Here is a 115,343-nt window from a genome sequence, read left to right as displayed (position 1 = left end):
CTACGAAAACTGTGGCATTCGTGCCCGCAATGACGTTGCGGAAATGCGCAAGTACCAACCAGACTGGAAAGGGACAGTACCACGCTTCTAAGAGGTTAGATCCTTTAATGCCTTGCCGACTTGAAGGAGCAATGTTCAGGCAAAAGTTGTGCTCTAGCTTGCTCGAATTTCCCAATGGAAATTCGAGCTTTTTTATCTAAAAGATCAAAGAATAACAGGTGTAAGCAGTGGTTTACCTGCAAAGTGCGCAGCGAGATTATCCACTACCAATTGCGCCATGGCAGCTCGCGTTTCATAAGTGCCGCTAGCACAGTGAGGCTGTAAAACCACGTGATCCATAGACAGTAACGCCTGTGGTACATTCGGTTCGTCGACAAAGACATCTAAACCTGCACCTTTGATCGCACGTTGTTCGAGCAACTCTACTAACGCTTGTTCATCAACGACGGAACCACGCGAAACGTTGATAAAGTAGCTGTCCTCACCTAATGCGCTCAGAACTTCTCGGCTAATTAAGCCTTCTGTGGCGGGGCCACCGGGAATGACAGGTGCCAGCACATCCACGTCTTTTGCCAAGGCAACTAGGTCGTCGTAATGACGATAATCGACATCTGTTTTGGCTTGGCGACTGAAGTAGCTGACGTTCATACCAAACGCTTCTGCACGGGCTGCGATAGCCTTGCCAATTCGTCCTAAGCCGACAATCCCAAGAGTTTTACCTTTCAGGGAGGAATTCAATGGCATCATGCCTTTCTCGACCCAGTGACCACTCTGAATCCACTCGACAGCGGGCAACATACGGCGCAGTGTCGCCAGCGTGAGCATCATCGCCATATCGGCCACATCATCAGTCAACACATCCGGCGTGTTTGTAACAGGAATGCCGCGCTTGTGGCAGGCTTCCACGCAGATCGTATCCAGACCCACACTGGATGAACAGACGATTTCCAAATTCGGCAGCTGCGCTAATAAGGTTTCGTCAAAGCCGCCCCCGTGAGTGGTTGCCACGGCACGTATCTTGTCACCAACAGAATCAATCATGGCGGCTTTTTCTTCTACTGAGGCAAGATCGTAACGATGTAGCTCATAAGTGTCTGCCAGCATTTGCATTTGTTCTGGGCGATTTGGCCAAACGACCAATACGTCGATTTTACTCATGTAATGATTTCCTTTTGTCCGATTAAAGTATCGCCAACAGCACTGGTGCGATAAATACAATCACCAATGAGCCGACTAAAGTGGATGTGGCAATGGCGTTGGCGGTCACTTTGCCGTCACTGCCATGGGCCACAGAAACGACGTAAGCTGACGCTGCGACGGGTGCACCAAAAAATAAGAATAGATATAACTGCTCGTGCTCAGAGAACCCCACTAATGCAGCCAAGCTGGTTAAAACGACTGGACTAATAAAAACTTTAACCGCAATAGCTAACGAAATACGGCGCGGTAAAATAAAGCGACTGGTAGCCAACGAGCCGCCAATACACAACAAAGCTAAAGGTAAAGTCACACTGCCAAGATACTTACCTGTGGTGACTACTTGGCTCGGAATCGGCAAGCCAATCAGATTCACTATAATCCCAGCCACAACACCAACGATCATCGGATTGCGCACGATGGTACCAAACAATGCTTTGTGACTAATGGAGTGATCTTTTTGATAACGCGACAGCGCAATTTCGGCCAACACATTAAACATAACAGACGTAATACTGGCCAAAACACCGCCAATTACGACGCCTTCGTCGCCAAACATGTTCACCACAAGGGCTAAACTGAAAACGCCTGTATTACCGCGGAAGGCAATTTGAATAAAGATGCCACGCTCGTATTCTGGCACCTTCGCTCTGCCCGACAACCACCATGCGAAACCGAAGGTAAGCAGTATACCTACCGCAAAAAAAAGCGGCATTTGCCATGACATCAAATTACTCGGACTCGCCCCCAGCATGCTAAAAAATAGTAACGTCGGCATGCCGACAGCAAAGACAAAGCGCGAACCAGAAGCAATGAAGCTGTCATCAATGACGCCTCGATTACGCAGAAAAGCCCCGACTACTATCAGTAATAAAACGGGGATGGACACATCCAAAATAGCCGTAAAAGCAGTCGCTTCCATCGATCTCTCCCAAATAGCACAGCAACAAATAAAAAGGAGCACCGAAGTGCCCCTTAAAATAGCGAGTATTGGAGCTTAATAAGCGTGACTTAGTTAAACTTTCCATCCACCAATTGCGGCACATTCAAAGGATTCTTATCTTGAATGGCTTCAGGGATCAATGAGCTTGGGAAGTCTTGGTAACACACTGGTCGCAAGAAACGATCAATCGCCGCACTACCAACAGACGTAGAACGGCTATCAGATGTTGCAGGGAAAGGACCACCATGAACCATGGAATGACACACTTCTACACCTGTTGGGTAGCCATTACAAAGGATACGACCGACTTTACGCTCTAACGTTGGCAATAAAGCTCGAACGGCTTCAACATCCGCATCAGACATTTGAACCGTTGCAGTCAATTGACCTTCTAAATGCTCAGCCACCACCTTGTATTCATCCAAGGTATCGCATTCGATGATCAAAGACGTTGAGCCAAATACTTCGTCTTCCATTGATGCATCAGCCAAGAAAGCTTTTGCACTGGTCGCAAATACATGTGGGCAACACTGGTTTGGTTGATCGCTGTCATTACCTTTCGCCAACAGTGCCGCTGCTGAGTTGCTATTTAGCTTCTCAACACCTTCACAATACGCTTGGTAAATACCTGGTGTCAGCATGGTTTGCGTACCCAATGCCTGCACTTCGCTGGCAACCGTCGCTTTAAAGCTATCCGCTGCTTCGCCTTTCAACAGCACAACCATACCTGGGTTTGTACAGAATTGACCTGCGCCCATGGTAAGTGAACCAACAAAACCTTTCGCCACACTTTGCGCTTCAGCAGACAATTTTTCAGGCATGACAAAGACTGGGTTGATACTACTCATTTCTGCATAAACAGGAATTGGCTCAGGACGATTTGCCGCGATATTCATTAGCGCAACACCGCCACTACGCGACCCAGTAAAGCCAACGGCTTTAATAGAAGGATGCTCAACCAAAGCACTGCCGATTTCACGACCAGAGCCATACAGTAGAGAAAACACACCAGCAGGCAGGCCGCATTTTTTAACCGCTGCCGTAATCGCACGGCCAACAAGTTCAGACGTACCAGGATGAGCAGAATGCGCTTTTACAACAACAGGACAACCTGCCGCCAATGCAGACGCTGTATCACCACCAGCAACAGAGAAAGCCAATGGGAAGTTACTTGCACCAAAGACCGCAACTGGGCCTAGAGCAATTTTTTGGAAGCGCAAATCAGAGCGAGGTAATGGCGCACGATCTGGCATAGCAGGATCAATGCGAGCATCCGTCGCTTTGCCCAAACGAACTACGCCAGCGAACAAACGTAACTGGCCCATAGTACGGCCACGCTCACCTTCGATACGCGCTTTTGGCAAACCAGATTCCGCCATAGCACGCTCTACCAAGGCATCACCTAGTGCTAGAATTTCATCAGCGACACATTCTAGGAAAGCGGCACGTTTTTCTGTACTTACAGCACGGTATTGATCAAATGCTTGCCAAGCAGCACTCACAGCTTGCTCAACTTCAGCTTTTGTTGCGCCGTTATAAGCAGGCTCAAGTGTTTCATTTGTCGCAGGATTGATTGCATAAATGGCTTTTTGCGTGCCAGTAATATCGTTACCTGCCACCAATGAAGTGCCTTTAAGAAGCCCTTTCGTATCCATGTTTCCCCCTAATTACTTATGAAAATAAGCTATGAAATATAAGCTATGAACAGCAAAAAATGCTGTAAAGAGAAAGAAGTGAACAAGATTCACTTCTAGCAACCTCTTTTCTCAGGGCTTTGCAGGATGTTGCTATGAACGAAGTCGCTACAAAGCTCTCATTCTAAATCAAACTTGTTATCGCTCTGATAACGTTCGTACAAGTGGTAAGCACGGTATAAATGATTATGCATAGCCTGTCTCGCACCTTCTCCATCTTTATTCTTAATACAATTCAGTATTTCAAGATGTTCGGTGCGAATACGATGCAAATATTCATCGGTTGCCACCTGTTTCAAGTTTGAATTAATCAATTTTGCTCTGGGGATAACGTTTTTATTAAACTGCTCATAGAACTGTTTAAGGAAGGGGTTACGAGTAGCAGTACAAATAGCCAAGTGAAAAGCGTAATCTTCTTTTCGTGCCAATTCGCCTCGACTTAATGCCTCGTCAAAATCATTAAAATGTTTTTCAAGTATGGCGACATCCTCTTCTGAGCGACGCAAAGCGGCCAGCTCACAAGCAGTTGTTTCAACACTCAAACGCATTTCTAATATATGTAGAATATCGGTAATCGCAGTAGGGTCGATCTGATAAGCAAACATAGTTTCACTGGCCTGAGCACGAAGAACGCTGGTACCAACCCCGCGTTTCGTTTCAACCAAACCAAGTGATTTAAGCTGTGTAATTGCTTCTCGGATAACGGTACGACTCACGCCAAATAGATCACATAGTGCGTTTTCTGTTGGCAGTTTATCGCCGACAGGTATATGGCCGGCGGAAATTTGTTGCTCAAGCTGTTTTGCTACATTGCTTGCCAAACTATCGCCTTTACCAACTCGCTCTATTTGTAGTGATTTAGCCACCGTTTTAACCCCATCCATATATAAATACGCCGTATATTCTAAAACCCTGAACATTACCCCAGTGCTATCTATCTAACAAGCGCTGGTTTCTTAGGATCAAACGTCCAACCCGGAATAAGGAACTGCATTGCCAAGCTATCATCACGTTGACCAAGGGTTAACGTCTTATAGAGAGCATGCGCTTCCATTAACTTTTCGCGGTCTAATTCAATACCTAAACCCGGTTTTGTCGGCACGGTAATCTTACCGTTACGGATTTTTAATGGCTCTTTTGTGACGCGTTGTCCATCTTGCCAAATCCAGTGCGTATCAATAGCGGTCACTTCGCCTGGGCAAGCTGCCGCAACATGCGTCATCATCGCCAAAGAAATATCAAAGTGATTATTACTATGGGAGCCCCATGTCATGCCCCATTCATTACAAAGCTCACCAACGGCTACAGCACCTTGCATGGTCCAGAAATGACAATCGGCCAGCGGAATATCAACAGAATCAAGACGCACTGCATTTTTCAGCTGTTTCCAGTCTGTCGCAATCATGTTCGTTGCTGTTTTCAAGCCCGTTCTACGTTTGAATTCAGACATGGTTTCACGACCAGACCAAGCGCCTTCTTGACCACAAGGGTCTTCCGCGTAACTCAACATATGTTTAACTGGTGTGAGATATTCAATGGCTTGCTCTAATGTCCAAGCGCCATTTGGATCCAAGGTTAAACGCGCATCAGGGAAAGCTTCGTACAAGGCAGCAATACATTCTGCTTCTTGATGACCATCCAACACGCCGCCTTTTAGTTTGAAATCTTTGAAACCATAACGCGCATAAGCAGCTTTCGCTAACCTAGCAATGGATTCAGGAGTGACTGCTTCTTGACCGCGAACCCGATCCCACTCATCGACTGGGTTTTCATAAGCTGGGTAAGGCAAATTTGTTTTGGTGCGATCCCCAAGGAAGAACAAATAACCTAGCGCTTCTACTTCATCGCGCTGCTTACCGTACTGGCCTAATAGATCGACCACTGGCAATCCCATATTCTGACCAGCCAAATCCAATAATGCGGATTCAATCGCGGTAATAACATGAACAGCAGTTCTTAGGTCAAAGGTTTGATTACCGCGCACATCATCCGATTTACCCGATGTGGCAAGGCGAACGTCGCTGATAATGCTTTTCCATTTACCAACGCTTTTGCCTTCCACAAGAGTTCGGCACTCTTCAAGGGTAGAAATAATTTTATCGGTTGCAGGTACTTCACCTAAACCGATATTGCCATCGTTATCTTCTAATACGACAACGGTACGAATAAACCAAGGGGCATGTCCGCCACTTAGGTTTAATAGAAAACTATCATGACCAGCAACAGGTATAACCTGCATCTTTTTTATTGTTGTAAACATAATGCGAGTCTCTGCCTTGTAAAAAATGAGAAGGTTAGACTATCCGACCTAACCCTCTCTAAGCTCTCTAAGAGTTTTTCTTAATAATTGCTTCTAACTCCGCCACTTCACTTGCTGTTGGCATAGTAAGTGGAGCACGAACATTACCAGCACTTTGCCCCATCAAGGTTGCACCCGCTTTAATTAAGCTCACCGCGTAGCCTTTTTTGCGATCACGCAAACGGCAGAATGGGATAAAGAAATCTTTAATGATTGCCGTAACAACCGCTTGATCACCGGCACGCAACGCTTTGTAAAACTTGTTTGCCATTTCCGGCATGAAGTTAAATACGGCAGAAGAGTAGGTATTCACGCCAATAGACAAATAGGCTTCAGCGAAGATTTCAGCCGTTGGCACGCCACCGATGTAAACCAAACGATCACCGACTGTTTTAATAGTATCGTTTAATGCTGCAATGTTGCCGACGCCATCTTTCAACGCCACCATATTTGGATTCGCTGCAGCTAACGCTTTCACGCTTTCAGCTGTCAAAATACCATTACCGCGGTTGTAATAAATAAAATGCGTTTTGCTAGATGCCATGATTTGGCTAGCGTATTCCACAATGCCGTCTTCAGGACATTCTGTTAAGAAAGGAGGCATCAACAAGATACCGTCACAGCCTGCAGCATCGGCAATCGCCACAAACTTCTTCGCATCTGACACACTGCGACCAGCAGACGCAATCACTGGCACACGACCTTTTACTGTAGCAACAGATAATTCGACAATTTGGCGATAATCATCTTCATCTAGAGAGAAGAACTCCCCTGTGCCACCGGCAACAAAAATGGAAGACACACCATGTTCGATAAACGTCTCGATGCGCTGACGGAATGTCTCTGCGTTGAATTTACCATTCGCATCAAAATCCGTAACAGGAAAGGACAAAAGTCCGTCACTCAATGCTGATCTCATTTGCTCAACCGAAAAAGCCATGCTTTTTTCCTCTTTATTATATTAATAACACCTTCCTTGTTCGGAAGATCTTTGACACAACTTGTAATACATCATACAACTAAACAAGTTAATTACAAGTCAAATTTAACCTTATAACTATCTCGACTCAGGTCACAGGTGCTGGGTTAAACAATACCAAGTCGTTATGTAACCCCAGACGATCTGCCGCGACTTGCTTACGCCCACTCGCCACATCCAAAATTAGGTGGAACAATTCCCAGCCAGCTTCCTCTAAGGTGATTTCCTTGGTTGCCATACGTCCAGCATCCATATCGATCAAATCATGCCAACGGTTTCCTAATGAACTATTGGTCGACACTTTAATGACAGGCGCCACTTCCAAGCCATAAGGCGTACCTCGCCCTGTTGTGAATACTTGAACATTCATCCCAGAAGCAAACTGCAAAGTACCGCAAATAAAGTCACTAGCTGGCGTCGCCGCGAAGTTCAAACCACGCTTACGAATACGCTCACCCGGGCTTAATACATCGACAATTGGACTGTTACCGGACTTGGTAATCGACCCTAATGACTTCTCTACAATGTTATTTAGGCCGCCTTTTTTATTACCTGGCGTGGTATTCGCACTGCGATCGGCTTGGCCTTGATTTAGATAATCGTCATACCACTGCATTTCACGTAACAAGGCTTTGCCCACTTCTACTGTTTCTGCTCGTGGTGTTAACAAATGAATTGCATCTCGCACTTCGGTTACTTCCGAAAACATGACAGAGCCACCCGCACGAACAATTAAATCCGAGGCATAACCCACTGCAGGATTCGCGGTAATACCTGAAAAGGCATCACTACCGCCACACTGCATACCGACGACAAGCTCAGAAATAGGACAAGGTTCGCGACGGCGTAAATTTAAGCGTTTAAGATGCTCTTCAGCCATCTCCATAATATGGTCGACCATATCTTGAAAACCATGATGAGACTCGTCTTGCAAGCTCACTATGCTATCTTCAAGACGTTTCGCGGCAGCAGAATTTGGCAAAATATTGACTGCTTGCGAGTCATCAATCTCTAACAATCGGTGCGGCTGTAACTTTTCACAGCCCAAACCGATGACCATGATTTCGCCACCGAAATTGGGATTCTTTGCCATATTCTGCAAGGTACGAATCGGCACAATTGCTCCGGGTGCATTAATCGCTACACCACAGCCATAGGAATGATTTAGCGCAACCACACCGTCTACATTAGGGTATTTTGGCAACAAGGTTTGCTTAATCAGCTTAACTACATAATCAGTAATACCTGCCACACATTGCACACTGGTGCTGATACCAAGTAAGTTTTTTGTGCCTGCGGAACCATCTGCATTTTTATAACCATCAAAGGTGTAACCTTCTAATGGCTCAAACTTAGGTTTCTCACGAGTGGCTAATGGCAACTCATCAAGATTCGGCGGAGTCGGCATACGTACAACTTGCTCAGACACCCAACAACCAACATCAAGATCTTTGTTCGCATAACCAATTACTTCGTTATAACGAATAATAGTTTCGTTTTCTTTGATCGCCCGCAACGTGACTTTGTGCCCCTGAGGAACCGCCTCTTTCAATACCAAGCCATTATCTAGCTCGGCACCTGCTGGCGCGCCGCCTTGATTTAGAATGATAGCGACATTGTCGTTATCATGAATTTTGATTAACACATATTGATCTGTCATGAACTAACCCTCTTTACTGATGCGCGCTTTATTCTTCTTGTGAATCAAGTAAGAGAAAAAGATAGAAAGCGCAATCAATAGCCATAGGAATAACGCAATTGGGCTCTTAGTGAAGAAAATCGTAAACTCGCCATAGGACTCTAAGCTTTTTACAAAATAGACTTCCGCCGAACTGCCCAAAATAAAACCAATCACCAAAGGCGCGACTTCGATACCAACCTTGGTCAAAACCCAACCAGCCACACCGAAAATAAACAGCGTCCAAACATCAAACATAATGCCGTAGTTAATGGCATACGCACCGACACCACACATCATCACAATAATTGGATACAGAATAAATTTCGGAATCAGTACGACCTTGGAGATATGACGAATCGCAAAGAACATCACCAAAAACATCACCACGTTAGAGAACAACAATGCCGCTACCATGGAATACCAAGTGTCTAAGTTTTCACCGATAAACAAAGGCCCTACTTGCAACCCCTGCAAAGTAAAGGCACCAATCAATACCGCTGTCGTACTGTCGCCTGGAATACCCAAAGACAGCAAAGGAATCAAAGCACCACCAGTCAAACCATTGTTAGATGATTCTGATGCCACCAAACCTTCTGGCACACCTGTGCCCATTTTTTCTGGTGCTTTAGACAAGTTCTTTTGTTGTGTGTAGGCCAAAACAGACGCCGCACTACCACCAATACCGGGCAATAAACCAATAAAAGTACCAATAAATGAAGAACGAATCAGATTAGATAATTGGCCTTTGAAGACCGAGAAACGGAAAGGTTCGCCCTTGGTTAACTGCAGACGCTTTGCATAGGACTCATCTCGCGTACCCTTTTCGGCTTGCTCAATAATAGTTGCCACACCAAACAAACCAATTAGCACAGGTAACAGCGTAAAACCTGATTCTAAGTACGGCGTCATGAAGTCGAACATCAAACGGTATTCACCGTTACCACCACTAGAAACATCATAAGTGCCAATTAAGCTTAAAAACACACCTAACAAGCCACTAAACACCCCCATCAAGACATTTTTAGATAGTGAAGCAATCACTGTCATTGCAAAGAAAATCAGCAAAAACTTCTCTACATAAGAAAATTTGATCGCAAAATTAGCCAAGACTGGCGCAAAGAAAAACAAGATGATCGCACTAAAAATACCGCCAAAAAGAGACGAAACGATACAAATTTTTAGTGCTCTTTCCGCTTCACCACGTTGCGCCATAGGATAGCCATCAAACGTCGTGGTAATAGAGGAAGGTGTTCCGGGGATATTCAGCAATACCGCTGGCACCAAACCACCAGAGATACCACCAACATAAAGCCCTAACAACAAGGCCAAGCCTTCATGCAAGCCTAATGAATAAGTCAATGGCAGACACACAGCGACAGCCATTGTGGCTGTCATCCCCGGAATCGCACCAAAAATAATACCAATAATTGAACCGGCAGCAGCTAATGCAAACGCCGCTGGGGAAAGTAAATCAAAAAATTCCATACACTACTCCGACGGCGCTTAAGGCAAAGAAACGCTAAAAAGGTTGTAAAGAAGAAACCAGACTAACAAAGGTGTCAGAGCCGCGTTCAGTGTGATAATGATCAGGTTTCGCCTGTCTCTTGTATGGCAATAAATCAGCGACATCAGAAACATAAAAGGAATAGAGGAAAGCAAAAAGCCCATTCCCATATTGGGGATCAAACCGCCAATGAAATCCATCATAAAGAAATACACAGGCAGCAATACTAGGGTTGCAACTAACCTAAAGAAATCTGTATTAGGCTCAAAGAAGGTCCATTTACCTTGAGAAATATTACGGACAACCAACTTAAAACGTGAAACAACTACGATTAACCCCACCACCAGCAACAATGCCATGACAATGCGCGGGAAGTACCATTGAGAGGTAGTAAAATCGATAGTGACGCTGTTCAGTGAGGAAAGCCAATTTTGCATGAGGACACTCTTCTGAAAGTTAATTAACCACTAGAGCAGTTTTCTATAAACCGTCTAGTGATTAATAGATCAACATAAAGAGACCTTTTCACGATGTCACGAGCGAAGCCAAGACCAGTTTTTCAACAAAGCATTGACGAGCACAGTAATCGCACAAAGATCACCTAAATTATTTTCCGTCGATATTCTCTATAATCTCAGCATAGCTATCACGCTTCGCTTTTAGATACGTCTGAGCATCCGTCGATGTACGGAAATCAGGAATAAAGAAAGACTTCTTAAGTGTTTGAATCACTTCACCTTCTTCAAATACTTCTTTCAGCGCTTTATCTATGTAAGCAATGACTTCAGGAGAGGTTTTCTTGTTATAAATAACAAAAAACTCCTTATCAAAGGTAAAATCATTCTCTGCATCCATTGGGATTTTCACGCCCAAACCAGAAGCATACTGCAACAATTCATCACGAGATGTCTCGCCCATACCTTGAGGGTTTGCTTGAGAAAGCGTCGATGCTTTCGCTGTTAACCAAACGAAGCTCATCGCTTTTTGGTCATCAGATGGTAAACGAGTATATTGCTCGTTTGCTTGAACACTGCCATTGATGACATCAGACAAACCATCAAATAACGTCTGGTTTTTATCAGACTGGGAACCCGTATTAAGGGCAACTAGGTTGCCCTCTTTCCCTGGATAAGCCAATTTGACGGCATTCTTCATCGCGGTAAAGCCGATCTCAGACACGCCACCTGGCTGTATTGCTACACGAACAGTTTTACCCTGTCCCGCTGCATTCAAAATGTCGTCCATGGTTTTGTAAGGTGAGTTCTTAGGAACGAGATAACCGTTACCTGGGTTGGTCGCTAGGGTTGGACCAATGATGAATTCTTTAAAAGGATCAACATAACCAGCTTGCTTATACAGGTTCCCCAAATACGACTGATCATGGAAAATCATGATGGTATTGCCACTAGAAACACGCTTCAGAGCTTGATATGCAGCAGAAAAGCCAACCGCATCAACTTTGATATTGGTATCCAGTTTTTTTGCTAACGCCTCAGAAACAATAGAGGCAGCTTGATAAGTATCACCACCAGTCGATTTAGAACCGATGACGACTCGGATATTGCCATGGATTGGGCTGTCTGCTGCAAAACTCGCTACTGGAGCAAGTGCACAAGACATCGCCAACAAAGCCACCTTAGATTGAAATAAGATTCTTTTCATAACCGTTTTCCCATAATTGTTTTTGTATGTAGGACGATTTGTTTTTAGTTACTGCTTTCTCAAACACAACATCATCATACATCATACAACATACTTTTCAATATGGAATTTTCTTTTTTCTCATCCCCTTAATCGACAACACATTACGCAAAAAGCCCTATAACTTACTCATAAAAGAGTAGTCAATTAAAAATACTATCGCTGAGATAGCCCAAAAAAGCCCAGACCTTAAAACAAGGGCTGGGCTAAGGTATACTTGGCTTTTCGGCTATTTAAAGATCAATCCCTTTAGATTTAAGCAGCTCTGCAACTTCGATAATTTTGCCGGTTTTTACTGACTCTTCCGCTGCACAACCCACCACAACAGACCAGAACCCTTCTTCGACAGTCGCGCTGTTGGTTTTTTTGCCAGCCATTTGATCGGCAAAAGCAATATGCTCGAACCAGGTTGCACCATTGTGGCCAGACGCTTCGATCAATTTAGGGTAGCTTGGCTGTGATGTTTTAGACGGACGATTCTGACCACAGAAAACTTCCATTTCGGTACGCAAACGCGCGTTTTCACTGAAGTCTTCAATCTCAGCGGCTTTCACACGACCTTCGTCACCGCAGACCAGCAACTCTTCATGGAACATAGGCGCAAACATGCAAAGATTAAAGCCAGCACGAACACCATTTTCATATTCTACGGTAACAAACGCACTATCCAGAATGTCAGATTTTTCGCCTTTAAACTCGAAGTCACGGAAATTGGTAGACTGGGAACCATTAGCATAAACGCGTACTGGACGAGACTGGGCGAACAAATTCATCAAATCAAAGTAATGGCAGCATTTTTCCACCAGCGTACCGCCAGAGAATTTAGAGAACTTGTTCCACTGATTCACTTTATCAAGGAAGGGAATACGGTGTTCCATGATGTTGATCATCTTCACGTCACCGACCGCTTTGCGTTCTAGCACTTCATGAATGGCTTCGGAATAAATCGATTTATAGCGATACTGCAAGCCAATCTGCAACACAGCGCCATATTCTTTCGCCATTTTGGTAATTTCGTAGGCATCTTCTAACTTGGTCGCCATCGGCTTTTCCATGAAGATGTGCTTGCCCGATTTGATCGCCACTTTTAAAACATCAAGATGAGTAAAGTTAGGCGTACAAATTAAAATGCCATCAACTTCTGGGTCATTACACGCCGCTTCTAGCGTTTTGTAGACTTTGAAGTCTTCATCAGTGATTTTCGCAAACTCTTCTTTTGCCACTTTTACGCTGCGCTCGTTTAGATCGAACACTCCATGAATAGCAGAACGACCAACGCGAGTCGCCACGCGCATGTGTTCCATGCCAATCATGCCGCAACCTATCAGGTTCACACGAAACTGCGCTGGCTCTTTGGCGAAGAAGTGACGCTCCTCTTCATTGATGTAATGAAAGGCTGGGCCTGTGTAGCTAAAAAGCTGTCCGTCGATTTTTTCTCTGCTCATGATGTCTCACCTAAACTAACTTAGAATTATTTTGTAAGGCTAAGATAGGAAAAGCACATCATTATGTCTAATATATGTTAATCACATGCTTAATATGAAAAAGATATCATGCGTTTTAGAAAACTAAAGTATTTTATTACCGTAGCGGAAGAGCTGCATTTTGGACGCGCAGCGGCTCGATTGCATATTGCCCAGCCACCGCTATCCCAACAAATCAAAGCCATTGAAGATGAAATTGGCGCCGTACTTTTTGAGCGTAGTAGCCAGAAAGTCTCTCTGACGCCTGCAGGAGAAGCCTTACTACCTCAAGCAAGGGCACTTTTACAGGACTGGGAAAAAATACAAGAGCAAGTTCGAAGTATTGCCAACGGCACATCAGGCAACCTATCACTGGGTTTTGTTTGGGCCGCTGGCACGCCGCATTTTTCCAAAGGCATTGCGCAATTCAAACAAGACAATCATGGCGTGACGCTCAACCTAGAAGAAATGACCACGACCCATGCCTTGGATGCCCTAAGAACAGAGAAAATCGATTTGGCGATGATCTTCCTTAATCCCCTAATGGACATCACCGACCTAGAACACCAAGGCTATGAAACGCAAAAACACCTGCTCGCCTTGCCAGAGAATCATCCACTTGCGCAAAAAGAAAGTGTGCCTTTAAGTGACTTACACCAACTGCCGTTTATTTCATTTGTGAGACAAGCTCACCCATCTTTATACGACCAAATCATGCATCATCTGCATGCTGCCGGCGTAGAGCCTGATATTGTGCAAATTGCTCGGTTGACTCAAACAACCCGAACCCTAGTGGCCGCTGGTGTGGGCATCGCACTTGTTCCAGAATCCACACAATTCGACCAACGAGAAGGCTTAACTTACCGCCCGATTGATGGTGTTTTGCCAGAACTCGACATCCACTTTGTATGGCGTAAAAACAGCCTAACGCCCTTGATGGAAAGATTAATCGCCCACCTTCAAGCGCAGGTGCCAAAACAATAAAACTCGACAATTATCAACACCAAACAACAGGCAAAAAAAAAGCCAGTGCAAGCACTGGCCTAACGAAAAATCACAGTTCAGAAAGATTTATTAAGATTAGTTCTGCGCCATGTAAGCGTCATTAATAGATGCTTCACATGATTTAACCGCATTTTCTGTGGTTTCAACCCACTTAGCGCCATATTCATTAACGAACCAATCACGTACTGGTTTCGCCGCTTCTTGGAACTGAGCTTTTTCTTCAGCCGTTGGCGCATAAACCGTACCGCCAGATGCTTTAAACTCATTATAGGCATCAATTTGACGGCGTTTTGGCATTACGGTTGTCACTTCACGTAACGCATCGAAACCATCCATCATGATGTGTTGAAGGTCTTCAGGCATGTCTTTCAGAGAATCGTTATTCATCCACCACATAGACGCCATATAACCGTGTCCATCAAGGGTCATGTATTTAATGTGTTCGTTAAACTTCATGCCCATAATATCGGTAATGCCATTTTTCGTGCCTTCCACCAAGCCAGTTGCTAATGAAGTATACACTTCTGGCCAAGGCACAGCCGTTGGACTACCACCCATGGCTTTCACAAGCTGCATTTGAATAGGAGAATTGATCGTGCGGATCTTCAAACCTTTCACGTCAGCAGGCGTTTTAATTTGCTTATTCGTTGTTGCAAAGTTACGCCAGCCTCCAGTATTACCAATGGTCATTAGACGCATAGAACCCGTTCGATCCAACAGCTCTTTGCGTAATGGCCCAACTAACATCTCGTTATTTAGCGCGCATTCAGCAACCCGGTCTGTAGGGAAAATATAAGGAATATCAATCGCCTGAATTTCTGGAAAAACATTCGCTAGGCCACCAGTTGTGGTATTAAATACTTGAATCAAGTTGGCTTGAAGCGCTTCGATACATTCTGTTGGGTTGCCACATAGCTGGCCACCAGAATAAATATTAACCTGAATACGACCGTTAGACTGCGCTTCGACATAGTCTTTCAATACCACCGCGCCGTCATAATCTTCATCACTGGTATTGGAAAGATGCACAATATTGAATTCATAATCCGCAGCCAATACAGGCAAAGCTGCAAGAGACAAACTCGCCGCGATGAGCGTTGGAACAAAAGCAGCTGTGGTCTTTTTTAGTAAATCGGTTTTTTTCATTTCGAAGGCTCCGTATTTTTTATTCTTGGATCACGTATTTTTATTCTGAGTCACGCAAGTAATCAAACAAACCAGCCGTTCATCTTTTAACGTATCGTCAGACGATAATTGATAGCAAATGAACGATTATATTGCTATAACTTGTTTTATATCTTATATAAGACACAAAGTGCAAGAAAAGAACAGATTTTTTTATCTCATTTGCGTATTCTAAGAGCAACAATCACAGCAGGTTAAGCCATGACAGACACTACACCGCAGCCATCACCTATCTTCAAACCTCTGTATAAACAGGTTCAAGAGTTGATTACAGAGAGAATTATTGAAGGTATTTGGAAGCCCGGTGAGGTATTACCGAGTGAGTTCCAACTGGCGGATCTACTCGGTGTCAGCCAAGGCACAGTCCGAAAAGCTCTTAACGCATTAACCGAAGACAATGTTTTATTTCGTCGCCAAGGCGTTGGCACATTTGTATCCGAACACACATTACAAAAAATGATGTTCCACTTTTTTCATTTTAAAAGTGATAACGGTGATGTTCCCGAACTGCCTTATGCGCAGTTACTCGAAATGCGATTGATCACACCGGATGATAAACTACGCACTCTTTTCGAATTGCCGCCAGAAGAAAAAGTCATTGAAATCCATCGTGTACGCTCAATAAAAAACACAGCCTCGATACGTGAGCTGATCTACCTTCCTCATCGTTACTTTACGGATTTAGATAAAGAGGAAAAACTGCCACATTCCTTGTATCACTACTATCAACAGCATTTTAATATTACCGTTCACAAAGCCACGGACAGACTAAAAGCCGTGTTAGCCGATGAACAAGACCAAAGCGTTTTAAACATCGCAGCAGGACAGCCTTTGCTAGAAGTAACGCGTACTGCTCGCGCATTAGACGGACGTACCGTGGAATACCGAATCAGCCGCGCCAACAGCGAAGACCTACATTATCTTGTCGAACTCAATTAACTAGCTCGATAAATTAACGAACAAAAAAGCGCATGACAACAAGATCACGCGCTCTTGTCTATTTATTCAAACCTTTCCTATCTAACCCCCCTGCCACATCAAGCTAACACCCGACAATAGCAACAAGCTAAATGCCACGAAACGCATCGCTCTAGCGGAGATTGGAACGGGAAACTTTCTCGCAACTAAGGTCGCTATAACAACCACAGGAAAGCCAAGCGCACACAATAGCCACGTTTCAATATCAACTCCTTGAGTAAGGCTAACAGACCCCACACGCAATGCCGCCGTACAACAAAATATACCTAATAAGGTCGCGCGTATTCTGGCTTGGTCATCTGGCTGGCGATACATCATGAAGGTGATCGGCGGACCAAAAGTCGCAAACATGCCGCCCATTACCCCACCTATTACGCCGCTGACAGCAAAAGCCCCCGCAGAAGATTCTTTTCTCACCCTATGGGCTTGCAGCATCATCACCAAACTGCTGACGACAATACACAAACCTAAGCTAAATTTAAGCCAGCCTAATGCATTTTCGCCAAGGTAACCAAGCAACCATACGCCAAGGAAAATAGCTGGTAGACAAGGTAAAATAAAGCCCCAAAAAGCGCGAAGATTTATCTTTCGCCAATGCCCACCATAAAGCCCGATCCCCGCATTGATAAGACTTAACACACTCACCGCAAACGCTGTTACTTCAATGGGCGCTAAACCTAATGCCGACACACTACTCACAACAATCAATCCAAAAGCGAATCCCGTCGTCGCCTGAATGTAACTGCCGAGCGCAAAGAACAATAATAAAAGTAGGCTCGAACTATCCATTAGCATAAAAGCCTCCCTCGTTTGTTAACTTCTTAACTATGCCAAAAAACCGTTTTTCACCATCCATTAGGAGGCAAAACCAAGCAAACGAGGCAAGGTCATCGTTAATGCTGGGATATACGTAATGAGCAAAATAACAAAGATATGGACCGCCAAATAAGGCAGCATTTCTCGGCTAATTGTCTCAACTCGCTCGCCACTCACACTGGACGCAACAAACAGCACCAAGCCCATGGGTGGCGTCGTTAAACCTATGGTTAAGTTGACACACATCACGATGGCAAAGTGCAATGGATCAATACCAAACTGCGTCACGATAGGGCCAAGAATAGGACCCAAAATAAGAATCGCCGGACCTGCGTCTAAGAACATACCGACAAACAACAATAGCAAGTTAATAATCAGCAGTAGTAACAATGGATTCTCAGTAAGAGAAACCATGATTGCAGCGACTTTTTGTGGCGCGCCAGATAGGCTGATCACCGAAGAAAACGCCACCGCACTGCCGACAAGGAACAAAATCACCGCAGACGATTTCGCCGTTGCATAAAACAAGCTAGGCAAGTTACTCACCGTCATGGTTTTCGACATCAAGCTAACAGCCAAAGCGTAGGCAGCCGCGACAGCCGCCGCTTCTGTTGGTGTAAATACACCAGACAAAATACCGCCAAGCAAAATAACTGGCGTCAACAACGGCCAAAAAGCTTGTTTAACTGCCGTACCACGCTCTGACCAAGAAGCCTTTTCAGAGGCCACTTTATAGCCTCGACGACGTGCCAAAAACCACGTCATTGCCATTAGGCTAACCCCTACCAAAAAGCCTGGAACAAGACCGGCTGCAAACAATCCACCTACCGACACGTTCATTACAAACGCATACAAGATCATGATGCCACTTGGTGGAATAATCGGCCCAATTACAGAAGACGCCGCTGTCACAGCCGCCGCAAAACGACGCGAGTAGCCATTCTTTTCCATCGCAGGAATCAGCATTTTCCCTAACGCCGAGCAATCCGCTACAGCCGAACCACTAAGACCGGCAAACAACATAGAAGATAAAATATTGATTTGCGCCAAACCACCACGCAAATGCCCGATAAAGGCTTGGCTTACTTGTACTAGCGACAAGGTAATGCCACTGCGGTTCATCACCTCACCCGCCAACATGAAAAACGGAATCGCCATCAATGGAAAACTATCAATGCCGTTGTACAAACGTTGCGTCAGCAAGAGATAAAACATCTCTTTGCCTTCTAAAAACAGACTCAAACCCGGCGCAAACAACAAGGCAAACGCAACCGGCATCCCCAAAAACATGACAGAAAGCAAAATCCAGAAAAATGAAATGCCCATGGGTTATGCCTCGCTTTCGCTATCAGACAACACAAACTTGTCGTCATTAGATTCATTAAAAAGACGCGCAGTACAAATCAAGAAAAGCTCGATATACACCAACATCATGACGCCAAAACCAACCGGCATCGCCATATAAGACCAAGCTTTGGTAATCGGCAGCGCCGTTGCTAACATGCGCGTCCCTTTTAGAGCGAAATCTAAGCTTTTATTAAACGCGTAATACAGGACAATCCCAATCAACACATACAGCACCAGCTCTAGCAGCAAGCTCAAGCGTCTTGGTAAAGCCCCCAAAATAATATCGAGTGCCGCATGTTGCTTAGCACGAGACACCACTGGCAGAGTCAAAAACGTCATCCAAACCATCAGATAACGCGCCAACTCTTCCGACCAAGGTAATGAATCGTTAAGTACATAACGACAAAACACTTGAACGAGAATCGAGGCCGTCATCACAGCCACCGCGGTGATTGCCAGATATTTGAAAACGAACACAAAGGCAGAGTTTATCTGCCCCAGAAACGTTATTATTCTTGTTAATAAAAGCATAGAGACACCTTTATGAATTCTTCATTTGCGCCAAATGCGCCTTACACTGCCCCAGCATATTGGCTAGATCATTGGCAATCGACACAAAACTAAAGCCGACTTCTAGTGCCCATTTTGCATCGTCAGGCGTTGGCATAACTGTTCCTACAGGAATCCCCGCTTGGTTACAGGCAGTCACACAAGCCACGATTTTGGCGCGCACATCAGGGTGATTAACCTGACCTGGCAAGCCCATTGTCATCGACAAATCTCCAGGACCAATGAATACTGCACTGACGCCTTCCACCTTGCCGATTTCTACCGCAAGCTCTAACGCTTCGACTGTTTCAAGCTGAGGAATCAAACACACTTGTTCATTGGCCGCTGCAGGATAATCTTCACGTGTGGTATAACGCGCCGCTCGGTGCATTTTGGCAAAGCCGCGCTTACCCAATGGCGGATACATGCTGGCTTGAACAATGGCTTTTGCCTCTTCGACCGATTCAACAAATGGGAAATACAAGGTCATACCGCCCTGATCCAATACTTGTTTAATGGCAATCGGATCGTGGCTTGGCATACGAACCACCGCTGCGGTTGGCGTTTGCTCAACCGCACGTAAAATCGGCGTAGTGTCATGAATGCTGGCAGGGCTGTGTTCTAAATCCACCACCAAATAGTCATAGTTCAAAAACGCCATAGCCTCTGCGACCGTTGGGCTACCAGACAGCGTCCAGCCTCCAATCAACTTTTGACCATCCAGTAAACGCTGTTTAAATGGGTTAATCGTCTTGCTCATTTAGAATATCTCCGGTTCATCGATGACAGCGTCACCTTGTAAAAAGTCAAAGTCGCACCCTTCGTTTGCTTGGGTGACATGGGTTGAAAACATAGCGCCATAACCACGAGTAAACTTTGGTGGTGGTGGTGCCCACGCCGCTTTTCGTGCGGCCATTTCTTCGTCACTAATTTCTAAATTCAGCGTGCGCTTTTCCACGTCCAAGGCGATCCAGTCGCCGGTCTGAACAAAGGCCAGCGGCCCGCCAACATAAGATTCAGGCGCAACGTGTAAAATACAGGTGCCGTAATGGGTGCCGCTCATACGTGCATCTGAAATACGCACCATGTCACGCACGCCTTTCTGCAAAAGCTTTTTCGGAATCGGTAACCCGCCCCATTCAGGCATACCCGGACCGCCTATTGGCCCAGCATTTTTCAGCACTAAAACGGTGTTTTCATCCACATCAAGGTCAGGGTCGTCGATCTGTGCGTTCATTTGCGCATGGTTTTCAAACACCAAGGCTTTACCGCGATGATTCAATAAGTGCGGGGACGCCGCAGAGGGTTTGCATACCGCACCATCTGGACAGAGGTTTCCAGTGATCACGCCAATTGTGCCGCGGTCGTTTACTGGGTTATCTAGAGAACGAATCACATCCTCGTTGTAGATTTCGACGCCATCCAAGTTCTCACCCAAAGTACGACCATTCACGTTACCTTGATCCAGATGCAAGAAATCTTTAAGACGCGTTAATAAAGCCGGCAAGCCACCCGCGTAGAACAGGTCTTCCATTAGGTATTCGCCCGCGGGCATAAGATTGGCGATGACCGGCACTTTTCGCGCCCATTCATCAAACAAAGACATAGGTAAATCAATACCTGCACGCCCTGCCATGGCGATTAAATGGATAATGCCATTGGTGGAACCACCCAGCGCGACATAGGTGACAATGGCATTTTCAAAAGCTTCTTTGGTGGCTAGGGATTTAGGCGTTAGGTCTTCAAACACCATTTTGGTAATGCGCTCACCAGCCAAAGAACACAGACGTTGATGAGCCGAATCGGCCGCAGGGATGGTTGCCGAACCAGGCAAACAAAAGCCCAACACTTCCGCCATAGAGGTCAGTGAAGAGGCCGTCCCCATGGTGTTACAGGTTCCCACAGAACGGGTCATTTTGGCTTCTAGTTCAAGCCAATCTTCATCACTTAAATTACCCGCGCGTTTTTCATCCCAATATTTTCGAGTATGAGTGCCCGTACCAATTTTTTCGCCTTTGAAATTACCGTTTAGACTCGCGCCTGCGGGAATATAAATAGCAGGAATATTCATACTGATGGCGCCCATTAATAGGCCCGGTGTGGTTTTGTCACAACCGCCCATTAAAATCGCGCCATCAATCGGATGACTGCGCAACAGCTCTTCCGTTTCCATCGCAAGAAAGTTTCGGTACATCATGGTAGTTGGCTTTACCATCACTTCACCAAGTGACATGGCAGGCATTTCTAATGGGTAACCGCCTGCACGAATGATGCCTTCTTTGACAAACTGGGCACGCTCTCTAAGATGAGTATGACAAGTACTGATGTCGCTCCAGGTATTGATGATGCCAATAACGGGGCGGTTCATGAAATCGCTGCGCTTGTATCCAGTCTGTTGCGTACGTTGTCGATGCGCAAAAGCTCGCATATTGTCAGGAGCAAACCAACGCTGACTGCGAAGGTCTTCGATACGTTTTGCCATGATGCTGTCCTGTTCTTACAGTGTTTATTTTTATCGTTTAACCGCTTAACCAACGATGCTTGTTTACGGCTTCTTCAAACTTATGATATAACTCTTATATAAGACATAAGAGAAGTCAAGAACTATCCCATTACTCAGTAAAAATAGTGAACAAAAATAGCGGCAAAAAAAGAACTACTTGAAATAGACACAATCCGTAGCAATCTAAAAATAAGACACATTCATTAATGAGAGGTAACGCAATGCTTAAACTAAAGAACAAAGCACTCCTACAAACAAAATGTTTAATCAATGGAGAGTGGGTCGAATCTTCAGAAGGCAGCACGCTAGATGTATTTAACCCTGCAAATGGTGAATTAGTAGCAACCGTTGCGACAGTTGGTGCTGCGCAAACCGAACAAGCCATCGCCGCTGCCGAAGCCGCTCAAAAAACCTGGAAGAAAAAAACCGCCAAAGAACGCGCGGCATTGTTACGTCGCTGGCACGACCTATTAATGGAAAACCAAGAAGACTTAGCGAAACTCATGACCGCTGAGCAAGGCAAGCCTTTAGCAGAATCCCGTGGTGAAATCGGCTACACGGCATCTTTCATTGAATGGTTCGCCGAAGAAGGCAAGCGCATTTATGGCGACATGATTCCAACTTACGCACCAGACCGTCGTATCTTGGTAATGAAAGAACCGGTTGGCGTGTGTGCAGCTATTACGCCCTGGAACTTTCCTGCTGCCATGATCACTCGTAAAGCAGGTCCAGCACTTGCGGCAGGTTGTACCATGATCATCAAGCCCGCCTCCGAAACCCCATTAAGCGCATTGGCCATGGGCGTGCTAGCGATTGAAGCCGGCATTCCAGCGGGGGTTATTAATATCGTTGTGGGTAAAGCGAGCACCATCGCCAAAACCCTAACGGACTCATCCGTTGTTCGTAAGCTGACATTCACAGGTTCTACGCCTATCGGTAAATTACTGATGAAAGACTGCGCTGACACTATGAAGAAAGTCTCTCTTGAACTTGGTGGTAACGCGCCTTTCGTTGTGTTTGATGATGCCGACATCGATGAGGCCGTTAAAGGCGCCATGATGTCTAAATACCGTAATGCGGGCCAAACCTGTGTTTGCGCAAACCGCATCTATGTTCAAGCAGGTGTATACGATAGCTTCGTTGAAAAATTCGCCGCGCAAGTTGCCGCAATGAAAGTCGGCCATGGTACTGAAAGCGGTGTCGAACAAGGCCCGCTAATTAACCGTGCAGCAGTCGATAAAGTAGACGAGCATGTGCAAGACGCGATCAGCAAAGGCGGTAAAATCGTCACCGGTGGTAAACACCATGAACTGGGCGACAATTTCTATCAGCCAACGGTTATCGCCAATGCTACGCAAGACATGCTGTTTGCCAAAGAAGAAACCTTTGGTCCTTTGGCACCCGTCTTCAGGTTTGAAACAGAAGACGATGTCATCGCCATGGCAAATGACACCGAATACGGCCTAGCGTCTTATTTCTACTCTCGCGATATTGGTCGTATTTTCCGCGTAGCAGAAGCACTAGAAACAGGCTTAGTCGGAGTGAATGCTGGCGTCATCGCTACAGAAGTTGCGCCATTTGGTGGCTATAAAGAATCCGGTCTTGGCCGTGAAGGCTCTAAATACGGCATTGAAGACTACATCAACACTAAATACGTTTGTGTTGCTGGTTTAGATAAATAGCAGATAAATTAAAACTTATAGGGTGTGTTCATGTCGCCATGAGCACACCCATTGTTTGTCGATCGGAGAATAATACATGCCGACATTAACCAACCAATACCCTTCCTTAAAAGACAAAGTGATCTTTATCACTGGCGGTGGTTCAGGGATTGGCGAATTCCTTGTTCATCACTTTATGAAACAAGGCGCACATGTGGCGTACATCGATATTGATGACGCTAGCTCTACGGCGTTAAACCAAAAACTGGCCGACGAATTCAAAGTGACGCCTTGGTTTAGAAAAGTCGACGTGCGCGACATTGAGGCTTTGCAATCCGCCATTGACGATGCAGCACAAGAGCTTGGCCACTTAGACGTATTGATCAATAACGCGGGCAAAGATGACCGTCATAAAATCGAAGACGTCACACCGGAATACTGGGATAACTGCCTAAACATCAACATGCGCCCGCATTTCTTTGGCATGCAAGCGGCCGCTAAATGGATGAAAGAAGGCGCGAGCATTATCAATATGGGCTCCATCAGTTGGATGCGTGGCCGTGCTGGTATGGTGGGCTACACTACGTCAAAAGGTGCGATCCACACAATGACACGCACCATGGCAAGAGAGCTTGGCCCTCGCGGTATTCGAGTCAACTCTATTGTACCAGGAGCGGTTGTCACCGAACGACAAAAAGCCCTATGGCTAACACCAGAATTGGACCAAGAGTTTATCGACGTTCAATCTCTTAAATTCCGTATTGAACCAGACGATATTGTCGCCATGGCCCTATTCCTTGCCTCTCAGGACAGCCGCGCTTGTGCTGGTCAAAACTTTATCGTGGATGCAGGGATTGTTTAACCGCCATCACTAATAAAACAGCATCCTTTCTACTCTGTATAAACTAGAGAGTTGGCGGGATGCTTTTTTACTTATCCTGCAGCTATCAAAAATCAACAATCTCGACCCAATTTGCCCCACTGCCAGTTGGAACTTCATCGATTTTGGTCAATTCGCCCGTCTTCTCATTAATATGATACAAGCCTAAATTGGCATCTTTCTCACCAGACACCACCATAAACTGACCATCATTACTGATAGCGAACCCACGAGGCTGTTGCTCGACTTGAGTCATTTTTTGGTAGCTTGGCAGCCCTGTATTTTGATCAATCGACAAGGTTGCAATGATGCTTTTGGTTCGTTCAGATACATACAAAAAGCGACCATCCGCTGACAAGTGCATATCAGCGGCCCACACTTTAGGGTGATCATTACTGGCTTTCATAGAAGGTGGCACACCGTTTTCCAAAGACAAGGCTTTTGCAGGAACACCTTCACTTTCGCCTTTGAGTGTCAACAACCCTGTCTTGATATCAAAAGCATACGTGGTTACCGTTCCTGACAGCTCTCCAAGAACATAGACGTATTGACCATCTTTAGAAAAGACAAAATGCCTCGGTCCGGCATACTGCTCGGTTTTTACTGCAGCTGGCGTATTGGGCGTTAATTTCCCAGTTTGCGAATCAAATCGATACTGCATAATTTGGTCGTCACCCAAACTAGAAGAAAATACAAAACGATTATCTGGGCTGGCATGAATAGCGTGAGCATTACGCCCAGTGTTTAATACTTGTTGTGCACCGCTGGTCACTACACCTGTCTTATTGATAGGACTAACACTGATCAAATTGCCACCGTAAGAAGCTGCAAATAAAAACCGTCCCGATTTATCCGTATCAATATTCGCCATACTCGAAGGTAAGTTCGCTTCACCTTCCTCAGCTAAATCCCCTGAAGCAGGATCAATGCGATAAGAGATAATACGAAAAGGTTCAGAACGAATAGATGCGTATAAATGAGACTTATCTGGACTGACTGATAACGGCATTACATTATTACCGGTTTTTGTGCTGCCAAGAGGCACTAACTTAATCTGTTTGCCATCTACCTGCTTGTTATCTAGAAGGTACCGAGTGATCGTGCTGTCTTTTGCATTGGAAACATACACATACTGACTCGCATTGGTATTCTGAGACATCATTCCTAATCCTGTTGCGCTCATAAACAGTAATGCTCCAGAGAACATGCCATTCATTGATTTGTTAAATATCGTCATTTTTATTTTTATCCTTGCCGAGCTAAACAAAAGCCTTTTGTGGAGCTGAACAGAAAGCACCATACCCGCAGCCCAAGATGTATAACATCATACAATAAAAGAATCAGCAACAAACTTTTTATGATCATGACAGGTCTATTCTTCGTTAGCTTACTCAGTATTGTGTAAATTATGAGCAACGATAATCACTATTGAAAAAACCCACTTTTAATCCTTTGCCTTGCCCCAATTTATTTTCTCAATATGCGATTTTTAACTTTGTCTTTTTAATATTGAGAATGGAAAACATCATGAAAGAATCATTAGATATTCAGTTTATCTCAGATGTCATGTGTCCTTGGTGCGTGATTGGTTTAGGCAACTTAAGTAAAGCGCTTGAAGAGCTAAAAGATAAAGTCGACGCAACCGTTACGTATCGCCCCTTCGAGCTTAATCCAGATATGCCAGCAGAAGGTCAAAATCTAAACGAGCACATCGCAGAAAAGTACGGTATTAATCAAGAGCAATCAGACCAAAACAGAGAAATGATCCAAGCCCGAGGTAAAGAAGTCGATTTTGATTTCAACTTCACTTCGGAAAGTCGCATGCGTAACTCTTTTGACGCACATCGCCTACTACATTGGGCACATCTAGAAGGCAAACAAGCGGAACTTAAAGTGGCGTTATTTAAAGCGCATTTCACTCATAATCAAGACATCAGTAACTACCAAACACTTGCCAACCTAGCTGCCAGTGTTAACTTAGACCTCGTCGCAGCCAAAGGCATTTTGGAGAATGGCTATTTTGCTGAAGAAGTGCGCTTACAAGAACAACAATGGCAGCAAAATGGCATCACATCCGTTCCGACTGTCATCATCAACAACGCCTATGCTATTTCTGGTGGCCAACCAGCGGAAGTATTCAAAAGTGCGATTGAAGAGATTCTCGAAAAAGAGAAAGTGGCTGTTCAAGAAGTTTGAGTCAACTGTATTTTTCACCGCCAAAGCAGAAAGCCCCATATGAAGTGAAATCCAATACTGGACAAACTATATGGGGCTTTTTATTAAATAAATTTAAACTATCGCGCTACCAAATAGGTATCAAAAAGGATAAGGCGTCGCCGTGTTTTTTACTGTCGTCCACTGCCAGTGCGTATAAAGATCCCAGCTCGCTGGTCCACACACAGCACTGCCATTACCAGAAGCACCGGTGCCACCAAATGGGTTAATACACTCATCATTCACCGTTTGATCATTGATATGCAACAAACCAACATGCAACTGAGATGCGATACGTTCTGCACGAGCATAATTATTCGAGATTACTGCTCCAGCCAAGCCATACTCAGTATCGTTCGCCATTGCCACGGCCTCTTCGTCTTTATCGAAGGTAACAATATTGACCACTGGCCCAAAAACTTCCTCATTAAAAGACCGCATACCGGGTTTGACATTACTCAAAACGGTTGGCATATAAAAAAGCTTGTCATAGGTTCCGCCCACTTCTAGCTTAGCGCCAGCAGCGATTGAGTCTTGAACAATGCTATGTACTTTTTCAAGTTGACGTTGATTAATCAATGGGCCTAACGCCACTTGTCCCGAAACAGGATCTCCCACAGATAAATGCTTAGCTTTTTCAACCACTTTTGCCGTCAAAGCATCAGCAATACTTGCTTGAACTAAAATCCTTCCAGCAGCCATACAAATTTGACCTTGGTGAGAATAAGCGCCCCACGCGATATTGCTCGCTGCGATGTCTAAATCGGCATCTTCGAGAATAATTAATGAGTTTTTACCACCCAGCTCAAGAGACACTTTTTTCAGGTTACGCCCACAAACTTCACCCACCTTGCGGCCCGCTGCCGTTGATCCGGTAAAGGCCACCATGCCAATTTCTGGTGCAGTACAAATCGCTTCACCCGCTTCCACAGCACCAGGAAAAACTTGGAATAGATTCTTTGGTAATCCTGCTGCTTCAAACGCTAGAGCAAGTATAAAAGCCCCTGTAACAGGTGTTTGTGGATCAGGTTTGGTCACAACAGCATTGCCTGTCGCTAACGCAGGTGCAATGGAACGAATAGATAGAATCATGGGGAAATTGAATGGAGAAATTACCCCAACGACACCAATAGGTTTACGTGTCGCGTAGGACATTCTCTCAGGAACAGAAGGCAAGGTAAGGCCTGTTGGCTCTAGGGTCATATTGGCCGCCAACTGCAATATAATAATGGCTTCTCTTATCTCATGCTCACCTTTAGGAATCGCACCTCCTGTTTCTCGAGCCACGTACAAAGCCAGCTCATCAAAGTTATCTTGCATAAACATTGCGGCTTTATGAAAAATGGCGGATTTTTCTCTTGGAGGAATTTTTACCCATTCTTTTTGGGCTACTTTGGCTCTCTGACAAGCCAAGTAAACATCATCTGTTGTGGCCATCGCCACACTACTCAATACATTGCCTGTTGCTGGTTCCATGACCTCTTGCGTATTTGAGGCGGCAACCCAGTCACCAGTGAAAAACTTTCCTGACCATTTTTTAGATCCAAGTACTGATACCGTCATGTGTGCTCTCCTGTTTATTTTTATTAGATTTCCACTTTCGCAACTCACCTTGTAAATGTTTAGAAAAGAAACTTAGTGGGTAAGAGAATAGAGCAATACCTGTGCCGAAATATTATTTCCATCTTTATTAACACCAAAATAAAACTTAACACATTGATAAATAATAAATTAATTAGAAATAACTAAAAATATTGCGTGATATAGGAGAATAAAAAACAGTCAATAGACTTGACGATATCATTAAATTCAATCAAAACTAAAAGAAATGCAGTTAACCATTTCATCAACTAGGTGGAAGAGGAAAAATAATAAATGACAAACTTGCAGCGTATCTCATTGGCCGATATGGCAAAAGGAAATACCAAAATCCTTCTCAAAGGCAGCTCTCGAGAACTAGATGGTCACAACTCACCAACCATCGATGATCTGACTGAGTGTCTGTTTTTTTCTCCCGGCGATGGCCGTATATGGTTAGAAGACCAACGTATGCTGCTTATCCATAGCTCATCTTTTGGGTTACTCCGCCGAGAGCTCATTGATTCCCTAGGTCTCGATAAATCACGCGATATCATGACTCGCACAGGCTATTTTTCTGGTATGCGCGATGCTGAATTAATCCGTAATCGCTGGCCAGATTCTGATCCAGCATCCATTTTTGAAGCCGGCACACATCTCCATGGCCTTGAAGGCGCTGTAAAAGTAGAAACCATTCACTTTGAATTCGACACCGAAAAAGGCTTGTATGACGGTGAGTTTTTATGGCATCACAGCAGTGAAGACGAAGAGCACATTGCCGCCTATGGTATTGGCAGCTCACCAGCCTGCTGGATGGAACTAGGCTACGCGATTGGATATGTGTCTGGCTTAGTGGGCTCTTTGGTTATCTTCCGAGAAGTGGAATGCCAATCCATGGGGCATTCAGTCTGTCGTGTGATTGGCAAATCAGCCGAACTTTGGGGCGATATCCAAGACGACATTCGCTTTCTTAACGTCACGGCTAGTGAAACAGAAAATACAGTAAAACAAGACCCTCAGCTCAATCACATGGAACCAAGTCTTCCAGATGATCAACTTAGGATGATCGGCGTATCAGCAGCCTTTACCGCCGCCACCCATTCATTACAAAAAGTGGCTCCAACCAATGCAACCGTACTGTTTACCGGAGAATCTGGCGTTGGCAAAGAGCTTTTTGCCAGTATGCTGCATAAGTTCAGTCACCGAACAGGTCCATTTTTAGCCTTTAACTGTGCTGCTATTCCGGAAAATCTAATGGAATCTGAACTGTTTGGGGTCGAAAAAGGCGCATTTACGGGTGCAACTAATAGCCGCCCGGGGCGCTTTGAAAGAGCCAATGGTGGCACGCTTTTTCTTGATGAAATTGGTAATTTAAACCTAGCAGGGCAGAGTAAATTGCTGCGTGCTTTACAGGAAAGAGAGATAGAAAGAGTCGGTGGAATCTCTCCTATAAAAGTCGATGTGAGAGTCATCGCCGCCACCAATGTAGACTTGCGAAAAGCCGTTGAAAAGGGCGAATTTCGTGAAGACTTGTTTTTCCGCTTGAACGTATTTCCTATTCATTTACCGCCATTAAGAGAGCGTAAAGCCGACATTCCGTTATTGATAAATTATTTCTATCATCACTTTTGCACACTGCATCACAGATCCCCTTCTGGCATGACACAAACCGCTCGTCGGGCCTTATTTAACTACGCATTTCCTGGCAATATTCGTGAGTTACAAAACCTCATGGAGCGTGGCGTTATCTCTTCAGAAGAAGGTGAACCTATTGATCTTCATCACCTTTTTAGAAATGAGCACATTCCTGACGAAATTATTTATTCGGTAAATAACAAAGGTAATTTGAGTCACTCACAAAGCAAAATAGAACCTACCAATTCACTACTGGAACACATTTCTCAATTCGTTGGCGGAAACGATTCTATCGACATAGAAATGCTAGAACATAACCTTTTACAAGAAGCGGTAGACAACGCCCAAGGAAACTTATCTGAAGCCGCAAGACGAGTTGGCCTAAGTAGACCACAATTGGCTTATCGCCTAAAGAAAAGTAAGCAAAATAAAGGTCAAGAATAGCGCATAAAAAGCCCCGTGATGGGTCTCATCACGGGGAAAAGGTGATAAAAATAATCTATAGCTATCTATTAGAAATGGTGGTTAAACCTTAGGACAAATCGATTACCTTCGGAACGGTTTTCGGCATCTTGTTCAAAATACATATTGGCAAAAACAGAATTTTCTTTACCTAGTTTATAAACAAGACCTGGCCCTACAGCCCAGACTTTTTCTCTGCGGCCTTCTTCATCGTCGCCATCTACCTTTGTATCCGTAATTTGATTCAACCAGTAGCCATTTACACCAACGCTTAGGTTATCCGTTAGCACATAGGCACTGGCAAAATTCGCATGAAGGGCTTGTCCTGCTTGACTGTCGTTTTTGGCATTAAGAGCTGTTGAGGGATCATCATTCTTACCATTCCATAGATATGAAAACCGGCCTGAAACCGTCCAGCGAGGTGTTAGCCAATAAGTTACAGAATAGTAAGGATTAATATTAAAGGCGTTACTACCCGGATTGATGGCATTTTCTGCATCATATTTTCCAGTCGGTAAAGTAACATCTAGCTCAATTCGTTGTACGTAACGCGGGCCACTTTCTCCCATCACAGGATCAAACTGCAAAAAAGCCCCTAAGATAATATCGCCAACACCAGTTTGCGCACTTATTTGCGCATTATTTAAACCGTCATCCACGTCTTGATCCGCGATCCAAGGAACAATAAAGGTATAACCCAATCTGGTATTTTCAGTAAAATGCTCCTCTGGCTCGTAAATAATCTGAGTCAAAGGAATAAACAAATCCACATCTTGTTTTGGCAAAGGAAGCGCATCACCATTACTGCCATTTAGCTTATCAGATGTAAGATATTGTAAATACTCAATTACATACCAGCCTGGACCTTGCGGGCCAGGAGCGCCATCATAAAAACTGGTCCCTCCTAGGTTAACACCTGGTAGATCATACGCCATCGCAGTCATAGGGAGGGTTAGCAACACAGAAGCATAAGTTCGCTTTAATTTTAATATTGTCATTGTGAAAATACCTTTTTATTGTTGTTTTATATTTTTAAGACATTGATTTTATTGGATATTTACAAATAGGTAGATGCCAAGCCTCCATCGACTGGAATATTGACACCGCAAACCCAACGAGAAGCATCTGAACAAAGAAACGCAATCACCTCAGCAACTTCATCTGAATAAGCAGGACGAACCATTCTTACAGCGTCTTTTTGAACTCGCTCTTCGCCCAACATAGAAACAAAGTCGCCTAAAATCGGCGTAAAGACAGGACCTGGAGCGACACAGTTCATGCGCACACCGTGGTCACGGAACCAAGTGAAAGCTTGCTGGGTTGACCAAACAATGAGGGCTTCTTTGAAATACTGATAACAGGTTTCTTGAGGGACAGGATTTTTCTTTAACCAAGCTACACCTTCTTCAAAATACGAAGTGTCAGCCAGTGCTTTATGTTTTTCTAAACGCTCTGGCCACTCAATACCCAAAACAGAAGCGACATTTACAATACTAGCGCCTTTACTAAATCGAGGAATAAGTGCTTCTGTTAAATGGCGTAAGCCCAAGTAATTTACACGCCCTACCAACTCAGCGTCAGCGGTGCCTGGCACACCTGCAATGTTGCATAGACCATCTATTTTCTCAGGCAATTTATCTAAGGCAGCATCAATAGCCGTGGGATTACCAAGATCAATTTGAACAAAACCATCCAGTGTCATACTTGGTTCATGGCGATCAATGCCAATAACCTTAGCTCCATGAAAGCGTGCAAGACGCGCAACGTCCGCACCGATACCAGACGATACGCCGGTAATTACAATTGTTTTATTCGCTAACATCATAGTGTTTCTCCTTATTTTTGTTATGAAACGGTAAGAAGCTACTAAGCGAACACCACGTCTATTTGACCGAGAGGGGAGCCCAGTCAAATAGGTAAGGTGAACTACAAAGGTTATTTTCTCACTACGAGGAGGATTGCATGGAGCATGCCCAAATTTAAAAAGGCATCAAAATAAAATACTAAAAACAACTCAAGACATTGATATATAAATTATTTTTATATTTTAAAAAAACAAATTGCGGAATAAAACCATACACAAACACGCATATTAACTTTACCAAATGATGAAATAACTAAGTAAACACTAGGGAGAAATTGATTATTTCAAGAAAAAAATCAAACATGATTTAACTTCAGCCTTTGCCGAATTCGGCTCAAAGCCACTGGAGTAATACCGATATAAAACGCAATCTGCTGCTGTGGAATAGTGTTTTTTAACTCGGGGTAGGAGGCACAAAAATCAAGATAACGACGCTCTGCGGAATGTTTTACAAAGGCATTTTCACGCTCTTCTTTGGTAATAAAAATACGCTCTAGAAACTTGGCGTAGCATTCTAAAAAGCCAATATCCTGACGCATCTGCTCGTAGAACACTTGCCAAGGATAAGAAGACACAATGCAATCCTCCAAGGCCTGAATGCCGAATAACACATGGTCTCCTGTCACCATTGCCTTAGTCGAACCAATGATTCTCGGGCTCTTCGCAAAGGTTTGCGTGAACTCTTTTCCTTCATCGGAAACACTCACATAACGCACTAAACCAGAATGCAAAAAATACAAACGATTTGCCACATAACCTTGCTGAAACAAGTAATCGTCCTTTCTAATAACATGCACATCCATTGGCACCGTCAATCGTTGCCAATCAATCTCGTAGCCCCATTCGTTAAAATACGCTTCGAAGCTATTTTGCAGTTGAATTCGATCCATCAGCGATTTTCACCTTGCTCAAATTACCGTCGATAAGAAACAGTGCAACGCCTAAAAACACAATGCCAGAAGCAAAAGGCCAGTCCATCAAGCTTAATAAACGCGACTGAGACAACGCCGTAAACAAAGCCACCCAAACGGGTATTGTATAAGATATCGCAAGCAGCCGACTCGCCCCAACCGTCATCACCAAACGCTGCTGCAACACAAAGGTGAATAAAGTAGTAAACACAGTTAGATACAAGACATTTATCCAAAAACCTTGCGACGCCCACTGCACCTGATCAAGCTCTCCCCAAATCAACGCAATAGGCAGCAGCCAAAGCGTTCCAAACAGCATAATCATAAACGCACCAGACAACGCGCCTAACGAACGCCCCCACTTTTGTACCGACACCACATGCAACGCCAATAAAAAACACGCCCCAACAAAAATATAATCACCGGAATGCCACTGAAATCCGTCGTTACCCTGGGCAGGAAAGCCTTGTGTAGAAGAGCCTTGTGTAGAAAATAACACTGTCATCGCGCCGATTGAGCCAAGAACAAAACCAATTACTCGCCACAAAGGCGCGACTTCTTTAAGCCAAATTCTCGTTATCATCACACCAATTAAGGGAACCAAGGTGTATAAAACAGAGGTATTCAACGGCGTAGTGGACTGTAACGCAACAAATAAACCAATAAAAAATCCCACCAGCGCACCACTTATTACCACATAATGAAAAAGCCGCTGACGAGATGCGAACAACGCCTTAAACTGCTCGATTTTATTTAACTTAGCTCGATGCCAACTGAATAATAGCGCAGGCAACATAATCAACATCGCCAATAAAAAACGAAACGCCGACGTTGCAATCGGACTGGCATATTCCACCATATGACCCGACACAATAAAGGAAGACGCCATCAGCCAAGCCCACAGCAACAAGGTATAAAACGAGCTCATGACATCGTCTCAACTTTATCAACAGCCAACATAGGCGCCAGAAAACGAATAAAAAGATGCTCGACCACCGCAGGCTCAAGGGCAATATCGAACTCAGATGCCAAAATGCTTCCAAGGGATTGTGGAGTATCGATAGAAAGCTTGTGCTCGCCTTGGCAATCTCTAATAGTCAGCTCCGCATTAACCAAAACGACTGTTTGATCTTCCCTCTTCAAAGTCACCATTAGGTTCTTTAAAAACACCGCATTTTTATTCTTATAAGAATAAAAATGCCCAAGCGCACAATCTGCATCACTGTAAATCGCATGATCAAAACGATAAAGCGTAAAGTATTCCTCGCCCTTCATTACTTGAATATCGTACTCGCCATTACCTTTATCAAGCACTCGATAGAGGTCTAAGCCAGCCGTTTGTGACGTATTAATATCTAACCGCAATGGTGCAATCGGCCCATTGCCACCAAAGCCGGTGTCAACCAAATAGCTCACACCTTCTAGAGTTAGCAAAGTTACTCTATGGGTTCTGCCCGCTTCTCGCTCAAAATTATTATTCAGCACTCGTGCTAACTTAAGTTGTACGTCATAACCCAAGGCTTTTAAAAGCTCAAACGTTAGCTTGTTGTGTTCAAAACAATACCCACCTAAACCACGCGTCACTATTTTCTGACTGATCGCATCAAGATCCAAAGAAATCTCTTCGCCCAACACCACCGCCAAACTATTAAAGCTGTAACGAGCCACATGGGCCGATTGCAATGCTCTAACAAACTTAATACTTGGCTGCTCTGGCGCAACCAAGCCAAGATCAGATATATAATTTTGTAGACTGGATGACAACGACATACTGCGCTCCCTTTAATCATCAATAGAGATAGAATACAGCCAAGACTACAGCAACAGATAAGAGAAGGAATTAACCTAGGTTAATTCCTATAAAATGCGCAAAAAAAAGCAGCGCTTTCACGCTGCCAAAAGTTTGACGCTTCCCACACAAAAAATGAAGACCAAAAGTTATTGTTTACGCAGCTCCGCATTACCTTTTGCTATATCTGACGCCATGCGCTCATATGTCTCTTCTAACGTTAGTTCGCCTACGATGAGCTGACTCATTCGCTGTACAGCAGAGTCATAAACTATATTGGCGCCTTTTGCCTTCTGAAGACGACGAATGCTTTCTGTTACATTACTCGCGTTATTAGCAAATACTGTCATGGCCGATTTAGCATTTTCATCCTCAAGCTGGTAATTCAGATTTTGAACATTCGCACCTGGGATAATAATAAATTCCTCCGCAAGCTCTCTTTGCACAGGCTCGGATCCTAAGTATTCAATTAACTCGGCCACCGCTTCAGGGTGTTTGGTGTGCTTAAATGCCGCCATATAAGTAGCGCCAGGCATAGGAATACAACCACCGTCGCCACAAGGCGCGTCCAAGGCGGTCCATTCGAATGCATCGCCTATTTTTTCTTTAAAGGGATTAACCATCCAATTGCCCGCAAAATAGGTCACTACGTTGGCATTAATAAATTCATCGCCCATGTTTTTATAACGAGTTCCGCCTGCGGCACCCCACATTTCTTTAGGAAAAGCGCCGGTTTTTGTCCAGTTATAAAGATCTTTTATATAGGCTTTGGTTGGTGCATCGGGAAAGTTAAAGGTGCCATCGTCATTAACAAAATTGGCGCCATAGGAGTACGCAGGGCCACTGAAGCGATGACCAGAGCGGTCCATCGTAAAAGGAATATCAACACCGGTTTTATCCGCGACTTTAACCGACGCAGCAACCACGTCAGCAAGTGTCGCGCCTTTTTTCGGCAATGGAACACCGGCTTGCTCGAACAAGGTAACATTCACAAAAGGCTGGTTAAGGGTTTGCGACGCAACATAGCCACCAATCTTATCTGGGGCACTTTTTTCATCGCGTAATAAGCTTAACGTATTACCATGAAGCTTAGTGAAACCCTCCGGATCTTTCATATAAGGACGTAAGTCCAAAGTGAATGCAATTAGAGAGTTATCGGCAATTTTCGCCAGATCAGGACCTTCCCCCACAGACAATTGCAAAGGCAGTTGCTCTTTGGATTGAGCATAGCTAGTCGTCACAAAATCTACTGAAATATCAGGATGTGTTTCTTCAAACTGATCAACCAACTCTCCCATTTTTTTCACATAGTTAGGGTCGTCATCGGTAAACCAAAAAGTGAGTTTTTGTGTTGCCGCTTGTGCCTGTACAGCAAATAGCGATGCGACAGCAAGGGTACTTAGAACAAGATTCAAACGAGCCATTTACTTCACCTCATTTTCTTTTTATTTGATTAAGGTTGTGAAAATATTTTCATTAAATTTATTCGATATCTACTATTGATAGCGGTTAGATTATAGACATATACTGATAAAAATTGCCAAATATATTTGAAACATCATTTTAAATAAAATAATAATGAAAAAAATTTCACTAAGATAAGAGACCCATAATGAATAAAAATAAAATCTATTGGGACCTTGCTACTAACAGCGCAATCAATCGCTGGGCTATGTCTCCTGCAGAAGAAACTTATTTTCCAGGCGAAGCCAGAACCATGCCTGACGCCGTAGACTATCGCTTTATTAACGGCTGGGTAGATACAGGGGATCTACCCTGTAGAGAAAGTTTGAGAGAGCATATTGCTCAGCGGACCGTATCCCTTCCTAATACTCTTTCTTTCCCTGAAATCTATTTTGGCGGTGAAGATAATCGAGTGGATTTTTCCACTTTTCGTTTTCGCCCAACTCTAATCAAACGCTGGCTGACTTGCTCTTTATACTCAGAACAAGCTCAAGAAGTTACCTTCTCTTTAGAAACTTGCGGTGGCGTTCATATTTGGCAAGATGGCCAAAAAGTAGTCCAGTTAGACCATTATCAACGCAATAGTCCGACCAGCCAATTCTTCACTTTAAATCTTCCAAAAGGCAGCTGCGAACTGGCTGTATTTTTAGAAGAATTACACGAGCGTGACGCCAGCTGTTATTTTGTTTTAACTCTAAAAAAAGGTCATCAAATAAAAACAGGATTATCACTAGAAGTCGATGAGGACGAAGTAAAAGAAATCGAAAAGACCCTAGAAGGCTTGCGCACCAACCAAGTTTTTTACTGCGATGAAGATTTATTGATCGAAGCCGATTACAAACCTTTGCAGGCGACTAAAGTGTTGCTGGATACAGGTAGTCATCCGCGCGAAACCGTCACAATGAATGTGCTACTTGACGGTATGAAGATGCAAGAAGAGGTCAGCTTTGTTGTTGATCAGCAATTCTCCTCAACAACGCTTTTCAATACCAAAGGCTTAAACGCAGGCTGTATTTCACTACGTTTTCTCGTCAAAACTGGCCCACTTACTTTCAGCCGTAGTCTTGGCACGACCATTTTACCACCAGCGATCGATGTAACAGCGACAGACCTGGCTACTCGCAAAGCACTCGCCTTAGAAACCATGCTCAGCCATGGCAAGGAAGAACCAGCCAGAGCATTAGCTGCTCTCGCCCTAAAGCAACAGCCTGAATTAGCCAGCCGCCTTATTGAACGTGCTCTACTGCCTATTAAAGAGCGCCATGATTGCGCGGATTTCTGGATATTACCTCTTCTTTGGATGTACAAAAGTTATGGTTACTCTCAACTTGAACCTGCGCTATGGGATCAAGTCAAACACGAAGTACTAAACTTCCGCTACTGGCTAGATGAACCGGGCAATGATGTTATGTGGTTCTGGAGCGAAAACCATGTTTTATGCTTCCACGTTGCGCAGTACCTTGCCGGTAGCTTATTCGAAGATGAGATATTTCCAAACAGTGGCAAAACAGGCAAACAACATAAAGCTCAAGCACATGCTCGTTTAATCCGTTGGTTTGACTCAATGGATGATCACGGCTTAGCAGAGTGGAACTCAGCGGCTTATTACCCCATAGATTTTCTTGGCTTATTTACTCTAATGACCAATGCCGAAGACGACATTTTGGTTTCTAGAGCTAAGCAGCTGATTGACCAAATTTTTATTATGGTCGCGCTACACACCACTGGCAGCGTATGCGCCGGCTCTCAAGGCCGAATTTATGAAAAAGAATTATTAGCAGGACCAGCAACCGAACTTGGTTCTATCGCGGCTATTGCCTTTGGCGGCCAATGGTATCCAGGCTATGACCGTGTTACTGCATTATTAGCCGTGAGCGATTATCAACCTCCTCAACTATGCCAGCGTTTACTAAGTGTGCCTGCTGGAGAATCCATCTACTCAAGATACACACAAGGATTAGATCACAACGCGAAGATCACCTTATGGAAATCAGCTTCATTACAGCTGTCCACGGTATCCGATTATAAAACTGGACAAAAAGGCCACCAGCAACACTTTTTAGATGTGCAAACCAATGCTCATCCTTTGGCGCGTTTTTGGATAAACCACCCTGGTGATCTTAAAGTATGGGGCGGAAGCCGACCTTCCTATTGGGCGGGCAACGGTGTTCATCCAAAAGTCGCGCAATACAAAAACATTGGTTTGATGATTTTTGACCAAAGAGCCTTCGCTGATGTCATTAACTTTACCCATGCCTTTGTACCAGCACCGATCTGCGACGAATTTATCGCAGAATCCCATTGGTTATTTGCTCGCACAGGCTCTGCACTAGTCGGTATCTACTCCTCGCAAGCCCTACAGCCACTAAAACATGGTCTATATGCAGGCTACGAATGGCGCGCCTATAGCAAGCATTCTGCATGGTTAGTGATTACAGGCGAAGTAGATGAGCACAAAAGTTTGGCCAGTTTCCGTGAATATTGTTTGGCGCATGCTCCTGACTTCCAAGCCGAAGACAACCAAATCAATCTAACCTATGACAATGGTACATTGGCTTTACATTACCACACAGGAATTCACCTAAAAGGCGAACCAATTCCGTTTGCACCATTGCTACCTATACCACACATAACGTTTGGCGATACAAAGCTTATTCCTTGGCAAAACGTACATCCATGAACCACCTAGCAATGTATCGGGTGGTTATTTATTAAGACGCTATTTGTCACGTTAGACAGACTAAGTATTTGGAGAACAAACATGCAAACACACATGAACACGCACAATTTAAATGATGCCTTAACCTCGTTGTCGCAGGGGTTTCGTTCGCTTAAAGGCATTGGCAATGTCGAAGCAGAATTCAGTGACGAGATTCTGTTTGATGAATGGGATTGGGAAGTAGGCGTCGGTTTATACGGTGATTTTCGTGATGCAAAAGAACGCAACGACCAAGCTGCACTAGAACGCATTGGCCGCTGGTACGATTGGCAGATCCAACGCGGTTTACCTCGTCGTCAGGTTAACTCCACTGCACCTATGCTGACACTGGCATTATTAGCAGAACATTTTCAGCGTGACGATTGGAAAAACATTGTCGAAGAATGGGCAGATTGGATACACACTAAAATGCCCAAAACCGATGAAGAAGGTTATCAGCATCTCGTCAAAGAACGCGATAACGATGGCGAACTCTGGGACGACACCTTGTTTATGGCAGCGTTATTTATGGGCGCAGCAGGCAAACTTTGCCAACGTCCAGAATGGACACAAGAAGCGCAATACCAATATTTGTGTCATATCCGCTTTCTTGGCGATACCCACAGCGGCTTGTTTTACCACGGCTGGACCTTCCATGGTCGCCACAACTTCGCCAACGCACTTTGGGCACGCGGTAATGCTTGGCTAACACTGTCTATTCCGGAGCTGTTTCGCATCCTTGAACCTCAAAGCGTCACCGCTCGACAGCTCAAAAATGTGTATTTAACACAAGTCAGAGCACTCAAAAAATGTCAACGTGAAGACGGCATGTTTCATACGTTACTTGATGACCCTAGTTCACCTATTGAAGCATCGGCCACCGCTGCCATCGGTTATGGTTTACTGGCAGGTTGTCGTGAAGGATTATTAGACATCACAGAATACCAAGAAATGATCGATTTATGTCTGAATGCTGTGCTCACCAGAATCAATGAAAAAGGTATTTTGGAAGAAGTATCAGACGGCACCGCCATGGGACACTCATTAGATTTTTATAAGCAAATTGGCAATATTCCAACACCTTATGGCCAAGCACTTGCGTCACTTTTTCTGTCGGAGTATCGGAGTTTTACAAACAAAACACGTTAACACTCGCATTAATAAATACTCTAATAGAGGCCTTTTCACGACGTCACGAGCGAAGCCAAGACGAGGCAAAAATAGACGAAAAAGCGGAGTTTATGAATTATAAATGAGCATTTTGAATCTATTTTTAACAACGTATTGACAAGCGTAGTAGTCGTGAATGACCTCTAATAATAAATATAAAACAGGAGCACAACATGGCTGCCATTCAGCTCAAAAACCTTCACAAACGTTATGAATCCATTGATGTCATGCATCAGGTTAACATCGACATCGAAGACGGAGAGTTTGTCGCTTTGGTCGGACCGTCAGGTTGTGGTAAGTCGACGTTATTGCGCTTAATTTCTGGATTAGAAGACATTACCTCAGGGGAAATTCTGTTTGATGGCAAAGTCGTTAATAGACTTTCACCTGCCGAGCGAGAAATCGCCATGGTATTCCAATCCTATGCGCTTTACCCACATATGACGGTAAAGAAAAACCTCTCGTTTGGTCTCGAAAATCTCAATATGGACCGAGCCATTATTGAAGAACGTATCCAAAAAGCCGCAAAACTACTCGACCTTCTGCCTTATATGGACCGCAAACCTAGAGCGCTTTCCGGTGGACAGCGTCAACGTGTCGCCATTGGTCGAGCCATTGTCCGTAACCCTAAAGTATTTTTGTTTGACGAGCCTCTGTCTAATCTGGATGCAAAATTACGTGTACAAACTCGAGGCGAGATCACCAAGCTCCATAAAAAACTCAACACCACCATGATTTACGTAACCCACGATCAGGTCGAAGCCATGACCATGGCTGAAAAAATCGTCGTGGTAAATGCGGGAAGAATTGAACAAGTCGGAAAACCTCTCGATCTTTTCGAACGTCCTGCCAATCGTTTTGTAGCCGAATTTATCGGCTCTCCAAAAATGAATATATTTCAAGCCGGCATCACCAAGGTATCTGACAATGGCATAGAGGTGACCTCAAAATCCATCGGCGAATTCAGTATTCCAGTCATCTCAAAGACAGCTAAAATAGGCGATAGTGTCACCCTTGGTGTTCGACCATCACACATAGAAATCGCTGAGTCGGGCATTCCATTAGAAATCACCCAGCTTGAATGTATGGGACACGAAACCTTCATTTACGGCTCTATTCAGGGCGAAAAAGAAGATTTAGTTGCCCACCTTCCTCATCATTTTGACGCCGAAATTGGCGATACTATTTTCTTACGTTTTACCTCGCAATTTATGCACGTCTTCTGCGATAAAACAGATCAAGCCTTTAAGAGGATAGAAGTATGAAAAACCTGTCCGCTTTCCTTTTCTCGATTCTCGATAAATTCATGCGACTGGTTGAATTGCCGACCGTCTATGTGCAAAAAAAGATAGGCGTGCAACGCATGGGTTACCTGTTTGTCGCGCCGAACATGGTGCTTTTCTCCTTGTTCGTGTTTTTGCCAGTCGGTTTAGCCATCGCTTATGCTTTTACTGGCGGCACCAACATGTTGATCTGGGATCGCCCCTTTGTTGGCTTAGAAAACTTCTCACGCCTACTTAACTGCGGCAGTTATATGGACCCTGCCAGCTGTGAATTCGATCTTTTTTGGACCGCTGTTCACAACACTTGGTGGTACACCTTACTTAACGCCACTGGCACCTTGGTCATGGCACTCATCACCGCAATCGTACTAAATCGTTTAAGCAAAGGTAAGGCGCTATTTCGTTCCATTTTCTTTTATCCTGTGCTGCTTTCTCCTGTAGTTGTTGGGCTTATTTGGAAATGGTTTTTAGCTCGTGATGGCTTGCTTAATGCTCTTGTATTGGATCTTGGTGGCGAGCGCACAATCTTCCTATTGGAAGTCTGGTGGTCACGTTTTTGGGTTGTCTATGTGTCTATTTGGTTTCATATGGGCTTCTTTACCCTGATCATTTTGGCAGGTTTACAAGCCATTCCAAGAGACATTTATGAAGCGGCAAAAGTCGATGGCACCAGCGAATGGCGACAATTTTGGCGAATCACTCTCCCCCTTCTGACACCCAATTTATTAGTGGTTGCTGTGCTTCTATTGATTCGTTCAGTTCAAGTGTTCGACGAAGCTTGGGTACTGACCGATGGTGGTGGGCCAGGAACCGCCAACACCTTCATCGTGCAATTTATCTATCAAACCGCCTTCAGCTCAGAAGTTAGACTCTATGGTCTGGCGTCTGCGGCATCGGTATTAATGGGCTTAGCCCTGCTCGCGCTGACCTTGATACAAGTCTGGCTTGCGAAAAAAGCGGAGTACTAATTATGCTTAAGTTTTTAACCCGTACTCGTCGTCCTGGTAAAATGGACATCACCGACATTTTATCTTGGCTTTGGCTAACACTAGGCACAGCCGTAATTGCTATTCCTATTGCATGGGCCATGTTGTCGTCACTCAAAACTCAGGCCGAAGTAAACAGCTTCCCTCCGAGTTTAATTCCACAGTCTACTGTCAGCACTCAGGTAGAAGGCTATGACAAAGACCTTTCAGTTTGGGAGTGGACGCAAGCTAGTGGCGAAACCAAAAAAGTCGCCATGGTGCGTCGAATTGGCATAAAAGCCACAGTGCTGGATATGGAAAAACCAGAAAAAACTTTTCAGGTACCTATTTCAGAAATCACTCAGCTCAAAGATGTGCATTTCCAGTGGAGTAACTACACTGATCCTTTAGAGCGTTTTGATTTTTTTACTTACATCAAAAATACAGTGTTCGTCACTGTAGTGGCGACAATATTGACGCTACTGCTCAACTCAATGGCAGCCTTTGCTTTATCTAAGTATAAATTCCGCGGCAAAAATGCGATCTTCATGTTGATTTTGTCCACCTTGATGCTGCCGCTTTCTGTCATAATGGTACCCGCTTTTATCGTTATTGTTGGCTTAAATCTCGCGGACAATTTATGGGGGGTGATTTTTGCCACGGTCGCCACACCAACCGGTGTGTTTATGCTACGGCAATATATGCTCACCATTCCTGATGATTTGATCGAAGCAGCACGAGTCGATGCGGCCTCAGAATTTCGGATTTACTGGCGCATTGTGTTACCGCTTTGTGCGCCAGCTCTGGCGGTATTGGCTATATTCTCGGTAATATGGCGATGGAATGATTTCCTCTGGCCATTGATCGTGTTATCAAGTCCAGAGAACTACACGCTACAAATTGGTTTAAATGCTTTCCAAGGGCAATTCTCGGTAGAGTGGCACTATATTCTCGCGATGACCGTTATTGCACTGTTACCAGTGACAATCGTCTTTCTTGTTTTACAAAAATACATTACTGAGGGCGTAGCAGGCAGTGGAGTCAAATAAGCTATGAGTTTAAAGAAAATCTCAGAACAAAGCGGTGTCGCCATCAGTACAGTAAGTCATGTACTCAATGGCACCGCCAAGATATCTGACGACGTTCGCCAAAGAGTGTTACAAATCGCCAAAGATATTGGCTATTTGGACTCTCGTATCAAGCGCGCACAGACAGCAACATTGCGGAAAATCGCCCTGTTTGTTGATTCTGAACGCTTGAGACAAACCGACGTCAATTTCGTCTCATGGACAATACTCGAAACACTACGCAAGGAATGCGAGCAAAAAGGGGTCGAAATCGAACCTGTTTTGATCGACGAAATTCAAGGCGATTACAACAAGATATCGGAACGTATGACGAAGACCAAATGCGACGGCATTTTGGTGTACTTCGACGAAAACCAAAAACTCCTGAACGAAGTGATCAATACCGCTTTACCCTGTATTTTGCTTGCTGGACAAGAACCCGGTATGCACATTGGGTCGGTTGGTATCGGTGATAGGAACGGTGCTCGTTTAGGTGTTGAGCACCTAATTGAGCTAGGTCACAGGAACATTGGCATCGTCTCTTGGCCGGGGCGTTATACCATCAGACAGCGTTTAGATGGCTTTAAAGAAGCCATTAATGAACACCTAGAATTAGGCATAACGACTACCAGCATTCAGCTGGACAGCTTCCAGCCAGACATTGCTGAAAAAGGCATGACTGAATGGTTGGAACAGAACCCAGACCTAAACCAGGTAACCGCCTTCTTTTGTCTTGCCGACAACGTCGCCATCGGTGTTCTTAATGCCTTACAAAAGAAAGGTATTCAAGTGCCGAAGGATGTTTCTATTCTCGGCTTTGATGACGTGTTTGCCGGCCAAATGATGCAACCTGCGCTATCAACCGTTCATACGCCGCTGCATCACATTGCCCGTTGCGCCTTGGAAGAGCTCGAACTTCTTACCCGTCGCACAAGCAAAAATGCACCTGCACGAAGAGTAGAACTCGGCTGTCGTCTTATTGAAAGGCAATCTTGTAAAGCGGTGTAGTAAATACGCTATAAGACCCTTAGCGTCTTACTCAGTGACATAAGTATTGATGTGGCTTTTTTGTAGTTAAGCCTCGTTAGGCACTCTTGAAATTGCCCAAAGTTATCATCGCCTAAGGCTACTCATAATGATTCACTGTGCTCTTCAATGTCGCCCAAGGCTTCAAACCTTGATTGCCTAATAAGATTAAGATGCGCGTTACCAGACACACTTCTCAATTTATGAACTTGCGCTGCCGGCTGAAGGCGTGACACTACAGATTCAGCATGATCAATACTTTCCTCTGGTGTTAAAGCCAGATTGGCGTATGCAAAAAGAGTGCTTTATCACCAAACAATATGTATTGCGCTTTATCAGGGTTCAACCCAGCAATCACAGGCCACTGGTCTTACTTAGTCTCTGCTAGTACTCCTGGCTCTGCTCTAACATTTGGCTCTGCTCTAACATTTGGCTCTGCTCTAACATTTGGCTCTGCTTTAAATTTTGGCTCAAGCGTTAATGCAGGTTTATCGGATAACGGCGGTCTAGACGTCCTTGCCTCGATAACCTTCTACCCATGTGCTTACCACATTAATAAGCTTTGCTGGGTTAATAGGTTTCGTTAGAAAATCGTTCATACCTGCCTCCAAGGCACGGTTTTTTTCTTCGACTAATGCTCCAGCAGTTAGGGCAATAATGGGTAATGATGTTAACCCTAAATCGTTTCTAACTCGTGACGTTGTCTCAAGGCCATCAATCCCCGGCATTTGCACATCCATTAATACAGCATCGAAGTTATTGGATGAATCATTTAACTGGGCTAATGCTTCCTCACCACTGTTTGCGGTCTGAACGACAGCGCCGTTATGCTCTAAGATACGGCTCACAACCAGAAGATTAGTCGCACTGTCATCCACAACAAGCAGCCGAATACCCAATAACAATTTTACTCCAGCCGCCTCAACACTACTTGATGGCTGCACGCGTTTAGAATTACCTGCATTGAGAGGCACAATGTTATTCATCGCACTAAACAGAGTGGTTGAAGTGATAGGTTTTAATAAAAAGTGATTGATCAAATGCTCAGAGTCTTTTGATGCCATACTGTCTTTATTGTGGGATGAGAGCATCAGAACCGCAGGGAGATGTTCTCTACCGATAGTAGCAACAAGATGGCTAATCGCACTGAAACCACCTTTTGAAGGGATTTGATGATCCACAATAATGGCATCGGGGGCGCGTAACTTATTATTTTGACGAGTGATATAGGCTTTAACAAGATCCTCGCTACTCCCCACAACTTCAGATCGCCAGCCAAGCGAGCGAGCAATTTGTTTAAGCTGCTCGGCGTCCACAGGGTCATCTTCAGCAATAAAAACAAAGAGCGTTTGATTTTGATTTTCTTGTGCTGCGATTTCTTCCAATGTTTGGGTTTTAAGCGGTAGATCCACCCAAAACTTACTACCAAAACCCTCTCTACTTTCAACACTAATCTTACCGCCCATTAACTGAACCAACTGATGCACTATAGATAATCCTAAGCCAGTACCACCAAAACGGCGAGTGGTGCTCGAATCTGCTTGCGTGAAGGGTTTGAATAAACGCGACTGAGCATCAGATGAAATACCAATTCCTGTATCTATGACAGTTAACCGTACATTCACCAGATCTCCTGGCAATGTCTGCTCGCTGGTTATCACCTCAGCACTAATGGACACTTTACCTGCGGAAGTGAACTTCAGAGAATTACTAAGCAAATTCACCATTATTTGGCGCAATCTAACGCTATCCGCTATCACCCAAGACGGAAGTTTAGAGTCTAATTCAACGTTGAATTCGACACTCTTGGCTTCTGCTTGAATGGCGAACAGACTCGATACCTCTTCGCAAAGCTCGCGTAACTCGACAGGCTGTGTTTCCAGCTCCATTTCGTTCGCTTCAATTTTCGACAAATCTAACACATCATTAACAATGCCAAGCAACGACTTCCCAGAGACCTGAATTTTAGAAACCAATTGATGCTGGGCGTCGGTTAATTGATCTTCAGACAAGAGATAACTTAGCCCAATAATGGCATTAAGCGGTGTACGAATTTCATGACTGGTGTTCGCTAAAAAGGCACTTTTTGCTTCTGTCGCTAATTCAGCGTCGCGTAAGGCTGCGCGAAGCTTTTCTTCTATAGCAAGTCTTTCACTAATATTGCGTACTGAAGCGGATACCAGTATTTTTTCATCTAGGCGCACCGCGCTTAAGCTGATTTCAGCTGGAAATTGAATCCCATTGCTTCCTAATGCAAAAAGCTTTTCGTCGCGCCCTAGAACGATTGCCTGATCACCCTGATATTCTTCTAATATTCGCGATTCACTGACTTTTTTAGAATACTCTGGCAATAATTTTTGTATGCACTGCCCTTCTAATTCAAACCTATCATAACCAAATATTTTTTCGACTTGCGCATTGACCATCTGAATAATGTCATATTCATCAACTACAAAGGTTGCATCCGGTGCCGATTCCAATAATCCTTTGAAGCGCATCATTTCTTTATTTTTTTGGTTTTCTAACTGTGCGTTTAAGGCATCTTTATGACGTATTTTCCCACTTAACCAAATCCAGTATTGAACAGTAAAACCTATAAAAATAACGGAAAACAGGACGGCAATAACATAGCCAATGTCGATGGCTACTTTTTTGAAGAGTGAAAATTGAGAGGTTGTGCTATAGACGTTCAAAACCCGCTCGTCATCACTATTGCCCAGCGAAAAACGTCCTTGCTCTGCGAATACACTACCGTTCTGTCCCTTAAAGCTCATTAAATCAAAAGCGTTTAGGCCATAAAATAAAGAAGCAGAGGTAAATTCATCCTGCCAACGGTGAGGATTACCATATTCGAACGTAAAAGCTTTAGACGCATTAGGATGAAGTAAATAATCACCGTTTTTGTTGGTTATGTATAAATCGGTATCTTTGACGACATGTTCAGCCGTAGTTTTAAGAATATTCTCAGCACTCACGTTAATAATAATGATACCGAATACACTGCCATCAGTATGAAACAAAGGCGTAGAAAAGCGCCAAATAGGTCGACTAGGCTGTTCGATTTTCCCTAATTTACGATTTAAATTAATGTCTGACTGGAAGACACGATCAATCCCAGCTTGAAGCGTTTGAGCAATATACGTTTCACTTTCTTTAGATTGGAGCTCTTCCCCACTAAATGCTCTCAGGTCTTCACCAATACGCTGCACTTTGACTCGCTCATACCAACCATTACTAGCTTCTATAAATCGCACTTGATGCACATCTTTGTTAGGCAGCATATAAGCTTTAAAAATATCAGCCAGTCGCTCATTCCATAGCGATAACGCTGCCACGGTTTTTCCTGATTGAATGTCCTCTGTTTGTAATTTTTCTAAAGCAACAATGGCAGGGGTATTCGCAAGATAAAGAGTATCTCTGCGATAACTCGTCGCGTCCTTATTTAGGCTTGAAAGCGCAGCACCTTTTGTTTTTGAAAGGCTATCACTCACCTCTATAAAATGACTTTGTACAATTAACCAACCCACCCCAAAAAGCATTAGAAAGGAAAGCAGCAAGGCGAATTTGAAGGATCGCTTAACACGTGTACGACTTAGAAAAACCAATAAACTACGAAAACTTAGTTGATAACTGTCGGTATAAGACTCTTCCTTCTCACCATTAATACCTAGCAAATTAATGATAAAAAGCGTCAACAGAGTAAGCCCTAAACCAAACACAACAAACCAACTCACCGCCCAAGGCTTGACCTGATTTACATCTTGGATTGAAGGAACCAGCTCCATCTTCCAATGCTGACCTAACACATAGATATTACGCACCACTTTGTCTTCTAATGACCCAAGCGTTTCTGTGTCTTTTGAACGATAAAACGGCTCACTTTCTGTAAGATTGGTTAAAGAGACATAGGATTGGTCTGTTAAAGAATCAAGATTAGCTAATACTTCGTCAATGACTAACGGAGCGTAAGACCAACCCATTACCGCACTTTCACGGGCTTCCATGGTGTTCAAAACAACATTGTCAGAATAAATAGGCAGCAGTACGAGTGCACCTTTACGAGGCTTTTTATTCGCTTGTACAAGGGTGATCGGAGCCGTTAAATAAGGTACATCCTTTCTAGCCGAAAGTAAGGCGGCAGAGCGGCGATTCGCTTCTGATCCAATATCAAGCCCGATGGCTTGTTTGTTTTTATAAGTCGGATAAATATATTGGATAACAAAACGGTCGGTATCGTGTGGTGCTAAAGCTCGAATCGAAAAATTGGGCGTGCCATCTTCTCTAGTACGAGCAATAAAACTTGCCTCTTCAGCGAGCGGAACCCGGCGAATAAAACCGAAACCCAGAGCGCCAGGAAACTCATGCTCAATATCACGGCTATGGCTGTAGTTTTCGAATTGCTTGCGGGTAATATTATCAACTCCCACGCTCACAATCGCCCCTCTGAGACCTCGCAAACCATACTCATAATGTTTAAACCGTTCGGCAATCAAGCTCTCAGCTTTATTAGCAAGGTCATCGGTGTATGACTTTACTTCGTATTCATTTTGATAGTTAACCGTACTGACCACAACAGAGGTGGTTAGAATGCCAAACAACAGTGGAAGCCAAAAGGTTAGAAAGCCAATTTTACGGGCCTTTTTTTTATTCATATGTCATAACTACTTTGTACTTCTTCAGCATAAACGGGACGGAAAAAGTAATAGCCTTGAAGAAATAAAACCCGCAACAATTCTTATTAGAAACCCCCATGACCAATCCCCTCCCTTTAACATTCACTTCGACCTGAATATAAAAGGTAGACCAAGCCATTTATTAAAAAAAGAAGAGTATTGATTAAAAGGGTAAAGGTATGTAATCAGGCTTAACACACTGCGTAAAACAAACAGTCGTAACCTCTATTCAGAGATAGCAAAAAAGAGCCATTTTCACTTGAAAAACTGTCGCCTTAACCAACCTCTTTCTCGAACCATTCCACGTCCCAGTATTGGCCAAATTTTCGGCCTACTTCTAGGTAGACACCAACGGATTCAAAACCGAACTTTTCATGGATAATTTGTGAGGCTTCATTAGGTAAAGTGATGCCAGCGTAGGCGCGATGTACGTCTTCTGTTTCCAATTGCTCGAACAGCTCAAGGTACAAGGCGGTTCCCAAACCTCGACCTTTGGTATTTGGCTTTAGATAAATACTGACTTCCACTGAGGTTTCATAAGCGCGTTTAGGCTTGAATTGCCCACTGCAGGCGTAGCCGAGAATTTCTCCGTCTTGTTCCGCCACCAGTAAACGATACCGACCTGTTGGCGCAAACTGCGAAAACCAAACTGCTCGACCTTCTAACGTGTACGGCTCTATATCAAAAGTAGTCGCCGTATTTACTATGTAGTGATTATAAAGATCGGTTAATGCGGGTAAATCCTCAATGACAGCTGGACGAATTTGAACGCTCATTTTATCTCCCGATGGCAATTATCTAAGGCTGAAGCGATGCTCTATTTTTACCACGCTTCACATTGCTGTAATAGACAATTTGCGGCGGCACAGCGTTTAACTGCTTAGCTTGTTTATATCGTGATAAAAAAGATCGATACACACCGTACTTAAAATACACAATGTCTGCGTCCATCGTCGGGCCTTGGTAGTCGACTTTTTGCTTGCCGTTTACCCAAACTTGGAACACACCAGAATCGTCTTTTTCCCAGCGAGCATGCACTTCAATTTTATGCCACTGGCCTCGCAGATCAGCCTCACTAATCAACTCGTAGTTTTTCTTAGTACCGGAAATATGATCGTCTAGATGGTACCCGCCACGGCCATTTTGAAACATCCAAATAGGGTGAGAATTAGCTTGATGAAATTGACCGAGAGCCACCTTGGTAGGAAAAACATTGGGATAATCATCAGGAAAATAAATCGACCAACCGTACCAAGCGTCACTACCTACTGACGTCGTTTTCTGCTGCTCGGATAACTCACTGCGTTCGCGATCTTGCTCGCAATCGTTCCAGCCTTTATTCCAGTAGCAGTCTCTTGGACGCACCTCGAATTTCTCGATTAGTTTGGTTGGCGCGCCCTCGGTAATGTCCTGAATAACTTGATAACCATAGCTCGTATTATTTAACGAACGCATAAAAGGGCCGAAATCCCCATGACTCATATCTTGCTCAACAGACTGTGCCTGAACGGGGATAACCAAAAAATACAGCCATAAGGCCATTGAAAAACGAGACATGGGAAGCAAACCTTATTAATTACTCACCTCATCATTCTAAAGTTTGCGAGGGTTGTTCGCCAAATAGTTGTCGACGAATTAAGGTCAAGATGAAGAATACGGGGATTTTTCATCTTGACCTTACCTATCATTGAATTACTACTGGTGTAAAAACACCTTTTGCAATTATTTGCCGCCTGAGACAGCAAAGCCGCTAAAGCCACCCATTGGTAGGTCGGCCATTAAGCTTGCCGCGCCTGTCGTAAGGTCTATAGAGTAAAGGCCGGCTTTTGATGCACCTTCGAGCTGCAATATGGCGTAAGCCGCGTCAGAACCTTCTTTAGCAGAAACAATATCGAAGCCACCCATTGATGATACGTCAACGGCCTTGCCATTAACGGTGATCTTAGCGACGGTTTTTAATTCGCCAGCATTATTAGCAAGGCTGACCAATGAATCTGTTTTGCTATCTAACGCAAACTGGAAAGTGCTCGACGCTTTTGCACCGGCAATGGCGTTTGTATAAGCGTTGGCAAAAATTTCAGGCGTCATGCCTTCGTTGCTGTCGCCTTTTACATAAAAGGTAGAGGTGAATTTCAATACGGAATTAGCGCGCTTATCTTGGTCACCAAAACCGACTGGGAAATACACCAAGTTTGTCCCGTCAGAACCCACCATACGAACCGCATCGATGGCGTTATTAAAATCCATCGCGGTGGCTGATGCATCCTTGGAAATCATGGCGCCATTTGTGAAGGTAGCACCCAGATCAGTTAGCTTACCAGTCTTAGTATTCACAGCATAAACCGCGCCGTTGGAATAGCCCAACAGCTCGCCAGTGACGGGGCGATAAGCCACGGCATCCAGCTTGTTGCTTAGGGTAAAAGTGTCCATTTTCGCAGGAGACGCGATAGACCCCATTGTGATCAAAGTCGTTCCATTATTAGCAAGCGCGTACCCAGCGACAGGGCTAGCTTGGTCAGATGTTCCGTAAAAGCCAGTTGAACAAGCAGAAACAGCAAAAGCGGTCGTGGCAGCAATAATCGTCTTTTTCATCATAATCATCCTATATGAGTTGTATTAGTAAACCAGGTGTCACCCAATTGGGTGGCTCATACAGAGATACTCACCTTTTAAAAAAAGGTTTCAGATAAAGGATATTTTTTTGAAAAATAATTTTCGGAGCGATGAAAAGACAAGGATTAACGACGTCCACTCGTAACGAATAGGCTTACATTGTTTGTCATCCTCCACTTGCGATAAAACCAACCAAATACCATAATTAGGTATTATTTGGTATTCAGGAGATCGCAATGGCGAAAAATACTAGCATTACGCTTGGTGAACATTTTGATAGCTTTATCAGTAGCCAGGTCCAAAGTGGACGCTATGGTTCAGCAAGTGAAGTGATTCGTTCCGCTTTACGTTTACTTGAAACACAAGAAACGAAAATGAACACCTTACGACAGCTACTCGTTGAAGGTGAAGAAAGTGGTATGGCAGATTATGACCTCGATTCGTTGATCAATGAACTCGATAACGAAGAGAAAAAATGAAACCATTCCAACTTACCATCAAGGCAAAATCCGATTTAAAAGATATTGCCTTGTTTACCTCCCGTCGGTGGGGGCGAGAGCAGCGAAATATTTATCTAAAACAATTCGATGAGTCATTTTGGCTATTAGCTGAAAACCCTGACATTGGCAAAGCGTGTGATGAAATCAGAGATGGCTACCGAAAGTTTCCACAAGGAAGCCATGTTATTTTTTATCAACAAATTGGTAGTCAGAATATTCAAATTATCAGGATCTTACATAAGAGTATGGATGTGAATCCAATGTTTGGGGCATAACGCCCACATTAAGGGGCTTTTTAATAGTTTGCTAAAATGTGAAGCGAAGCGAAACCGAGCAAACTGTAAAAAGTCCCGCTTTAATTGCTTGTTATAAGTACTTTATTACTTACCTGCTTTTCCTGCTTCTAGAATTGGCAACCCAGCTTCAGTTGGAATATAGATGCGCTCACCATTTCCGTCTTGTAAGCCTTTAATCCAGATATAACGAAGGTAAGCTTCGTTGTCTTTCAATGACTCTCCAATAATTTTATTGGCTTCTGCTGCGGCTTTTGCACGCTCAATGTCAGCTTGACCTTCGGCTTTAGCTTGCACAATTTTAGCTTTACCATCAGCTTCAGCGAGAGTAACTCGTGCTTTCGCCTGCATAAGTGCAGCAGCTTCACGGGCTTTAGCTTCTTCTATCAGAATTTGCTTACTCCATTCGGCTTCTTTTAGCGAAGCAATACCATTCATTTCGAGTTTATAAACTTTATATTTTGGCCAAGTCCATAAAGCTAAAACAATTAGTAAAACAAAAAATAATACTAGACCAATTAGGCCACCAAATGCGATCGCATTCCTATTCGGATGCATGAACTCTCCTTAGTGCTTATAACGCCGCATTAAGGTGTGAGCGGCGCTTGGCTATACTTGAGCGAAGCGAAACTGCCAAGCGTTGCGAATCACTCTTAAATGCTTTGTTAGCTATCAGTGCCACCCAACAAAATACTTGAGTTCTTTAGCTATAAAATGACAAACCTTTGCAATAAACATAACCCACCAAATGCTTGCCCCCACAGAAAAAACAAGTATTGAACAAGCGACTAAATCTGAGAACTTTGAAAACAGCCAACCTTTAAGTTTTAAGAGAAGTGAACAGGTCACGCCTGTAATACCTAAGAAAAATGCGGAGCCGACAAGGTAGCTAAGAATAGTTACTACATTTATTTCAGAGAATGTATTTTCAAATGCCAAAAGTGAGATACCAGTAATCGAAGCTACGGAACCTGTGAAGTTGACTGAATCTGTAATTGCTTGTTTATTCATATATTTTTATTCTGTGATAGGAGTTTGACGCTCCATATAATATCATTATTACGAAACACAGACAGGCAATTAGTTGAGATTTTCTCGCGTTTCCTAAAAGATAGCTAACGCCCGCTTAAGTGGACAAAAGTAGTTGGCTAATCCTGTTGAGGTACGAAACAAAGCCAACTGTTTTTGTTCCGTTTAAAGTACTTGTTAGATTACTAATCACCCTCTCTTTATGTATTCTTGCCTTAAATCGTTAAGTCTGGTTGTAAATGATATATTTCCATTTTCAATATCTTTCTTTAAAAGAATATTAGACTGCTTGTTCATTGCATAAGCAGTCATAAACCATGTAAATATCAATGCATAAAAGAATGTAATACCATCTGTTGAGGCATGTATAGGCGACCAGTTATTATCGAGAAAAACTGAATTGGAGAAAGTATCAATTCTAATTAGTTTATCCACTACAATAAAAATAAAGTACGAGATAAGTAAAGGTGTAGTTATTTTCTTAAAAAGAAACAGAGCAATAAACGACTTTATTGTTCTCCTTGTGATATAGAAGTATACAAATACGGCTCCCATCATCGAAAGTAAAAATAACTCAAAGTAAGTCAAAACGGAGTTTACAAAAAAAGAAACAAACCACTCCAAAAAGCTTTTCAACCAATTGAGTCCCCAGAAATCCCAATTAAAATTAAAGCTCCAAGGTAGACCTAGCTTTTCTCTCGCAAGTGCAGAAAGAATAATTAAAGCAGGTGCCAACAAGCAAAACAGCACTCCAAAAAATGTATCTATTACTGCTTTTATAAATGGATAATCAAATAATTCTAAATATTTTTTTAATATTTTTTCCACAAGTACAACCTAACCTTCCGAAGTAATCTAACATTTTAATAGTGCGCTTGCGCATCTACACTGTTTTAAGTTCCATAAAAATCCCTGTAAAACTCTGCTTCTATGGCACTTTTTAACCTTTTCCACAGGCTGGTTAGTTGGAAATCCGAGCGTGCGGGTTTACACATTTATTCACAGCCTGTTATTTCGGCTGCTGATATTCTGAGCTATTGATACTAAAAGACTTTCTAACTTACTGCCAGTACAAATACGCAAAATAGGACTATTCAAAACAGGCAAACCGAGCCAAAAGTCGGCAGTCATAAAAATAAACTGTATATTTGCACAGATTTCGGTCAATTATCCACAAGGAGTATGTGATGTCTTCTAGCCCTTTCCTCAATTTTATTCGCCATGAGCTGCGGCTACGCGGTTATAGCTTAAAAACAGAGAAGTCTTACCTGTATTGGATTAAATATTTTCATTCGATTCCATAAGCTACAACACCCTCAGAACATGGGCGCAGAAGAGGTAAGAGCTTTTTACTCAACCACTCAACCACTCAACCCCGTAAGTGTTTTTGAAGGCGTTTCACCAAACAGTTGTTTGTAGTCTTTGGCAAATTGGCTTAAGTGCCAAAATCCCCATTGGGCGGCGATGTCGCTGACGGCTTGGCCGTGTTGGGCTTGGACGAGGGAACGACGGACGCCGTTTAGTCGGCTGATGCGCAGGTATTGAATCGGGCTGACGCCGAGGATGCTTTCAAAACTGTACTGTAAAGTGCGACGGCTGACGTTGGTTATTTCACACAATTGCGTCACGGTAACGGGTTCATCAAGATGATAATCCAAAAACTGACGGGCACAATCGACCACTTTTTTACGGTGATAATAGCTTTGTGTTTTGGCTGGCTGTGGGGTTTCTTCTTTAAGCACTTCAAGCAATGCCATCATAACGATGTCTTGCTGCAAGCGTGGCGGTGTTGTGTTGTTTTGCAACGACAACAAACGTGCCAGCACAAAGCGCACTTCCTCTAAGGTTTTATCGGGTACGCCAAGGCGGCCACATTCGGTGAGTTCTTTCCAATTTAGATCCATCCCATGAATCGCGGCCATTTTGATCAGCTTTGATCGATCCACCACTAATCCATATAAATCATAACCCTGCGGTGTGGATAGCTGAAAATCACAATCGCCCGGTCGGCACATAATATTATTGGGATTGATGGTTAAGCCGTTGATGCGACTCTCTTCTTGATCAACCAGAGGAATCCCCAGCCAAACAGAGTCCGGCCAAACGACGCATTTTTGCTGCAAGGCTTGGCTGGTGTGTTCACAAAACACCTGCAATCCCTCAAAAGGCAACTCGACAATACGACCGTAAAAACTTCCACGGCTGATTTGATCGTACTCTTGCTGCCAGTTGGTCAAATTACTCGCATGCAAATCGGCATCGTGAGCTTCCGACAATCTAACTTTCGATATGTGAGGGGAAAAGCCCTCTTTTGGTGCATTTTTGAGGTTTAACGACATATCTTCATCCCGCTATATATCGATTTTTATTAAATGTTTATTTAATAAAAATCTAACTCATTGAAATATATAGACATTAATATTTTTGCCATTATTCGATAACGTCGGTTTATGGATTTCCGTAATGTTAACTAACGTTATATATGTTCAAGCTATGCAAAATTTACACCTTTTTTCTTGTTTGCTTTTTTGAACCAACACCATGTCAGTAAAGCGCGTGAGATAATTATGAGCAAGCCAAATTCGACTTTTCAGTTTAAGAACACAGTAGGCGAACGCACCTTCGGCTTTGTCGATCTTGCCGATTTAATGGCGAAAGCAACACCCGCACGTTCGGGGGATCGCTTAGCCGGCGTTGCGGCCCAAAGCGCCGAAGAACGCGCCATCGCACAAATGACGCTTGCCGATGTTCCACTGAGCCTTTTCCTAGAACAAGCCCTCGTTCCCTATGAAGAAGATGAAATTACCCGACTAATATTAGACGATCATGACAAAAGCGCTTTTTCTTTGATTTCTCATCTGACCGTGGGGGGATTTCGTGATTGGTTGTTAAGCGACCTTGCCTCCAGCGAAATACTGATTCAGATCCGCCCCGGTGTGACGCCAGAAATGGCCGCAGCGGTCAGCAAAATTATGCGCAATCAGGATTTGATCTTGGTTGCGAAAAAGTGCCATGTCAAAACCGCGTTTCGTAACACCATTGGCTTACCAGGACACTTGTCGACCCGCTTACAACCCAACCACCCAACCGACGATTTAACTGGCATCGCGGCCAGCATGTTAGACGGTTTGCTCTACGCCAATGGCGACGCTGTGATTGGTATTAACCCTGCCACCGACAACGTGCAGCAAGCCACACGCTTGATCAAGATGATGGACGAAGTCATCCAGCATTATGAAATCCCGACTCAATCCTGCGTTTTAACTCACGTAACCAACACCATCGAATGCATCGAACAAGGCGCACCAGTGGATTTGGTTTTCCAGTCCATTGGCGGCACCCAAGCCACCAACGACAGTTTTGGTTTTAATCTCGCTAATCTGGCCGAAGCCCAAGCGGCCGCCTTGTCGCTGAATCGCGGCACGGTTGGCAATAACGTCATGTACTTTGAGACAGGCCAAGGCAGCGCTTTATCCGCCAATGCCAATCACGGTTTAGATCAGCAAACTTGCGAGGCTCGGGCTTACGCGGTAGCGCGTAAGTTTAATCCGTTACTGGTGAATACCGTGGTCGGTTTTATCGGCCCTGAATATTTGTACGACGGCAAAGAAATCACTCGTGCAGGGTTAGAAGACCACTTCTGTGGAAAGCTACTTGGCTTACCTATGGGTTGTGATGTTTGCTACACCAATCACGCGGAAGCCGACCAGAACGACATGGATAATTTACTGACACTGTTAGGTGTCGCAGGCTGTACCTTTGTGATGGGCATCCCCGGTTCCGACGACATCATGCTGAACTACCAGACCACCTCGTTTCATGACGCCTTGTACGCTCGCCGAGTGCTAGGGTTAAAACCGTCACCAGAGTTCGGCCTTTGGTTGGCTAAGATGGAAATCTTCAAAAACAACGAGCAATTTATTCTCAATCATCAGGTGCCTGACGCCTTTCATAAATCACTCAATCGTATGATTGGAGGTCGTTCATGAGCCACGACATCCCTAAATCCGACATCCCTAAACCTAATAAGTCTTTCCCAACACACCCTCATGCAGAGCCAGTAACAGAGAATGCATGGAGCAAGCTCAATGCCTTTACCGATGCGCGAGTGGGTTTGGGCCGTTCTGGTATCAGCGTCCCAACCAAGCATTTATTGGCCTTTCAGCTGGCCCATGCTCAAGCGATCGATGCCGTGCACACGCAACTCGATAGCAACGCGTTAGCCAAAGCTCTGGTAGAGCAAGATTGGGCGAAAGATTGGACAAAGCACTGTGCCCCCCTACTCTTGCACAGTCGCGCGACGGACCGCGCAACCTATTTACAGCGTCCAGATTATGGCCGCAGATTAGATGAAGAATCGGCATACAAACTAGACGAGCATCGAGCTTCCACCTCACAAAGTTATGACCTTGCGATTGTCGTGGTGGATGGTTTGTCGTCGCTGGCAGTAGAGCAAAATACTTTGCCTTTTTTACAAGCACTGTCTGGCTATATCAAGGGCTGGAACATCGCGCCCATTTGTTTTGTTGAACAAGGCCGCGTTGCCATTGGTGACGATGTGTGTGAACGCCTAAACGCCAAATGTGTCTTGGTATTAATCGGCGAACGTCCGGGGCTGAGCTCGCCAGATAGCTTAGGCTTGTATCTCACTTGGGGTGGCAAAGTCGGATTTACCGACGCCTACCGCAATTGTATTTCCAATGTTCGCCCAGCGGGTTTGGTGTATCAAGAAGCGGCGCGGAAAGCCTTTTATCTATTAAACGAAGCACGAACCCTGAAACTGTCTGGCGTCAAACTAAAAGACAGATCGGACGATGATTTAATAGTAGACACCTCACAGGAGTCAAAAAACTTCCTCATCTCCTAATACGAGGAAAAAAATAAGGAAAAAAACAAAACGCACGAATATATACAAACAGAAAAGCAAGAAAACTATAAGCCCACTGGGCAAAAATGACGGTTTAAAACTCAACTTATAGAGCACAACTGGAACAAAAGGAAACTAAAATGTCTGATCAAATTAATAAAGAATATCTGGCGAAACGCCAGCTAAAACGAGGCTCCGCGGGCTGGATTTTGCTTGCGGGTTTGGGCGTATCTTACGTGATATCTGGTGACTTCGCAGGCTGGAACTTTGGTATTGCCGAAGCGGGCTGGGGCGGTTTTGCCATTGCGGCGGCGCTAATGGCCGTGATGTATTTCACCTTGGTTTTATCCTTGGCAGAAATGTCTGCCGCTATCCCAGCGGCGGGAGGCGGTTACAGTTTTGCGCGTCAAGCGATGGGGCCTACTGGCGGTTATTTAACCGGCCTAGCGGTGTTAATTGAATACGCTTTGGCACCGGCGGCCATTGTGATATTTATCGGTTCTGCGGTAGAAGCGCTTTTAGGGTTCAATGGACCTTGGGTCTATGCCGCGTTTTATTTGGTGTTTATCGGAATTCACTTAGCCGGTGCAGGCGAAGCGCTAAAAGTCATGATGGTCATCAGTGGCTTGGCGGTTATCGCCATTCTAGCAACAGCGGTTGCACTGATTGGTGATTTTGACACTAGCCGTTTGTTTGATGTTGCCGTAACTGATGCTGCTGGCGCGTCTGAGTTTATGCCAATGGGTTGGTATGGCGTTTGGGCAGCGCTGCCATTTGGTATGTGGTTGTTCTTGGCTGTTGAAGGTGTGCCTTTAGCCGCAGAAGAAGCCAAAGACCCAGCAAAAGATGTACCTAAAGGCATTATCGGCGCGATGATTTTCTTACTGTTTACTGCACTTTTGGTGGTGTTTTTATTAGCGGGAGCTGCAGGCGCAGATGCGATGGGTAAGAGCGCGGTGCCTTTGGTTGATGCCTTAAACTTTGCGGGTCACAGCTCCTTGGCAACAGCGGTAAACGTTCTCGGTCTTGCTGGTTTGATAGCGTCTTTCTTCTCTATCATCTACGGTTACAGCCGCTTAGTCTTTGCTCTGTCTCGTGCAGGTTACATTCCACAAAGCTTGTCAGTAACAGACAAACGTAAAGTCCCTGCTCGTGCTTTGATCGTTCCTGGTATTTTGGGCTTCCTTGCTTCTTTAACGGGCGAAGGCGATCTTATGCTTGCCATGGCCGTGGTTGGCGCAACAGTGTCTTATGCTTTGATGGCACTCAGCCACATTTTGCTTCGCATCAAACAGCCAAACATGGAACGTCCTTATAAAACACCGGGCGGTATTTTCACCTCGTCTATCGCATTTATTTTATCGCTATTGGCTTTGACTGGTGTTTACGCTTACGATCCACGCGCATTTTTCTACACGTTAGTCTTGTTCGCCATCGGCGCGGCTTACTACTTCTTGTACAGCAAGAATCGTCTTGTGGCGAAAACACCTGAAGAAGAGTTCGACATGCTGGCGGCGGCCGAAGCCGACCTTGCTGCAACGGCTTAATACAACACGATAGTTTTGGTAACAACAAAAAGCCCCGCAGTTTCGATGCGGGGCTTTTGCTATTTTGGATTTTATTAATCCTTTATTAGGCTATGTATCCATTAATGTGCCTGCAGAACTATAATTCACCTCATAAAAGTTCTAGCATTACCTAATTGGTTCTTGACGTTGACACCAACATCCAAACCAAGAGAAAATTCAATATAAGCGGAAGGAAGCCAGCTTCAAATCTATACCTTACCCGTCTACTGACAAGTAGGCTTTGGTTGCTTTTTTCCTTACATGCATGTATCCAACAAAAAGTAATTCATATGTCGATTTTTTCCAAAAAAGAAACGATTTATTTATGCCCAGAAGTCAATGGTACTCTGACATTCGAAGGTACCCCCCTAGTAAATCACCCTATAAGAATTGTTTTGCTATATTCAGGAAAAGTTCCCTTCCATGACTATATCTATACAGATGACAAGGGCCATTTTCATTTTGATGGTTATCAAATTAAATCAAGAGAGCCAAATTCTATGTTTGGGTCTCCTAAAGTTATCCAACAGATATTAACTGTGATCGAAGATAAAGAATATCGACTATGGGAAGCTCGCTTACCAACGAACGGCACTATAAGTTTGAAAATGGTGGAAAATCAGCTTAGCAAAATTGATGCATCTCTAACCAAAGACATGCAAGACACACAATACGAATATCACTGCCCAGAGCTGCCTGTACAACCATTAGCCGTATTAAGCTCATTAGAACTAAAAGGATTCAATTAAAAATGAATACCTGATAACGAAAAGCTTTATCCCCTAATTGGCCGCTGTAGTTGACACCAACATCCAAACCAAGAGAAAATTCAATATAAGCGGAAGGAAGCCAGCTTCAAATCTATACCTTACCCGTCTATTGACAAGTAGACTTTGGTTGCTTTTTTCCTTACATGCATGTATCCAACAAAAAGTAATTCATATGTCGATTTTTTCCAAAAAAGAAACGATTTATCTATGTCCAGAAGTCAATGGTACTCTGACATTCGAAGGTACCCCCCTCGTAAATCACCCTATAAGAATCGCCTTAGTATTCTCTGACAAGATACCATTTAATGATTATATCTATACTGATGACCAAGGGAGATTTCATTTTGATGGTTATCAGATTAAATCAAGAGAACCAAACTCTATGTTTGGATCTCCTAAAGTAACTCAGCAAATATTGACAGAGATTAATGGGGAACGATATCGACTATGGGAAGCTCGATTACCAACTGATGGGACTATAAGTTTGAAAATGGTGGAAGATCAGCTTAAAAATATCAACGCATCTTTCAAAAAAGAAAGAAAGGATACGCAATATGAATATCACTGCCCAGAACTACCAGTACAACCATTAGTCGTATTAAGTTCATTAGAGCTAAAAGGATTCAATTAAATAGGATATTTGATAATGAACAATTTAACTCCAAAGCTAGCATCCGAATTAGCAGATTTTGCGTATGAAACAAGGTTACATGAAGTCAATAAAATTTTAGGCCTTGAAGTTTCAGTTAAACCATACATCGACAAGCACTTCAACTTTGATACTCAGCAAGATATTATAAACGGTGTATCAGGTGGTGCACTTTGTAGGGCACTAAATCTTGAGTCAGGTTTTGTGTACATTGGAACTGGCAAAGGGACTTATTCGAAAGATATTGCTATTACTTTTCGTGGCACTGACAATCGGCTTAGGGATGGCATTACCGATGCATCCATATCGACAATGACTGCAGATAATCAAGCTGCTGCTCATATGGGTTTTGTTAGAACATTTGACTCTATAAAGCCCAAATTAAAACTAGCAATAAATGAATTAATCAAACAAGGTAATACTGGAACTATTCATTGCGTAGGACACAGTCTAGGAGGAGCACTTGCTCAATTATGTGCGGTATGGGTAAAAGCCCGTTTCAGTAAGCGGGCTTGTTTATACACCTTCGGAGCACCTCGTGTTGGCCGTAAAGACTTCGCCATCAAATCCACAACAGCCATCGATGAGATTTTTCGCTGTATACACAATACAGATCCAGTGCCGATGATACCTATCTGGCCGTTTTATCACGCCCCCTACAAAGGAAAAGAGTACGTACTCTCAAACAGTGGAGGATTAATTGAGTTTTCCGCCCATAAAATGCCCACCAAGGGCAATCCTGGCTACATTAATTCAGCGAACACAGAAAGTTGGAATGATTTAAAAATCGTTAGCGACAATTATATGGATAGTAACCTTGTTCTTTTTTATAAAGATAGACTTACATCTACATTCAATAACATCACTTTCAAAAAGCTAACTGCAGCATTGCTTACATTGTTAAAAGCAACGGCTATTGGTACAACAGTGTTGGCGTTAAGTCCTGGCGCTATGGGGCTATCAAAATTCGTTGATATTCTAGCGCAGACACTTTCTAAGATAGCGAAGCTTTCTTCATCACTTTACGAGCAAGTAAAAGGATTTTTAGGTCACCTTTTATGCTTTTGCGGCTCGTATGCTGCTTCACTTCAGTTTGAAATAACTCATGATTTTGTTAAGCAGGCATTATCCACAATGGTGAAAAAAATAAACCAAGCAGCGGCTTTAGCATTAGATTCAAATCGTATTTAATGTCCATTGACGAAAGTAAGCCCTGAAAGGTGCTTACTTTCATATACAAAAATGAACTACGATTTAGCAAGATTCATGCTTTGCAAAGCTGCGCGCTCTGGCTCCATCATGTAGCGATAAGACAAGGCCGCCACGATACCACCAATAAAGATGGCATAGTTTGCCAAGGCGCTAAACACAAAGGTCGCCAAGATAGACACCGCGCCCGCAATAACCAAGGCATAAACACTCTTCTTATTCACACCGTTTTCATACCAATAAGCGCCTTTAGGAGACTCTGTATACAAAGCTGCCACATCGATATGACCTTTTTTGATAAAGAAGTAGTCGACAATAATAATGCCGTACAAAGGCCCAATCATCGCGCCCAACACATCCACTGTATAGTGAATCACTTCTGGGTTATTGAATAAATTCCATGGCGTTAGCAGCACAGAACCAAATGCGGCAATAAAACCACCCGCTTTAAAGCTGATTTTCTGTGGAGAAACATTCGAAAAATCAAACGCTGGCGCAACAAAGTTCGCCACGATATTAATGCCCACAGTGGCGAAGATAAAAGTCAATGCACCCAGTACCGTGATAAAACCAGAATCAAGACGTTTCACGGTTTCCACTGGATCGGTGATCATCTGACCAAACACAGGAATCGAAGCCGAAACAATCACCACACTGAACAAAGAGAACAACACAAAGTTAAACGGTAAGCCCAACAGGTTACCCAATTTTAATTTTTTATAACTGCCGCAATAACGAGAGAAGTCACTAAAGTTAAGTGTTGGCCCTGCGAAATAACCCGCGACCAAGGCAATCGCAATAAACATCTGCGCATACACATCTAGGCCCGTCAGATTATTTGAGCTCAGATTGAAACTGATGTTTTCCCAACCTGCTAGATTTATCATATAAATACATAACGCAAACATAGCGATGTAAATAGCAGGGCCAGACCAATCGATCACTTTACGAATCATGTCCATACCAAACATAAACACAATGCCTTGCACGACCCACATGGCAGAGAAGCCAATCCAGCCTAGGTAAGACAGACCGATGAAAGATTCGTCCGCAAGCGATGCCATTTCAGGGAAGAAGTACAGTAACAAGATAATAAAGGAACTGGATGCCAGAAAGGTTTGAATACCGTACCAGACAACCGCGATCAAGCCTCGAATAATGGCCGGAATATTCGCACCGAACACGCCGAAAGACATACGAGCAACAACAGGAAATGGCACGCCCGCTTTTTGTCCCGGTTTACCCATCAAGTTGGCAAATACCAACACAATGGAAATCCCTAATAACAAACTGATAAATACTTGAATACCATTTAGACCCAGAGCAAACAAGCTGGCAGCAAACACATAACCGCCCACGCTATGAACGTCTGACATCCAAAAAGCGAAGATACTATACCAACCCCATTTTTGATCTTTCTCCGGCAAGAGATCGCTATTTGCTAATCTAGGGCTTTGCTCAAATTCTTGTTTCATGATTGCGTTCCTTTTTAATTGTATACAATGTTAAATACAATTTATGTGCCAAAAAACAGAACCCAAAGAACTTAAGTAAAAATAGGAACATGAACCCAAAAAACCAACATTTACTGCACCATTCCAAGTCAAAACAAGAAAACCACACCAATATTGTGCACAATAAATTCATTTTTTGTTTAAGATGTACGAAACAAACTAGCATGCTATATTGTCTTAAGAACTATATTTAACAAGATATCGTATACAATTTATAGAGAAGCACTCATGTCGAATGACGAGAATATTTACCGACAAATGCTAAAGGCCATTGTCGAACACCAATTACCACCAGGAGCGCGTTTACCAGAAGACCGTCTATCAGAAGCTTTTGGTGTGAGCAGAACTGGCATCCGCAAAGTATTGCAGCGACTAGCCTTAGAGCATTTTGTAGTGATCGAAAAAAACAAAGGCGCGCAGGTAAACCATCCAAGCGAAGCCGAAGCATTAGAAGTTCTAGACAGCCGCCTATTGATTGAGCCACAACTTATTCCTGACCTGCTTACTCATTGGAATGCGGAACAGTCTGAGCGTTTTCGTATTATGGTCACGGAAGAAAAACGCGCAGAAGAAAGCAATCAATTAGCAGACTCTATTCAGCTAACCGCTCGTTTCCATTATGAGTTAGCGACGCTAGCAGGCAATAAGGTACTAGCGAATTTTGTCCAACAACTGTGCTATCGCTCTTCACTTATTCTCGCCGCTTACGGTACTCGCGGCAGTGTCGGTTGCGACTGTGGAGATCACTCGGAGCTTCTGGACCTTCTCGATCAAGGACACACAGATAAGGCGCAACACTGGATGAGTCATCACCTTAGACACATCAAATCTTCGCTTATTCTTGATAGCAAACCCGAAGAAAATATCGATTTTCAAAGACTTTTTGCCCGCTAGGAGCACCATGCGAATTCAGCTCATTAACCCAAACACCAGCGCCGACATGACTCACGCTATGGCATTGAGTGCTCAATCTGTCGCGCTAGAAACAACTCAAATTATTGCCTGTACTCCTGAGCATGGACCAAAAAGCATCGAATGTGCTTTTGATGAGGTCATTGCTAGCGCCGCTCTTCTTGATCTTATCGAACAAGGCAAACAACAAGGCGTTGATGCTCACATCATTGCTTGTTTTGGCGACCCTGCTTTAGACGCCGCTCGTGAATTAGCTGACGCCCCCGTGATTGGTATTGCTGAAGCAGGTTTTCACATGGCCAGCCTAATTGCCCATCGTTTTGGGGTTGTGACTACGCTATCTCGTACTTTACCAGCGAGTGAGCATTTACTACAAAAGTATGGTCATAAGCATCATTGTAGCGGTGTCAGAGCCACCGACATTCCTGTTTTGGCATTAGAAAATATCGACCCAGCGGCTTACTTACTACTAAAAACGGAATGCCTTGCGGCCATAGAGCAAGACGGTGCAGAAGCAATTGTATTAGGTTGCGCAGGCATGTCGAGTTTGGTGGAAAAGCTGTCTGCTGAATTACCTGTTCCTATCATTGATGGCGTTGTCGCCGCGGTAAAACTGGCAGAATCATTGCATCAGTTAGGACTACAAACCTCTAAAAAAGGTCAATACGGACAGCGTGTTAGCAAAGCCTTTACTGGGCGTTATTCCCACTGGAGTTTATAACCGCTGCTAAATAACATAAAAAATAATGGAACACAGACCATGAAACACTATTTAGAACGCGATTACGCGGGTTATGGCCGCCAAGGGTTGCCAAACGTAAAATGGCCAAACAATGCACGAGTTGCTGTCCAGTTTGTTTTAAACTTCGAAGAGGGTGGAGAAAATTGCGTTCTTCATGGCGATGAACACGCTGAAACTTTTTTGTCCGAAATATTCGGTGCGCAGCCTTTCAAAAACCGCCACATGAGCATGGAATCCCTTTACGAGTACGGTTCTCGCACTGGTGTGTGGCGCATCCTCAACGAATTCGAAAAACGCGGCTTACCGCTGACGATTTTTGCCATTGCCACCGCATTACAACGTAACCCAGAAGTGGCAAAAGCCTTTGTGGAAGGCAAACACGAGATTGTCTGTCATGGCTTAAAATGGATTCATTACCAAGAAATGCCCATCGAGCAAGAACGCGAACACATGCAACAAGCCCTCGCCTTGATCGAAGAAGTCACTGGCGTTAAACCCGCTGGCTGGTACACAGGACGCGATTCGCCAAATACCCGCGCCTTAGTCGCAGAACAAGCGCAACTCAAATACGACTCAGACAACTATGGCGACGACCTACCTTATTGGGTGAAAGTCGATACACCCGATGGTGGCAGCAAACCGCATCTAATCGTGCCTTACACGCTCGACTGCAACGACATGAAGTTTTCTTCCCCATACGGTTTCAATCACGCAGAAGAATTTTTCCAATACTTGAAAGACAACTTTGATTGTTTGTATGAAGAAGGCGCCACCGCACCGAAAATGATGTCTATCGGCATGCATTGCAGAACCCTTGGCAAACCAAGCCGCTTTATGGCCCTGAAGAAATTCTTAGACTACGTACAATCCCACGACAACGTCTGGATTGCTCGCCGTGAAGACATCGCTGATCACTGGATTAAAAACCACCCACCAAAACTGTAGGTTTTTTAGTTATGAGGATAAACAAAGGGTTATCCTCATAACTTACTCTTTTTAAAATATCTTCACCGACATTCATTTGATAATGGTTATTGAATACATTAGCATTTACATAAATTTACCTTTATTGGACTTATGAAATGTTATCCAAAAAACCTTACACGGCGATTATTCTATTGCCTTTCGCCCTTAGTGCCTCACAAACCACCTTTGCAGAAACGGAATCCATAAGCCTCGATGAACTAGTTATCCAAACCAGCCGATCGAATACCAAAAAGGATGACAGTCCCCAGGTCATTACTGTCATCACTCGACAGCAAATTGAAGATCAACTATCTATTAGCTCTGACAGCTCACAGGTGCTTTCTAGCCTTCTACCAGCCTATGCGCCAAATACGCAAAAATTAAACGATAGTAGCCAATCCTTTCGCGGTCGTTCTGTTTTATACATGATAGATGGTGTTCCACAGTCCAATCCACTTCGTGACGGTAGCCGTGCAGCACACACTATTGACCTTGCTATGGTAGAACGCATTGAAGTAATCCATGGTGCAAGCGCAATTCATGGATTAGGAGCAACTGGCGGTATTATTAACTTCATCACCAAATCAAATCGTTCAAACGAATTAAAACAACACGTCGATGTACAACTGACCACACCGACAGATGAATTAAAAAGCGATTCTCTGGCCTATAAAATTGGCTATCAAGTAGAAGGTGCACAAGATAATTTTGACTACCTTGTAGGTTTGACCAACGAAGTACAAGGCGTTTACCTTGATGCCGACGGCGATTATGTAGGCTCGGACTCTACTCGTGGCGATACGATGGATTCAAAAAGCTACGATGCTTTCGTCAAGCTTGGTTACTGGCTAACCGACGATAAAAGACTAGAGCTTGAAGTTAACAAGTACCGATTAAAAGGACGAATGAACTTCACTGGTGTCAACGGAGACAGATCAAACGGCGTTCCAACCAGCTCAATCAAAAGCACACCAAGAGGTCTTGCTCCCTACAACGATGTTCAAACCACCAGCCTGTCCTACACCGACAGCGACCTTGATGGTATGGAGCTTAAAGCACAAGTTTTCCACCAAGATTTTGAAGGCCGTTATGGCGCAACAAACTCCAGAAATTTTCAAGACACTAGCATTGCACCAAATGGCACCCTTTACGACCAAAGCCAGAACCAATCAGAAAAAATTGGTGCAAAATTCAGCTTAACTAAAGACGACCTGTTAGATAACGATTTAAGCGTCACTGCAGGCTTAGATTTGTTACAAGACACAACCAGTCAGACGTTAATATTGACTAATCGCACTTATGTTCCTGAAACGGAATACACCAATTACGCGCCATTCGTGCAATTTGAATACCGACCAACTGATCGCTTAGTACTACAAGCTGGTGCCCGTAATGAACACGCTAAGTTAGACGTAGACACTTACCAAACAGTTGCAGCGAATAACAGTGTGACAGTTAATGGTGGCAAGCCGAGCTTTAGTGACACGGTTTACAACGCTGGTGCTGTTTTTAAGATCACACCTGCTGTCAGTGTATTTGCCAACTACTCAGAGGGATTTGGTATGCCTGATGTCGGACGCATATTACGCACAGTGAAGGGAGCCAACTATGATGTGGATACACTAATTGACCTCGATCCGGTTGTAACTACCAATTATGAAGTAGGATTCCGTATTAATAAAAATACATACGACTTTGAGGTCAGCGCGTACCAGTCTAATACAGACTTAGATAGCAATGTTGTTCCACAGGACGACATATATATTATTGAACGGAGAAAGACAGAAGCTCATGGTTTAGAAGCTTCTTTAGGATTCCAGCTAAACAAGGACCACAGACTACAAGCCAACTATTCTTATGTTCAGGGTAAGTATGACAGTAACGACGACGGGAAAGTGGATACAAAACAAACTGGAGCAAATATTTCACCTAATCGCTTAGTGACTTCATGGAATGCTCGTTGGAATGACAAGCTATCCTCTTTGCTGCAAGTCAATCACGCCTTTGACAGAAGCTTCGATGATGACGAGTTAGAGTTTGATGGCTACACCCTGGTCGACGCATCCGTTGGTTACAAACTTCCGGTTGGTAAAATGAGTGTTGCTGTTGCCAACGTATTTAACGAAGACTACTTCACTTACTACTCTCAAAGCTCTGTCAAAACGGATGATCTTTACTTCAAAGGCCGAGGTCGTACTGTGACACTGGCTTATGGTTTAGACTTTTAATTTCTTGTTGTACCTAACTCTTCTCTTATTTTTTAAGAGAAGAGTTAGCTTTCTTTAGAGGCAAAGGACAAGAACCACAATAGACTGGGGGCTCAGTAGCTTGGTAGTAAAAACAACAGGTGCATCGAACACGAACAGGATTTTCCGATAGTGCCGTTAACTGCTTATCTCGATAAAAAACCGTCAAAGGATTTTCTTCTAAACCAAATAATTGTGTCGAGGTTTTATCAAGCAAATACGCGTAATCCGCTTCCGCTATCACTCTTTTCTCTTCAGCAATATTAGTAAGAATACGCTGCTCGTAAATGCTAAAAACCCGCACTGCGATGTTTTCCCAGAGAACGCGCCGCGACACTTTTGTTAAGTGGTAAAATTTCTCGACCAATAAGGTTAGATGTCCAGCAAACACCTTACCTAGAATCTCATTTCGCCAAACTTCTCGACTTTCTTTATCCGAACTTTTCCAAACCGACACAGATGTGTCTTTTAATGGCATCTTAGATTGCCATATGCGGTTTTCGAGCGGATATTCAAAGACACTGTTTTCTATTGAAGCATCAAGGCCTTTATCAAAACTCGACATAGCATATAAAACAGGCGCAAGAGTGAGAAATGCCACACGCTTGATTACTAAAGACGCCGTTACTTTCAGATTTGGAGCGCCGAGTTCTGGCATGATTTTTTGTAGTGTTTCAAAACACAAGACATCATCCAATAACTTACTAGAATCGATGGCAAGTGGCTCGTCTTGTTGATAGAACTTAAGCCCAAATGCCGCCAACACTTCCCACTCGTCGGTAAGAAGCTCATGCTTATTGTCTTGTTTAAACATGCTCAACCGCCTGAGAGTCGAGCTTGCGCCCTTTTCCATAAGGAATGCACATTGGCGTACCAAACAGGGGATCGGCACTGATATGGCATTCCATATCAAATACCGCTTTCACCATATCATGATCTAAAATCGCCTCTGGTGCGCCTTGGCAAAAAACCGTGCCGTCTTTAATGGCAATCATTTTGTGGGCGTAACGAGCAGCCAGATTCAAATCATGCAACACCATTAAAATAGTCGTATTCTGGGTCAAATTAAGCTCAAACAATAAGTCTAGAATTTCTATCTGATGGGTTAAATCCAAATAGGTTGTCGGCTCGTCCAATAGCAAAATATCGGTGTTCTGTGCTAGCGCCATGGCAATCCAAGCTCGCTGTCTCTGGCCGCCAGATAAAGCATCAATGGAACGATCAGCAAACTCGGTCATATTGGTGTCTTGCAAGGCTTTACGAACTAACCGTTCGTCGTCTTCAGTCCAGCTTTGTAGCCAATTTTGATGCGGATAACGGCCCTGACGAACCAACAGCTCAACCGTCAAACCCTCTGGCGCAACAGGACCTTGCGGAAGAATAGCCAGCTTGCGAGCCACGTCTTTTCCAGACAAGGAATGAATATCAGCGCCATTCAGCAGGATCTGACCAGCCGAAGGCTTCAATAATCGAGCAAACGACTTCAGTAAGGTAGATTTACCACAACCATTGCCGCCCACCAACACAGTGATTTGCTTAGATTCAATAACTAAATCCAACGATTTAATAATGGTTTTTTTCTCATAACCTAAAGACAGCGCCACACTTTTTAATGGGCTTTGAGCGAATAAATTATCGTCTACTAAAGAATGTTCAGACAAACTCATGATTAAAAAATCCCAATATGGCTAACCGACTCAGAAACGCTGCCGATAGAGTAAATAAATAAAGAATGGTGCACCAATAGCAGACACAAACACACCAGCCGGAATATCCAAAGGCTGAAATAGCAAGCGACCACAAAGATCAGCCAACATCACCAAACAAGCGCCAACCAATGCAGAAGTTGGCAACAAAAGCGCAAAACTCCGCGCAACAAGACGCCTAGCAATGTGTGGCGCTATCAAGCCAACAAAACCCACCGCCCCAGCATAAGCAATCGCCGGCGCAGCCATAATCACGCTTAAAAATAACAAAGCCAAACGCAAACCTTGCACGGATATACCCAACCCAGTTGCCAATTGATCGCCCAATTCTTGAGTATTCACTCGGCGCGCTAAATAAAACGCCAAGGGCCATGAAACCAACAACCACGGCAACAAAGCTTTCACCTCAACCCAACTCGCGCCATACACACTGCCCGTTAGCCAGATATACGCGGTAATGCTGGTAGAAAGTGGGCTCGCGGCAATGACAAAGGTCGTCACCGCCCCCATTGCCGAAGAAATGCCAATACCAACTAATACCAACCGCATCGGTGTCACGCCACTATTCCAAGCAAGAGCATAAATCAACAAAGCCGCCAACAAAGCGCCCGCAATGGCAAAAACAGGCAACCAAACTAGGCCGATTACCGTTGCGAAAAATGATAGAAAACACACGGCCGCAGCGGAAGCACCGCCAGTAATGCCGATAATATCTGGTGACGCTAACGGATTACGTATCATGGATTGCAGTACTAACCCAGACGACGCCAACGCAGCGCCCACCATGGCCGCCATCAGCACCCTTGGCAAACGCAAGGTTTCTACCACAAACTGAGTTCCCTGATCACCATGACCAAGCAGAGCCTGAAGCACACGCGGCAGAGCTACGAACTCCTCGCCTAGGCACAGAGAAAACAACAGAACAGCGAGAAAGAAAGCAAAGAGCGCGAGCATCGACCACAAAGAGCGAACAGGGGTCGAGAAAGAGAAAAATCGATGACGAACGCTAAAAGACTTACTCACGTTTGCCTCCTTTACGTGCCAAATAAATAAAGAAAGGCGCGCCCAAAATCGCTGTCGTCACACCAATGGGCACCTCTTCTGGCATAATCACAAAACGGCTAATCACATCGGCACACAACAACAAAATAGCGCCCCACAAAGCACTTAACGGAATAAGCCATTTATGATCATAACCCACCACTGATCGCACCATATGTGGCACCATCAAACCGATAAAACCAATACTGCCGCCCAGTGCGACCGAGCCGCCCGCTAAGCCAATAATTAGCAAACTCAGTACAACCTTGATTAAAACTGTGTTCTGTCCTAATCCTTTAGCAATATCGTCACCGGACAATAAAATATTAATCTGCGGTGCCGCCAGTATCGCCAACACAATACCAGCAACAAAAGCGGGCGCTAATGGCATCACCATAGACAAATCACGACCAGATACAGAGCCAGCTACCCAAAACAACACACTGTCTAAGCCTTCTTGACCAATCACCAAAATGCCTTGAGTAAAAGCCATGAAGAGCGCCGAAATCGCCGCACCAGACAACACAATACGCACTGGAGACAAGCCGTCTTTGCCTAAACTGCCCAAGCCATACACCAAGGCGCCAGCCACGCTTGCCCCTAAAAAAGCTAGCCACAAAAACGTATTCAGGGAAGTCACCGAAAAGAAGGTGGAAAACAAAACAATGGCAAACACGGCACCCGCGTTAACACCAAAAATAGACGGCGAAGCCAACGGATTACGCGTTAAGGCTTGCATTAAAACGCCAGCCACCGCCAACGCCGAGCCAACTAAACAAGCAACAAGAGCGCGCGATAAACGCGTAGTGCGGATAATAACGTGATCAATAGATTGAGGATCGTATGCCCAAAACGCCGTCCAAACTGATTTCATTGAAACAACATACTGGCCATAGGCTACGCTCCCCATTAAAGAGACCACCAGGCATAAAATAGACAGAGCAAGAAGGCTCCATTTAAAAGTGCGGCTACTGAGTAAGACCATAAACGCTCTAGTGATCGACTTGAGGTAAGTTATAGATTTGGTATAGCTGGTCTAGTATTTTCTCAGCGCCCAGAATCCCACCAGACAACAACCAAGCCACATTATCTACTTCATACACTTGCTGGTTTTTAGGGGCGGTGAGCATTTTCCATAACGGATGCGCACGCCATGCATCATAGTTTTGTCTAACGGCAGCATCATTGGAATGTAAAATGACAAAGAACACATCCGCATTCACGCTAGGTAAGGCTTCTTTAGTTTTCAGCTTCACACCCCAACCATTTTCATTTGGCAACGGAAATTTAAAACCTATCTCCTTCAACACCACGCCTGGAAAGCTTTGATTCAAATACAGACGCAAATGATCGGCGCGAATATTTAAAATCGCTGCGGTTAATGGCCAGTTAGCCTCGCGCTTTTTAATGACATTACGGAAGTTCGTAATGCGCTGCTGAAAATCGTCCCAAACCTGCTTACCTTTCTCTGGTTTGTTCAACGCCTCAGCGGTTAAATCCAAAGTGGTTTTAAAGTCATACACATCCTCAGCCATCACAGTGGGTGCGATTTGGGACAATTGACGATAGATCTTTTCATGGCGATACTTGGTGCCAATAATCAAATCTGGCTTTAACGCCACAATAGCCTCAAGGTTCGGTTGAGTTTCCAACCCGACATGAGCAACGCCTTTTAAAGCATCTCGCAAATATTCATAGGTTGGCTGCTGCGCCCAAGAATCCACCACACCGACAGGCGTCACACCTAACGCCACCACAGAATCGGTTGCTCCTTGGAACAAAGTCACCACACGTAAGACTTTTTTAGGCACTTCAGTGCTGCCCATCGCATGAATAATCGTCTTTGTTTCTGACGCCATCACCTGATTGACTGGAACTAAAATCAGCAAAAATGCTATTAGCAGAAATGCCAATTTTCTTACTCGGTTTACCTGCATCTTAAGGAGCTTCCTTGAATTGTTCTTTTTAACAGATCGTTATAATAACAATTATCATCCTCATAAACATTAAGCACGGTGTAAAAGACCAAATGAAATACAATAAAAAAGCCTGAATCATTCGATTCAGGCTTTTAAGAATTACTAAAAAATTCAGCTTTATACATGTCCTTTCATATGGATCAAGCAAGCATTGTCTAAATTTCCATACTCCGTAAAGCCTCGTGGTAAGAAACTAACTAAATCAAGAAACATGTGTGGCTGGGTGCCCAACATAGAAATTTGATAAAACTGACTTTGAAAGGGTATATCTTTAATAACAGCAACTACAGTCATACAAACCTTCACTAAAAAAAATTAAAACTGCCTTGAAGGTAAAATACGAATCCCATTAAAGTTATATTTTTGATCACCTACACGTATTTCCAAACCACTAAGAACAAAAGGAGCAACTTTATCAATCTCTATTTCAAAGACTTTTTGCACTTCTTGTTCAACCACAATTTTAGACTTTGTTGTCTTGATATAGCTTTCTGACTCAAGAAAGATAGGTGTTTGTAAACGACTTGGTTGATCGATCGTCATAGTCTGGCTATTCATAACCAGTGGGGCAGAATCCGTTGATCTCACACCAATAATCAATGAAATTACCCAAGTTTCTCTTTTGGTAGGCATGAAAGGAACAAAGCTCTTCACTCTCTCGACTCGAGTATAACTACTACTTATAGATATAGTAGATTCATCACACAAGATGGTCATCGCGTTGCTTTTTTCACCTATAATTTGGCAGCTTTTCTCTTCTCCACTTTTTTCAAATGAAACTCGAGTGCCGCAAGCGGCCAATAACAAAGCCATCAAGGCAAGCATTAGTGATTTTTTCATTAGCAATTCCACGGATTAAGGAAGACATCCTCGTCCTTCTTAAAAGTAATGTTTTCAATTGGGTATGCCACCCCGTTTATGACAATCTCTAAACCTTGTAGAGTGAAGGCTTCTTTATAATCACCTGAGGCTTTAATGCTGATGTCGCTAAAATAAAAACTGTCAGGAACAACTGAATGAAAGTATGAAGAATCCGATTCCTTAACCTCTAAAATTTTTGCTTCGTTTCCATCCTGAAGTATTGAGAATTGATCACTAATGACAGAATGAGACTTTTTAGAGCTAGTATGGACAAGTAATGTTTGACTCTCTTTATCAGAGAGCAAAGTAACCTCTACCTTAGTCTCGCCCAAAAAGAATAACAATAACTCCTCAGGTCCAACTCTATTATGACACCATGATGGAACAACCTTAGCCCCAGACTGATCAGAATAAGGCCGATTAAAGTGTTCGTGAGAAGTGCAACCCACCAAAGGTAAGATAGTGAGCCATAAAAAATGTTTTAAATTACTCAGCCGAGCTAATTGCATAATTAATAAATCCAAACATTAGAGGGGATGCATATATCTGTCACGAGCTAAACCTAAAACTATACTGTCCGCGAACTCAATTTAGCCTCAGTTTATAACCCACTATTGAAATCTCTACCATTAGGATAACGAAGCTTGCATCAACCTCTTACTCAGATACAAGTAAGTAGGCGATTGTCACTACTAAACATTTTTCAGGTAATTACTGGCGAGGAAACTGGTCACATAAGGGCAAACTTAACGGCCTCACTATGCTTAGGTGTAAGTCTTAAAACAAGGACATACTTTAAGAAACGGATATTAGATTTAGCCAAACACCACATCATCTGGCAAAGTCACAAAAATCGAGTGTCTGACTTCGTTGAATAATGCCTTACTGCAATGGCCTTCGCCTTCTATGTCTTCTAACAACACAACATCGCCCGCGCCAAATTGGCGGGTTTCACCGGACGATACCATGAACTCGCAACGGCCTTTGATGATGAACAAAAGCTGGCGCTGTGGCGCTGGATGCCATTTGAAATCGTAATCGCTTGGAGTCTCACGAAAAATCATCTCACCCGCTGGAAAACGCTCCGACAAGAAACCAATGGGGCCACCATCACGGACATCAATATTCAAATCACCGAAATGGCTTTTTCCCTGATCATCGTTAAAAATGCGTGTAAATTTCATCGAATACCTCTTTATTGACCTTCATAATAAGCGTTCATGCAATTCAATTGGCTTGCGTATTGTCTCGTTCCTCGACACGTCAACACCCATTAAGCACATGGAAACTTTTACCCGCGTATTCATACTTGCTCGTTTACCGTCATCATAAGCGTCCATGCAATTCAATTGGCTTGCGTATTGTCTCGTTCCTCGACACGTCAACGCCAATTAAACGCATGAAAGCTTTTAACCGAAGAAGGCTAGCTTCCCAGCATAACGTGAAAGCGATTCTTCAACCGCCCATCACAAACTGCATCCAGAATCACGCTAGAGCGATTCTTCGAGCTTGCTCGGGGAGTAAAGCGTGATACTGGGTTCAGTACAACAGGAGCGAGGCGTTACACCAAATTCTGTATCGCATGGCTCAACACCGCCAAGGTCACGGCTACATCTGGCGTATCAATCGCTTCCGCTGGATGATGGCTAATGCCTTTCTCGCAACGCATAAACAACATAGCCACAGGGCAAATGTCGGCAATCGCCATAGCGTCGTGTCCCGCACCAGAGAACAAGGTGTGAACGGGAATATTTTGTACTTCAATCGCATTGCGTAGCACGCTTTGTAGCTTTTCATCACAATGCACGGCGTTGGCGGCATGGGTCGCTTTACGCTCAATACGTACATTACGACGTGCAGCAATGGCTTCTAATTCAAGCAATATTTCATCGAGCGCTACATCGCGTTTATCATCAAATTCGCTGCGAATATCGAGGGAAAATCCCGTGTTGCCAGAAATCACATTCACGCCATTGGGACGATTTTGAATGCGGCCGACTGTAGCAACAATGCCATGATTTTGAGCAACTCTTTCTACAGCAAGAATCATTTCACTGCTGGCACAAAGGGCATCTTGGCGCAGATTCATTGGCACTGTGCCCGCGTGTCCTGCCATGCCGGTAATATTAAATTCAAAGCGCTTTGCCCCGGCGATGGCACTGACCACGCCAACAGGTAAATCCAAGTCTTCTAGCACTGGTCCTTGTTCAATATGCAGTTCAAGGTAACCAAGTAAGTTATCGGTTGAGATGGCCGCATTGGGAATACTCGCAAAGTCCGAACCAAAGTCTTTCAGTGCTTGCGATAAGCTGATGCCATCGCTGTCTTTCACATCGGCCCAGCTTGCAGGCCATTGACCCGTTAGAGCACGACTGCCCAGCAAGGTAGAGCTGAAACGCGTGCCCTCCTCGTCACCAAATCCCACCACATCTAGGTGAAACGGCAAACGAACACCCGCGGCTTGCATCGCTGCGATCAAGGTAACAGGTGTAATCACACCCAACATGCCATCGTATTGACCACCGTTTGGCACCGTATCCAAATGGCTGCCCATGATAAATCGCGGTGCATCAGGGTCGTCTGCTTGCCAACGTCCCCATAGATTACCTGCTTCGTCCTGCCAAGTGTGCATACCTGCTTCTTGCATCCAGCCGCCCACCAGTCCATTGGCTTGTTTGTGTTCCTTGGTGAGATAACGACGATCTAGGCAATCGTCGCTTTGACTGATTTTGCCAAGTTCGTCACAGCGGTCCATGACCAACTGAGCGAGTTTGCCGTAATCTGTCATTATCTTTCTCCTGCGTAAACCGACATGGCCGCGTCTACCGCAGCGCCGGCTGGTAACGCAAAACCAGCACGACGAAGTACGGTTTCTAGCGACTGCAAGGTATGCAAAACAGCGTCTTGGCGAGCGTTGTAACCCATGGTGCCAATACGCCACACCTTGCCTTTTAATGGGCCAAAGCTAGTACCGATTTCGATATTAAAAATGTTTAGCAAATCATGGCGAATTTGTTCTCCATCGACGTTGTCAGGAATATGTACGCCCACTACGTTGGTCATTTTGTGTTTCAAGTTACCAAATGGCTGTAAGCCCATAGCGATAACACCTTGCAGCATGGCGTTGCCAGCCAACTGATGACGTTGAATCACCGCATCTTGACCTTCGCTAAGTAGCTGAATCGCACACTCACGAGAGCCAAATAACATGGTTGCCGCTTCCGTATGGTGGTTCAAACGTTCATCGCCCCAATAATCCATGATCATAGGCAAATCAAAGTAGTTAGAACGAATACGCATACCAGACGAACCTTGGTGGTGAGCATCGCGAATCCCCGCTTCCACATGGGCGCGTTTGCGTACACAAGACACAAAGCGATCACTCAATGTAATTGGCGCACTGCCTGATGGGCCGCCAAGACATTTTTGCAAACCCACTGACACAGCGTCGATTTTCCACGCGTCCACTTCCAACGGGTTACCACCAATCGATGCCGTAGCATCGGTGTAAAACAACACATCGTGAGCGCGACAAATATCGCCTAGCTCTTCTAATGGCTGAAACATGGTGGTCGAAGTATCGCCTTGTACAATCGCCAATAATTTTGGCTGTACTTTCTTGATCGCGTCTTCAATTTGCTGAGGATCAAACACTTCCCCCCAAGGCACTTCGATGGTGTGAACTTCCGCATCAGCGCGCTCAGAAATCTCAGCCAACAAGTGACCAAAACGACCAAAGATAGGAATCAGCACTTTATCGCCAGGCTCTAAACAAGACACCAAAGCCGCTTCAATACCCGCACGAGACGTACCATCTATCAAAAAGGTTTGCTGATTCTGAGTATTAAAAACACGACGATACAACTCCATGACTTCGTTCATGTAACTGGTCATGGTCGGATCATATTGGCCCACTAACTGAGTCGACATAGCCGACAACACGCGTGGATAGCAGTTAATTGGCCCTGGACCCATTAATAATCTTGGAGGTAATGAAAGCGGCTGCATAATGATCTCCTAACCTAAAACCTGATAAAGCATTTTGATGCCTGTGAAAATCAACACGACAGCGAAGACTTTCTTCAATTTGGCTGCGTCTAAGCGATGCGCTAATCCCGCGCCAACAGGAGCAAACAAAACCGTCAATGGAATGATACAAGCTGCGCCAATCAAGTTAACCAAGCCGACAGTACCGTAAGGGGAGTCAATTGGGCTTTGTCCGAAGATCAGCATAGTCAAGGCTGCTGGCAAGGAAATGATCAAGCCTACTGCCGCCGCAGTGCCGACAGCACGGTGCGCAGGGTAGTTACAGAAGGTCAGCATAGGGACGGTTAACGTACCGCCGCCAATACCCACCATAGAACTGAAGAAACCAACACAGGTCGCCATCACGCCTTGACCAGCATTACCCGGTAAAGATTTGAACATGCTGTCTTTTTTGCCCAACAACATATTCAATGCCGACAAAGTCGCAATAATACCGAACAACAGAGTCAACCATTCGCCATCAACACGAGTCACCACAAAACTGCCAATCATTACGCCTAAAAAGATAAAAAAGCCCCAACGCTTCAGCAGATCGAAATCCACGTTGCCTTTGGCTTTATGGGCACGAATTGAACTAATAGAGGTCGGAATAATGGTCGCTAGAGACGTCGCTGTTGCCACCAGCATGGCAGTATCCGCACTGACACCCAAGCCTTGATACAAGAAAAACAACACCGGCACGATAACGATACCGCCGCCGACACCCAACAAACCGGCTAAAATACCGCCAACCACACCGGTGGCCATCATGGCGAGAATCATGGAATAGTTTTCCATTATGAATGACATGTTTCTGTTCGCTCCTAAATGAGATAATTACTAACTAAAGTGTTACTAAATCTGACTGTTTCTAAATAACATTACTTTTAAATATCAGTGCTATCGATGGCCAAACCATCACTGCGTGGATCCGTCGCGGCATCGGTATGTCCCTCTGGATGAAGCACAACCGCACCAGCGTGACCCATTAATTCATTTTGCGAGTCGACGATAACCAAATCGTGACCACGCGCCACCAATTCATTACCTGCAATATCTGCAAAATCGCGCTCGACTTTTAAATTATGACTAACATCACCCCACGTTCGACCGAGCAACCAACGACCTTCGCTGATAGCTTTATCCAACGGCATTTGATGATAAACATAACGACTGAACAGAGCTGCTTGAGTCTGCGGCTGGCCTTCGCCACCCATAGTGCCGTAACTCATACGACGGCCATCGTTCAATTCAGCAAACGCCGGATTCAGCGTATGGAAAGGTTTGAGGTTCGGTCCAAGCTCTTGCAAAGAGCCTTTTTCAAGAGAAAACGACGAGCCGCGGTTGTTCCACACAATACCAGTGGAAGGACTGACTACACCGCTACCGAATTCCCAATACAAGCTCTGAATATAACTGACCATGCGACCTTCACTGTCACAAGCCCCCATCCAAATCGTGTCGCCATGCTTGGCTTGATGAGGCCAAGGTTGCGCACGCTCTAAAGCAATTTCGTGACACATTTTTTCTAACTGTTCGTCATCCAATAAAGATGATAAATCCATTGCTAAACGGGACTCGTCAGTGACAAATTGATTACGAGCAATAAAGGCTTGTTTGGTGCATTCGATTAACAAATGCGCCATGTCTGTTGCAGTTTTACCTTGGGTATAAAGCTTGTCATACAAAGCCAAAATCAATAAAGACGCGATGCCTTGCGTCGGCGCGGGCAAGTTATACAGCGAGCCTACACTGATTTTAACCTGTAAAGGCGCAACGCGTTTTGCCTGATAAGATTCAAAATCTGCCAAGCGAATCGGCGAGCCTGCGCTAGCTAAATCTTTCGCCAAACGTTTGGCAATATCGCCGTGATAAAAATCATCTAAGCCTTTTTCAGCTAACTGTTCCAGCGTTTTGGCCAGTACTGGCAAGGTCAACGTATCGCCTTGTTCGTACATGCCCCCGTTCTTTAAAAACGACGACGCAAAACCCTGAACACTGACTAAGTCGGCAAACGTTTTCTTACTAGCATCAACGTAAGTTTTCGTCACTTCACTGCCGTTTTTCGCTAACTGAATAGCATCATCAAGCAAGGTCGATAACGGCAAGTTTTGTGCGTTGGAGGCCGCTTGCCAAGTTTGGCTCACGGCAAGTGCTTCTTGCCAACCAGCTACTGCACCGGCCATAGTAACAGCCGCTTTGCCATTTCGTGCTGGAATGCTGTCATAGCCCTTATAAAAATCCAGTGTCGCCAATTGCGCCGCTTTACCAGAAGCATCAATGCCAATTGGCGTTTTTCCCGGCTCGCTGATCAACCAAAAGCCATCGCCACCCAAGCCATTCATGTGTGGATACACCACGGCAATCGTCGCCGCGGCCGCCACCATGGCTTCTATCGCTGAGCCACCTTGTTTAAGGATTTTTTGCCCTGTTTCTGTGGCTTTAAAGTGCGGCGCAGTAAAAGCGATCTCGTTCTTTTTCATGACGCTACTCCATTAAGGTTTTTGCGAATTCAATTAGCGCCAAATCTGTACCTTTTGAACTCACTAAAGACAAGCCACATGGCGCACCATGTAAGGTACAAACAGGCAGATGCAATTGCGGCAAACCAGCTAGTCCAGCAATGGCTGTAATGTCCATCAACTGATTACGATAGGCCGCGAGTTCATCATCAGCCGCATCAAATAATGGCGCTAGACCTGGCGTGGTTGGGATGATCAACACAGCATCTTCGATTTCATGTTCTAACCAATCAGTAAAACGCTGCCGTTGCTGTTTTGCTGCGGCAACGTCAGCTGAAGAAATGGTTTGGCACCATTCGAAACGTGACTGAATATCTGGTGCAAATACCGCCGAGGCATCGACACCATCAAGATCTTCTAAACTCTTGATCCATTTACCATGTTCGTGCCAAATTTCTGCGCCTTGTAAGGTTCGAAATGTCTCGCTAGTTTTCCACACTTTGGTATCGATGACGATGGAAGATTCACTTGAAAACCGACCTTTTTCACGCCATGTTTGTAACTGTTTTTTCAACTCATCCACATGCGCAACTTGATCAATTAAATTCTTAGCAATCAAGATGTTATTAAATTCTTTCGGTGGTTTGTTTTTAAGCAAAACGCTAGCTGTTTTCGCTAATGTATCTAAGTCTCTGGTGAGCCAACCTACCGTATCAAAAGATGGGGCAAGAGCGACCATATTGTCTGATGGAATCACGCCATGGGTCGGACGTAATCCAAACAAACCATTGTAACTAGCAGGCACTCGAATCGAGCCACCAGTATCTGTACCTAATCCTATATCAGCAAAGTCGGCTGAAACAGCCACCGCCGAACCCGATGACGACCCGCCTGGGAGACGATTTGGTGTCACCGGATTTGAGGGTGTTCCGTAATGAATATTTTGACCATTTAGGCTATAAGCCAACTCATCAGTAATGGTTTTACCGCAAAAAATAGCGCCGTCATTCAGCAAAGCGGCAACGCTAGAAGATGTTTTTATCGGAATAGGATGAGTCGCAAGCCAAGTAGGATTTCCAGCAGAAGTTGGCAGTCCAGCCATATGAAACAAGTCTTTCACAGCCAAACGTAAACCACTCAGTGGCAAAGTAGGATTAGCTGATGAACTATCGTTCCAAGTCGTTTCACTTAAGTTAAGAAAGGGATTTTGTACCATGAAATGTTTCATATGTCCTCCACTTGGTTAGCACATATGAAACAATCGTTTCACCACCCTGTCAACTGAAACAAAAAAGAAATCTTTTTTTTCTGCAAAAGTGTCGCAAACAGTGTGGGTCAGTTTCTTTCAAAAAATTATGGCTCTAGCTCATCCAAATCTTCATATAAAGCTGAAATTGCTTGTGTCTGACGACTCGCCGCATCGCCCAGAAAACCAAACACTCGGTTGCACAACATAGAGATCAGGCTCATCGGTGCGGCGTAACTATCGAATGGACTTTCGTTACCAAGGTGACACACCAGCACGTGAGATACTTGTTGGTTATAAACCTGGCCTGTTGGATCTGTGATCAAGATGGTATTTCGACCTTGCAAGGCTTCTACGATTTGCTTGAATTGACGAGTGCGACGTCTAAAGCCCAGTAAGACAATCACTTCATCGTCGAGAATGTCGTGTAGATCTTCCCCTAATGTTTGACCCGGCTGTGGCAATAAACGCACAGAATGACGCACTTGTTGCAACTGCTGTCGAAAATGCAACGCCAAAGGATAAGCATTACGAAAGCCGATCAGAGTTACTCGGCTTGCTTTGGCTAATCGTTCGCTGATCTCGTTAAGGGTTTCAGGTCGCAAGCCTTCAAAAGTAAGCGATAGGTTTTTTAGCTCTTGTGCGGTTTGATCCAAAGACGAGCCTTGGGTGAAAATCGGTACACCACTTTCGCGCAATGCTAATTGCGCTTGCTTCGCACCTTGTTGCGAATCGTAGCCAAGCTGACGAAAGAAACGACTCACGGTCGCTTTTGACGTGTTGGTGTTTTCAGCAATCTCGGCCGACGTTTGACTAACAATCGCCAAAGGGTTCTGTTGTAAATAGTTCGCTATTGATCGCGCTGATGGAGACAGAGTCGGGTAGGTCTGCTCGATCAGGGATAGCACATCCTGCTTTGTAGCCACGTGTTAACCTCAATTCGGGGATATTTTGCTCTACGGTAATTGATTATCGTTGAGCTGCCAACTTAGATTATTGCTTAAAGACCTTGTTGTACGATTTGATCTCTAAAAAAAGCTATCACGCACCAAAAAATCATCACCGCCCTATGTTGGCGCACGAATTAAAGCCAATCCTCCCCATTTCATAGCAAACCCTTTTTATGATCGAACTTGATTACTAGGCGCTTCAAGTCATCTTTGAAGTGTTTTGTTACATAAATCAATAGTTAAGAAACTTTTGTTTCATATTGGCATGGGTGTTGCAAATTGTGTTTCAGGCATTCACAAAACGAAACAGGAACCCCAACCATGAAAAGATTGACCAAACTACTAGGTAAAACATTGATCATCGCTGCAGGCTTTAGCGCATTAAGCGCAAGCGCAGACGTGTTGCAGGATATAAAAGACCGTAACCTTATTCGCATTGCGGTTCCTCAAGACTTCCCTCCATTTGGCTCTGTTGGTACTGATTTGAAACCACAGGGTATCGATGTGGACATGGCAAATTACATCGCGAAAGAAATGGGCGTGAAAATCGAAATCGTCCCAGTGACTAGTGCAAACCGTATTCCTTACCTACAAACTCAAAAAGTAGACTTGGTTATTTCTAGCCTTGGCAAAAACCCTGAGCGTGAAAAAGCCATCGACTTTTCAACGCCTTATGCTCCTTTCTTCTTAGGCGTATTCGGCTCTAAAGACGTTGCCGTGACAAAAATCGGCGAGCTAGCAGACAAAACAGTAGGCGTTACTCGTGGTTCAGTAGAAGATTTAGAGCTTGAGAAAAACGCACCGAAATCCGTTAACGTACGTCGCTTTGAAGATAACAACACCACGCTAACCGCTTACCTATCTGGTCAAGTGAACTTAATCGCTACGGGTAACTTGGTTGCCGCTGAAATTGCTAAACGCCAGCCACAACGCGCACCAGAAAGTAAATTCATGTTGAAAGACTCCCCTTGCTACATAGGTATGGCAAAAGGCGAAACAGCACTACAAGCTAAAGTGAACGAGCTGATCAAAGGCGCCTTGGCATCTGGTGAACTAAACGACATTTCAATGAAATGGTTAAAAGCACCACTACCTAAAGGCTTCGGCGCATAAGGCTTTCGTTATGTTGTATTTCTCTGATCTATTGCAATACAGCGACGTGTTCCTCAGTGGTTTAAAAACCACGGTTGAACTCACTGTACTGACAACGATCTTGGGAGTGGTATTGGGTACGGTCTGCGCGACCGTACGCCAATACGGCAACCGAGCAGGTCAACGAGTTGTCAGTGTGTATGTGGAACTTATTCGTAACACGCCGTTTATTGTTCAGCTCTTTTTTATCTTCTTTGGTCTACCTGCGATTGGCATGATGTTGTCGCCATGGGAAGCCAGCATGATCGCACTGACGATTAACCTTGGCGCATACAGCACAGAAATCATTCGTGCCGGTCTTGCCAGTATTTCCAAAGGCCAAATCGAGGCGGCAAAAGTGTTAGGTCTGAACTTTCGCCAAACACTGACGCGCGTGATTTTCATTCCGGCTTTTGAAAAGATTTACCCAGCACTTACCAGCCAATGCATTATCGTGATGTTGGGCTCTGCGGTGATTTCGCAAATTTCAGTGCAAGACTTAACCTACGCAGCCAACCTTGTGCAATCACGAAACTTCCGTGCTTTTGAAAGCTACTTTGTTACCGCTTTGCTCTATCTTGGCTTGTCGATTCTGCTGAGATTTGCTTTCAACGCTTTAGGAAAACGCCTATTTGCTTATCGAACGTCTAATTAAAAGGCATTCCAGAAAAGCAAAATGAGGGAAACTCAATGATCGAATTTTCTAACTACGACATTCTGCGCAATCTAATGTTTGCGACACAATGGACCATTTTATTGTCACTCGCGGCTTTTATCGGCGGCACCACGGTCGCACTGACATTAACCGCCATGCGTTTGACTCGTAATCCTGCTATGCAACGCATCGTAAAAATATACGTGGAGCTGTTTCAAGGCACGCCATTGCTGATGCAGATGTTCTTGTGCTTCTTTGGCTTATCCATGCTGGGCTATGAAATATCCGCTTGGGGCGCAGCGATTTTGTCACTGACTTTTTTCACCAGTGCCTTCTTGGTGGAAATCTGGCGTGGCTGTATCGACACATTACCGAAAGGACAATGGGAAGCTAGCCGTTGTTTGGGTTTGAGCTTTTTACAAACCCTAAGACATATTATCTTGCCGCAAGCGATTCGCGTGGCGACGGCACCGACTGTTGGCTTTTCAGTGCAAGTCATTAAAGGCACAGCGCTGGCATCGGTAATTGGCTTTGTCGAACTGACAAAAGTCGGCACCATGTTAAATAACGCTACTTTTGAGCCGTTCAAAATATTCACCTTAGTTGCGCTGATTTATTTCATGCTCTGTTATCCACTGTCTTTGTACAGCAAGCATCTGGAGAAAAAATTCAATGTCTCTCGTTAACCTACATCAAGTCCATAAATACTATGGCGATCATCATGTGCTGAAAGGCATTGATCTAGACATCAAAGCTGGCGAAGTGGTTTCTATCATTGGCAAAAGTGGTTCTGGTAAAAGTACTCTACTGCGCTGTATCAATGGCTTAGAGCAATACCAAGAAGGCGGCATTACTGTTGACGGCAAAGAAGTCACCACAGAAGATATTCAGGTTCGTCGTCTTGCGCTTAGCGTCGGCATGATCTTCCAAAACTTCAACCTGTTCCCGCACATGACGGTGGGCGAAAACGTCATGCTTGCGCCGACTATTGTATTGAAGAAAAGCAAAGCCGAGGCCGAAACGACGGCTCGCGCCATGTTGGAGAAAGTGGGACTCGCGGAAAAGTTCGACAGCTTCCCTGAAAAGCTATCTGGTGGTCAGCAACAACGTGTCGCCATCGCCCGCGCCTTGGCAATGTCACCAAAAGTCTTGCTGTGCGATGAAATCACCTCGGCCCTCGACCCAGAATTGGTCGGCGAAGTATTAAAGGTACTAGAGCAACTAGCCAAAGAAGGCATCACCTTGGTTCTAGTTACTCATGAAATGAACTTCGCCCGCGACGTCGGCAGCCGAGTCGTCTTCATGCACCAAGGCAAAGTCTGGGAACAAGGGGATCCAAAAACCATCTTGTCCAACCCGCAGACAGATGAATTGAAACAATTTATGGGGGCAGTGCTTTAACTGTCGCAGAAGCCAAGTAAAACCACACGCCAGAGTTGGAGTGTGGTTTTACAAAACGAATTAATTCAAACCTTCGAGCGCTTCAAGGAGCTCGCGAAGAGGATAATACTCTGTAAAACCACCTCAAATTGAGACCCCAACTTAACCAGCCATTCTTTCAATCAATGTTCAACGGCCGGCCTTCCACCGATGCGCGCTCCAGACTTAAAAGCATGCGAATGATATAACCAAGCGATGAGAAGTCCGACCGAAAGTAAAGCCAACAGAGACCAAGGGAAAGAGCTAACACCTACTGAATCAAGCAGTATCCCACCAACAATTCCTCCGCCAGCAATAGCTGAATTCCATGCAACAACATTCATAGAAAGCGCCACATCAGCACCATCACCTGCCGCATCGGCCAATGCGGTTTGCAATAAGGTAGATGCGCCTCCAAAAGTGATACCCCACACTACGACACCTATGTAGATAATTTCTGGAGATTGAGCACCAAATCCAAATAGCAAAGCAATTAAAGCGAATGCTAAAAGACTTGTTAGAACGGTAGTGCGCAAATATCGGTCCACCAGCATGCCTGCAAACCAAATACCGACAAGGGCTGCAAGACCAAAGGTAAGTAGGACCAAGTCAATTCGTTTCCCAAGCCCTGCTTGCTCAACAAACGGTGCAATATAGGTATAGAGAATATTGTGAGCTAACATCCATGTCATAACCACGCAGAGTACTGGTCGAACTCCGGGACTCATGAAGACTTTCCTCAACGGTAAACGCTCGTGAGCGGACTGTCCCGGATAGTCAGGAACCTTCGCTATCACCCAGACGATCAAGACAAGTGCCAAACCTGACATAACGCCAAATGCAGTTTGCCAACCGATAGTAGCACCCATAAATGTGCCAAGAGGTACACCCAAAGACAAAGCAAGAGGGATACCGACCATGGCGACAGCCATTGCACGGCCTTGCTGATGGGGCTGGACCATACGGCGCGCATAACCAGCTAATAGACTCCAAGCAAGTCCGGCTGCAACGCCCGCGAAGAAACGAGCGACCAATGTTAGAACATAGTTGCTTGATAAAGCGGTGACCGAGTTGAAAACGAAGAAGCCAAAGATGGTCAGCAGTAGGACGTTACGCCGCTTCCAGCCACGTGTCGCAATCGTCAACGGTATGGCCGCAAGTAAAGATCCCAAAGCATATGCAGTCACCATTTGACCTGCCATAGCTTGGCTTATTTCCAGACCTGCACTGATCTGAGACAGCAGCCCCGCAGGCAATGTTTCAGTGACGATACAAATGAATCCGGTCATCGCCAATGCAAGCAGTGCCGACATAGGTAAGCGATCTGGATCTCCCGCATTTGCTTTATTGAGAGAATTATTCACAAAAAAACTGTCCTTTAAAAATTTGGTGGGTTACACGTTGGCACTTATGTGTCTCCGTGACGACTTATAGATCGATCGATACAAATGTATGACAAAGCACCTAACATTGTCAATAACTTATGTATCAAGTAGTATATAAGTCATAAAAGAAATGGAGAAAAAAATGGCAAAAATGGGCAGACCTAGAACATTTGATCGCCAGAAAGCAGTTGTGCAAGCTATGCATCTTTTCTGGGAACATGGCTACGAAATGACTTCTCTAAGCCAACTAAAGGCTAATATTGGTGGAGGGATTTCTACGCCAAGCTTTTACGCTGCATTTGGCTCTAAAGAGGAATTGTTCAATGAAGCTGTACAATGTTATTTAGAAACTTATGCATGCGTAACAGACTCCCTATGGGACGACGAGATTCCACCCAGAGACGCTGTTGAGCTTGCGCTCCGTCGCTCGACAAAAATGCAATGTGAATCAGGACATCCCAAGGGATGTATGGTGTCTTTGGGGGCAATGAGCGCACCCACGCCAGAGCTTACTCACGTTGTTGAACCACTTACTGCCTCGCGTTCACGAACGCTTCAAGGCTTTGTGCGATGCGTAGAACGCGCAATAGCTATGGGTGAACTACCCAAAAAAACGAACGCTAGGTCTATGGGAATTTCCTTCAATAGTTTCCTGCTTGGTGTATCGATTCTAGCTAGAGATGGAGTGGATGCCTCGGATCTCGACGCTTCCATTACAGAATTAATGAAACTATGGGATATCGCAGTGTGTCAGCCCAAATAGAATACATCAATGGGTAAAGAATGCTTACAATCCCAGCTAAGTGCTTTAATCGGGTAACTAGAGTCTCTAATCCCAGTCCCTACAAATCAAGTTGATAAAAATCCATGTTTTTACCTTTAGGGTTAGGGAATAAATACGTCCAACCTGAGCGTTTATAGTGACGCAAAGCCGTCTTGTTAGCCCTACTGACAGAAAGCTTTGCTTTGCTACAACCAGCATCTCTCAATTGAGTGCGGATGAATTCTTGCAGTTCAGTGCCTAAGCCTAAACCTCGATATTCAGAGATCAAATAGATTAATTGAACATAACCGGTATCAGGAGTCTTGGAAAAAGATCTAAACTCCAACTGACCAATAAGCTGACTTTTATGCCAGATATGAAAATAATACCAGCCTTCTTCTAACGTGTTTTGCCGTAACAGAGCTTCGTAGCCAATGATTGAATCTTCAAAACCAACATCCGTTCCGAAGCTGCATAAGTAAGCATCCCGTCTAAATGCCACACATTGAGAAAAGTGTGTATCGATATCAATCGGTTCAAACCTAATATCCATACCCTACTCTTAAGAATCCGCCAGAGCCGTCAGATGCTCACCCGTTAACTGATAACCTAGCCATTCACTCTTAGGCTTTGCGCCTAGTGATTCATAGAAGTCGATGGCGGGTTTATTCCAATCCAAAACATTCCATTCAAACCTGCCACAGTCATTCGCAACTGCAATTCCTGCCAAATGCTTTAATAATGCTTTGCCAGCGCCACTGCCTCGTTCCGACGGTGACACAAACAAGTCTTCAAGATATAGACCATGCTTTCCTAGCCATGTGGAATAGTTAAAAAAGTACACGGCAAAGCCAATTGGATTGCCATCTTTCTCACAAATGATCGCTTTGGTAGACGAGTGCTCTGAAAAAATAGAGTCTTCAATCATCTGCTCAGTGGCCAAGACTTCATGCTCTGCTTTTTCGTAAGCGGCCAGTTCTTTAACAAATTTAAGAATGGTATTTGAATCTTCTCGTTTGGCTTCGCGTATTAACACTGTCATAAAACTCCTTTTCAAACATCGGATTCAAGAATAAATATATTGTTACTCAACCCCATGACAAACAACACAAACCTTGTTGCCGTCTAGGTCCCTAAAATAAGCGCCAAAGTAGCTTTCATGGTATTCGCTTCGCAGTCCGGGTTGACCTTCACATGTGGCGCCGTTTTCAATGGCTAAGTCGTAGGCAGCCATGACGGTGGCTCTATCTTTCGCGCTGAAGGCAATCATTTGTCCATTGCCTTGATCATGGACTTTACCATTAAAAGGTTTGCCGATAATGAATAACGGCCGGCAGTTTGAACTAGGACTGTTCCAACCTGCCCAAGGCTTATCTCGATCATAAAAGCGCTCTTTGATGATTAAACAAGTCATTAGCTTGCTGTAAAAAGCATAAGCTCGCTCAAAGTCACTAACACCGTAATAAATATGCGAAAACATGTTATTCCTTTTTCATTAAATAGCGTCTTCACACTAAGATCCTACTTCGGCAATGTAGATACAAGTCTTTTATGGCGCGCTTTCGCGTGCTCTCTTGCGGCGTTGTAGATGTGCATAAGCTCTTCAGCACTAACGTCGATAAAAATATCCTCCTGCTCTAGCACATGATAAAGATCGTCCATTTCAAGCAAGTGCTGTTCATGGGCTTCTTGATGGAATGAAATATTTAAAGAAGCAGGATAACGCCGCCAGTGAAAAGCATTATTGATGATGAAAGCGAACACAAGCATCGCTAATAAATTGATCAATAATGGATACAGTAAAAATTCAAACCCCATTGCATGTATACTGCTTCCACCAATCACACACGATAACGCGGTCGACCCACCAGGTGGATGCAAGCAACGAAGGTAATGCATGCCGATAATCGACACGCCCACAGCGGCCGCTCCAGTCACAAAAGACGCTCCGAACGCCTGATAAAAGCCAATACCAATCAGCGCTGATATTAGATGACCAGTAACAAAGGGCCACGGCTGAGACAAGGCACCATGAGGAATGGCGAACAACAAAACGGCACTGGCCCCAATAGAAGCGACCACCAATAATGAATCCGGTAGAGATAAAAACAAACTCGATAAATAGTAAACACTCACTAATGCGAGACAAGCCGTCATACCTGATAAAAAGCGTTCAAAGTGGGAAGTTTTATTGGTTTCAATACCAATGAATTGAGCAGTATTACGACAAAATGAGAGGAGCATTTATTTAATGAGACCTTACAAAAATAAATAACGATTTCAAACAGCTAAGGCGATCTATAGTGTTTTCCTAGTAACGGCGCCATTTTAGTGATTAAAATAGCCTCATGTATAACGAATTTAAATGAGGTTTAAATGCAATATAATTGCATTTAAAATTGAAATGGATATTGAACAAGCCAGAACCTTTCTCGAAATTATTCATGCTGGCACCTTTGCCCGTGCAGCAGAACGCCTTCATGTTACTCAAACCACAGTGACCGCCCGTGTACAAGCACTAGAATCAGCGTTAAATTGTCGATTATTTGTGCGAAATAGAGCCGGCGCTAAGCTGACCAAAAGTGGTGAAGCCTTTGTGTCCCCGGCGAAAAATATGCTGGAAGCTTGGGATCAGGCAAAGCAGCTTTGCGACATTTCAGATTATCAGGCTCAGCAGACTTTGAGTATTGGTGGCGAAATTAGCCTGTGGAACCCGATTCTCATCGACTGGCTACTGGCGATGAGTGACGACATGCCTCATTTAGTCATCAACAGCCAAGTGACGACAACCGACAGTTTGTATCAATCCCTCCAGAAACAAGAAGTAGATGCCATTATTGTTCATAGTCCACGCTATTTACCCGGTTTAATCGTCGAACAGATCATTGAGGAAAAGCTCATTCACGTCGTCTCCAAACAGCAAAAAACGCCAGATTTATTCATTGAATGGGGAGAAGAATTCACCCTGCAGTTTGATCGTTGTGTCCCTTTTAACCGCCGAGCAGCGATGCAATTTTCCCTTGGACCTATGGCGCTCAAATACATGTTAGCAAAAGGTGGAAACGGTTATTTCCGCACACGAGTGGTTGATCGATATTTGCAAGAAGGACGGTTGCACAAGGTAAAAGGCGCGGCAGAATTTACTTATCCCATTTACCTTGTATCTCTCAAAAACAATACGTTGCCTGACGGCTTCGAACAGGCAAAAAAGATACTGCTAGACAGTATGAAAAACGTCTCAAGTTGGGCGATTTAACGCATTGCTATTGAGACTACAATTCACATCGTGGTGATCCAAGCCAAATATCGACGACCAAGACCATTCGCCGGGGTTAAGAACAAAGCCATAACTGAGCGTTAAACCAGATTCAATTTTGATGTCGCCAAGTCCGGCATCGTTTTGATCGGTAATAACATAATGTTCGCTGACGACTTCATCTCCTCTCACCAATTTTTCTGCGACCTTATCGGAGTAAATAAGCAGTCGAATGGGCTCTGCTGACTGAATCCCAATGCTGTCACCACTGAAATCACCCGCAGCGAACCGAATCGGTGAAGAAACACAAATTGTTTGCTCTTCTTGCCGATTGTCTTTTTTGGCAATCAACACGCCTTTTCCTGCGATACCTCGCAGCTGTAATAAAGTCCCAACTTTCGGCGACTCTATGTAAACCACGGCTTTTACGTCATCTGAAAATGCTAAGTTACTTTCATTCGTGGTTTTTGCTTCACTGCTGCAAGCAGAAACCGACAAAAGTAGCAAAATTGAGCATAACATGGTGGATAAGTGGGGTAAGTTATTAACATCTTTCATGTTTGGCTCCTGTTTATAGCATCGCGTTATTTTGTGGATAATGTCCAAAATCGCTGTCAGGTTCACTTGGTAAGGCCAATAACATCAGCAAAACAAGCATGCCTATCGCGGGCACCAAAACCACCAGCAACCACCAAGCAGAACGGTTCGTGTCATGTAATCTACGTACAGTCAAAGACAGCATGGGTAAAAAAACTAACAAGCTATAAAGCGCCTCTATTTTCCATGTCGATTGAAAGACTATTTCCAACACAACAAACACAACCGAGATCAAACAGTTCACCAAGAAGAACATCCAAAATGCTTTTAGCGATGCTCGTCCAGAAAATTGCGCATAACGCTTCCACGCATCAAAATACCAGTCCATACTTTTCTCCTTTGATTAACCCAAAGAGTTATTGAAGGCTTAAAAGTACGTTGCGAAAGAAAGATTCGCGTCCTAAATCAGGTTTAAGGACGTGCTTGATAAGGATCTAGGACATAATAAAGATCTGAGTGATAAAAGATGGAGCCAAAATGATCGCTATTCCCTTACCTTTTGTGGTTGCCTTGCTGTTAGCTATCTTGGCTGGCGTCTTGTTTTTTCGTCGCGAAGAAACCACACCATCAGCGTTTGTTTTTATTGCTTTGTGTGCGCTAACAACGACCGTCGTTGGTTTGCGTTGGAGTTTTGATTATTCACTATTTCGTCTGATCCAACCTATCCTGGCCTCTTGTATTCCCGTTACCGCTTGGTACTGTTTTTCAAGCGCTCATAAGCGCCATAAGTTTAAAGTTTGGCATTTTTTACCGCCTATTTTTGTTACCTTGGCATCTTTTACTTATCCGTTCTGGCGACCACCTTTGGACCCAATGTTAACGCTGCTATATATGGGCTATGGCATTGCATTGATTCGCGCCTCATTTAAAACATCAAACCTACCTGAACAAGTGCGTTTATCCGACATAGATAACGCCTTAAAAGCCGAACGAATCGCCGGCGCTATTCTCTTAATGTCTGCCATGATTGATGGTGCTTTAGCCGTCGATTTTTCTTTTTTTGCTGGCGAGCATGCACTGATTATTCTCGCTATTGGCCATGCGATATTACTGCCAATGCTGTCAGTTGCCGTCATTATGATGAGCTTAAGCATGGCCCCCAATATCCATGACTCGACAAGCAAGGATAAACAAACAGCCCTTATAGAAGAACCAAAAGACAAGCCTCAGCACCCGTTAACCGACGATGAGGTGAAAGACATAGTGCATAAAATAGACGTGCTGCTTAGCACCAAAGAAGTATTTCTCGACCCAGATCTAACGCTCGATAGACTCGCCAGAAAAGCCTGTATTCCAGCGCGTCAGATCTCCGCTGCCATTAACCAAGTTTACGGCCGCAATATTTCACAAGTCGTTAATGAATACCGTATTGAACGCGCCAAAACACTGCTGCTCTCAACCGACAAAGCCATCACCCAAATTTATATGGATTCAGGCTTTCAGACGAAGTCTAACTTCCATCGAGAGTTTTCACGCGTAACACAACAGACACCGAGCGCCTTTCGTCGTGCGAATATGAAAGGTTAGTATTAGTACCGCTTCTAGTTATCATTTTTTTGCTTTTGATATTTTGGCTTTTGGGGATTGGTTCCGGTATTCCACCAAGCAGGTTTACTGTCTGGTTCTTTTTTCAAAACGTCTTTCATAATTGAAACAAGGTCGTATGAAATTAACCCATCGATATGCTCATGCAAGGTAGGATCAATATTATTGCGGAGCGCATCTAAAACAAAATCGATACCATTTATTCTTGCTAATTTTGCAGCAGGAACAAAATCGCTGTCTCCCGCAATTAGTACAATTTTATCTATCAATTTTTGCTGTGCAAGGGTGGATACATCGACACCGAGCTTAATGTCTACACCTTTTTGACGCACACTGTAATAGAAATCAGCGTTGGTTAACTCGTCAAACTGTCGTTTATGCTGAAGTAAATCATTTAAAGCTGAGTCCGTAAGTTTCCATTGTTTATCGTGTTTGATCGTCCCTAATCGCAATGCAAACTTTCTTTGTTTTTTCAGCTCATCCAATATTTCTTGCCTATGTATTGAATTTGTTTCTTTAGAAAAATCGATGACTCTACGGTTTGTTTCACCTTTTTCAATTAAGGGATAATGAGCTTTAATATCCAACGGTGGCGAGTCGTAATAAAAGACTCTATAAAGATGCTGATAGCTTCCATGCGAGCTATTATTTAGGTGCCTTCGGATAGCCAAACTTAAGATTTGTACGGTTTCATTTGCCGTTAAATCTGGATGTGTTGTGTAATATTTGCGTTTAAAAAATTGTAATCGTTTTAGAAAAAATGATCCGTCGACAAGAAAAGCTACTTTTATATCCATATAACTAAGCTTCCTAAACTAAAGATAAAAAAAACCCACGGGGTAGGCTTAACTATTAAAAAGTGAGTTAAGCTTGGCCGTGGGCGGTATCAAAAATATTTTAGCTCATTAAGGTGCATTGTCAAGCCAGTACCCATGATACGATTTTAAGGCTGATGCAAAAACGCAAGAATATCCAGATACATCACCTGATGAAGCTCATCCCGAGATCGTTCATTACCGTCTTTGCAAACAATACAATCGCCCGGCTCTTCCTCTTCTATCATCTCAATGGCACCGGGCTTGCAAAGCTGCATAAAGCTAAAATGCGCGGCGTCAGAGTAGACAATGTATTGACGCTTATTTTCGGGAATATACTGCGCGAGAAAACCGGACTCTTCTGCTTGAGGTAAATCACCAATATCGACATCGGCTGCGAGGATTAAGGTCGGTGTGGTTAAAGCCCGTAAACTCTGGCGGGAAAAGCTACGCGCCAAACCTAAATCCAGTGAAACCACTCGCTTAATTCGCTCATCTTGTAAACTGTCATTCGGTTCACCGATTTGTGGTTGATCCAAACCAAGCTCAGCCATCAAACCACACACACGAGGGCTCGCTTTCAGGCTGCATTCTTGCTTTAACTGATCACGATCAAATTGCGCGCCCGCTAGCAACATCACCGTCCAGCCACCCAATGAGTGACCGATTGCGGTAACGTTATTAGCATCGATATTTGGCAATAGATAAGACTCGTTTAACAACCAATCCAACAAACGGGATAAATCGCCCGCGCGCTGCCACCACTGAGCCGCTGCTTGCGAGGAATGATCAAACGACGTGGTTCCAGGGTGATCAAGCGACGCCACGACATAACCATCTTGCGCCAATTTTGTTGCTAGCCAATTTTGATTACGCCAGTTGCCACGATAACCATGAGAAATCACTACCAGAGGAAATTGCCCAGGCATTGGCGTTCCAACTCGTACCACATCGGTTCCCAAAAACGCCGCGTTTTCCGCAATTTTTTCAGTGGGAAAGGTCGTCTGTGATGGATACCAAACACTGGCTTTTAACGGTCTATCGCTATCGGTATACAACTGAACCTGATCAAAACCCACCGAATACGCAGAAGCATTCGCCGCCCAACTGATGACCAATAAAACAAAACACGCAAATCGTTTCATGGAGATATTTCCTTTCAAAGTGCTTTTAAAAGAAGTCACAATGAAAGGAAAATGCGAGTAAAGCGTCCTAAAACAGGATGGAGGACGTTATATCAAGACAATCAAATAGTCACACTCAGAAAATAAAATCGTTTTCGGCGTTATTGTTACTTATCTGTCATATTAGCTCTGTACTCTCATTTCATTCACGGTACTCAACCTCGCTTTTTTATAAGGCCTACGGAGACGACAAAATGAAGATGAAAGGACAGTTAGACAGCGCTCAACCATTGAAGAAGCATAAAGCCAAATCAAAGAAAAATGAGCAAAAAAAGAAGAAGCAGGACAAACTAGAAACCAAGAAACATTCTAAAGAAAAAAAAGATTCTCAGCCTGAAGTGATCGTATCTACTGAAGTTGTGAAAGTGTCTACCACAGATCCCCAAACGCCGAAGAAAAGCAAAACCCAAAAAGCGATAGAAAGCACTATTGATGACTCTATTAAAAACCTTGCTGAAAGCCCTATTGCTATTGAGGCTGACGCGCCAGAATCATCAAGCAGCACTCGTCAGCGTGCGTCTAAAAGCTTAGAGCCGATGACAAAAGAAGAACAATTAATTGCGATTAATCAGATCATCAAAAGTTTATTGTTGGATGAAATGACACAAGGCGCCGCACTGCGAGAATTACGCGTTGGCGTTCTGGGTATTAGACAAGATGCTTATACCAAGCTGTGTGGCGTCTCTCGTAAGACCTTGTCAGAAATCGAAAACGACAAAGGTAATTACACCGCAGAAATCATTAATAAGGTGTTCAAACCTTTCGAGATTAAAGTGGGATTAGTGCCGACTTCCAGTCAACTATTGGCAGCTATTCTAACTAATTAGCGAATAATCGAACCCGGAAGCCTGCGTGTTGTGTTGAATTATCTATTACACAGACAATGCAAAGGTTTCCATCTTCTTCGCAAGATCAAAGTCTTTATTGGAAATGCCAGATACATCGTGTGATGTCAGTTGAATGCTAACTTTATTGTAAACATTAAACCATTCAGGATGATGATCTTGCTTTTCAGCGTAGATCGCACACATGGTCATAAAACCAAAAGCGTGTTGAAAGTCTTTAAATTTAAAGGTTTTACTGAGCTTTTCGTCTTCGATCGCCCAGTCTTGTGACGCTTCTGTGTTTAACTGGTTAAGGGCTTGCTCTATCTCATGCTGTTCGAGCTTTCGATGTGTCATGCTGTTTCACCTCTATTTAAATCAGAAAATGTAGCGTATCAATCACCAGTGTAGTCGGTTAAGACTATGATTAAAACGCAACAAAAAATCCCTTCTGCAAATTCATGCAAAAGGGATTCTTGAGACTAACGATTTAATGGAAAACCATTACTTGATAGTGAAGTTCACATCAATGTTGCCACGTGTTGCGTTTGAATATGGGCAAACCTTGTGAGCGGCTTCTACTAATTTTTCTACTACGTCTTTTTCTACGCCAGGAACATTCACTTCTAAATCTGCGCAGATAGTAAAACCTTCACCTTTGGTGTTAGCGCCGATACCAATAGTTGCTGTGACGTTAACGTCATTAGGCACTTTTACTTTCTGTTGAGATGCAACCAACTTCAATGCGCCGATGAAACAAGCAGAATAACCTGCTGCGAAAAGCTGCTCTGGGTTAGTACCTTCACCGCCAGCGCCGCCCAATTCTTTTGGCGTGCTTAGAGCAAGATCCAATTTGTTGTCAGATGTAATAGAACGACCATCACGGCCACCAGTTGATGTTGCTGTTGCGCTATAAATTGCTTGCATAATATTGCTCCTAAAATGTCATTGTTGCATTATGTTATCTGAATAATGATTATCGCGATAACTATATAATTAAATAAAAGCTCAGTTACCTGAGCTGATGGATTTATGTTATTGCAATAACTATTACTGCGCAAGCATTATTTTACAAGTTTTTGTCTAAGGGCAACTAGCTGCTCACGTAAAGCAACGACTTCATCCATATCGATTCCGCAGGCCTCAGCAACACAACGGTTCACTTCTAAACCTTGTTCGCGCAGCTTTTTACCTTTTTCAGTCAAGGCAATACTTAAACTACGATCATCATCCACGCCACGTAAACGCTGCACTAAACCATCAACTTCCATGCGTTTTATTACAGGTGTTAGCGCGCCAGATTTTTGCCCAAGCGCATCACTGATGTGTTTCAAACTCACCCCATCTTGCTCCCATAAAATCAACATCACCGTATATTGCGGATACGTCAGGCCGATAGCAGAAAGCGGCTCTTTATAGAACTGCGTCATCGCAAGAGAAGTCGAGTACAAGGCAAAACACAACTGATTGTCGAGTAATAATGGGTTGTCGGGGAATAGCGAATTGTCAGAAGTCATAAGTTCTCATTGATAGTTGCGCGAATAGTTATAGCGATAATAATTAGAAATTCTACACTGTTTTACAGGTAACCGTATATCGCTAGATAAAAAGCCTTCGCTCAAGATGAACAAAGTTTAATGTTGCGGCCATCTTGTCGTTAATAACAGCCAGCTATAGTGTCGCCATATTCATTCAAACAACCACACTATATAGGTTAATAATCATGACTCTTAAAGCAAAGCTCAGCATTATCTTCACTACCTTTTTTTCGATAAGTACACTTGTCGCCTTATGCTCAAGCGCTCTATTGATGAGCAGTACAGTGCACGCAAAAGACAGCGATGATTATCAAGAAGACCAACTTATGCTACAGGCACTAAAATCTAGCAAAGTTTCTTTGGATAGCCTCCTAGAAAAGTTCCAAGCTGATTTCCCTTCTACAGTGATGGAAATCGAACTGGATGACGAAGACAACATTCTGGTGTACGAAATCAAAGGGATCGACCTAAAAGAAGGAGTAAGATACAAAGCAAAATATGCACTGTACAGCGGTGAAGAAATAGATAGACACTCTAAATCTCTACGTTTCATGGGCTTTAATAAATTAGATGACAATGATCAAACCGCACTGGAATCACTACAGCAAGGCGTTTCCATTAAAAATGCAATAGCGCTTTCTAATCCGCAGGAAGGTTCTTATATTGAATCAATCGAGCTAGAACACAAACGTGGATTAACATTCTATGAAATCGAATTGCTAGGGCCATCTGGTTCGACAAAAATATTAATGGACGCCAAATCAGGTGAAGTAATTCCTTCTCTGCGACGCTAAATGCGTCGCTTTTTTGAAAATGAGCCATCCCTCTATTCCAGCATTGAACAAACTTGCTTAACATAAGAACAGCCGCCGCAATAGAAAAAACGCCAGGCTCACAATGATAGGAACAAACCGTGCGAATTTTGGTAGTTGAAGACGATCTCGTAACACAAGGCTTTATCAAAAAGGGTCTGACAGAACAAGGCTATCAAGTAGACGTCGCCAGCGATGGGCAAGATGCTCTATTCCAAGCATTAGAAGGGGATTATCAGCTGATCATTCTGGATCGCATGCTTCCAAAATTAGATGGTTTAACCGTTCTCAATACTTTGCGCAGCGCCCAAAAAACCTTACCCGTTTTAATACTCAGCGCATTAGATTCTGTTGATGAGCGAGTCAAAGGGCTACGCGAAGGCGGAGACGATTACCTTGTCAAACCCTTCGCCTTTGCCGAACTTCTAGCTCGCGTTGAAATACTCATCAGAAGACAACCCATGGCAGCGGTGCAACAAAGTACCTTGTTACAAGTGTCAGACCTGAAAATGGATCTACTTACCAGACAAGTTTGGCGGGCTGGAAAAGAAATCAGCCTGCAACCAAAAGAGTTCCAAATCTTACGTTATTTGATGGAACACCCTAAACAAGTCGTTACCCGCACCTTATTGTTTGAGGCAGTATGGGATTATGACTTCGACCCACAGACCAATGTCATTGATGTGCACGTGGCACGCTTACGAAAAAAGGTAGAAACCGATGACCTTCCCCCGATCCTTGAAACAATACGCGGCGTTGGTTACCGATTGGTTGAAAAAGCGACGGGCTAGCTTTGCTTGGCGCTTTACTCTGCTTTACACGACCCTATTAATCACCTTAATGGCGGTGGCTTTTTTTGTGCTTTATCAACTCAGCGTGGGCGAGATAAGCCGCAGCTATCAACAGCAAATTCAGCTTATTACGCAGCAACAACGCCTCTTCAACCAACAAATGAACGAAGATGAATACCTGCTTCAATTTACGAATCAAGCCAAGCAAATTAATAATCTGGTGCTTGCCTATGAAAATGCGCATGCAACATACGGAAACCTTACCCGCTTACCAACCAGCCTCGCAACTTGCCCTGCGCAAACGACCTTTTTTGTCGACAGTGCAAACGATCTGCGCTTTTACATAGGCTGTATTACAACACTCACCCATGGACGCTTATTGGTTGCCTTTGATGATGAAAACTTATATTTCTTGCAAACTCAATTTCTTCGGGCCGGCATATTGGCTTTGCTACTAACCCTCGGGTTAGGTCTACTATCTGGACGCTACTTATCGACACAACTCCTCAGCCGCATCAAAAACATCAATGACACCGCCAAGGTCATACAATCCGGTGACCTAGGTGCACGGGTCACCGTTAGCCATCGCAAAGATGAATTCGATCTACTTGCCAGCTACATAAACAGAATGCTCAATCAACTGGAAGATTCTTTCCATGCTGTCTCAGGCGTCACTGATGCCATCGCCCACGATCTTCGTACGCCACTTGGCAGACTGCGCCTGCGCCTCGAAAGCCACCTAAACACCTTAGATGAAGCCCCTATTAACGAATCCCAGTTACAAGAAATGCTTGAAGAGCTGGATCATATTCTAACGACGTTTAGTGCCATGCTAGAGCTGAGTCGACTAGAACATAAGCAAACCGACTCTCACTTTGACACTGTGAATATTAATCAAATCGCAGAAGATGTTATCGACCTAATACAACCGTTGACTCAAGATAAGCAGCAAACTCTGTCATTTATTGCCACTGCTCAGCCCCACATTAAGGGTGATAAAACGCTTATTTTCCGCGCCATGTTTAATACCTTAGAAAATGCCTGCAAATACACAGGTTCTGGTGGCGCTATTGAACTAATTACCAACACCTCAGGTTTCATTGTCAAAGATAATGGTCCAGGCATACCAGATGAATTTAAAGACAAAGCCTTGCAACGTTTATTTCGCCTAGAATCAAGCCGCACAAGCCCTGGATATGGGCTAGGCTTCCCATTAATCAAAGCCATCGCACACTTTCATCAAGGGAAGCTAGAACTTCAAGACAATCATCCAGGATTACAAGTTCATGTCACACTGAACATGTCACATCCGATAGAAAATAAAAAGGATACTGTCCATTCAAAGCCATGAAAAGCTGAAGAAAGAACAGAAGCTCAACGAGTCGCATCTTTTCACTGCACATTAAAGTGGTATAGATTCTGTCAGCTTTAGGGTTAAATGCCGATCAAGCTATTCAAATATTGGGAAGTAATAATGAATCGTTCCAACAATACAATCGGCAGCATCGAACTAATCCTAGCGATGATACTGTCTGGCACTATCGGCTATTTTGTTATCAGTTCAGATCAAGCGTTTTGGAATGTGGTGTTTTTCCGCTGCGTCATCGGCGCGGTTGTTCTAGGAGGCTATGCTTATTATGCGGGTCTAATTCGTCGCGAATATTTTCAGCGCAGCGTGTTGCTGATGATTATTTTAGGAGGAATAACTTTAGTAGGAAACTGGATATTTCTATTTGCTTCGTTCAATTACATTCCCTTCTCTATCGCCACCGTGGCCTATCACATGCAGCCGTTATTTTTAGTACTAACAGGCGCGTTAATTACCAAAGAGAAGCTGTCAGGCAGTTTGTTATTATGGCTAGCCTTGGCGTTCGTCGGTTTATTTTTGATCGTGGAATTAGACCTAAACGAGATAAGCGCACTCTTCTCAGGTGAAGCAAGCAGCGACGGTTCTTCTGCATTATTTGGCTTATTACTCGCCTTGGGCGCAGCGTTACTTTATACCGTGACCACGCTTGTCACTAAAAAAGTCAGCCAAGTGCCCTCCACGTTTGTGGCCTTGGTACAGGTGATCGTTGGTATCTTTATGCTTTTGCCCTTTGCCGATTTTGGCAATTTACCGACGCAAACCAGTCAGTGGATCGATTTATTGATTCTCGGTGCCGTGCTAACGGGATTTATGTACATCATTATGTATGACAGCTTTCAAAAACTACCCACCAGCTTGATTGCTCTACTGTCGTTTATCTATCCGATCACCGCCTTGTTTGTCGACCATTTGGCTTTTGCGACCCACATCAGCCTAACGCAAATATTGGGTGTGATATTGATATTACTCGCCGTCAGCGCAGTGAAATTTAATTGGGCCCTTTCTAAAAAAAGAGCCTAAAAACAAAAGGGAAGACCATGAGACAGATAAAAGAAGTATTCGCAGATCAATCCGATGTCATTGCACAACTCATTCGTGAAGCCAACCGCCCTGTTGCTAAACAGTTTGCGATCAATCAAGACAATGGTCCAAAGCATCCCTCTTTTTGTCAAACAAGCTGGGTAGAAAACGATTTTGAGCGCGGCGAACGCTACTTTCTCTTAACGGAAAACCAAGCGCCTATTGCGTGTGTGGCTTACGAAGTACCCGCCCATTCAACCAGTGTTCGCAAAGCCTATTTAAATCGCCTTTCCGTGTTACCAGATCAACAAAGCAAAGGTATCGGCTCTTTACTGGTCGCCCATATCATTGAACAAGCCAAAGCGGACCAGCTAAGTTTTATCAGCATTGGTGTGATAGGTGAGCACACTCGATTACAAGATTGGTATGAAAAACTTGGCTTCGTTAAAGGCGATACCAAACACTTTGATCATCTGCCTTTTTCCGTCACTTACATGATGTATGATCTTAATAACCAACCCAAGATAGAGAAGACTTGAGCATGTCGAAAATCACCTTAAGCGGCCATATTGAAGTACCAAAAGAAGACCTAAATGCGGTGTTAACAGAGCTGCCAAACCATATCGCCCTGACTCATCAAGAAGCGGGCTGCATCACTTTTACCGTGACCCAAGATTTAGACAACCCACAACGCTTTTATGTGTACGAAGAATTCACCGACAAAGCGGCGTTTGAAAGGCACCAAGCCAGAGTAAAAACCTCTCATTGGGGTGAAGTGACAAAAAATGTTGAGCGCTTTTATACGGTTACAGAGTCTTAGCTCTTAGGCCGGTCTTTTTGTGTCTTTTACCACCCGCTCAATCACTTCTTCAATCCATGAAACAGTTAACCATTCGGGAGCGGAAGCGGAGCGTGAAAACGCAATTTGTACTGCGGGCAAGGCTGGCAATAGGTCGCTTTCGATAATATCCAACGAGTCATTCATACTGATGCTAGCAATGGCGGAGATGGCTTTTTCGGCCATGAGTAGACGCTCAATCAGAGTAAGGTTTGCGGTCACACAATAGAGTTGATAATCCGTGCCTTTTTTCTGCAATCCATCAACGGCACTGGAGTGAAACTTACAGCTAGACTCATATAACGCCAATGACAAGGGATTAAGAGATGTCCAGTCAAAGCCTTTTTTCGCCACCCAAACGCCTTTGTCATGAAACAAGGTTAACCCCTCATCACTGTCTGGAGTGCGCGTGACCAAGGCTAAATCCACTTCGCCTTTGTCCATCCACTCTCGCAGTTCCGCAGAGGTTCCAGTACGAATTCGAAAGCGAATATTCGGCAGCATGCTTTCCATAACAGACATAATGACGACCAATAAATTCGCCACGTAATCATTAGGGCAGCCTAAATTAAGCAAAACACCCTGTTGTGGGCCTTTGATGGATTGCAGGGCGCTTTCTTGCAGTTGCAAGATTCGCCTTGCGTAATGAACCAGCTGTTGGCCGTCTTCGGTAAGTACTTGATCTCGACCTTGCTTACAAAACAAGTCTGTGCCGACTTGCTCTTCCAGCCGCTTCATTTGCATGCTGATGGCTGAGGGAGTACGAAAGGTTTGCATAGCGGCGCGTTGAAAACTGCCATGATCAACAATCGCCACAAGGGTTTTTAATAGTTCCGTATCCAATGCTATTTTCTCTTTTAGGGATTCATCAAAATGCGTTAAGCCAGCCGTCAATTTAATTCGCTTTTTTCCGTGAGCTGTTTGTCAGATGATCAAAGCATCAACTAAGAAGGAGACACTCATGATTCTGCACGATTTCTTGCCCTCAGGAAACGGTTATAAAATCCGTTTGTTATGCGCTTGTTTAGGTTTAAAAGTGACGTTGAAACAATATGACATCACCAAGGGCGAAACGCACACCGAGTCTTTCTTGGCGATGAACCCAAATGGTAAAATTCCGGTGTTGGAATTAGATGGTGGACAATGCTTGAGCGAAAGTAATGCTGTGCTTCTCTATCTTGCAGAACAACACAAATCTGCCTTGTTACCAACCGATGCCATCCTTAGAGCCAAGGTCTATAAATGGTTATTTTGGGAGCAATACAGCCACGAGCCAAACATTGCTTCACCGCGTTTTTGGCTGACTCATAACGCCATGACAGAGTTGAAAAAGCAAATGCTGCCCGATCGTATTGAGCAAGGTCGCGCCGCGTTAAAACTCATGGATGAGGCATTAGCGAAACAGGCCTTTTTGGCGGGAAACACCATGACACTAGCGGATATTTGTCTCTTCCCCTATACCCATGTGGCCGAAGAAGGCGGTTCTTATCAGTTGTCTGAATATCCAAATATCCAACGCTGGATTAAAGACATCGAAGCTTTGGATTGGTTTATCCCCATTACTCAAGCTTGATAAGTAATTAAAAAGCGACTCAATCAATGAGTCGCTTCTGTTACTGATCAAACACAGAAAGCCTCGTCGACACGGACGTTGGTCAATACTGAGTTGGCAATAAAGCACGCCTCATGGGACTGATGATGGAGTGCTTTGATTTCCTCTGAGCTAGGCCTATCTCCAACAAATGTCACCGTTGGACGCAATATTACTTCGGTCATCATTTGTTTACCGTTCGCCCCCAGAGCTAAGGTGCCAATGGCGTTATCTGTGTATTGATCGACAATTAACTTTTTGCGTGAAGCAAAGTCCAAGAAAAACAACATATGACAACTGGATAGCGAAGCGACAAAGGCTTCTTCCGGATCAACATTTTCCGCCACAGACATGGGTAAAGGGACAATATGAGGCGAAGACGAGGCTGGCACGACTACGCCGCCTTCGAACTGCCATTCATGGCCGCGGCTGTATTTTTTGTCTGAAAAAACCTGCGAACCACGCTTCCACTCAACCGTTGCAAAATACTCCGACATTTTTCATTTCCCCTTTTGGTTATTTTACTGGCTCAAATCACACAGCAATTATTTGCCACTACATTGTTCTTTGCAAAAAATTACAATTTGTTTAAGGAACAACCTTATCGCTGCTTGCACACTTCAAATGCAAGTGCCATTTTTAATATAAGGCTATTGTTTGATTGGTGTAGTCTCATCGAAAAAGACAGCTGTATAGCAAGGAAAGTTAACCATTTTTTTGGTTTCAACAGCGTTTAAAATATAGGGATAAATTCATGAAGATGCTACAAACGATACGAGGCCGCTATACATTAATATTTGGCGGGTTGGCGTTGGTTTTTTTATTGGTCATTATCTCAACCGAAACGTTAGTCAATTACTTGCAAAATAGTATGGGCAAATACGCTTCTGGCACCTCACTAATTCAGAATGCCGATAGAGATTTGTATCAATCACGTCTCGCGTTAGCAACATTAGTATTTGAGCACAACTCCAAAAATGCTAAAGAATTAGAGGAGTCGACCTTATTAAATGCCAAGCAGGCGTTGGACCGTATGCAGGAGTTTCGAGGGCTGACCGCCGATATAAATGAAATATCTGGTCTACTAGCAAACTTCGATACCCTTTACAAAAGCTGGTCTTCACATAACGCCGATATCATCAGATTAGTAAAAGACAATCCTGACGCCGCGATGATCCTTTTTATTGGTGAAAACCAAACAGATTTCATTGAGTTACGCGCGTTATACGATCATTCAGAAGAACTGATCAGTAAATATTCTGAACTTGAAAATCAAACCATCAACGAATTTACTGACGTGTTTAAACTTATCGTCGGCATATTCGCGATTTTCGTCTTATGCTTAAGTGTGATACTCGCGTGGTTTGCACCTAGGAACATCTCTAAAGCCATCAAACAAGTCACCTTTGGTGTTCGACAAATTAGCTCTGGCGATGGAGATTTAACTCGCCGTATCAATAGCGTCAAACCAGATGAAACAGGCGAATTGAGTCGAGAATTAGATAGCTTTGTCGCTCGTCTAGGCAGCTTGATTGGGCAGGTTCGTAACGGTTGTGAACATATTCGCCAAGAGATGTTTAACTTAGGTAAATCAGCCTCTGAATCTGCCGACCTTAGTGAACGCCAAAACCAGTCATTGGACTTTGTGGTCACCGCCGTTGAAGAAATGGGTGGAGCAACACGAGAAGTCGCGCAAAATGCTGCTGACACGGTGGCAGAAGTCGAAGCCTTAAATCGCTCTGCTGATGATGGCGTAACACAATTGGACGATGCTATATCTCAATTAGACAATCTTGCAGCACAAATCCAAAGTGCGGCTGGCGTCATCAATCAGCTATCTGAACGATCCGATAAAATTGCTTCCGTATTGGATGTCATCCTTGGTATTTCCGAGCAAACCAATTTACTCGCCTTAAACGCAGCAATAGAAGCCGCCAGAGCGGGCGAACAAGGTCGAGGCTTTGCGGTGGTTGCTGACGAAGTACGTGAGTTGGCCAGCAAAACCCAAGCCTCTACCGAAGACATTCAGAAGATGATCAATGACTTACAGTCTGGGGTGAGCAATGCGGTAAGCTCGATTACTCAAAGCGTCGATATGGCAGGCACCAGCGTCTCTCTTTCGCGTAAAACCATGGAATCCATTGCCGTTGTGAAAACATCCGCTGGACGAATCTATGACTTTACCGCGCAAACCGCCAGCGCCACCGAAGAGCAAAGCAAAGTCACTGACGAGATAAACGAAAATCTATCGAATCTAGCTAGTATGTCGAAAGACGTTATGGAAATCTCCAAACGCATTAGCCATTCGGTCAATCAGACCTTAAGTAATTCCGATGAACTAGCAGGACAGGTAAAACGCTTTACTGTTTGATAACACTCGCCTTTATAAGCTAAACAACCCTCGAAACCACCACTTTTCGACGGTTGTTTAGCTTTTCACACTATCTAAAAGGAGTCGTGAAGTACAAATTTTCAATAAAATTGGTGTCCGTTAAGCTATTTAAAAAAGCAATGAGCTGACGCTGTTCATCGTCTGTTAACGCAAAAGGACGCACTTTATCATCAAGCAAAGGAGATGCTTTACCCTGCTGTGCAGCGCGTCCACCAGCCGCATAATGCTCTATAACCTCTTCAAGTGTCGCAATAGAACCATCATGCATATAAGGCGCAGTTTGAGCGATATTGCGCAGAGTTGGTGTTCTAAATCGTCCTTTGTCTGCCTCTTTCCTTGTATGTTCATACAATCCTTGGTTGCCTTCCGGATAAGCACCTTTACCATCCAAGTTATAAAGCCCTGTGTTATGGAAAGCTGGCGCTTGCGTCGCATCGGAAAAATGCACACCAGCATGACAGCTAGAACAACCCAGTTTCGCGCTAAAAAATAACGCCTCACCCAACTTAGCATCCTCACTGATGGCACTGTCACTATGATTGTATTTGTAATCGTCATAGGGAGACTGATAACTGATTAAAGTACGCTCAAAAGAAGCCAGTGCTTTGGTAATCGAGTCAAAGCTAACGGGATAGTCTTGGTCAGGAAAGGATTTATGAAATAAGTCTGGATAAATAGGGTCTCGCTGTAGAAACAAAATCACCTTGTCTTCTTGCCCTTTGGTATCCATTTCAATGGGATGAACCCCAAAAATAGGCACCTTTGCTTGGTCTTCTAAACGCACCTCGTTAGGATTCGCCCAAGTCAGTGTTTTCATATAAGCCACATTCACAATCGCCATAGCATTACGGCTATGGAACTGCCCTGTAACACCAACTGAAAGGGGCCGCTGCTCTGAAAATGAGTGCTCTGGCATGTGACAAGTAGAACAAGACATGTAGCCTGGACCAGACAAATTAGCGTCATAAAAAAGGCGTTGGCCTAACTCAACTTTCTCCCTATTCATTGGATTATCCGCAGGAACCGGTGGAGGCGTCATCCAACTAGGTAAATCCCATTGGTAATTTTCCGCGAGTACAAAACAGGGATACAATAAAAAGCACAATAGATAAACACGATATGTCATCTTTATCGTCTCCTTATTTAACCTCTTAATAAATAAAACGCCTTCATATAAGTAATTAAAAAGTTTAGCCATGAAACACTTAAGAGCCAAGCCTTTAATAAAAATCTAGACAATATTCAATTCCCACATGTGAAGATGAAAATTCACCAGCCAACAGGCCTTGTTGAGCCAATCGTCCTTCCGTATAGTCAGGTTTTTTAAAGGGCAGATTGTGTCCATGTCTTATTTTGTTATATTATAACAATTAAATATTACGGACCTCTATTCGCCTTGATCAACCAAATCATTAATACTCCAATCAATAACAGCCAACAAGACGATGCTTCCTACTCGTTTTTTGCCGATTGTCAGCCTGCGGGCATGCAGCTGAAGGACGTAGCTTGGTCGCCCTATCGAGATCAGGCTCTGCTTAAGCCGATATCTGTCACCATTCATCCTGGTGAGTTTCTTGCGATTGTCGGACCAAACGGTTCAGGAAAAACCAGTCTATTACGCTGTCTTTATCGCACTAATAAACCAACCAACGGCACTGTCTTGCTCGATGGCAAAGATCTATGGTCGTTGTCCCCACGCCAATGCGCCCAACGCATCGCGACAGTATTACAAGACACCGGCGGTGAATTTGGCCTGAGCGTTTTTGAAATGGTAGAAATCGGCCTGACGCCAAAATCTCTTGTTTGGGGTCGCTCCGAAGAAGACACGCACATTATTGAAAGCACATTGGCATTACTTGATGTGGCGCATTTGGCCGAGCGATCTTTTGATTCTTTGTCCGGCGGCGAACGCCAACGGGTGATGATAGCCCGAGCTTTGGCGCAACGTCCTGACGTATTGATTCTGGATGAGCCGACCAATCACCTCGACATCCGCCACCAGCTCGATGTTTTGGCTTTATTGTCAAAATTGCCTTGTACGCTAATCGTGTCTTTGCACGACTTGGCGCTTGCTTCAGCGTATGCCGACCGAGTGTTAGTCATGCAGGAAGGCGAAATGCAGGCCTGTGCACCACCTAGCCATGTATTTACCAAACAGCGCATAAAACAAGTATTCGATGTGGACACCATCATTGATGAGCATCCAATCACACAAAGACCCAGATTTTCTTTTTTTATTAATGATTAACGGAATGATTAACAGGACAGCCTCATGACAGCGAACAGCAAGACAATGATCAAGCGTACTTCATTACTTATCAGCGGCGCATTATTTGGCATTTTACACACAGGTTTAGCCAACGCTTCTGGCTATCCTGTGACGGTACAAAGCTGCGACCGTCAGGTTACTTTTGAAAAAGCTCCCAGAGCCGCAGTATCAAACGATGTGAACTTAACCGAGATGATGTTGGCCCTTGGCCTTCAAGATCACATGGTGGGATTTACTGGTGTTTCAGGCTGGAAAACCCTTGATCCAACGCTGCGCAATGGTATCGGCGAGTTAAAAGAACTATCACCAAAGTATCCGAGCAAAGAAGTGCTTTTAGGTGCCGATGCGGACTTTTATTTTGCTGGCTGGAACTACGGCATGCGCGTTGGTGGTGGCGTTACGCCAGACACCTTGGCACCGCTTGGCATCAAGGTTTACGAACTAACCGAAAGCTGTATTCACATCATGGACAAACCGAAAGTCTCCATGGATGACCTTTATGTGGATTTACTGAACCTAGGCCGTATTTTTGGCAAAGAAGAGCAAGCCCAACGCTTGGTAAAAGGCTATCAAGAAGATCTCGCTAATTTCCAAGCTAATCTCACTCCTCTAAAAACAGCACCGAAAGTCTTCGTTTACGATTCAGGTGAAGAGCAACCCTTCACTTCTGGACGCTTCGGCATGCCAACAGCGTTGATTGAAGCTGCTGGCGGCAAAAACATCGTCGATGACGTGCAAAAAAGCTGGACTCAAATTGGCTGGGAAGCTGTTATTGATCGAGCGCCAGAGCTAATTGTCATCGTTAACTATGGCGACGTTACCGCAGAGCAAAAGATTAATTTTTTACGCAGTAATCCCGCTTTCGAAAATATTCCAGCGGTGAAAAACAATCATTTTGTCGTTTTAGAATACGTCGAGGCCACACCAGGCCCTCGCAATATTAATGCGATTAAACGCTTAGCCGAGGCTTTTAGAACAGCGTTATGAAACCAACCAATAAAAAGCTCACCATTATGGGACGTGTTCCCTTGCCCGCTTTGTTAATCATGCTGAGCGTCTTACTGCTGTTATTAATGGGCGTGGCGATTGGTGTGGGTTCTGTGTCGATAAGCCAATCCACCGTGTGGAGCGTGATCGGCCATAAACTGTCGATTACAAATACACTGCCTAACTGGTCGATGGGACGCGAAAACATCATCTGGGCGGTGCGTTTACCAAGAACGTTGCTCGCTGCCATGGTCGGGGCAGCCTTGGCGATTGTGGGCGCGGCGTTGCAATCCGTGACTCGTAACCCTTTGGCTGATCCACATTTACTCGGTGTGTCCTCTGGTGCGGCATTAGGGGCGATTATCGCCTTGCTCCACACTGGCATGATTCTAGGTGTGGTGACCGTGCCCGTGTTTGCCTTTATCGGCGCTTTGTTAGCCATGTTTCTAGTCTTGGCGGTAGCGAACTTTTCCTCGGCACACAGTGCAGGACGTTTAATTCTAGCGGGCGTAGCGGTAGCCTTTGTGCTGACAGCCTTAGGGAATCTATTCATATTTATGGGCGATCATCGCTCATCTCATACGGTGATATTCTGGATGCTCGGCGGCTTGGGGCTTGCTCAGTGGGGACAACTTTGGTTTCCGCTGGTGACTCTCTTACTAGGTTCCAGCTATCTGATCTACAAGGCTCGTTATCTTAATGCCATGACTCTTGGCGATGAAAGCGCCAGTACCTTGGGCGTTCCTGTAGAACGGTTCCGCCTGATTGTGATTGTTGTCTGCGCGCTACTGACTGGCGCTGCCGTCGCCTTTTCCGGTGTCATCGGCTTTGTCGGACTGATGGTGCCACATATTGTGCGTTTGTTAGTGGGTGGCGATTACCGCAAAGTCTTGCCTTTATCGGCGCTGTTCGGCGCCTTATTTCTCGTCGCAGCAGACATAGCTTCAAGAATCATCATGCCACCCGAAGACATGCCAATAGGTATCCTCACCGGCCTTGTCGGCGGCATCGCTTTTGTATTCCTGATGCGACAAAAACGTAACGTCTCGTTGTAAGCTGCTTTTTGTAGATGGCGATGTCCATTTAGCGACGATAGTTGTCAATTACAGCTCAGACAGACAAAAAACTTCTCTTTAGCATAAGGATTCAACTTCTTATGCTAAAGAGAGAACATCATGCTAACCCAGCCTTCTATAAAATATCACCCTGCTCAAATTATCGATTTTCCTGCCCGCACTTGGCCTTCAAAGCAGTTGAAGACTCCCCCTCGTTGGTGCTCAACAGACTTACGCGACGGCAATCAAGCGCTTGCTAATCCGATGGATCACGCGAAGAAAATGGCTTTCTTTAAGCATTTAATTGAATGTGGCTTTAAAGAAATTGAAGTTGCCTTTCCTGCTGCGTCACAAACAGATTTTGATTTTGTTCGCTTGCTTATCGAAGGCGACCACATCCCTGATGATGTGACGATTCAAGTGATGACGCAATCTCGTGTGGATTTAATTGAACGTACAATACAGTCTCTCGTTGGCGCAAAAAAAGCCATAGTGCATATTTACAACGCCACAGCGCCCGTATTTCGTGAAGTCGTCTTTTGCCAAGACAAAACAGCAACCCTTGAATTAGCCGTGCAAGGCGTTAAACACATTCGCCAATTGTGCGAGCAAAATCCAGATACTCAGTGGACGCTTCAATATTCGCCAGAAACCTTTTGTTTTACCGAAGCAGACTTTGCCTTAGAAGTGTGCGAAGCAGTGAAAAAAACATGGCAGCCAAACCAAGAACGCCCGATGATTTTAAATTTACCAACGACAGTGGAAGTAAACACCCCCAATGTATTTGCCGATCAGATTGAGCATTTTATAACGTCTTTTTCTTCCTTAGAGAACATAACCATCAGCGTGCACCCTCACAACGACAGAGGAACAGGCGTTGCCACAGCAGAAATGGCGATACTCGCTGGCGCGCAGAGAGTCGAAGGCTGTTTATTTGGTAATGGAGAACGAACCGGAAATGTCGACCTCGTCACCTTGGCGATGAATCTTTATAGCCAAGGCGTTCATCCTAATTTGGATTTTTCAGACATACGCCGCACAGTGGAGTTGGTCGAAGAATGCAATGAACTTCCCGTTCATCCTCGGCATCCTTATGCTGGCTCATTGGCTTTTACGGCGTTTTCAGGCTCACACCAAGATGCGATCAAAAAAGGTTTTGCCGCACAAAAACTAACCTCATCGACTGTTTGGCAAATCCCTTATTTACCATTAGACCCGAAAGATATTGGCTGCTCTTATGAAGAAGTCATTCGAGTAAATAGCCAATCTGGCAAAAGCGGTGCCGCTTGGTTATTACAGGAAAATCACGGACTGTTTTTACCACACAAACTACAAATAGACTTTAGCAAAAAAGTCAAAAATCACACCGATAAAACAGGACATGAGATGCCTCTAGCCGATGTTTGGCGTTTATTCAGAGAATCCTACAGGTTGAACCCAGATGACAAAGGCCAAATGACATTAATGGATTATCGCAGCCATAGCTCAAACGGATTACAGGAAATTCGCGCCACATTACGCTATCAGGAAAAAACATGGCAACTGGTTGGCGAAGGCAAAGGATTATTGTCAGCCATGCTTGATGCGTTAAGAAAGCGTTTTAACTGGCAGATAAACATCAGTGACTTTCATGAACACACCTTAGGACAACAGACGAAAAGCAAAGCGGTGAGCTATGTTCAAATTGAGTCCGATCAGGTTCCACCAAGTTTTGGCGTTGCCATTGATGAAGATTCGACCAAGGCCTCGCTACAAGCACTAATCAACGCTTGCCATCCTTTGTACAAAGAAGCTTAGCGAGACGATAACTTTCACGTCTATTGAGATTGCAGTAAATAGTCAGTCGGTGAAACGCCGACTCGACTTTTAAACATCGCACTAAAAGCACTAGGACTATCGTAACCAATCAGAATCGCGGTATCTAAGACGCTTTTTCCGCTGGCAAGATACTCCAGAGCCAAAAGTAAACGCTTCCGCCGCAGCCATTCTGCAAATGTTAGCGACATTTCTTGCTGGAACTTTCGAGTAACAGAGCGCTCGCTTATGCCCAAAATATGAGCACCATCGGCATTTGTCCAATCATGAGCAATACGCTGACTGACATGCTCACACAAAGAAACCAAAGAGTCGGAGATTGGCAATGGCACATAGAAAGACACGCTCGATAAACGACGTAATTCGTCCAAAATCAATTCAATAATTCGCTCATCACGACCTCCTGAAACAATTTCGTTAGGAAGCTCTAACGCTTCAATAATAAGTGCCTTTAACAACATGGATACGTCAATGACAGAGCAATCATGGGGCAAATCGGCCCGAGCAAGAGGATCAATAAATAGCGTTCTAACTTTTACCAAACCGGTCATATAAAGACTGTGTTCAATTCCTGCAGGAATCCACATTCCCCGATTTGGAGGAATCACCCAACTACCCAAACGAGTCTCCACACGTATCACACCGCTTAACGTGTGAATCAGCTGTGCGCAGTTATGAGCATGGTAAGGCTCAAATTTACCGTGTTCATAATCTTGTGCGTAAGCCACAACACTATTTGGTAAATGATTGTTTTGAAACAACACGCAGCTCTCCTAGAAACCCATCGATCATTCAATCGAGTGTACCTATCAATAAGCAGATCTCAACACACTACGCGAGCAAACTTAAAACTCCACAATAACAAGCTTGCTTTATTTAAATCTAACGACCAAAATACTGTATATCAATACAGTATTTTGAGTGTTTTTATGTCTACTTCTTTTATCAATAACAGCGATCAAAAAGGCGAAAAATCTCCTTTCAATCATCCTATAAAGGGGCGCGGCACGGCCAATAATATGGCGGGGCGCTTTGCTATTACGCTGGTTGAAGTAGATGAAAACGACGAAGCTATTGCTTTGCTGGAAACATCATCGCCTAAGACTGAGGTTCGTCATGAACGTGCCAAAAGCATCATCAGTCGTAATTCCTCCCCTGACATACCTTTTCGTATGTCGGTGAACCCTTATAAAGGCTGTGAACATGGCTGTGTATATTGTTTTGCTCGACCCACTCATGCCTATTTGGATTTATCACCAGGGTTGGATTTTGAAACCAAGCTAGTTGCTAAAACCAATGCGCCGTTTTTATTTGAAGAAGAACTGGCGCATCCTAATTACCGCTGTGAACCCATTGCATTAGGGATCAATACCGACGCTTATCAGCCGATTGAGAAACTGCTGAAGATCACTCGGCAATTATTGGCAATTGCCTTGGCGCATCATCAGCCAATCTCGCTGATAACCAAAAGCACTCTAATTCTTAGAGACCTAGATTTGCTCACACAAATGGCAGAGAAAAAGCTCATTCATGTGGCGATCAGTGTGACAACACTCAATAACGATTTAAAGCGTATTTTGGAACCCAGAACGGCATCAGGGAAGACGCGTTTACAAGTGATTAAAACCTTACGCGAAGCTGGGATTCCGGTTTCGGTTCTTGTCGCGCCGGTGATTCCTTTTATCAACGATAACGAGCTAGAAGAAATCGTCGCTGCTTGCGCGGAAGTTGGCGCGCAGTCCATTAATTACATCATGTTGCGTTTGCCTCACGAGGTTGCGCCTTTGTTTTCGGATTGGCTTCACCAGCATTACCCAGAACGTGCTGAGCATGTTTTGCAGCGTATTATGGATATGCGCGATGGTAAGCTCTACAACAGCCAATTTGGCAAACGCATGACTGGCGAAGGCATCTTCGCGGATTTAATCAATCAACGATTTCACGTCGCACGACGCAAAT

General features: G+C 44.2%; 110 protein-coding genes (2 of these 110 running past the window's edge). 46 read left to right on the top strand and 64 right to left on the bottom strand.

What is annotated here, in order from left to right; all coding sequences use genetic code 11:
* Positions 1-91, top strand: partial view of a glucarate dehydratase family protein gene (locus CYL31_RS02865; protein ID WP_212917483.1) — the 3' end only. Its footprint begins 1,181 nt before the window's first position; the window shows 91 of its 1,272 coding nt (coding positions 1,182-1,272); the start codon falls outside the window, past its left edge; the stop codon is at positions 89-91.
* 113 nt (positions 92-204) lie between these two features.
* Here the strand turns inward: CYL31_RS02865 and CYL31_RS02860 are convergent, their stop codons facing one another.
* The 11 genes from CYL31_RS02860 to CYL31_RS02810 all read right to left on the bottom strand — a co-directional run bounded on the left by CYL31_RS02860 (position 205) and on the right by CYL31_RS02810 (position 13,443).
* On the bottom strand, positions 205-1,158 hold the full coding sequence (locus CYL31_RS02860) for a 2-hydroxyacid dehydrogenase (protein ID WP_212917482.1): 954 nt from the start codon (positions 1,156-1,158) through the stop codon (positions 205-207).
* A gap of 22 nt (positions 1,159-1,180) precedes the next feature.
* The gene (locus CYL31_RS02855; protein WP_212917481.1) at positions 1,181-2,119 is read right to left on the bottom strand and encodes an AEC family transporter; all 939 of its coding nucleotides are present in this window, start codon (positions 2,117-2,119) and stop codon (positions 1,181-1,183) included.
* An 89-nt stretch (positions 2,120-2,208) separates the two neighbouring features.
* Entirely contained in the window at positions 2,209-3,795 is a 1,587-nt protein-coding gene (locus CYL31_RS02850) for an aldehyde dehydrogenase (NADP(+)) (protein WP_212917480.1), read from the bottom strand.
* Between the two features lie 158 nt (positions 3,796-3,953).
* The gene (locus tag CYL31_RS02845; RefSeq protein WP_249411677.1) at positions 3,954-4,700 is read right to left on the bottom strand and encodes a FadR/GntR family transcriptional regulator; all 747 of its coding nucleotides are present in this window, start codon (positions 4,698-4,700) and stop codon (positions 3,954-3,956) included.
* 68 nt (positions 4,701-4,768) lie between these two features.
* Complete coding sequence (locus tag CYL31_RS02840; RefSeq protein WP_212917478.1) at positions 4,769-6,094, bottom strand: enolase C-terminal domain-like protein; 1,326 nt, start codon at positions 6,092-6,094, stop codon at positions 4,769-4,771.
* Positions 6,095-6,161: 67 nt separating this feature from the next.
* Entirely contained in the window at positions 6,162-7,073 is a 912-nt protein-coding gene (locus CYL31_RS02835; protein ID WP_212917477.1) for a 5-dehydro-4-deoxyglucarate dehydratase, read from the bottom strand.
* A gap of 127 nt (positions 7,074-7,200) precedes the next feature.
* Positions 7,201-8,772, bottom strand: coding sequence for a galactarate dehydratase (gene garD, locus CYL31_RS02830; protein WP_212917476.1), 1,572 nt, complete (start codon positions 8,770-8,772; stop codon positions 7,201-7,203).
* A 3-nt stretch (positions 8,773-8,775) separates the two neighbouring features.
* Positions 8,776-10,278 carry a tripartite tricarboxylate transporter permease gene (locus CYL31_RS02825; RefSeq protein ID WP_212917475.1) on the bottom strand — a complete coding sequence of 501 codons (1,503 nt, stop codon included), beginning with the start codon at positions 10,276-10,278 and terminating at the stop codon, positions 8,776-8,778.
* 18 nt (positions 10,279-10,296) lie between these two features.
* The gene (locus tag CYL31_RS02820) at positions 10,297-10,734 is read right to left on the bottom strand and encodes a tripartite tricarboxylate transporter TctB family protein (protein WP_212917474.1); all 438 of its coding nucleotides are present in this window, start codon (positions 10,732-10,734) and stop codon (positions 10,297-10,299) included.
* Between the two features lie 169 nt (positions 10,735-10,903).
* Positions 10,904-11,959, bottom strand: coding sequence for an ABC transporter substrate-binding protein (locus tag CYL31_RS02815; protein WP_212917473.1), 1,056 nt, complete (start codon positions 11,957-11,959; stop codon positions 10,904-10,906).
* Between the two features lie 272 nt (positions 11,960-12,231).
* Positions 12,232-13,443 (bottom strand): Gfo/Idh/MocA family protein, encoded by a 1,212-nt coding sequence (locus CYL31_RS02810; protein WP_212917472.1) that lies wholly within the window; start codon positions 13,441-13,443, stop codon positions 12,232-12,234.
* 108 nt (positions 13,444-13,551) lie between these two features.
* On the opposite strand from CYL31_RS02810, the gene CYL31_RS02805 reads away from it, so the two are divergent.
* Positions 13,552-14,445 carry a LysR substrate-binding domain-containing protein gene (locus tag CYL31_RS02805; protein WP_212917471.1) on the top strand — a complete coding sequence of 298 codons (894 nt, stop codon included), beginning with the start codon at positions 13,552-13,554 and terminating at the stop codon, positions 14,443-14,445.
* 96 nt (positions 14,446-14,541) lie between these two features.
* On the opposite strand, the gene CYL31_RS02800 is transcribed toward CYL31_RS02805, so the two are convergent.
* Positions 14,542-15,612 carry a TRAP transporter substrate-binding protein gene (locus CYL31_RS02800; RefSeq protein WP_212917470.1) on the bottom strand — a complete coding sequence of 357 codons (1,071 nt, stop codon included), beginning with the start codon at positions 15,610-15,612 and terminating at the stop codon, positions 14,542-14,544.
* Positions 15,613-15,852: 240 nt separating this feature from the next.
* Between CYL31_RS02800 and CYL31_RS02795 the strand changes: the two genes are divergently transcribed.
* The gene (locus CYL31_RS02795; protein ID WP_212917469.1) at positions 15,853-16,590 is read left to right on the top strand and encodes a GntR family transcriptional regulator; all 738 of its coding nucleotides are present in this window, start codon (positions 15,853-15,855) and stop codon (positions 16,588-16,590) included.
* A gap of 81 nt (positions 16,591-16,671) precedes the next feature.
* On the opposite strand, the gene CYL31_RS02790 is transcribed toward CYL31_RS02795, so the two are convergent.
* The 5 genes from CYL31_RS02790 to araD are packed head-to-tail and all read right to left on the bottom strand — an operon-like array spanning position 16,672 to position 21,823.
* Complete coding sequence (locus CYL31_RS02790; protein ID WP_212917468.1) at positions 16,672-17,424, bottom strand: TSUP family transporter; 753 nt, start codon at positions 17,422-17,424, stop codon at positions 16,672-16,674.
* A 60-nt stretch (positions 17,425-17,484) separates the two neighbouring features.
* Positions 17,485-18,771 (bottom strand): TRAP transporter large permease, encoded by a 1,287-nt coding sequence (locus tag CYL31_RS02785; RefSeq protein ID WP_212917467.1) that lies wholly within the window; start codon positions 18,769-18,771, stop codon positions 17,485-17,487.
* A 3-nt stretch (positions 18,772-18,774) separates the two neighbouring features.
* A complete protein-coding gene (locus CYL31_RS02780; RefSeq protein WP_212917466.1) occupies positions 18,775-19,323 on the bottom strand; it encodes a TRAP transporter small permease in 549 nt (182 codons plus the stop codon).
* Between the two features lie 10 nt (positions 19,324-19,333).
* Complete coding sequence (locus CYL31_RS02775) at positions 19,334-20,101, bottom strand: HpcH/HpaI aldolase family protein (protein ID WP_212917465.1); 768 nt, start codon at positions 20,099-20,101, stop codon at positions 19,334-19,336.
* Positions 20,102-21,823 carry an L-arabinonate dehydratase gene (gene araD, locus CYL31_RS02770; RefSeq protein WP_212917464.1) on the bottom strand — a complete coding sequence of 574 codons (1,722 nt, stop codon included), beginning with the start codon at positions 21,821-21,823 and terminating at the stop codon, positions 20,102-20,104.
* Positions 21,824-22,065: 242 nt separating this feature from the next.
* On the opposite strand from araD, the gene CYL31_RS02765 reads away from it, so the two are divergent.
* Positions 22,066-23,526 (top strand): NAD-dependent succinate-semialdehyde dehydrogenase, encoded by a 1,461-nt coding sequence (locus tag CYL31_RS02765; protein ID WP_212917463.1) that lies wholly within the window; start codon positions 22,066-22,068, stop codon positions 23,524-23,526.
* Positions 23,527-23,602: 76 nt separating this feature from the next.
* Positions 23,603-24,367 carry an SDR family NAD(P)-dependent oxidoreductase gene (locus tag CYL31_RS02760; protein ID WP_212917462.1) on the top strand — a complete coding sequence of 255 codons (765 nt, stop codon included), beginning with the start codon at positions 23,603-23,605 and terminating at the stop codon, positions 24,365-24,367.
* A gap of 85 nt (positions 24,368-24,452) precedes the next feature.
* Here the strand turns inward: CYL31_RS02760 and CYL31_RS02755 are convergent, their stop codons facing one another.
* Complete coding sequence (locus tag CYL31_RS02755) at positions 24,453-25,622, bottom strand: lactonase family protein (protein ID WP_212917461.1); 1,170 nt, start codon at positions 25,620-25,622, stop codon at positions 24,453-24,455.
* Positions 25,623-25,912: 290 nt separating this feature from the next.
* On the opposite strand from CYL31_RS02755, the gene CYL31_RS02750 reads away from it, so the two are divergent.
* Positions 25,913-26,581: a DsbA family oxidoreductase gene (locus CYL31_RS02750; RefSeq protein ID WP_212917460.1), complete on the top strand. Its 669-nt coding sequence runs from the start codon at positions 25,913-25,915 to the stop codon at positions 26,579-26,581.
* A 120-nt stretch (positions 26,582-26,701) separates the two neighbouring features.
* Here the strand turns inward: CYL31_RS02750 and CYL31_RS02745 are convergent, their stop codons facing one another.
* Positions 26,702-28,162 (bottom strand): benzaldehyde dehydrogenase, encoded by a 1,461-nt coding sequence (locus tag CYL31_RS02745; protein ID WP_212917459.1) that lies wholly within the window; start codon positions 28,160-28,162, stop codon positions 26,702-26,704.
* Positions 28,163-28,474: 312 nt separating this feature from the next.
* Between CYL31_RS02745 and CYL31_RS02740 the strand changes: the two genes are divergently transcribed.
* Positions 28,475-30,256 (top strand): sigma-54-dependent Fis family transcriptional regulator, encoded by a 1,782-nt coding sequence (locus tag CYL31_RS02740; RefSeq protein ID WP_212917458.1) that lies wholly within the window; start codon positions 28,475-28,477, stop codon positions 30,254-30,256.
* A 68-nt stretch (positions 30,257-30,324) separates the two neighbouring features.
* Here CYL31_RS02740 and CYL31_RS02735 read toward each other — a convergent pair whose 3' ends face one another.
* The 6 genes from CYL31_RS02735 to CYL31_RS02710 form a co-directional block, all read right to left on the bottom strand.
* Complete coding sequence (locus CYL31_RS02735) at positions 30,325-31,272, bottom strand: SphA family protein (RefSeq protein ID WP_249411676.1); 948 nt, start codon at positions 31,270-31,272, stop codon at positions 30,325-30,327.
* A gap of 59 nt (positions 31,273-31,331) precedes the next feature.
* Positions 31,332-32,099 carry a coniferyl-alcohol dehydrogenase gene (locus CYL31_RS02730; RefSeq protein ID WP_212917457.1) on the bottom strand — a complete coding sequence of 256 codons (768 nt, stop codon included), beginning with the start codon at positions 32,097-32,099 and terminating at the stop codon, positions 31,332-31,334.
* Between the two features lie 335 nt (positions 32,100-32,434).
* Entirely contained in the window at positions 32,435-33,028 is a 594-nt protein-coding gene (locus CYL31_RS02725) for a Crp/Fnr family transcriptional regulator (protein WP_212917456.1), read from the bottom strand.
* Entirely contained in the window at positions 33,003-33,977 is a 975-nt protein-coding gene (locus tag CYL31_RS02720) for a DMT family transporter (protein WP_212917455.1), read from the bottom strand. Before CYL31_RS02720 ends, CYL31_RS02725 begins: the two co-directional genes overlap by 26 nt.
* Positions 33,974-34,819, bottom strand: coding sequence for an arylamine N-acetyltransferase family protein (locus CYL31_RS02715; protein WP_212917454.1), 846 nt, complete (start codon positions 34,817-34,819; stop codon positions 33,974-33,976). The genes CYL31_RS02720 and CYL31_RS02715 overlap by 4 nt, the downstream gene beginning before the upstream one ends.
* Positions 34,820-34,987: 168 nt before the next feature.
* A complete protein-coding gene (locus CYL31_RS02710) occupies positions 34,988-36,262 on the bottom strand; it encodes an ABC transporter substrate-binding protein (RefSeq protein WP_212917453.1) in 1,275 nt (424 codons plus the stop codon).
* A gap of 188 nt (positions 36,263-36,450) precedes the next feature.
* Between CYL31_RS02710 and CYL31_RS02705 the strand changes: the two genes are divergently transcribed.
* The 6 genes from CYL31_RS02705 to CYL31_RS02680 all read left to right on the top strand — a co-directional run bounded on the left by CYL31_RS02705 (position 36,451) and on the right by CYL31_RS02680 (position 44,493).
* Complete coding sequence (locus CYL31_RS02705) at positions 36,451-38,982, top strand: hypothetical protein (RefSeq protein ID WP_212917452.1); 2,532 nt, start codon at positions 36,451-36,453, stop codon at positions 38,980-38,982.
* Positions 38,983-39,063: 81 nt separating this feature from the next.
* Positions 39,064-40,149, top strand: coding sequence for a beta-galactosidase BglB (gene bglB / locus CYL31_RS02700; RefSeq protein WP_212917451.1), 1,086 nt, complete (start codon positions 39,064-39,066; stop codon positions 40,147-40,149).
* Between the two features lie 194 nt (positions 40,150-40,343).
* Positions 40,344-41,435 carry an ABC transporter ATP-binding protein gene (locus tag CYL31_RS02695; RefSeq protein ID WP_212917450.1) on the top strand — a complete coding sequence of 364 codons (1,092 nt, stop codon included), beginning with the start codon at positions 40,344-40,346 and terminating at the stop codon, positions 41,433-41,435.
* Positions 41,432-42,421 carry a carbohydrate ABC transporter permease gene (locus CYL31_RS02690; RefSeq protein WP_212917449.1) on the top strand — a complete coding sequence of 330 codons (990 nt, stop codon included), beginning with the start codon at positions 41,432-41,434 and terminating at the stop codon, positions 42,419-42,421. The genes CYL31_RS02695 and CYL31_RS02690 overlap by 4 nt, the downstream gene beginning before the upstream one ends.
* A 2-nt stretch (positions 42,422-42,423) precedes the next feature.
* Positions 42,424-43,467: a carbohydrate ABC transporter permease gene (locus CYL31_RS02685; protein ID WP_212917448.1), complete on the top strand. Its 1,044-nt coding sequence runs from the start codon at positions 42,424-42,426 to the stop codon at positions 43,465-43,467.
* A gap of 3 nt (positions 43,468-43,470) precedes the next feature.
* A complete protein-coding gene (locus tag CYL31_RS02680; RefSeq protein WP_212917447.1) occupies positions 43,471-44,493 on the top strand; it encodes a LacI family DNA-binding transcriptional regulator in 1,023 nt (340 codons plus the stop codon).
* A gap of 524 nt (positions 44,494-45,017) precedes the next feature.
* On the opposite strand, the gene CYL31_RS02675 is transcribed toward CYL31_RS02680, so the two are convergent.
* From CYL31_RS02675 to CYL31_RS02660, 4 genes are all read right to left on the bottom strand, one after another.
* The gene (locus CYL31_RS02675; protein WP_212917446.1) at positions 45,018-49,163 is read right to left on the bottom strand and encodes a CHASE domain-containing protein; all 4,146 of its coding nucleotides are present in this window, start codon (positions 49,161-49,163) and stop codon (positions 45,018-45,020) included.
* 296 nt (positions 49,164-49,459) lie between these two features.
* Positions 49,460-49,960 carry a GNAT family N-acetyltransferase gene (locus tag CYL31_RS02670; RefSeq protein ID WP_212917445.1) on the bottom strand — a complete coding sequence of 167 codons (501 nt, stop codon included), beginning with the start codon at positions 49,958-49,960 and terminating at the stop codon, positions 49,460-49,462.
* Between the two features lie 22 nt (positions 49,961-49,982).
* Positions 49,983-50,741, bottom strand: coding sequence for a polysaccharide lyase family 20 protein (locus CYL31_RS02665; protein ID WP_212917444.1), 759 nt, complete (start codon positions 50,739-50,741; stop codon positions 49,983-49,985).
* 165 nt (positions 50,742-50,906) lie between these two features.
* Entirely contained in the window at positions 50,907-51,776 is an 870-nt protein-coding gene (locus tag CYL31_RS02660) for a DUF4394 domain-containing protein (RefSeq protein ID WP_249411675.1), read from the bottom strand.
* 257 nt (positions 51,777-52,033) lie between these two features.
* Here CYL31_RS02660 and CYL31_RS02655 point away from each other — a divergent pair, with 257 nt between their 5' ends.
* Together CYL31_RS02655 and CYL31_RS02650 are read left to right on the top strand one after the other, a co-directional pair.
* Complete coding sequence (locus tag CYL31_RS02655; RefSeq protein ID WP_111608278.1) at positions 52,034-52,276, top strand: type II toxin-antitoxin system ParD family antitoxin; 243 nt, start codon at positions 52,034-52,036, stop codon at positions 52,274-52,276.
* Positions 52,273-52,572: a type II toxin-antitoxin system RelE/ParE family toxin gene (locus CYL31_RS02650; RefSeq protein WP_212917442.1), complete on the top strand. Its 300-nt coding sequence runs from the start codon at positions 52,273-52,275 to the stop codon at positions 52,570-52,572. Before CYL31_RS02655 ends, CYL31_RS02650 begins: the two co-directional genes overlap by 4 nt.
* A 105-nt stretch (positions 52,573-52,677) precedes the next feature.
* Here CYL31_RS02650 and CYL31_RS02645 read toward each other — a convergent pair whose 3' ends face one another.
* The 4 genes from CYL31_RS02645 to CYL31_RS02630 all read right to left on the bottom strand — a co-directional run bounded on the left by CYL31_RS02645 (position 52,678) and on the right by CYL31_RS02630 (position 55,958).
* A complete protein-coding gene (locus CYL31_RS02645) occupies positions 52,678-53,148 on the bottom strand; it encodes an SPFH domain-containing protein (protein WP_212917441.1) in 471 nt (156 codons plus the stop codon).
* A 114-nt stretch (positions 53,149-53,262) separates the two neighbouring features.
* Positions 53,263-53,601 (bottom strand): hypothetical protein, encoded by a 339-nt coding sequence (locus CYL31_RS02640; protein ID WP_212917440.1) that lies wholly within the window; start codon positions 53,599-53,601, stop codon positions 53,263-53,265.
* Between the two features lie 207 nt (positions 53,602-53,808).
* The gene (locus CYL31_RS02635) at positions 53,809-54,447 is read right to left on the bottom strand and encodes a hypothetical protein (RefSeq protein ID WP_212917439.1); all 639 of its coding nucleotides are present in this window, start codon (positions 54,445-54,447) and stop codon (positions 53,809-53,811) included.
* Between the two features lie 533 nt (positions 54,448-54,980).
* Positions 54,981-55,958, bottom strand: coding sequence for a helix-turn-helix domain-containing protein (locus CYL31_RS02630; protein ID WP_212917438.1), 978 nt, complete (start codon positions 55,956-55,958; stop codon positions 54,981-54,983).
* Between the two features lie 228 nt (positions 55,959-56,186).
* Between CYL31_RS02630 and CYL31_RS02625 the strand changes: the two genes are divergently transcribed.
* From CYL31_RS02625 to CYL31_RS02600, 6 genes are all read left to right on the top strand, one after another.
* A complete protein-coding gene (locus CYL31_RS02625; RefSeq protein ID WP_212917437.1) occupies positions 56,187-57,608 on the top strand; it encodes an ethanolamine ammonia-lyase subunit EutB in 1,422 nt (473 codons plus the stop codon).
* Entirely contained in the window at positions 57,605-58,486 is an 882-nt protein-coding gene (gene eutC, locus CYL31_RS02620) for an ethanolamine ammonia-lyase subunit EutC (RefSeq protein WP_249411674.1), read from the top strand. The genes CYL31_RS02625 and eutC overlap by 4 nt, the downstream gene beginning before the upstream one ends.
* A 140-nt stretch (positions 58,487-58,626) precedes the next feature.
* Positions 58,627-60,033 (top strand): ethanolamine permease, encoded by a 1,407-nt coding sequence (gene eat / locus CYL31_RS02615; RefSeq protein ID WP_212917436.1) that lies wholly within the window; start codon positions 58,627-58,629, stop codon positions 60,031-60,033.
* 311 nt (positions 60,034-60,344) lie between these two features.
* Positions 60,345-60,803, top strand: coding sequence for a DUF6795 domain-containing protein (locus CYL31_RS20870; RefSeq protein WP_349304766.1), 459 nt, complete (start codon positions 60,345-60,347; stop codon positions 60,801-60,803).
* 193 nt (positions 60,804-60,996) lie between these two features.
* Entirely contained in the window at positions 60,997-61,455 is a 459-nt protein-coding gene (locus CYL31_RS02605; RefSeq protein ID WP_212917434.1) for a DUF6795 domain-containing protein, read from the top strand.
* Positions 61,456-61,470: 15 nt separating this feature from the next.
* The gene (locus CYL31_RS02600; RefSeq protein WP_212917433.1) at positions 61,471-62,664 is read left to right on the top strand and encodes a lipase family protein; all 1,194 of its coding nucleotides are present in this window, start codon (positions 61,471-61,473) and stop codon (positions 62,662-62,664) included.
* Positions 62,665-62,720: 56 nt separating this feature from the next.
* On the opposite strand, the gene CYL31_RS02595 is transcribed toward CYL31_RS02600, so the two are convergent.
* Positions 62,721-64,157 carry an NCS1 family nucleobase:cation symporter-1 gene (locus tag CYL31_RS02595; protein WP_212917432.1) on the bottom strand — a complete coding sequence of 479 codons (1,437 nt, stop codon included), beginning with the start codon at positions 64,155-64,157 and terminating at the stop codon, positions 62,721-62,723.
* A 267-nt stretch (positions 64,158-64,424) separates the two neighbouring features.
* Between CYL31_RS02595 and CYL31_RS02590 the strand changes: the two genes are divergently transcribed.
* From CYL31_RS02590 to CYL31_RS02575, 4 genes are all read left to right on the top strand, one after another.
* Positions 64,425-65,090 (top strand): GntR family transcriptional regulator, encoded by a 666-nt coding sequence (locus tag CYL31_RS02590; protein ID WP_212917431.1) that lies wholly within the window; start codon positions 64,425-64,427, stop codon positions 65,088-65,090.
* 7 nt (positions 65,091-65,097) lie between these two features.
* Entirely contained in the window at positions 65,098-65,829 is a 732-nt protein-coding gene (locus CYL31_RS02585; protein ID WP_212917430.1) for an aspartate/glutamate racemase family protein, read from the top strand.
* 39 nt (positions 65,830-65,868) lie between these two features.
* A complete protein-coding gene (puuE, locus tag CYL31_RS02580) occupies positions 65,869-66,795 on the top strand; it encodes an allantoinase PuuE (RefSeq protein ID WP_212917429.1) in 927 nt (308 codons plus the stop codon).
* A 137-nt stretch (positions 66,796-66,932) separates the two neighbouring features.
* Positions 66,933-69,044: a TonB-dependent receptor gene (locus tag CYL31_RS02575; protein ID WP_212917428.1), complete on the top strand. Its 2,112-nt coding sequence runs from the start codon at positions 66,933-66,935 to the stop codon at positions 69,042-69,044.
* Positions 69,045-69,069: 25 nt separating this feature from the next.
* Here the strand turns inward: CYL31_RS02575 and CYL31_RS02570 are convergent, their stop codons facing one another.
* The 14 genes from CYL31_RS02570 to CYL31_RS02505 form a co-directional block, all read right to left on the bottom strand.
* On the bottom strand, positions 69,070-69,876 hold the full coding sequence (locus tag CYL31_RS02570) for an IucA/IucC family C-terminal-domain containing protein (RefSeq protein ID WP_212917427.1): 807 nt from the start codon (positions 69,874-69,876) through the stop codon (positions 69,070-69,072).
* A complete protein-coding gene (locus tag CYL31_RS02565) occupies positions 69,869-70,729 on the bottom strand; it encodes an ABC transporter ATP-binding protein (RefSeq protein ID WP_249411673.1) in 861 nt (286 codons plus the stop codon). Before CYL31_RS02565 ends, CYL31_RS02570 begins: the two co-directional genes overlap by 8 nt.
* A 30-nt stretch (positions 70,730-70,759) precedes the next feature.
* Positions 70,760-71,791 carry a FecCD family ABC transporter permease gene (locus CYL31_RS02560; protein ID WP_212917426.1) on the bottom strand — a complete coding sequence of 344 codons (1,032 nt, stop codon included), beginning with the start codon at positions 71,789-71,791 and terminating at the stop codon, positions 70,760-70,762.
* Positions 71,784-72,794 (bottom strand): FecCD family ABC transporter permease, encoded by a 1,011-nt coding sequence (locus CYL31_RS02555; RefSeq protein ID WP_212917425.1) that lies wholly within the window; start codon positions 72,792-72,794, stop codon positions 71,784-71,786. Before CYL31_RS02555 ends, CYL31_RS02560 begins: the two co-directional genes overlap by 8 nt.
* Before the next feature lie 7 nt (positions 72,795-72,801).
* Complete coding sequence (locus CYL31_RS02550) at positions 72,802-73,746, bottom strand: ABC transporter substrate-binding protein (RefSeq protein WP_212917424.1); 945 nt, start codon at positions 73,744-73,746, stop codon at positions 72,802-72,804.
* A gap of 357 nt (positions 73,747-74,103) precedes the next feature.
* Positions 74,104-74,628, bottom strand: coding sequence for a hypothetical protein (locus CYL31_RS02545; protein ID WP_212917423.1), 525 nt, complete (start codon positions 74,626-74,628; stop codon positions 74,104-74,106).
* Positions 74,628-75,158, bottom strand: coding sequence for a hypothetical protein (locus CYL31_RS02540; RefSeq protein WP_100186081.1), 531 nt, complete (start codon positions 75,156-75,158; stop codon positions 74,628-74,630). The genes CYL31_RS02545 and CYL31_RS02540 overlap by 1 nt, the downstream gene beginning before the upstream one ends.
* A gap of 306 nt (positions 75,159-75,464) precedes the next feature.
* Positions 75,465-75,833: a cupin domain-containing protein gene (locus CYL31_RS02535; RefSeq protein ID WP_212917422.1), complete on the bottom strand. Its 369-nt coding sequence runs from the start codon at positions 75,831-75,833 to the stop codon at positions 75,465-75,467.
* 377 nt (positions 75,834-76,210) lie between these two features.
* The gene (locus tag CYL31_RS02530) at positions 76,211-77,437 is read right to left on the bottom strand and encodes an allantoate amidohydrolase (protein WP_212917421.1); all 1,227 of its coding nucleotides are present in this window, start codon (positions 77,435-77,437) and stop codon (positions 76,211-76,213) included.
* Positions 77,437-78,657, bottom strand: coding sequence for a pyridoxal-phosphate-dependent aminotransferase family protein (locus tag CYL31_RS02525; protein WP_212917420.1), 1,221 nt, complete (start codon positions 78,655-78,657; stop codon positions 77,437-77,439). The genes CYL31_RS02530 and CYL31_RS02525 overlap by 1 nt, the downstream gene beginning before the upstream one ends.
* 9 nt (positions 78,658-78,666) lie before the next feature.
* Complete coding sequence (locus CYL31_RS02520; RefSeq protein ID WP_114413114.1) at positions 78,667-79,485, bottom strand: sulfite exporter TauE/SafE family protein; 819 nt, start codon at positions 79,483-79,485, stop codon at positions 78,667-78,669.
* Positions 79,486-79,562: 77 nt separating this feature from the next.
* Positions 79,563-81,158, bottom strand: a complete 1,596-nt coding sequence (locus tag CYL31_RS02515) for a gamma-glutamyltransferase family protein (protein WP_212917419.1) — start codon at positions 81,156-81,158, stop codon at positions 79,563-79,565.
* A gap of 4 nt (positions 81,159-81,162) precedes the next feature.
* Positions 81,163-82,365 carry an amidase gene (locus CYL31_RS02510; protein WP_212917418.1) on the bottom strand — a complete coding sequence of 401 codons (1,203 nt, stop codon included), beginning with the start codon at positions 82,363-82,365 and terminating at the stop codon, positions 81,163-81,165.
* Positions 82,366-82,490: 125 nt separating this feature from the next.
* The gene (locus tag CYL31_RS02505) at positions 82,491-83,309 is read right to left on the bottom strand and encodes a MurR/RpiR family transcriptional regulator (RefSeq protein ID WP_212917417.1); all 819 of its coding nucleotides are present in this window, start codon (positions 83,307-83,309) and stop codon (positions 82,491-82,493) included.
* 345 nt (positions 83,310-83,654) lie between these two features.
* Between CYL31_RS02505 and CYL31_RS02500 the strand changes: the two genes are divergently transcribed.
* The 4 genes from CYL31_RS02500 to CYL31_RS02485 are packed head-to-tail and all read left to right on the top strand — an operon-like array spanning position 83,655 to position 86,520.
* On the top strand, positions 83,655-84,446 hold the full coding sequence (locus CYL31_RS02500; RefSeq protein WP_212917416.1) for a transporter substrate-binding domain-containing protein: 792 nt from the start codon (positions 83,655-83,657) through the stop codon (positions 84,444-84,446).
* Between the two features lie 10 nt (positions 84,447-84,456).
* The gene (locus tag CYL31_RS02495; RefSeq protein ID WP_212917415.1) at positions 84,457-85,119 is read left to right on the top strand and encodes an amino acid ABC transporter permease; all 663 of its coding nucleotides are present in this window, start codon (positions 84,457-84,459) and stop codon (positions 85,117-85,119) included.
* Between the two features lie 35 nt (positions 85,120-85,154).
* On the top strand, positions 85,155-85,805 hold the full coding sequence (locus CYL31_RS02490; protein ID WP_212917414.1) for an amino acid ABC transporter permease: 651 nt from the start codon (positions 85,155-85,157) through the stop codon (positions 85,803-85,805).
* Positions 85,792-86,520, top strand: coding sequence for an amino acid ABC transporter ATP-binding protein (locus CYL31_RS02485; protein ID WP_169458140.1), 729 nt, complete (start codon positions 85,792-85,794; stop codon positions 86,518-86,520). Before CYL31_RS02490 ends, CYL31_RS02485 begins: the two co-directional genes overlap by 14 nt.
* 161 nt (positions 86,521-86,681) lie before the next feature.
* On the opposite strand, the gene CYL31_RS02480 is transcribed toward CYL31_RS02485, so the two are convergent.
* A complete protein-coding gene (locus tag CYL31_RS02480; RefSeq protein WP_249411672.1) occupies positions 86,682-87,902 on the bottom strand; it encodes an MFS transporter in 1,221 nt (406 codons plus the stop codon).
* 172 nt (positions 87,903-88,074) lie between these two features.
* Here CYL31_RS02480 and CYL31_RS02475 point away from each other — a divergent pair, with 172 nt between their 5' ends.
* Positions 88,075-88,686, top strand: a complete 612-nt coding sequence (locus CYL31_RS02475; RefSeq protein ID WP_249411671.1) for a TetR/AcrR family transcriptional regulator — start codon at positions 88,075-88,077, stop codon at positions 88,684-88,686.
* A 79-nt stretch (positions 88,687-88,765) separates the two neighbouring features.
* Here the strand turns inward: CYL31_RS02475 and CYL31_RS02470 are convergent, their stop codons facing one another.
* The 4 genes from CYL31_RS02470 to CYL31_RS02455 are packed head-to-tail and all read right to left on the bottom strand — an operon-like array spanning position 88,766 to position 90,930.
* Positions 88,766-89,239: a GNAT family N-acetyltransferase gene (locus CYL31_RS02470; protein WP_212917412.1), complete on the bottom strand. Its 474-nt coding sequence runs from the start codon at positions 89,237-89,239 to the stop codon at positions 88,766-88,768.
* A 9-nt stretch (positions 89,240-89,248) separates the two neighbouring features.
* Positions 89,249-89,728, bottom strand: a complete 480-nt coding sequence (locus CYL31_RS02465) for a GNAT family N-acetyltransferase (RefSeq protein WP_212917411.1) — start codon at positions 89,726-89,728, stop codon at positions 89,249-89,251.
* 42 nt (positions 89,729-89,770) lie between these two features.
* Positions 89,771-90,166, bottom strand: coding sequence for a VOC family protein (locus CYL31_RS02460; RefSeq protein ID WP_212917410.1), 396 nt, complete (start codon positions 90,164-90,166; stop codon positions 89,771-89,773).
* A 41-nt stretch (positions 90,167-90,207) separates the two neighbouring features.
* Positions 90,208-90,930, bottom strand: coding sequence for an HPP family protein (locus tag CYL31_RS02455; protein WP_212917409.1), 723 nt, complete (start codon positions 90,928-90,930; stop codon positions 90,208-90,210).
* A 160-nt stretch (positions 90,931-91,090) separates the two neighbouring features.
* Here CYL31_RS02455 and CYL31_RS02450 point away from each other — a divergent pair, with 160 nt between their 5' ends.
* Entirely contained in the window at positions 91,091-91,942 is an 852-nt protein-coding gene (locus CYL31_RS02450; RefSeq protein WP_212917408.1) for a LysR family transcriptional regulator, read from the top strand.
* Here the strand turns inward: CYL31_RS02450 and CYL31_RS02445 are convergent.
* The gene (locus CYL31_RS02445; protein ID WP_212917407.1) at positions 91,925-92,500 is read right to left on the bottom strand and encodes a hypothetical protein; all 576 of its coding nucleotides are present in this window, start codon (positions 92,498-92,500) and stop codon (positions 91,925-91,927) included. The genes CYL31_RS02450 and CYL31_RS02445 overlap by 18 nt on opposite strands.
* 13 nt (positions 92,501-92,513) lie before the next feature.
* The gene (locus CYL31_RS02440; RefSeq protein WP_114413103.1) at positions 92,514-92,867 is read right to left on the bottom strand and encodes a DUF805 domain-containing protein; all 354 of its coding nucleotides are present in this window, start codon (positions 92,865-92,867) and stop codon (positions 92,514-92,516) included.
* Between the two features lie 149 nt (positions 92,868-93,016).
* Here CYL31_RS02440 and CYL31_RS02435 point away from each other — a divergent pair, with 149 nt between their 5' ends.
* Positions 93,017-94,066 carry a helix-turn-helix domain-containing protein gene (locus tag CYL31_RS02435; protein WP_212917406.1) on the top strand — a complete coding sequence of 350 codons (1,050 nt, stop codon included), beginning with the start codon at positions 93,017-93,019 and terminating at the stop codon, positions 94,064-94,066.
* Positions 94,067-94,080: 14 nt separating this feature from the next.
* Here the strand turns inward: CYL31_RS02435 and CYL31_RS02430 are convergent, their stop codons facing one another.
* Complete coding sequence (locus tag CYL31_RS02430; RefSeq protein WP_212917405.1) at positions 94,081-94,881, bottom strand: NYN domain-containing protein; 801 nt, start codon at positions 94,879-94,881, stop codon at positions 94,081-94,083.
* A gap of 146 nt (positions 94,882-95,027) precedes the next feature.
* Positions 95,028-96,044 (bottom strand): alpha/beta hydrolase family protein, encoded by a 1,017-nt coding sequence (locus CYL31_RS02425; RefSeq protein ID WP_212917404.1) that lies wholly within the window; start codon positions 96,042-96,044, stop codon positions 95,028-95,030.
* A gap of 233 nt (positions 96,045-96,277) precedes the next feature.
* Between CYL31_RS02425 and CYL31_RS02420 the strand changes: the two genes are divergently transcribed.
* Positions 96,278-96,910: a helix-turn-helix transcriptional regulator gene (locus CYL31_RS02420; protein WP_084122209.1), complete on the top strand. Its 633-nt coding sequence runs from the start codon at positions 96,278-96,280 to the stop codon at positions 96,908-96,910.
* A gap of 45 nt (positions 96,911-96,955) precedes the next feature.
* Here CYL31_RS02420 and CYL31_RS02415 read toward each other — a convergent pair whose 3' ends face one another.
* The 3 genes from CYL31_RS02415 to CYL31_RS02405 all read right to left on the bottom strand — a co-directional run bounded on the left by CYL31_RS02415 (position 96,956) and on the right by CYL31_RS02405 (position 98,424).
* Positions 96,956-97,264: a 4a-hydroxytetrahydrobiopterin dehydratase gene (locus CYL31_RS02415; RefSeq protein ID WP_072838757.1), complete on the bottom strand. Its 309-nt coding sequence runs from the start codon at positions 97,262-97,264 to the stop codon at positions 96,956-96,958.
* 147 nt (positions 97,265-97,411) lie between these two features.
* Entirely contained in the window at positions 97,412-97,834 is a 423-nt protein-coding gene (locus CYL31_RS02410; protein ID WP_072838756.1) for an organic hydroperoxide resistance protein, read from the bottom strand.
* 137 nt (positions 97,835-97,971) lie between these two features.
* Complete coding sequence (locus tag CYL31_RS02405) at positions 97,972-98,424, bottom strand: MarR family winged helix-turn-helix transcriptional regulator (RefSeq protein ID WP_212917403.1); 453 nt, start codon at positions 98,422-98,424, stop codon at positions 97,972-97,974.
* Between the two features lie 293 nt (positions 98,425-98,717).
* Here CYL31_RS02405 and CYL31_RS02400 point away from each other — a divergent pair, with 293 nt between their 5' ends.
* From CYL31_RS02400 to CYL31_RS02375, 6 genes are all read left to right on the top strand, one after another.
* Positions 98,718-99,239, top strand: coding sequence for a PepSY domain-containing protein (locus CYL31_RS02400; protein ID WP_212917402.1), 522 nt, complete (start codon positions 98,718-98,720; stop codon positions 99,237-99,239).
* Positions 99,240-99,358: 119 nt separating this feature from the next.
* A complete protein-coding gene (locus tag CYL31_RS02395) occupies positions 99,359-100,048 on the top strand; it encodes a response regulator transcription factor (protein ID WP_212917401.1) in 690 nt (229 codons plus the stop codon).
* Positions 99,978-101,399, top strand: a complete 1,422-nt coding sequence (locus CYL31_RS02390) for a sensor histidine kinase (protein WP_212917400.1) — start codon at positions 99,978-99,980, stop codon at positions 101,397-101,399. The genes CYL31_RS02395 and CYL31_RS02390 overlap by 71 nt, the downstream gene beginning before the upstream one ends.
* Before the next feature lie 123 nt (positions 101,400-101,522).
* Positions 101,523-102,437, top strand: coding sequence for a DMT family transporter (locus tag CYL31_RS02385; protein ID WP_212917399.1), 915 nt, complete (start codon positions 101,523-101,525; stop codon positions 102,435-102,437).
* 17 nt (positions 102,438-102,454) lie between these two features.
* Positions 102,455-102,976 carry a GNAT family N-acetyltransferase gene (locus CYL31_RS02380; protein WP_212917398.1) on the top strand — a complete coding sequence of 174 codons (522 nt, stop codon included), beginning with the start codon at positions 102,455-102,457 and terminating at the stop codon, positions 102,974-102,976.
* A gap of 2 nt (positions 102,977-102,978) precedes the next feature.
* On the top strand, positions 102,979-103,257 hold the full coding sequence (locus tag CYL31_RS02375; protein ID WP_212917397.1) for a putative quinol monooxygenase: 279 nt from the start codon (positions 102,979-102,981) through the stop codon (positions 103,255-103,257).
* 3 nt (positions 103,258-103,260) lie between these two features.
* Here CYL31_RS02375 and CYL31_RS02370 read toward each other — a convergent pair whose 3' ends face one another.
* A complete protein-coding gene (locus tag CYL31_RS02370; protein WP_212917396.1) occupies positions 103,261-104,169 on the bottom strand; it encodes a LysR family transcriptional regulator in 909 nt (302 codons plus the stop codon).
* 67 nt (positions 104,170-104,236) lie between these two features.
* On the opposite strand from CYL31_RS02370, the gene CYL31_RS02365 reads away from it, so the two are divergent.
* Complete coding sequence (locus CYL31_RS02365; protein WP_212917395.1) at positions 104,237-104,848, top strand: glutathione S-transferase family protein; 612 nt, start codon at positions 104,237-104,239, stop codon at positions 104,846-104,848.
* A 47-nt stretch (positions 104,849-104,895) separates the two neighbouring features.
* Here the strand turns inward: CYL31_RS02365 and CYL31_RS02360 are convergent, their stop codons facing one another.
* On the bottom strand, positions 104,896-105,363 hold the full coding sequence (locus tag CYL31_RS02360; protein ID WP_212917394.1) for an OsmC family protein: 468 nt from the start codon (positions 105,361-105,363) through the stop codon (positions 104,896-104,898).
* A gap of 257 nt (positions 105,364-105,620) precedes the next feature.
* On the opposite strand from CYL31_RS02360, the gene CYL31_RS02355 reads away from it, so the two are divergent.
* Positions 105,621-107,237 (top strand): methyl-accepting chemotaxis protein, encoded by a 1,617-nt coding sequence (locus tag CYL31_RS02355; protein ID WP_212917393.1) that lies wholly within the window; start codon positions 105,621-105,623, stop codon positions 107,235-107,237.
* 70 nt (positions 107,238-107,307) lie between these two features.
* On the opposite strand, the gene CYL31_RS02350 is transcribed toward CYL31_RS02355, so the two are convergent.
* Positions 107,308-108,384 carry an MbnH family di-heme enzyme gene (locus tag CYL31_RS02350; RefSeq protein ID WP_212917392.1) on the bottom strand — a complete coding sequence of 359 codons (1,077 nt, stop codon included), beginning with the start codon at positions 108,382-108,384 and terminating at the stop codon, positions 107,308-107,310.
* A gap of 270 nt (positions 108,385-108,654) precedes the next feature.
* Here CYL31_RS02350 and CYL31_RS02345 point away from each other — a divergent pair, with 270 nt between their 5' ends.
* The 4 genes from CYL31_RS02345 (at position 108,655) to leuA (ending at position 113,366) form a co-directional block, all read left to right on the top strand.
* The gene (locus CYL31_RS02345) at positions 108,655-109,506 is read left to right on the top strand and encodes an ABC transporter ATP-binding protein (protein WP_212917391.1); all 852 of its coding nucleotides are present in this window, start codon (positions 108,655-108,657) and stop codon (positions 109,504-109,506) included.
* Between the two features lie 24 nt (positions 109,507-109,530).
* Positions 109,531-110,514, top strand: coding sequence for an ABC transporter substrate-binding protein (locus tag CYL31_RS02340; RefSeq protein WP_212917390.1), 984 nt, complete (start codon positions 109,531-109,533; stop codon positions 110,512-110,514).
* Positions 110,511-111,569: a FecCD family ABC transporter permease gene (locus tag CYL31_RS02335; protein ID WP_212917389.1), complete on the top strand. Its 1,059-nt coding sequence runs from the start codon at positions 110,511-110,513 to the stop codon at positions 111,567-111,569. Before CYL31_RS02340 ends, CYL31_RS02335 begins: the two co-directional genes overlap by 4 nt.
* A gap of 120 nt (positions 111,570-111,689) precedes the next feature.
* Positions 111,690-113,366 carry a 2-isopropylmalate synthase gene (gene leuA, locus CYL31_RS02330; protein ID WP_212917388.1) on the top strand — a complete coding sequence of 559 codons (1,677 nt, stop codon included), beginning with the start codon at positions 111,690-111,692 and terminating at the stop codon, positions 113,364-113,366.
* Between the two features lie 20 nt (positions 113,367-113,386).
* Here leuA and CYL31_RS02325 read toward each other — a convergent pair whose 3' ends face one another.
* Positions 113,387-114,148 carry an AraC family transcriptional regulator gene (locus CYL31_RS02325; RefSeq protein WP_212917387.1) on the bottom strand — a complete coding sequence of 254 codons (762 nt, stop codon included), beginning with the start codon at positions 114,146-114,148 and terminating at the stop codon, positions 113,387-113,389.
* A 165-nt stretch (positions 114,149-114,313) separates the two neighbouring features.
* On the opposite strand from CYL31_RS02325, the gene CYL31_RS02320 reads away from it, so the two are divergent.
* A protein-coding gene (locus tag CYL31_RS02320; RefSeq protein ID WP_212917386.1) for a PA0069 family radical SAM protein crosses the window boundary here: on the top strand, positions 114,314-115,343 show its 5' portion. The gene runs 89 nt beyond the window's last position; 1,030 of the gene's 1,119 nt are visible here — the first part of the coding sequence; its start codon is at positions 114,314-114,316; its stop codon lies off the right edge, out of view.

It is taken from the genome of Marinomonas sp. A3A (assembly GCF_018336955.1).
Taxonomy (GTDB): Bacteria; Pseudomonadota; Gammaproteobacteria; order Pseudomonadales; family Marinomonadaceae; genus Marinomonas; species Marinomonas lutimaris.
The sequence above is the reverse complement of the archived record's forward strand: the minus strand, read 5'-3'. Positions and strand labels throughout refer to the sequence as shown.

What these genes read in the sequence shown, in the direction of transcription:
- CYL31_RS02555 (WP_212917425.1), bottom strand. Translation starts at nt 72,794, where the DNA reads ATGGTCTTACTCAGTAGCCGCACTTTTAAATGGAGCCTTCTTGCTCTG.
- CYL31_RS02605 (WP_212917434.1), top strand. Translation starts at nt 60,997, where the DNA reads ATGTCGATTTTTTCCAAAAAAGAAACGATTTATCTATGTCCAGAAGTC.
- CYL31_RS02510 (WP_212917418.1), bottom strand. Translation starts at nt 82,365, where the DNA reads ATGAAACATTTCATGGTACAAAATCCCTTTCTTAACTTAAGTGAAACG.
- CYL31_RS02425 (WP_212917404.1), bottom strand. Translation starts at nt 96,044, where the DNA reads ATGAAACGATTTGCGTGTTTTGTTTTATTGGTCATCAGTTGGGCGGCG.
- CYL31_RS02675 (WP_212917446.1), bottom strand. Translation starts at nt 49,163, where the DNA reads ATGAATAAAAAAAAGGCCCGTAAAATTGGCTTTCTAACCTTTTGGCTT.
- CYL31_RS02540 (WP_100186081.1), bottom strand. Translation starts at nt 75,158, where the DNA reads ATGCAATTAGCTCGGCTGAGTAATTTAAAACATTTTTTATGGCTCACT.
- CYL31_RS20870 (WP_349304766.1), top strand. Translation starts at nt 60,345, where the DNA reads ATGTCGATTTTTTCCAAAAAAGAAACGATTTATTTATGCCCAGAAGTC.
- puuE (WP_212917429.1), top strand. Translation starts at nt 65,869, where the DNA reads ATGAAACACTATTTAGAACGCGATTACGCGGGTTATGGCCGCCAAGGG.
- CYL31_RS02630 (WP_212917438.1), bottom strand. Translation starts at nt 55,958, where the DNA reads ATGTCGTTAAACCTCAAAAATGCACCAAAAGAGGGCTTTTCCCCTCAC.
- CYL31_RS02650 (WP_212917442.1), top strand. Translation starts at nt 52,273, where the DNA reads ATGAAACCATTCCAACTTACCATCAAGGCAAAATCCGATTTAAAAGAT.
- CYL31_RS02435 (WP_212917406.1), top strand. Translation starts at nt 93,017, where the DNA reads ATGATCGCTATTCCCTTACCTTTTGTGGTTGCCTTGCTGTTAGCTATC.
- CYL31_RS02815 (WP_212917473.1), bottom strand. Translation starts at nt 11,959, where the DNA reads ATGAAAAGAATCTTATTTCAATCTAAGGTGGCTTTGTTGGCGATGTCT.
- CYL31_RS02365 (WP_212917395.1), top strand. Translation starts at nt 104,237, where the DNA reads ATGATTCTGCACGATTTCTTGCCCTCAGGAAACGGTTATAAAATCCGT.
- CYL31_RS02385 (WP_212917399.1), top strand. Translation starts at nt 101,523, where the DNA reads ATGAATCGTTCCAACAATACAATCGGCAGCATCGAACTAATCCTAGCG.
- CYL31_RS02570 (WP_212917427.1), bottom strand. Translation starts at nt 69,876, where the DNA reads ATGTTTAAACAAGACAATAAGCATGAGCTTCTTACCGACGAGTGGGAA.
- CYL31_RS02535 (WP_212917422.1), bottom strand. Translation starts at nt 75,833, where the DNA reads ATGAAATTTACACGCATTTTTAACGATGATCAGGGAAAAAGCCATTTC.
- CYL31_RS02685 (WP_212917448.1), top strand. Translation starts at nt 42,424, where the DNA reads ATGCTTAAGTTTTTAACCCGTACTCGTCGTCCTGGTAAAATGGACATC.
- CYL31_RS02380 (WP_212917398.1), top strand. Translation starts at nt 102,455, where the DNA reads ATGAGACAGATAAAAGAAGTATTCGCAGATCAATCCGATGTCATTGCA.
- CYL31_RS02825 (WP_212917475.1), bottom strand. Translation starts at nt 10,278, where the DNA reads ATGGAATTTTTTGATTTACTTTCCCCAGCGGCGTTTGCATTAGCTGCT.
- CYL31_RS02415 (WP_072838757.1), bottom strand. Translation starts at nt 97,264, where the DNA reads ATGACACATCGAAAGCTCGAACAGCATGAGATAGAGCAAGCCCTTAAC.
- CYL31_RS02780 (WP_212917466.1), bottom strand. Translation starts at nt 19,323, where the DNA reads ATGCTTTTATTAACAAGAATAATAACGTTTCTGGGGCAGATAAACTCT.
- CYL31_RS02795 (WP_212917469.1), top strand. Translation starts at nt 15,853, where the DNA reads ATGACAGACACTACACCGCAGCCATCACCTATCTTCAAACCTCTGTAT.
- CYL31_RS02840 (WP_212917478.1), bottom strand. Translation starts at nt 6,094, where the DNA reads ATGTTTACAACAATAAAAAAGATGCAGGTTATACCTGTTGCTGGTCAT.
- CYL31_RS02800 (WP_212917470.1), bottom strand. Translation starts at nt 15,612, where the DNA reads ATGAAAAAAACCGATTTACTAAAAAAGACCACAGCTGCTTTTGTTCCA.
- CYL31_RS02450 (WP_212917408.1), top strand. Translation starts at nt 91,091, where the DNA reads ATGGATATTGAACAAGCCAGAACCTTTCTCGAAATTATTCATGCTGGC.
- CYL31_RS02575 (WP_212917428.1), top strand. Translation starts at nt 66,933, where the DNA reads ATGTTATCCAAAAAACCTTACACGGCGATTATTCTATTGCCTTTCGCC.
- CYL31_RS02810 (WP_212917472.1), bottom strand. Translation starts at nt 13,443, where the DNA reads ATGAGCAGAGAAAAAATCGACGGACAGCTTTTTAGCTACACAGGCCCA.
- CYL31_RS02520 (WP_114413114.1), bottom strand. Translation starts at nt 79,485, where the DNA reads ATGTCATTCATAATGGAAAACTATTCCATGATTCTCGCCATGATGGCC.
- CYL31_RS02705 (WP_212917452.1), top strand. Translation starts at nt 36,451, where the DNA reads ATGAATAAAAATAAAATCTATTGGGACCTTGCTACTAACAGCGCAATC.
- CYL31_RS02755 (WP_212917461.1), bottom strand. Translation starts at nt 25,622, where the DNA reads ATGACGATATTTAACAAATCAATGAATGGCATGTTCTCTGGAGCATTA.
- CYL31_RS02850 (WP_212917480.1), bottom strand. Translation starts at nt 3,795, where the DNA reads ATGGATACGAAAGGGCTTCTTAAAGGCACTTCATTGGTGGCAGGTAAC.
- CYL31_RS02750 (WP_212917460.1), top strand. Translation starts at nt 25,913, where the DNA reads ATGAAAGAATCATTAGATATTCAGTTTATCTCAGATGTCATGTGTCCT.
- CYL31_RS02545 (WP_212917423.1), bottom strand. Translation starts at nt 74,628, where the DNA reads ATGAAAAAATCACTAATGCTTGCCTTGATGGCTTTGTTATTGGCCGCT.
- CYL31_RS02855 (WP_212917481.1), bottom strand. Translation starts at nt 2,119, where the DNA reads ATGGAAGCGACTGCTTTTACGGCTATTTTGGATGTGTCCATCCCCGTT.
- eat (WP_212917436.1), top strand. Translation starts at nt 58,627, where the DNA reads ATGTCTGATCAAATTAATAAAGAATATCTGGCGAAACGCCAGCTAAAA.
- CYL31_RS02430 (WP_212917405.1), bottom strand. Translation starts at nt 94,881, where the DNA reads ATGGATATAAAAGTAGCTTTTCTTGTCGACGGATCATTTTTTCTAAAA.
- CYL31_RS02690 (WP_212917449.1), top strand. Translation starts at nt 41,432, where the DNA reads ATGAAAAACCTGTCCGCTTTCCTTTTCTCGATTCTCGATAAATTCATG.
- CYL31_RS02440 (WP_114413103.1), bottom strand. Translation starts at nt 92,867, where the DNA reads ATGGACTGGTATTTTGATGCGTGGAAGCGTTATGCGCAATTTTCTGGA.
- CYL31_RS02585 (WP_212917430.1), top strand. Translation starts at nt 65,098, where the DNA reads ATGCGAATTCAGCTCATTAACCCAAACACCAGCGCCGACATGACTCAC.
- CYL31_RS02740 (WP_212917458.1), top strand. Translation starts at nt 28,475, where the DNA reads ATGACAAACTTGCAGCGTATCTCATTGGCCGATATGGCAAAAGGAAAT.
- CYL31_RS02805 (WP_212917471.1), top strand. Translation starts at nt 13,552, where the DNA reads ATGCGTTTTAGAAAACTAAAGTATTTTATTACCGTAGCGGAAGAGCTG.
- CYL31_RS02565 (WP_249411673.1), bottom strand. Translation starts at nt 70,729, where the DNA reads ATGAGTTTGTCTGAACATTCTTTAGTAGACGATAATTTATTCGCTCAA.
- CYL31_RS02400 (WP_212917402.1), top strand. Translation starts at nt 98,718, where the DNA reads ATGAGCAGTACAGTGCACGCAAAAGACAGCGATGATTATCAAGAAGAC.
- CYL31_RS02590 (WP_212917431.1), top strand. Translation starts at nt 64,425, where the DNA reads ATGTCGAATGACGAGAATATTTACCGACAAATGCTAAAGGCCATTGTC.
- CYL31_RS02640 (WP_212917440.1), bottom strand. Translation starts at nt 53,601, where the DNA reads ATGAATAAACAAGCAATTACAGATTCAGTCAACTTCACAGGTTCCGTA.
- CYL31_RS02360 (WP_212917394.1), bottom strand. Translation starts at nt 105,363, where the DNA reads ATGTCGGAGTATTTTGCAACGGTTGAGTGGAAGCGTGGTTCGCAGGTT.
- CYL31_RS02495 (WP_212917415.1), top strand. Translation starts at nt 84,457, where the DNA reads ATGTTGTATTTCTCTGATCTATTGCAATACAGCGACGTGTTCCTCAGT.
- CYL31_RS02765 (WP_212917463.1), top strand. Translation starts at nt 22,066, where the DNA reads ATGCTTAAACTAAAGAACAAAGCACTCCTACAAACAAAATGTTTAATC.
- CYL31_RS02405 (WP_212917403.1), bottom strand. Translation starts at nt 98,424, where the DNA reads ATGACTTCTGACAATTCGCTATTCCCCGACAACCCATTATTACTCGAC.
- CYL31_RS02490 (WP_212917414.1), top strand. Translation starts at nt 85,155, where the DNA reads ATGATCGAATTTTCTAACTACGACATTCTGCGCAATCTAATGTTTGCG.
- CYL31_RS02710 (WP_212917453.1), bottom strand. Translation starts at nt 36,262, where the DNA reads ATGGCTCGTTTGAATCTTGTTCTAAGTACCCTTGCTGTCGCATCGCTA.
- CYL31_RS02600 (WP_212917433.1), top strand. Translation starts at nt 61,471, where the DNA reads ATGAACAATTTAACTCCAAAGCTAGCATCCGAATTAGCAGATTTTGCG.
- CYL31_RS02420 (WP_084122209.1), top strand. Translation starts at nt 96,278, where the DNA reads ATGAAGATGAAAGGACAGTTAGACAGCGCTCAACCATTGAAGAAGCAT.
- CYL31_RS02515 (WP_212917419.1), bottom strand. Translation starts at nt 81,158, where the DNA reads ATGAAAAAGAACGAGATCGCTTTTACTGCGCCGCACTTTAAAGCCACA.
- CYL31_RS02695 (WP_212917450.1), top strand. Translation starts at nt 40,344, where the DNA reads ATGGCTGCCATTCAGCTCAAAAACCTTCACAAACGTTATGAATCCATT.
- CYL31_RS02355 (WP_212917393.1), top strand. Translation starts at nt 105,621, where the DNA reads ATGAAGATGCTACAAACGATACGAGGCCGCTATACATTAATATTTGGC.
- CYL31_RS02790 (WP_212917468.1), bottom strand. Translation starts at nt 17,424, where the DNA reads ATGCTAATGGATAGTTCGAGCCTACTTTTATTATTGTTCTTTGCGCTC.
- eutC (WP_249411674.1), top strand. Translation starts at nt 57,605, where the DNA reads ATGAGCCACGACATCCCTAAATCCGACATCCCTAAACCTAATAAGTCT.
- garD (WP_212917476.1), bottom strand. Translation starts at nt 8,772, where the DNA reads ATGACAGATCAATATGTGTTAATCAAAATTCATGATAACGACAATGTC.
- CYL31_RS02680 (WP_212917447.1), top strand. Translation starts at nt 43,471, where the DNA reads ATGAGTTTAAAGAAAATCTCAGAACAAAGCGGTGTCGCCATCAGTACA.
- CYL31_RS02720 (WP_212917455.1), bottom strand. Translation starts at nt 33,977, where the DNA reads ATGAGCTCGTTTTATACCTTGTTGCTGTGGGCTTGGCTGATGGCGTCT.
- CYL31_RS02525 (WP_212917420.1), bottom strand. Translation starts at nt 78,657, where the DNA reads ATGCAGCCGCTTTCATTACCTCCAAGATTATTAATGGGTCCAGGGCCA.
- CYL31_RS02760 (WP_212917462.1), top strand. Translation starts at nt 23,603, where the DNA reads ATGCCGACATTAACCAACCAATACCCTTCCTTAAAAGACAAAGTGATC.
- CYL31_RS02500 (WP_212917416.1), top strand. Translation starts at nt 83,655, where the DNA reads ATGAAAAGATTGACCAAACTACTAGGTAAAACATTGATCATCGCTGCA.
- CYL31_RS02390 (WP_212917400.1), top strand. Translation starts at nt 99,978, where the DNA reads ATGACCTTCCCCCGATCCTTGAAACAATACGCGGCGTTGGTTACCGAT.
- CYL31_RS02445 (WP_212917407.1), bottom strand. Translation starts at nt 92,500, where the DNA reads ATGAAAGATGTTAATAACTTACCCCACTTATCCACCATGTTATGCTCA.
- CYL31_RS02465 (WP_212917411.1), bottom strand. Translation starts at nt 89,728, where the DNA reads ATGACAGTGTTAATACGCGAAGCCAAACGAGAAGATTCAAATACCATT.
- CYL31_RS02655 (WP_111608278.1), top strand. Translation starts at nt 52,034, where the DNA reads ATGGCGAAAAATACTAGCATTACGCTTGGTGAACATTTTGATAGCTTT.
- CYL31_RS02860 (WP_212917482.1), bottom strand. Translation starts at nt 1,158, where the DNA reads ATGAGTAAAATCGACGTATTGGTCGTTTGGCCAAATCGCCCAGAACAA.
- CYL31_RS02820 (WP_212917474.1), bottom strand. Translation starts at nt 10,734, where the DNA reads ATGCAAAATTGGCTTTCCTCACTGAACAGCGTCACTATCGATTTTACT.
- CYL31_RS02665 (WP_212917444.1), bottom strand. Translation starts at nt 50,741, where the DNA reads ATGTCTCGTTTTTCAATGGCCTTATGGCTGTATTTTTTGGTTATCCCC.
- bglB (WP_212917451.1), top strand. Translation starts at nt 39,064, where the DNA reads ATGCAAACACACATGAACACGCACAATTTAAATGATGCCTTAACCTCG.
- CYL31_RS02625 (WP_212917437.1), top strand. Translation starts at nt 56,187, where the DNA reads ATGAGCAAGCCAAATTCGACTTTTCAGTTTAAGAACACAGTAGGCGAA.
- leuA (WP_212917388.1), top strand. Translation starts at nt 111,690, where the DNA reads ATGCTAACCCAGCCTTCTATAAAATATCACCCTGCTCAAATTATCGAT.
- CYL31_RS02470 (WP_212917412.1), bottom strand. Translation starts at nt 89,239, where the DNA reads ATGGATATTAGGTTTGAACCGATTGATATCGATACACACTTTTCTCAA.
- CYL31_RS02660 (WP_249411675.1), bottom strand. Translation starts at nt 51,776, where the DNA reads ATGAAAAAGACGATTATTGCTGCCACGACCGCTTTTGCTGTTTCTGCT.
- CYL31_RS02350 (WP_212917392.1), bottom strand. Translation starts at nt 108,384, where the DNA reads ATGACATATCGTGTTTATCTATTGTGCTTTTTATTGTATCCCTGTTTT.
- CYL31_RS02375 (WP_212917397.1), top strand. Translation starts at nt 102,979, where the DNA reads ATGTCGAAAATCACCTTAAGCGGCCATATTGAAGTACCAAAAGAAGAC.
- CYL31_RS02460 (WP_212917410.1), bottom strand. Translation starts at nt 90,166, where the DNA reads ATGTTTTCGCATATTTATTACGGTGTTAGTGACTTTGAGCGAGCTTAT.
- CYL31_RS02645 (WP_212917441.1), bottom strand. Translation starts at nt 53,148, where the DNA reads ATGCATCCGAATAGGAATGCGATCGCATTTGGTGGCCTAATTGGTCTA.
- CYL31_RS02715 (WP_212917454.1), bottom strand. Translation starts at nt 34,819, where the DNA reads ATGTCGTTGTCATCCAGTCTACAAAATTATATATCTGATCTTGGCTTG.
- araD (WP_212917464.1), bottom strand. Translation starts at nt 21,823, where the DNA reads ATGGCAAAACGTATCGAAGACCTTCGCAGTCAGCGTTGGTTTGCTCCT.
- CYL31_RS02785 (WP_212917467.1), bottom strand. Translation starts at nt 18,771, where the DNA reads ATGGGCATTTCATTTTTCTGGATTTTGCTTTCTGTCATGTTTTTGGGG.
- CYL31_RS02670 (WP_212917445.1), bottom strand. Translation starts at nt 49,960, where the DNA reads ATGAGCGTTCAAATTCGTCCAGCTGTCATTGAGGATTTACCCGCATTA.
- CYL31_RS02475 (WP_249411671.1), top strand. Translation starts at nt 88,075, where the DNA reads ATGGGCAGACCTAGAACATTTGATCGCCAGAAAGCAGTTGTGCAAGCT.
- CYL31_RS02725 (WP_212917456.1), bottom strand. Translation starts at nt 33,028, where the DNA reads ATGGATCGAATTCAACTGCAAAATAGCTTCGAAGCGTATTTTAACGAA.
- CYL31_RS02735 (WP_249411676.1), bottom strand. Translation starts at nt 31,272, where the DNA reads ATGACAATATTAAAATTAAAGCGAACTTATGCTTCTGTGTTGCTAACC.
- CYL31_RS02835 (WP_212917477.1), bottom strand. Translation starts at nt 7,073, where the DNA reads ATGGCTTTTTCGGTTGAGCAAATGAGATCAGCATTGAGTGACGGACTT.
- CYL31_RS02335 (WP_212917389.1), top strand. Translation starts at nt 110,511, where the DNA reads ATGAAACCAACCAATAAAAAGCTCACCATTATGGGACGTGTTCCCTTG.
- CYL31_RS02485 (WP_169458140.1), top strand. Translation starts at nt 85,792, where the DNA reads ATGTCTCTCGTTAACCTACATCAAGTCCATAAATACTATGGCGATCAT.
- CYL31_RS02745 (WP_212917459.1), bottom strand. Translation starts at nt 28,162, where the DNA reads ATGACGGTATCAGTACTTGGATCTAAAAAATGGTCAGGAAAGTTTTTC.
- CYL31_RS02410 (WP_072838756.1), bottom strand. Translation starts at nt 97,834, where the DNA reads ATGCAAGCAATTTATAGCGCAACAGCAACATCAACTGGTGGCCGTGAT.
- CYL31_RS02455 (WP_212917409.1), bottom strand. Translation starts at nt 90,930, where the DNA reads ATGCTCCTCTCATTTTGTCGTAATACTGCTCAATTCATTGGTATTGAA.
- CYL31_RS02730 (WP_212917457.1), bottom strand. Translation starts at nt 32,099, where the DNA reads ATGATGTTAGCGAATAAAACAATTGTAATTACCGGCGTATCGTCTGGT.
- CYL31_RS02550 (WP_212917424.1), bottom strand. Translation starts at nt 73,746, where the DNA reads ATGCAGGTAAACCGAGTAAGAAAATTGGCATTTCTGCTAATAGCATTT.
- CYL31_RS02595 (WP_212917432.1), bottom strand. Translation starts at nt 64,157, where the DNA reads ATGAAACAAGAATTTGAGCAAAGCCCTAGATTAGCAAATAGCGATCTC.
- CYL31_RS02340 (WP_212917390.1), top strand. Translation starts at nt 109,531, where the DNA reads ATGACAGCGAACAGCAAGACAATGATCAAGCGTACTTCATTACTTATC.
- CYL31_RS02775 (WP_212917465.1), bottom strand. Translation starts at nt 20,101, where the DNA reads ATGAGCAAGACGATTAACCCATTTAAACAGCGTTTACTGGATGGTCAA.
- CYL31_RS02530 (WP_212917421.1), bottom strand. Translation starts at nt 77,437, where the DNA reads ATGACAGATTACGGCAAACTCGCTCAGTTGGTCATGGACCGCTGTGAC.